Source organism: Paraburkholderia sp. GAS41 (genome assembly GCF_050436545.1).
GTDB lineage: Bacteria > Pseudomonadota > Gammaproteobacteria > Burkholderiales > Burkholderiaceae > Paraburkholderia.
Window position 1 is genome coordinate 1 of record NZ_JBNDMK010000009.1, and the last position, 114,315, is coordinate 114,315.

Sequence of the window (114,315 nt, forward strand, 5' to 3'; positions counted from 1 at the left end):
TGCGGGTGCGGGTGCGGGTGCGGGTGCGGGTGCGGGTGCGGGTGCGGGTGCGGGTGCGGGTGCGGGTGCGGGTGCGGGTGCGGGTGCGGGTGCGGGTGCGGCACACCCGCACTGGTCCTACGCTGCTGCTTGCGGCCTATTCTCCAAAAAAAGAGCCGCGAGTTTTTACGCTCGCGGCTCTTTTGCATACATCGCCTCGCTTCAGCAGCGGGGCGGTTCCAGCGCTTACAACTGCGCTTCGACCCAGCCCTTCACGCCTGCCAGCGCCGCCGGCAGATTGGCCGGGTCGGTGCCGCCAGCCTGCGCCATGTCGGGACGGCCACCGCCTTTACCACCCACCTGCTGCGCCACGAAGTTGACCAATTCGCCGGCCTTGACCTTCTTGCTCGCGTCCGGCGTCACACCGGCGATCAGGCTGACCTTGCCGCCTTCCACCGAAGCCAGCACGATGGCCGCGCTCTTCAGCTTGTCCTTCAGCTTGTCGACGGTTTCGCGCAACGTCTTCACGTCCGCACCGTCGAGCATAGCCGCCAGCACGTGAACGCCCGCGACTTCGATCGCCTGGCCGGCCAGTTCGTCGCCCTGGCTCGAAGCCATCTTCGACTTGAGCGCGCCGAGTTCCTTCTCCAGCGCTTTTACCTGATCCTGCACCTGCACGATCCGCTGCGTGAGCTCCGACGGTTGCGCCTTCAGCGCGGCAGCCGCCGCGTTGATGCGCGAATCGAGCTCCTGCACGTAGCGCACGGCGTTGTCGCCGGTGATCGCTTCCACCCGCCGGATACCAGCCGCCACGCCGCCTTCCATCACGATCTTGAACAAGCCGATATCGCCCGTGCGGCGCACGTGCGTACCGCCGCACAACTCACGCGAGAAGCCGAGGTCCAGTACGCGTACTTCGTCGCCGTACTTTTCGCCGAACAGCGCCATTGCGCCGCCCTTCACCGCTTCGTCGAACGGCATGACGCGCACGATGCCCGGTGCGTTCGCCAGCACTTCCGCGTTCACAATGGCTTCGACCTGACGGATCTGCTCGTCGGTCATGGGCGCGTTGTGGGCGAAGTCGAAACGGGTCTTGTCCGGGTCCACGAGCGAGCCCTTCTGCTGCACGTGGCCGCCGAGGACTTCACGCAGCGCCTTGTGCATCAGGTGAGTGACCGAGTGGTTGCGCTCGGTGCGGGCACGACGCACGGCGTCGATTTCCGCCTTCACGACGTCGCCGACTTTCAGCGTGCCCTGTCCGAGCGTGCCGTGATGGCCGACTACATCGGCTTGCACCTTGAGCGTGTCTGCCACCTCGAAACGCACGCTCGCATTGGCGAGCAGGCCCGCGTCGCCAACCTGGCCACCGGATTCCGCGTAGAACGGCGTGTGATCCAGCACCACCACTGCCTGCTGGCCCGGCGTCACTTCCTTGACCGACGCGCCATCCACGTACAGGGCGATCACCTTGGCGTCGTCGAAGACGATTTCTTCGTAGCCGTGGAACGTGGTCTTCGCGCCCGAATATTCGAGGCCTTGCGCCATCTTGAACTTGCCGGCCGCGCGCGCCTGGTCGCGCTGACGCGCCATGGCTTCGTCGAAAGCGGCTTCGTCGACCGTCACTTCGCGTTCGCGGCACACGTCCGCCGTGAGATCCAGCGGGAAACCATAGGTGTCGTGCAGCTTGAACGCCAGTTCCCCGTCGAGCGTCTTGCCGCCTTTCGCGTCGAGATCCGCCAGCGCGCCTTCGAGGATCGACATGCCGTGCTCGATGGTCTCGAAAAAGCGTTCTTCTTCCTGACGCAGCACGTCGGTCACGCGTTGTTCGGCTTCCTTCAATTCCGGGTAAGCCCCGCCCATCTGCGCGACCAGGTCGGACACCAGACGATGGAAGAACGAACCCTTCTTGCCCAGCTTGTAGCCGTGACGGATCGCCCGGCGCACGATGCGGCGCAGCACGTAACCGCGGCCTTCATTGCCCGGAATCACGCCGTCGACGATCAGGAACGAGCACGCACGGATGTGGTCGGCGATCACCTTCAGCGAGTTGTTGGTCAGATCGGCCACGCCGGTTTCACGGCCAGCCGCATTGATCAGCGCCTGGAACAGGTCGATCTCGTAGTTGCTGTGCACGTGCTGCAGCACGGCTGCGATCCGCTCGAGGCCCATGCCGGTGTCGACACACTGCTTGGGCAGCGGCGTCATGTTGCCCTGCGCGTCGCGGCTGAACTGCATGAACACGAGATTCCAGATCTCGATGTAGCGGTCGCCGTCTTCCTCAGGCGATCCCGGCGGGCCGCCCCACACTTCCGGACCATGGTCGTAGAAGATTTCCGAGCACGGGCCGCACGGGCCGACGTCGGCCATCTGCCAGAAGTTGTCCGACGCGTAGCGCGCGCCTTTGTTGTCGCCAATGCGGATGATGCGCTCGACCGGCACGCCGACTTCCTTGGCCCAGATATCGTGCGCCTCGTCGTCTTCGTGATAGACCGTGACCCACAGCTTGTCTTTCGGCAACTGGTACACGCCCGTCAGTAGTTCCCAGGCGTAGTGAATCGCGTCGCGCTTGAAGTAGTCGCCGAACGAGAAATTGCCCAGCATCTCGAAGAACGTGTGGTGACGTGCCGTGTAGCCGACGTTCTCCAGATCGTTGTGCTTGCCGCCGGCACGCACGCTGCGCTGCGAGGTCGTGGCGCGCGAGTAAGGACGCGACTCCGTGCCGAGGAACACATCTTTGAACTGCACCATCCCCGAATTGGTGAAGAGCAGCGTGGGGTCGTTGCCGGGCACGAGGCTCGACGAGCGAACGATCGTGTGGCCCTTCGATTCGAAGAACTTGAGGAATTTGTCGCGGATTTCGGCGGCTTTCATAGCGTACTGGGGGACGGTGCTGACAGGATCTGGCGACATGCGGGATGAACCCGCGCTGCGCCAACCGAATAGGGCTTAAACGACTGATTATACGGGATCGGAGCCCTTCCGCGACGGTGCGCGGCACCTGGCGGGCGGGATTGGCCATCTGGCCAGGTGCAGGATGAAACTGCGGCGTTCGGCGGCATGTCATTCCGCCTATGCCGTCCGGCCGAATGGGCCGGCACGCGGGAATCGCTTAAGATTCTGCACATCGACGCTGCGACGGTATAGGCATCATCGCCAGATCACACTGCGTGGCGTGCCGGCGTCGCAGCCGGGCCAATCAGGAGACAACGAAACCATATGGGCGCTCTCAGTCATATCCGCGTGCTGGATCTCACCCGCGTGCTCGCCGGTCCGTGGTGCGCACAGACGCTCGCCGACTTCGGCGCGGACGTCATCAAGGTCGAACGCCCGGAAGTCGGCGACGACACGCGCCATTGGGGTCCTCCGTACCTGAAGACGCCGGATGGCGCAGACACGCACGAAGCGGCCTACTACCTCGCGGCGAACCGCAACAAGCGCTCGGTGACCGTGGATATCGCCACGCCCGAGGGGCAGCGCATCGTGCGCGAACTGGCCGCGCACAGCGACGTGGTGCTGGAGAACTACAAGGTTGGCCAGTTGAAGAAGTACGGGCTCGACTACGCATCGCTGAAAGAGGTCAAGCCGGACATCGTCTATTGCTCGGTGACCGGCTTCGGCCAGACCGGGCCCTACGCGCAGCGGGCGGGTTACGACTTCATCGTGCAGGGCATCGGCGGTTTCATGAGCATCACCGGCGAGCGCGACGGCCAACCGGGTGGCGGTCCGCAAAAAGCCGGCGTGGCGATCGCGGACCTGATGACCGGCATGTATTCGACGGTCGCGGTGCTCACCGCCCTCACCCACCGCGACCGCACGGGCGAAGGCCAATACATCGACATGGCGCTGCTCGACGTACAGGTCGCGATGCTGGCGAACATGAACTCCAACTTCCTCGCCAGTGGCCGGCCGCCCGTGCGTTGGGGCAATGCGCACCCCAACATCGTGCCGTATCAGACTTTCCAGACGAGTGACGGCTGGATCATCGTCGCGGTGGGCAACGACGGGCAGTTCCGTAAATTCGTCGAAGCCGGCGGGCGGCCCGAACTCGCCGACGACGAGCGCTTCGCCACCAATCCGGAGCGCGTGCGCAATCGCGACACGCTGGTGCCGATTCTTGTGGAAATGGTCCGCACGCTTGGCAAGCAGCAATGGATTGCCGCGCTCGAAGCCGCCGGCGTGCCCTGCGGCCCGATCAACGATCTGGCGGAGGTGTTCGAGAACGAGCAGGTGGTGGCGCGCGGCATGCAGGTCGATCTGCCGCATCCGTCAGGCGGCACCGTGAAGCTGGTGCGCAATCCGATCAACATGAGCGGGACGCCGCCGCAGGCGCTCGCTCATCCGCCTACCCTTGGCGAGCACACGGACAGCGTCCTGCGCGACGTGCTGGGATACGACGACGAGCGGATTGCGCAGTTGCGCGGGCAATCGGTGATCTGAAGCGGGACGCCGGGCGGTCACGCCCGGCCCGGCTCTTCGAGCCGCGCTTCGGTCTGCTTTCCGGTCCGCTTACCCCCACTCAGCGACCCGCTTATCGACCCGCTCGTCCCCGCTCGTCAGCCCGCCTACCGCTGTCCGTCAACCCGTTCGCCCCCCGCCGCCCACCGTGCCCCGCGTGAGCGACGCCAGCCACTGCTGGCCCTCGGCCCAATCGCCGAGCCCGCTGTCGGCATTGATATGCCCGCGCGCGCCGATCTCCCGCCAGCGGCTACCCCACGCGGCAGCACATTCCTGCGAAAACGGGATGCCGCCATACGGATCGTCCGTACTGGCGACCACCACGCTGGGAAATGGCAACATGGCCAACGGCACGGGCGTAAATCCGCCTGCATCCTGCGGAAACGCTGCACCGGCCGGATCGGGCAGCGCTACCAGCAGCGCGCCCGTCACTTTCGCGAGACTCTCGGCACGGGCGTACTGAGCGGCCCAAAACGCCACCGTCAGACACCCCAGGCTGTGCGCTGCAAAAGCAATCGGTCCCGCCGACGCCCGCACCGCCGCATCGAGCGTGCGGCACCACGCGTCGCGCTCCGGATGAGCCCAATCTGCCATCTGCACGCGTTCAAAGTCCGTATGCAAGGCTTCCCAGCGCGTTTGCCAATGCCCCTCGCCCGAGTTCATATAACCCGGCAATACCAACACCTTCTGCTCGATCATCGCGTTTCCCCGTCGCCCTGTGATGGCCGCTCGCCGCTTACTGAAACACGCTTCCTACGCCCACCCCGCGCGGATCGGCTGCCGGTTGCGGCGTCGTGCCGTCGACCCGGATCAACTGCACGTCGCCGTTGAACGACTGCCCCTCCAGCGTGTAGCCCCGCGCCGTCAGCTGCTCGGCAAGCTCGCCCGTTACCGGATGATACGGCTCCCAGTAGATTGTCTTCTGCGGCAGCAACTGATGATGGAAGCGCATCGCCGCCAAAGCGTCGGCCGGCGACAGGCCGAAATCGTACATATCCGTCATCACCTGGAAAATCGTCGTGAAGATGCGCGAACCGCCCGGCGTGCCGATCGCGAGCGCCACCTTGCCGTCCTTGAGCAGGAGCGTCGGCGTCATCGACGACAACGGCCGCCGGCCCGGCGCAATCGTGTTCAGCTCATCGCCCGAACCGCCGCCCGTGCCGCTCACGCCGCTGGCGCCGGCGGGATTCACGGCACGCGGCGTGGTGACGAAGTCGTCCATCGCGTCGTTGAGCAGGAAACCGCCGCCGTCCACCACCACGCCCGAACCGAACGAGCCGTCCAGCGTATAGGTGTTCGAGACTGCGTTGCCCCATTTGTCGACCACCGAGAAGTGGGTCGTCTGCGGTTTTTCAGGCGCCGCGCCAGCGTCAGCGAGGCCCGCTTTGACCGGCGCTGCGCCCGGCGCCTCGTCAGGACTTACTTCGTCGGCACGCTGCGCGAGATAGCTGTCGTCGGTCAGTTTGTCGACCGGCACGGGCGTCGCATCCGGGTCGTCGAGGTATTGCTGGCGGTCGGCGAACACGCGGTCTTCGATTTGCGCGATCAGGTGGATATAGGGCGCGGAATTCAGATCGAGGCCGCCGAACGCCTGCTTCAGATCGGCCCTCATCTTGAGCATCTGGATCAGCCCGACGCCCCCCGAACTCGGCGGTGGCGCCGTGACGAGCTGGTAGCCGTTCCAGTCGGCGCAGAGCGGCTGACGCCACACCGCCTTGTATTGTTGCAGGTCCTGTCGGGTAACCAGCCCATGGCCGTACATCTGGCTCGCAATCAGATCCGCCGTGCGGCCTTCGTAGAATTCGCGTCCGCCATCGCCGGCGATACGTGTCAGCGTCTGCGCCAGCTCGGGCTGCTGGAAATTGACGCCCGCCTTCAGGTTCGAAAAGTACGCGCCGAAGCTGGTCTTGCCGGCGAAGCCGGGCGCCGCGGCGTCGCGCGTCTTCTGCAACTGCGCATCGACCTTGAAGCCATCGCTTGCATAGTGGATGGCGGGCGCGAGCACCTGCTTCCACTTCAGCTTGCCGAAGCGTCGCTGCGCCTGCCACAGGCCGTCGACCGTGCCCGGCACGCCCACCGCGCGAGCGCCCACCTCGCTCATGCCTGGAATGACCTTGCCCTTGTCGTCGACATACATGTCGCGAGTCGCCGACTGCGGCGCGCGTTCGAGGTAGTCGAGGAAATACGGTTTGCCGTCCACGTACAGCGTCATGAAACCGCCGCCGCCGAGATTGCCTGCATCGGGACGGGTTACGGCAAGCGTAAACGCAATCGCCACCGCGGCGTCCACCGCATTGCCGCCTTCGGCAAAGATCTGCTGCGCCGTATCGGCACTGTACTGATCCGGCACGGCCACCGCCGAGCCATCCAGAACCGGCTTCGGCGCGGAGGTTTTCGCCAGCGCCGTCTGGGCCGTCACGAGTCCCGCAGCGCAAGCGGCGCACAGCATGGCGGCCGTGCTCAGTTTTCGCGCGATGGGGATGGCCTTGCTCATGATGGATTCCTTTCAGACGGGTTTTCAGGTGCGGTCAGGCGGTCAGTACGGCGCCGCGACCGTCGCATCCTACGGGGGCCGCTCATGCGTCAACAAAGCGATTTACGTCCTGTTACAGCGTGCAACGGCGCCCGAAAAACCGCCAACCGTTGGCTGGACGCCGCACTCGGTCTGCCAGAAGGGGAGTCGTCAGGTAGAATTGACGGATAAGTGAGCGCACCACGCGCCCTCGACCGACCTTCTCCTTTCGCATGAATACCGAACGCAACGACGCGCCAGCGGCATCCAATTTCATTCGCAACATCATTGACGAAGACAACCGCTCCGGGAAGTGGGGCCAGCGCGTGGAAACACGCTTCCCGCCCGAGCCGAACGGCTATCTGCACATTGGCCATGCGAAGAGTATTTGCCTGAATTTCGGCGTGGCGGACAGTTATGGCGGCATCTGCCATTTGCGTTTCGACGACACCAACCCGGAAAAGGAAAGCGTCGAATACGTCGAGTCCATCATCGACGCCGTGAAATGGCTCGGCTTCGAATGGCAGAAGGACCATAACGAACATCTTTACTACGCAAGCAACTACTACGACAAGCTGTACGAGTTCGCCGAACTGCTGATCCAGCGCGGCAAGGCTTATGTCGACAGCCAGTCGGCCGAAGAAATGCGCGCCAATCGCGGCTCGGCGACGGAAGTGGGCACGCCCTCGCCGTTCCGCGAACGTTCGGCCGAGGAAAACCTCGATCTGTTCCGCCGCATGAAAGCCGGCGAGTTCAAGGAAGGCGAGCACGTGCTGCGCGCGAAGATCGACATGGCGTCGCCGAACTTCAACATGCGCGACCCGGTTATCTACCGAATCCGCTTTGCCCATCACTATCGCACTGGCGACACGTGGTGCGTGTATCCGATGTACGACTACACGCACTGCATTTCGGACGCGCTGGAAAACATCACGCATTCGCTGTGCACGCTGGAATTCGAAGACCACCGGCCGCTGTACGACTGGATCCTCAACGAACTGGCCGACGCCGGCATCTTCACCCGCCCGCTGCCGCAGCAAATCGAGTTTTCGCGCCTGAATCTCACGTACGCGATCACCAGCAAGCGCAAGCTGCTGCAACTCGTCACCGAAGGCCATGTGGATGGCTGGGACGACCCGCGCATGCCCACCATCGTCGGCGTGCGTCGTCGTGGCTTTACGCCGGAGGCGATCCGGCTGTTCTGCGAGCGCATCGGCGTGACGAAGGTCGACTCGTGGATCGACATGAGCGTGTTCGAAGGCGCGCTGCGCGACGACCTCGACGACAAGGCGCCGCGCACGGCCGCCGTGCTCGATCCGGTCAAGCTGATCATCGACAACTTCCCGGAAGGCGTCACGGAGGAGTGCAACGCGCCGGTACATCCGCATCATCCGGAGCACGGCACGCGCCTTTTCCCGATCTCGCGCGAACTGTGGATCGAACGCGACGACTTCACCGAGACGCCGCCCAAAGGTTACTTCCGTCTGTTCCCGGGCAACAAGGTGCGTCTGCGCTATGGCTACGTCATCGAATGCATTGGTGCGGATAAGGACGAGAACGGTAACGTGACCGCCGTCCACTGCAACTACTTCCCGGACAGCAGGTCTGGCACCGAAGGCGCGAACAACTACAAGGTCAAGGGCAACATCCATTGGGTCAGCGCCGTGGGTGCCGTGCCGGCCGAAGTGCGGATCTACGACCGTCTGTTCAAGGAACCGCAGCCCGACGCAGGCGGCCGCGATTATCTCGAGGCCCTCAATCCGGATTCGAAGCGCGTGGTGCAAGCCTATCTTGAACCGGGCGCACGCGACGCGCTGCCGGAGCAACGCTATCAGTTCGAACGGCATGGTTACTTCGTCGCCGATCGCGTCGATTCCAGGCCGGGCAAGCCCGTATTCAATCGCATCGTCACTTTGCGCGACAGTTGGGGCAAGCCAGCGTAAGCTGGATCTGCCGGCGGTGCGGCTGAGGCCAGCCGTACCGCGCTTTGGCCGGACCGCTTGAGGGTCCGCGATTTCCAAGAGGCCTGGTCCGTGCGTCGCACAACGGCCCAGTCAGAGTGACGGTGTGCGCACCGCTCCGGGAGAAACGATGATGTTTGCAGCCCGCCGTCCGTCACGCATGCGCTCCGCGCTGGTCGCGCTGGCTACGGCATGGCTAGCATGCTCCGCCCACGCGCAGGAACTGACCGGCACACTCAAGAAAGTCCACGACGACGGGATCGTACTCATCGGCGTGCGCGAAGCCTCCATTCCGTTCTCTTATTTCGACGGCCACTCCACGGTGGGCTATTCGCAAACGATCGCCCTCGCGATCGTCGACCAACTCAGGAAGACGCTCGGCCTGCCGGAACTCAAGGTACGCGAAGTTGCCGTGACGTCGTCGAATCGCATCCCGATGCTGCAGAACAGCCAGATCGATCTGGAATGCGGCTCGACTACCCATACCCATGAACGCGAAAGCGAAGCGGCGTTCTCCGACAGCTTCTTCCAGTACGCGGTACGAATGATCGTACGCCGCACCAGCGGTATCAGCGATTTTCCGGATTTGGCCGGCAAGGCCGTGGTGACCACAGCAGGCACATCCGATGAGCGGCTGCTGCGTGAGCTGAATGTGGACAAGCATCTCAACATGCGCATTACCAGCGTGCGCGATCACTCAGACGCATTTGCCGCGCTCAAGGACGATCGCGCGGTGGCCTTCGTGATGGACGAGCCGATCATCTACGGCTTCAAGGCCACCGATCCGCACCCGGACGACTTCCTGATCACGGGGACACCGCTCGGCTACGAGGTCTACGCCTGCATGTTCCGCAAAGGCGATGCGCCGATGCGCGAGCTGGTGAATGGCGTGATTGAGCGGATGCAGACGTCCGGCGACGCGGAGCGTCTCTACGGCGTATGGTTTACGCAACCCATTCCGCCTCACGGGATCAATCTCAATTTCCCGCTGTCGGCGGCGATGCGCGCGTTGTTCGCCCATCCGAACGATCGCGCGCTCGACTGAGTGCACGTCACGCCTTCGCCCGGCTTCCCGCCGCGCCCGCACTCACATGTTGCGATGCAGTTCAGCTAGCGACAACGTGGTCTGGAACAGCCGCGTCAGACTGCGACTCGCATAGCGTTCGACCTCCTCCGGCGCGACCCAGCGATACCCATCCATTTCGGGAATCAGCGTGCCGTCCGAGCGACGCGGAAACATCGACGTGCAGACGCAATCCTTCAGATCCAGCTCGTCGTCATGCGCACGTGCGGCGAACAGATGCAGGTCCTTGTCACGCCGGTAGACGAACAGGCCGAGGTCCTTGAGACGCTCGGCCGCGATCACGATGCCGGTCTCCTCGACCATCTCGCGCAGCGCCGTGACGTGCGGCGCCTCGCCCTCCTCGCCATGTCCTTTCGGAATATCCCAATGCGACGTCTCAGTGGCGTGCGCGAGCAACACGCGGCCGTGCGGATCGAGCAGCACCACACCGCAGGAGACGACGCGCGCGCTCAATTCTTCTTCTGAAGTTGCCACACGCCGCTGCCTGCGCGGCAGAATTGCGGGCGCAATGTCATTGACTGCCCTTTGGCGTTCAACACCACGGTCGTGTCGCGACAGGTACGATCGCCGTCCTTCGCGGTGCTAAGCGGGGTGATGGTTGCGTCGATGTGCACGCTGTTGCCCGTGCCGTCGTTGACCCAGGTGGCGGCCTCGCCGTCCTGTTTGGAATCGAGCGCGCTGAACACCGCTTTCTTCACCGACGCAATGTCGCGCTCTTTCATGTAAGCGATAGGCGTGTCGCTGAGAAAGCCGAGGTTCGCTGCCTCAGCGCCAACCGTTGCAGCCAGCAGCAATCCGCCTAGGGTGACTTGGAACAGGACACGGGTTCGCGTCGACATTGAATATTCTCCTCGAGAGATCGTCCGGTCGGTCACGAAGCCGTTCGTGATCTGGGCCTGAAAAGAATAGCATGACGCCCGTGTGCGAGTGGGCCGGCGCGTCACCTTAAGGGGGTTTTCAGACTCGTCTCATATTCATGGCCGGCAGGGATTCATAAGATTGACGGTCAGCGCAAATCCTTTGCGCGCCTTACTGTCAGCCGCTCCCATGGAATTCTCGTTCGCTCTCAAATTCTTCTCGTTCATGCTTGCGCTCTTTTGCATCGCGCTCGTGCCTTTCTTCGTGCGGCGCGACCCGGCGCCGGTACCGAGCATCATCAGCCTCGAGGCGCTACCGCGCCCAAATTGGCCGAGCCTCTTCACTCGTGCGGGTACCGTCACTCTGCTCGCCTCGTTTGTGCTGCTGATCGGCGGTTGCTATCTGCTGATCAGCGGCTGATTGCCGAAGCAACCTGGCAGCACGCTGGATCCCACCCAGGCGGCTCGCTGCACCGCCTCTCCGTTCCCGAACTGTATCTTTCCGCTGTTGCACGTCTCCCCTAGAATCACGCATGCCGCCACTCACTGGACTGCGCATGCTGCAACTACTTGGGAAAATCACGTCGATCAACGTCCGCAAGGTGCTTTGGACCTGCGCGGAGCTGCAACTGCCGTTTGAACAGGAAGACTGGGGATCCGGCTTCAGACCCACGAATACCCCCGACTTTCTCGCGCTCAACCCCAATGCCATGGTGCCCGTTATCAAGGACGGCGACTTCGTGCTGTGGGAATCCAATTCGATCATTCGCTATCTGGCGTCCCGCTACGACGGCGCGCGGCTTTATCCTGCCGATCCTCAAGCGCGAGCGCGCGTCGATCAGTGGATTGACTGGCAAGCCTCCGAACTGAACCGCGCGTGGAGCTACGCTTTCCTCGCGCTCGTCAGAAAGTTGCCGGATCATCAGGATGCCGAATCGATCCGCCTGTCCTCCGTCAATTGGGCGAGGCATATTGCAATTCTGGACAAACAGCTCGAAGCAACCGGGGCGTTTATCGCAGGACGCGATTTCTCGCTTGCGGATATCCCGATCGGCCTCTCGCTCAACCGCTGGTTCAGTACACCGCTCGCCCATCCGCACTTTCCCGCAGTTGCCGAGTATTTCGAGCGGCTGGTGGATCGGCCAGGCTTTCTTGCCCATTGCCGGAACGGCACGCCATAAAGACATCGCGCCGTGCCCGGGACGCTGCCTCGTCGGGCGCCAGAAACTGCGCGCTGGGCTCGTGAATTGCTATGCTCTGCGATTGTATCCTCGAGGTGCTGAGGAGCCTGAACGCGTCCTGCCAACCAGATTGTCGCCAAAATGAAACTTTCGTTGCCGCCTCACGGACGGCCCAACCGCGTGTATCCACCCGGGTCGCCCAGCATGCACGGCCTCGCGTCGGTGATTACCGGTGTCGTCGTGGTGTGCGGGCTCTATTTCGGCCGCGCCGTGCTGATCCCGATCACGCTGTCGGTGTTGCTCAGCTTTCTGCTCGCGCCGCTGGTGGCGGCGCTGCGGCGCCTGCGCATGGGGCAGTTGCCGTCGATCTTCATTGCGGTGTTCTTTGCGCTCGCCATCGTGCTGGGCGCGGGCGCGCTCATCACGGCGCAAATCGTCCAGCTGGCGGCCGATCTGCCGCAATATCAGGTCGCCATCGAACGTAAGATCGAGACCGTGCAGGAAAAGACCGTCGGCCGTGCCGATGTCCTGCTCGGCCGGGCCGCGCTGACGCTGCAGCGGGTCGCGCCGTCGCGCCCGGCGGCGCCGCGCAGTTTCGGCAAAGCGAGCCGCAACGCCCCGCCGGCACCCATGCCCGTCGAGGTGCATGAACCGGCGCTTACGCCGATGCAACTGGCGCAACGGGCGTTTTCGCCGGTCGTCGCACCGCTCGAGACGACCTTTATCGTGCTGGTGGTGACCATTTTTATCCTGCTGCAACGTGAGGATCTGCGCGACCGCCTGATCAGCCTGTTCGGCTCCCGCGATCTGCACCGCACCACCACGGCCATCAACGACGCCGCCAGCCGTCTGAGCCGCTACTTCGTCGCGCAACTGGGTCTAAACCTCAGCGTGGGCGCGGTGATCGCCGTCGGCCTCGCCGGCATCGGCGTGCCGGGCGCCCTGCTATTTGGTGTCGTCGCCGCGTTGTTGCGCTTCGTGCCGTACATCGGCATCTGGATTGCCGCGTTGCTCGCAACCTGCCTTGGCGCTGCCATTCAGCCGCAATGGACCATGGCCGTGTGGACGCTGGTCCTGTTCGTGGTCGTCGATCTGGTGGCCGGCCAGGTGGCCGAGCCGTACCTGTACGGCCGCCGCTCGGGCCTCTCCCCGCTTGCCGTCGTGGTGGCCGCCATTTTCTGGAGCTGGCTGTGGGGCCCGGTCGGGCTCGTGCTGTCGACTCCGCTGACGCTGTGCCTCGTCACGCTCGGCCGCTATGCGGACCGGCTCAACTTCCTCACCATCCTGCTCGGCGACCAGCCGGCCCTCACGCCCGCGCAGACGTTCTATCAACGGTTGCTGGCCGACGATCCACATGAAGCCATCGTGCAGGCGGACCGGCTGCTCGGTGAAATCTCGGTGGTCGATTACTACGATCAGGTGGCGCTCGAAGGCTTGCGACTCGCACGCAACGACGCGCTGCGCGGTGTGCTGACCTCCGAGCAACTACTGCGCTTCAACGAGTCGGTGGTCGATATCATCGAAAACCTCGAAACGGTGGAAGGTCTGCCGGACGGGATCGCGACGCCAGAGGCCGCCGAAGCCGCGCGTACCGACGGTCGCACCGAGCCGCATTACGACGGCGGCGACGCAAGCACGGACGCAAGCACTGACGCAAGCACTGACGCGAACGCGGACACGCAGCCGCACGCCGCGAGCGCCACCACGGTGCTGTGCATCTCCGGACGCGGCGCTTTCGACGAGGTCGCCGCGGCGATTGCCGTGCAGTTGCTGGGCCGGCAAAACATCACGACTGTCGCGACGACCTACGAGCAATTCCGCAGCACGCGCAGCGAAGCGCGAGAAGCCGGCAATGCGACGATCCTCTGCGTGGTCTCGCTGGATGCCGCCGAGTCGCCGCCGTATTTGCGCAACCTGCTCAGACGAATCCGCAATCAACCCAACCCGACGACGGTGATCGTCGGCTTCGGCGGCCAGTCGGAAGGCGTGATGGATGAGGCGACAGCGGGCAACGTGCGCAACGCCACGACGTTTCGTGACCTGGTGGAAGAGTGTCTGGCGGCTACCTTCGTGACTTCGCGTCCCGAACCGTCGCGGCAGGAGCACGTTCAAGGGGTGGCGCAAGGATCCGCGTGAGCGGTCCCTCACGCCGTTTTGCCGCCCCGGTACGGCGTGAGCGTTGCGCGGACGCCGCCGAACAACAGCCGAATAGCCGCCAAAGTCGCCGCCAAACAGCCGCTGAACAGCCACCAGACTGGCGCCGGTACAATACGCTTTGCACGTCCACTGAATCCGCAACCCTGCCATGCAGCATCTGAAATACCTCAGCGCGTATCCCGCCGCGCTACAGGACAAGGTTCGCCGGCTGATCGCCGAGGAGCAACTGGGCGCCTATCTGGCCGACAAATATCCGCGCAGCCATAGCGTGCAAACCGATCGCGCGCTCTATGCGTACGTCGCCGATCTCAAACGGAAGTTCCTGCGCAGCGCCCCCGCCATCGACAAGGTCATTTACGACAGCAAGCTCGACGTGCTGCGACATGCCTTGGGCCTCCACACGACCATCTCGCGGGTGCAGGGCGGCAAGCTGAAAACGAAGAAGGAGATCCGCATCGCCTCGCTGTTCAAGGAGGGCGCGCCCGAATTTCTGCAGATGATCGTCGTGCACGAGCTCGCGCATCTGAAGGAAAGCGATCACAACAAGGCGTTCTACCGGCTTTGCGAGTTCATGCAGCCCGGCTACCACCAGACCGAGTTCGACTTGCGGCTTTACCTGACGCATCGCGAGCTGACGCCGAAGGTGCGGGAAGCTTGAGCTTGGGGAAGCGCCCGAACGGCAGCGTCGATCGACGCCGTGCACGACCGGAGTTCGCAGCCGTTCAGTCTGCGGCGCGGAGTGGGTGGCCCGCCCTACACGATTCGAACGTGTGACCTACGGCTTAGAAGGCCGTTGCTCTATCCGTCTGAGCTAAGGGCGGAACAAAGGAAGTGATACCGAAATCTTAACCGACCGGGCAAGAAACGCCTCGGCCGATCAATAAGCGATCTAGGTCGACATGACCGCTGCGGGGCTGCCCGCTCGCGATTGCCATTGCCTCGTGACAGCAGGTAATGCGCCACTCAACGAGGCTCGGCGGCCATCCAGGCGCCGGATTATAACCGAACCGGCCAGGCAGATCACCGCAGCCAGCCCGACTGCAGCACACCTGCCGGCCGTATCGTCACGGCCCGCTCAAGCCGGCTGCGCGTGCAGCATGAACCAGCCGAGACACACGATACCGGCGATCACGCAGTACACGCCGAAGCTCGCCAGTCGCCCGCGCCCTTCAAAGTAACGCATCAGGAAGCGCACGCTGAGATACGCGGCAATCGCCGTCAGCACGCCGCCGAGCAGCGCGTCGCCAAGCTGACCCGGCGCATGAAACAGCTTCGGCAATTCGAGGATGCCGGCCGCAAAAATGATCGGCGTGCCGAGCAGGAACGAAAACTCCGCCGCCTTCTCCGCGCTCAGACCGGCCGCGTTGCCGGCGATCATGGTCAAACCGCTGCGCGAAAAGCCCGGAATCAGTGCGCCGATTTGCGCCAGTCCGACAAAGAACGCCTGGCGAAACGTCAGCTTTTCCGGCCCGTAATGGGAGCGCGAGCGCTGCAGACGGTCGCCGAACCACAACAGCACCCCATTGACGATCAGCGCAATCGCCACGATGCGCAGATCGTGGAACAGCAGCTCAAGTCGCTTTTCGAGCACGAGGCCCACCAGACCGGCCGGAATCGTGCCGATGATTAACGCCCACATCATGTGGCCGTCGTCGTTGCGGCGCCCGCCAAGCGAGGCGAAGAAGCCGCCGATCAGCGCGACCCAGCGCTTGCGGAAGTACCACAGGAGCGCGAGCGCCGTGCCCAGATGCAGCGCGACGAGGAACGGCAGCAACTGCGGCGCATGCTCGTCGATATGCATGCCGAACAGCGCGGGCACGAGCAGCGTATGACCGAGACTGCTCACGGGGAATAATTCGGTGACGCCCTGCAGCACGCTCAGAAAAATCAGAAACGACAAGCTCACGCGGCGGTCCTTTTAGTGAGTGAAAAATCAAGGAGCAGCACGCCGGCCTGTTGGAACCGACGCCTGGAAGCGCACCGATTATGCCTGGCCGCTATGGCACCGCCAAGCATTTGAACCGCGTTTCAAGAAATTTTGATGCATTGCGCCACAACTCGAAACGGTTGTTACGCCGCGGCAAGCCCTCTGCTGCGCCCAGGGGCGGCAAACCGGTGGAAGTGACCGACAGGGAGAAACCGCGTCGCAGAATAGCGGCGCGGCGAGTATCGAAAGGAAAGGAAAGAGGGACGCTTAACGTCCGAGCAGGTAGAAAAAGTACACCGTGCTGACGGCAAACGTGCCGAACAGCGCGACGCCCATTGCCATTGCAAGATCCATGACGCCTCCAGAAGCAGGTCAGGCCCGACGTCTGGAACGACCGGGCGGCCAGACGGATTATCGTTACGCGGACCCATGGCGCGAACCCGTAATTGCCCGAAAGGGTTTCCCCGTAGGCCAAAGCGGCGCAAAATCCACCTCGTGCCGCCCTATTGGGGCTCGGCGCATCGTCCATCGCTCCCACTGCTTCCACACCGCTTCCAACCAGACCGCCCAACATGGCCCAATTCCAGCATCAGGACATCATTGAGATCGCGCAAGGCGCTTCGCTGCTGCGCGTCGCGCCGCAAGCCGGCGGCCGGCTACTGTCGTGGCATATCGACGGCCAGCAGGTGATTCACTGGCCCGACGTGGCCGACTGGAGCCAGCCCGCGAGAATCCGCGGCGGCAATCCGCTGCTGTTTCCGTTTCTCGGGCGCCATCGCGTCGACGGTCAGATCGGCCGCTGGCGCGATGCCTCCGGCACGGTGCGCGATTTGCCCATGCACGGCTTCGCGCGCGATCTGCCGTTCGTGGCCACGGTCGAACCCGCCGCAACGACGGCGGGCGCCGGCGCCGATGCAAGCGCCACCTTGCGCATGACCCTCACGGACAGCGACGCCACCCACGCCGGCTATCCGTTCGGGTTCCGCTTCGAAGCGCTGTACCGGCTCGCCGACGCTCACACGCTCGACGTCGAACTGACGACCGTCAACACCGGCACCGCCGCACTGCCCTACTACGCCGGCCATCATTTCTACTTTTCGCTGCCGCACGCACAGCGCAGCGAGACGGTGCTGGAGTTGCCGCGTACCCAGCGCCGCTATCAACAGCCCGACGGCTCGATCAGCGCTCCCGAAACCGGCGAGCCGCGCTACACGCTCGACGAAGCTCGCATTCTCGATCGTTTCCACTGTCTCGAGGGCGTGCCCGACCAACCGGTCCGGCTCGTGGCACCCGGTCTGAATCGCACGATCACTCTCGACCTGCAACGACCCGGCTCGTTAACGTGGTACGCGGTCACCACGTGGACCGAAGCGGCCGATTCGGACTTCTACTGCATCGAGCCGTGGCTCGGCCTGCCCGACGCAATCCACAACGGCCTCGGCCTGCGCTGGCTCGAACCGGGCCAGACGGAGACAGCGGCACTGCGCATCAGCGTCGGCGCCCTGCGCTGATTCGTCACACAAGACCGTCCGCGCACCGCGGCACGGTCTTGACGCGCCCGCCGCAGCGCCTGCCCGGCGCCCTCCCGTTTCGCGTGCTGCGCTGCAAAACCGTTAGAATCCAACGTTTTTGCCCTTCTGTCGCGTGGTTGGGATCGGCGCGCGGCAGCGCTCTGCGAGGTCCAATGTTGGGAACAAGAAGAATGAAACGGCTCGCGTGCGTGTCGTTGCTCGGCATGCTCGCCGCATGCGGGTCTGCGCCAGTCGGTCCGGGGTTTTATCGCGTCGAGCGCGGCGATACCGTGTCGAAGATCGCCCGCAACAACCGGCAGTCGGTGCAGAGCATCGTGCGCTGGAACAATCTGTCGAATCCGGACGGCATCGAGGTCGGCCAGGTGCTGCGCGTCGCGCCGCCGGGCGGTTCCGCGCCGGTGACGGCCGCCACGGCAGGCGGTAGCGCCCGTAGCGGCAGCCGCGGCAGCGCCTCCGCTTCACCGGCCCCGCGCGGCGCCCAGGATGATGTGTCGCCGTCCGCCGCGCCGGCCAGCTCGATTCCGCTGATCTGGCCGGTCAACGGCACGGTGATCCGGCGCTTCGACGGTTCGAACTCGAAAGGTATCGATATTGCCGCCAGTGCGGGCACGCCTGTCGTCGCGGCGGCCGGCGGCACGGTCGTGTACGCCGGCAATGGCTTGCGCGGCTACGGTAACCTGCTGATCCTCAAGCACAATGCGGACTATCTGACCGCGTATGCGCATAACCGCGTGCTGCTCGTGAAAGAAGGCCAGAGCGTTACGCAAGGCGAGAAAATCGCCGAGATGGGCGACACTGACTCGGATCGCGTGATGCTCCATTTCGAATTGCGCTATGAAGGCCGCTCGATCGATCCATCCCGCGCGCTACCGGCACGCTAATTGCGACTGCGCTGGGTTGACGACTGCATCGCACGGGAACCTCGGCGTCCGCGCATGCTCCATCTGATATCGGACTTGGCGAGCCGCCGGGTCCGCCCCCAATCTGTAAGGAGCCTCCCATGAAATCTGGCTGGACCGCAACGGCCGTTGCCGTGGTGGCAAGCTGCGCCGCGCTGACGCTCGCGAGCCTCGGCGGCTGCGCCAGTTCCACCAAAATGACCTACCTGCCGAGTGGCGACACCGGCTTTGCCATCAATTGCAGCGGCAGCGATGCCAGCGAAAGCTGGGCCGAATGCTACAAACGCGCGGGCGAAGTGTGCGGTTCGTACGGCTACGACGTGATCTCGAAAGACGTCGACAATGGCGCCACTTCCGGCGGGACAGTAGGCGGCATTTTCGGCGCTAACGTGAAAAACCGCTCAATGGTCGTTCGCTGCAAGCAATAGCGCGGAAGGCAAGACGTAAGCCAGATGTAACTTCGCGTTTAATGTGAATTAACGCGGAATTATCCGCATCAAATGCAATATTCATAATCAAGAAAAAAAGCCCGGCTCGAGGGCCGGGCTAACGGGGGTTCGGCGCATATCGGCAAAGGACCGGTTCACCATGCGCCAGTACGGAATCTATCAACGCACCCAGACCCGCGCAATCGGTTAATTACCGGAATAATGTGAGTCTGCGCACGGAATACGCAATTCGTGAACCTAAAATAGGGAAATAACCCGAATAAATCGCGTTAAATGAAGCAAACCAGTGACTGTTCGCAGACGGCAGAAGGTGCCGCTCAAATACGCTCAAATCGTTACTACGCCTGCCTTATATGACAATGGTGCAGCACGGCAATTTCGACAGAAGCCGCTGATAACTGTCAAATCTTAATACACATTTCCGGTGATTATTGTGATTCGCGAAACTTGGTGCGAAAGCGCACTCTTCCGCATAGTTAATCACAAAACCGCTTCACTGCCGCGCCATGCTTTCATCATATCTTTATATTCATTCGCGCCGTGCGGAGCATTTTATCTGTTAGCTATTTCACAATAAAAACGTTGAATGATCGGTTCCGCACATTCGAAAACGGCATGACCTGACACGGCGGGCTCAGACGAATGACACCGGCAGCAAGGTGTCATTTGCCTTGCCCGGAATCACGGGATCAGAGCACACGCAACCCCAGTTCGGTCACCAGCACAGCGGCCTGCTGATGCGAGATCGTTGCGCCCTTGAATAGCCCCGCGTCGACCAGACGCACGCCGCTCAGATCGACGAGGCGCAGGTCGGCGCCATCGAAGCGCGCGCCCTTGAGATTGGCATCCTTGAGGCTGCCGCCTTCGAAGATCGCCTCGCGGAAATCGGTACCGGCCAGATCGGCATCGGAGAAATCGAGTTCCTGCAGCGTGGCTTTGCGAAACGACAAGCCTCGCAGATACGCGCCGATCAGCAATGTTTCGACAAAGCTCAAACCCAGCGCACCGCAATCCTCGAAGTTCGCGCCGGTCAGCTTGCAGCCGTTGTAGCTCACCGAGGCAAGCTTGGCGCGACGCCAGTTCGTATTGTTGAGGTCACTGGATTGAAACACTGCGTCGACGAGGTCCGCAGAAGCGAAATCCGCCTGCCTTGCGCGGCAGCGCAGCCAGCGGCTTTGCGTCAATGCTGCGCCGAAAAACGAAGTTTCGACGATCGTGCAACGATGAAACTCGGCACCGCGCAGATCGAGCCGCGACAGATCCGCGCCCTCGAAATCGCAGTCTTCGAAACGTAACGGCTGCTGGTGGGCGCCGAGCAACTGCTGCACGTCTTCGCGTGCGAGCGTCGCCTCGGCGACGGTGTGAACGCCGCTGGCCGGCGTCGTGGAATTGAGCGACATGAAAAAGCTGATCCTGTTCGAACCGGGGTGAACCGGAGCCGTGGACCGTGACAGTCCGATGGAATAATAGAAAGCGAGCGCCAATCAGGCGCAAAATGCCAGGCATGCCGGAACCGGCCGCAGCCGCAGCGGACCTGCTCCGATGGTTTATAGTAACGCCCGCCGATCAGCAACCCCTCTATTCCGATGACCTCGAACGAAGCCGCCCACAGTCCGCTCTACCTCTCGCTGCTTGCGGAAACCGCGCAGATCGGCTGGCCGGAGCTCGAGCGCTTCTTCGCCCGCGGAATTCTGCTGCATGTCGCACGCGATCTCGATCTGGTGAGCGTCGCCGAAGCCATCGCCAGCGACGATACAACGCAGGTCACCCAGTGGCTCTCATCCGGCCTGGTCGAACGGATTCAGGCCGAAACTGCCGCAGATTTCGCCGCACGCGATCCAGATCTCTGGGCGGTGGTCGTATCGCCCTGGGTCTGCGTGCAGGAACGCGGCTGAGCGAGCCCCTGAGCTAGGCCGGCAAGCGCTGCGGATTTCAGTTACGGGTTGAAACAAGCGCATACATATCGCGCGGGCCGCGCATCCTAGAATGGAGTCAGCCCGTGCTCTCCGCGCGAACAGTCTGCGCGGGTCAGAAGTGCCGGCGTGCCCGCGCCGGCGCTTCGCCACTCCCCCATCGCCCACAGGTCACTGCGGCGCAGCTTGCTTCGACGCAGGTTGCGGCATAACCGATGTGTCGGGTGTATCCAGCATGGACGGCGGACGGTCGTCGGTCGGCACGCCGTGATAGTCAGGCGGGTCTTTTGGGGGCGCATGGTGGCCGGTGGCGGGATCGTTCGAGCAACCCGCGAGGGCCGCCGCAGCAAGGACAATCAGAAGGACGCGATTCATAGACTCTCAAAATGGTACGTAACAACGCATACGCGAACGCAGACGCGCCAAGAGTCTACCTGCAAAGCCCGCAGCACCGCAGCGGCGCTTCCCGTGCCGCCGCGTCATGCGTTCCGCACACCCCGTTTCGCGAAGTCTGACCTACTATGTACCCATGGCTGCAAACGTCGAAGGAGGCTGCCATGGACACTGAATCGATCGCGGGTTTCATCGGGCTCGGCATTGGCCTGCTCGTGCTGATAGGTTTGTCGATCTTCGAATCGCGCGCCTACCGGCATGAACACAACGGTGAAGGGATGATGCACCACTGGTTGTCCGAGCATCACGTGCTCAACCGGATAAGGCGCAGGCATTAAACCCGGATAGCATCGCGGCACCTGCGCCGCGCGCCTTGCAACGACCCTCCGGTCATTGCTCTCCGCTGCGAGGCAGCTGAACCTGCGCAGCATGGAGCAGCGTTGCTGCTTGCGGCAAGCACGCCTTGGATTCCGGGCGTGCAAATCCCCCCTTCCATTGAGCTGAATCGCTGCAATCCGCGTCCAGGCGGCTGCAGCGGATGCGCCGCGCTTACACGCCGGCCTTCGCCAGCACCACGATCGACACGCCCAACGCCTCGTTTTGCGTATCCTCATTGCGATACGAATGCGGCACATGGCCCGGAAAAGCGAGGACATCGCCCGTATCGAGTCCATGCCGTTCGCCCGCCACGAAAATCGCGACTCTTCCTCCAATGCAGGTGAAATATTCGCGCGTGCCGGGCAGATGCGGCGTACCGCGCATGTAGGCGCCCGGCGCGAAGGCCATGGTTTCGAGAATGCCGTCCGGCATTGGCTCCGGAACCAGCGGGCGGATCGTCAGGCCATTGCCGCGATTTTGCGCGGAGATGTCGTCGACAGACCATTTGCGCACCTTGGCGCGCGGCGAGGCGAGCAACTCGTCGAGCGGGGCGGCGAGTGCGCCCGCTACTTTCATCAGCACCGCGAGCGAAGGATTGCCCTCGCCCGATTCCAGATTCGCGACCGTCGAGCGCGGCACGCCCGACGCCTTGGCGAGTCCCTCCTGCGTCAGCGCGCGGGCATGCCGTAACGCCACCAGATTGCGCGCCAGATGCTGGGCCGCGTGTGCCGTGTCTGGTGCGGTCTCACGAGCGAGTTCGTAAGCGGTCTCGTCCATCGTATCGACTTTCTGACAAGGAGTTGGACATCGCACTCGGCCGTGCGGCGTGGGGTTCCTATTATCGGGCCATCGAGACAGCCCAGGTAAAGCGATCGTCTCGCCCTGAACCGGAGAACCCGCATGAAAACCCCTCACAAGAGTCTGCATGGCATCCGCGTCGCGCTCACAGGCGGCACTTCGGGACTCGGTCTCGCCTTGCTGGACGAACTGCTGGCGCGCGGGGCGAGCGTCGCCTTCGTGGCACGTCATCAGCAGCGCGTAGCGGAGGTGGCGGCGGCACGTTCACGGGTGGTGGGTATCGTTGGCGATATCGCCGACAAGCAGGACATCTATCCGCTCGCGACGCAGATCAACGGTCTGCTCGGCGGCGTCGACGTGCTGGTGAACAATGCCTCGGCGCTCGGACCTGTGCCGCTTGCACTGCTTGGCGACACCGAATGCGAGGACTTCGAGACAGCGCTCGCGACCAACCTGCTCGGACCTTTTCGCCTCACGCGCGCCTTGCTCGGGTCTCTCGCCGCCGCGGCCCGCGAACGCGGCGGCGCAGTCGTGCTGAACGTCTCGAGCGACGCGGCCGTCGAACCGTATCCGACGTGGGGCGCGTACGGCGCCAGCAAGGCCGCGCTGCGGCATCTGAGCTGCATCTGGGACAAGGAGTTGACCACGCAGCGCGTGCGCGTGCTGTCGCTCGATCCCGGGGACATGGACACGCCGCTTCACGCACTCGCCGCGCCCGGCGACGACCCCGCGCATCTGAAGCACCCGGCCGACGCAGCCCGCGAATTCGCCGATGCCATCGAAGCGGCCTTGCAGGCGCTGCGGCAATCCGTCGACGAGACCCTCGTCACCGAGGGAGGCCCAGCATGACAATGCGCGCTGCCACCTTGCCGCTTCAACGCCCACACGACGCCCGGCTGCTGGTGATCGATCCGCGTGGACACATCGCGCATCGTCCGCGTAGCGTGTTCACGGATTTGCTGCGAGCGGGCGACTGCGTCATCGCGAACGACGCGGCAACCCTGCCGGCCAGCCTGCGCGGCATCCATTGCGGCAGCGGCGCGCCCATTGAGATCCGCCTCGCGGGACGTGCGTCGCTTGCTCCCCACGACGTCCAACGCTTTACCGCGGTGGTGTTCGGTGCGGGCGACTTCCACACGCCGACCGAAGCGCGTCTCGCTCCCCCGGCCCTCGCACCGGGCGACCATCTGACGCTCGGGATTCTCACCGCCAGCATCGTGCGCATGCTGGATCATCCGCGTCTGGTCGAACTGCAGTTCGACGGCGACGCGGTCCACATCTGGCGCGCCTTGGCCGAACAGGGCAAGCCTGTTCAGTACTCGCATGTGCCCGACCCGCTCGCCCTGTGGGACGTCTGGACGCCGATCGCAGCGCAGCCGGTGGCGTTCGAACCACCGTCGGCGAGTTTCGTACTCGACTGGCATACCGTCGAGAAGCTGCATGCACGCGGCGTCCCGTTTGCGACGCTGACACATGCAGCAGGGTTGTCATCCACCGGCGATGCGGCACTCGATCGCCGCCTGCCCTTCGACGAGCCCTACCGGATTTCCGCGGCCACTGTTGCGCTGATCGCGACGACCCGCGCACGGCACGGGCGTGTCGTGGCAATCGGCACGACCGTGGTGCGGGCGCTGGAGCATGCGGCTAGCAGCGACGGTATCGTGCGCGCGGGCGAAGGCGTCGCGACGCAGCGGATCGGACCGCAGACGAAGTTGCGCGTCGTCGATGCGCTCGTGTCCGGCACGCACGAGCCGGATACGAGCCACTACAGCTTGTTGCGCGCGTTCACCGATACCGTGACGTTGACGAAGGCAAGCGAGGAACTCGAATCGCATCGCTATCGCACGCATGAATTTGGCGATTCGGTGTGGATCGAGCGACGCGCCTGCACACTGCAAGATGGGCCGAGACATTCGAACGATGCACGCGAGCGCGAGCAAGATTTCACGTGCTGAACGCGCGGCGGGCAAGCAGGGATTTTAGATTTTTCTCATTTGGAGATTGACGACCATAGGTCTGACAAGATATGATCTTTGATTCGTCGGAGCGTAGCGCAGCCTGGTAGCGCATCTGATTTGGGATCAGAGGGTCGTAGGTTCGAATCCTATCGCTCCGACCACGGAATCAAAGGGTTACACGTTTCGGCGTGTAACCCTTTTTCTTTTGTCTTTTACCTTTTGGCTTCGGCCTGCTCCAATCGCAGTCCGCCCCACGCCAACACTAACCATCGCGAAACGCCGCGTCCCAAAAGACAATCGTCCCGCTATTGCCTGACACGGCGATAGCGGGACGATTCAGAAAGCGAGGTCGCGCAGAGGATACTGCGCGCTCAGCGGGCGATGCCAGCAACTGGATAAGTCACTAGCGCCTCGCCCATCTGACTGGGTCAATGACCGGCGTAAATCGAACGCGAGCCGGTGAATGCCGCGGCCGGAGCACCCGATGCCGATGACCCGCTCACGACACCACCGACACCGCTCGTCGAGCCATTCTGAGCAGAAACACGCGCTTCAGCGGCCTGAATCTGATCAGGGTAGCTGGCATGATCACCACTCGGGCGATAGCCGGCCTGTTCGAGTTGAGCCAGTTGGCTGCGCACTTCGGCGCGCGTTACGGGCTGGTTCGACTGGGCGAACGAAGCGATCGGGGCGGAAAGAACAACAGCAATAGCAACAGCCTTGACAAGTGAGTTCATGATAACGACCTCCAGCGATTGTTTTGGACGGCGCTGCAAACGTGTTCGTGTGCAGCCACTGATGTCAGTGTAGGAAGATGAAGACCTAGGGTAAATACCTAAGTTTTGAAATCACTTTTCTGGGAAACCTCACAATCGAGCGCTCGCGGTTTGCCGCTGGAGGAGCGGGCGTTCCGTTGGGTACAAAAACTGCTGCCGTTTCGTCGGCATCTTTAACGGGTATTTTTTGCGGAGCAAACTATGAAGAAGATCTGTATCGCTGTGGTGGTTGCTGCTTCAACGCTATGTGCGGCAACATCGGCATTCGCCGACGAATACCATCATCATCATTGCCATTGGGAATGGCACCATCACCATCACGTCAAGGTCTGCCACTGAGCGATGGCGACTTGAGCCATACACGGCGATCCATACGGGTCGTCGTAGCGGGTTGCGGGTTGCGGGTTGCGGGTTGCGGGTTGCGGGTTGCGGGTTGCGGGTTGCGGGTTGCGGGTTGCTGCGAAATCGCCCAACTCGCCAATTCCTATTACGACAATCGAGACAAGCGGCGTAAAAAGACCTACACTTTTTGGGCAAGCGTTACCCTGCGGTATGCGCAAGCAAACAGTGGAGGTCAAGCATGACTGCGCCGCAAAAAGTTTATGGTTTGACGCTGAAGCCTCACGTCAAGATTCCCTCGCGCAAGTTCATCGAAACGCCCGCCTCCGAAGCACGACCTGACCTGTTGGAAGCCGTTCGCCGAGCGGTGGTCGAGCAGCGCGACCTCGCGGAGCGAGCGTCCCCGCGATAAACCCGTTCCCCATGAATTGACTGCAGCCCGCCGCGAGCGGGCTTTTGCGCATGGACGGTGTGCTGCCGAGCGGAGAGATAACGCAACTCGTCGTGTCGCGCGCGAAGATCGCCACAATGCCGTTTAGATGCAGCGCACGCCAGGGTTGGATCAGTCGCGCCGCTTCTGACGGCTGACGCTGCGAAGGGCAAGTCCGCCCATGATGGCGCCGGCAATTCCCGCAAGCGCGCCCACGATGCCCGCAATGATCGCCACGTAACCGGTCCAGTCTGTCTCCGGCGCCTTGGCGGGCGCTGCCGTTACGATAGGCGCAGCAGCGGAAGCGGCAGCGGCAGCGACAGTCGCTGCGACCGGCGCAGGCGCAGGTGCCGATGGAAGCGGTGAAGCGGTGATCGTCGGCGTGGCCACGCTCGATACCGACGCCGACGGCCCAGGCGTCGCATACAGCCCTTGCGCCAGTGCCATCGACGCGGCGGGCGTGTCCCGTGCGATATCAGCGGCCAGTGCAGCGCCGCCATGCAGCGCTGCCACGAGCGGGAGCAACCGGCACCACTGCCGTGATATGCCCGGATTCGCCGCATGCGGCGTGATGGGCGAGACATGTTTCAGGGACCGGCAGGCAATGGTCGATGTGCGGGCCATCCGGCCACTCCCGTGAAAATCTGATCGGACGATTGTAACGGCTACCCGATCTATGCGCGGTCACGTCGGTCGATGCCCTATATGCAATTGGCCCGCTATAGCGCACGTGCGCAATAGCGGGCCAATCGATTCAACAGAGAGCATGCATGCCGCGGCTCAGGGCCGCCACGACATCGCTGCACCGTCTGCTTTAGTGACCGGAGTAGATCGAACGCGAGCCACTCGACACCGAAATCGCAGGAACGCGAGCACCGGAATCCGACGAGCCGCTGACCGCACCACCCACACCGCTCGTCGCAGCGTTTTGTGCAGCAACGCGTGCTTCCGCTGCCTGGATGTCCACCGGATACGTGGCATCGTCGTTAGCGCCGGGGTTGTAGCCGGCCTTTTCAAGCTGGATCAGTTGGTTGCGCACTTCGGCGCGCGTCAACGGCTGATTCGATTGGGCGAATGAAGCAACCGGAGCAGCGATAACCACAGCGAGGACCACAGCCTTGATGAGCGAATTCATGATGACGACCTCCAGAGATTGTTTTTAACAGTGCTGCAAGCAGGTTTGTGTGCAGCCGCTAAGAACAGTCTAGAGAGCGAGAACCCCAGGGTAAATACCTAAGTTATGAAATCACTGTTCTCGTTCGTCTCACAATCGGATTCGGCGGGAATCGCTGAGATACACATGGGATAGCAATGCGCTTTGATCGCTGGGCGCAGGCGTGGGGGCGGCCCTGCCATGCCGCGGCGGCGCGTAGTCAGCCAGTGGGGTAACGCCCCGTCAAGGCGGCCTTTACAGCCCGCACGGGGGGGCGTGGCGGCGTTGGTTAACGCCAATCAGGGGCGAGTATCGCCCCTCTCATCGTGATCGGGCCCGTCAATGCCTCGGCTGACTGAACTCATACAGCCGACGACGCTGCATCTCGCCAATCACACGCTTGCGCGCAGACTCGCGTCGATAGTGGCCGACCGCGAAAATCACTGCGATCAGCAAAACCGAACATCCCACAGCGGTGCCCAATACAGTCGCGTCCATGGCGGCCTCATGTCAGTCAGATGCTGCGCCAAGCCGCAGCGGCGTTCAATTACCACTCACACCAGCAACAACCTGCCCGCCATGCGCGGGCCCACCCGGCCAGCAGCCGACAACAGTAAAGCTTGCCCAGCCGGACGAGCTTTCGAGCACGTCATCCGCACCGGTTTGCGAGCGCAGATCGCCACCGGCGCCGAATCCATGCTTACTGTTCGGTACGCTGACCCGCTTGCGACGAGCCGTTTGTGCCCACGCCGAAGCTGGTCGCCTGGGCGGCCTTTTCAGCGGCCACACGGGCTTCCGCAGCCTGAATGTTTTGCGGGTAGTGATACCAGTCGTTCGGGTTGTAGCCAGCCTTCTCGACTTGAACCAGCTCGGCGCGGACTTCGGCGCGCGTCAACGGTTGGTTCGACTGCGCGATCGCGGCGAGCGGAGCAGTGATCAGCGCGACGATAACAGCGGCTTCGATAAACGACTTCATGACTACGACCTCCGGGACTTTCTTTTCTGCGGCGCCATAACCACCCTGGTTTGCGACCGATGACGAGAGTGTAAAGACAGAGCAACATAGGGTAAATACCTAGACCGCGAAAACACTGTTGCCAAAATCGTGACAATTGCGGGATAGCCATACGCGGCGGGGTTTGCCGGCTAAATCCGACCTCTTTTTGCGAACTGTTGGCTGGGCAACGTTGCTGCGAGAAGCGAATAACTAAGATGATTGCTGGCGAAATTCCCGTGAGTCAGACCATGCGCTATCCGTTCGATATCGCTGTTACCTATGCCTTACTGCTGCTCGTCATGTGCTGTGTGGTGAATCTGACTCTTTCCTGACCGATCTCTGATCCGGGCGCGTTTTCGACGCCGCCCAGCGGTCCGTGACACGCGGCGTCGCGTGTCTCATGCTCGTCTGCCGGCGCAGGCGTCGTCGACGCCTTCTGCGCCCCCTTCAAAGCCGCGCCTCGCCTGCCCGTCCCGTGCCGCATCCCGCGTGCGCCCCTGCATGCGACAACCTCACGCCAGCCGCGTAGCCCGCCTTCTTCGCCACGCCGCCTTGCTGTCATGCGTGCCCCATGCGACAGTCGTGCAACACAACGCCGCTGCCCTTTGCGTCGGCCAGGAGACAACATGAACCTGATCCTTTGGCGTCACGCCGAAGCCGAAGACACCGCCCCGACCGACCTGAGCCGCCAGTTGACCGTACGCGGGCGTAAACAGGCGCAAGCCGTGGCGAAGTGGCTGCGCGCGCGCCTCGAAGACGACGCCGTAATCCTCGCGAGTCCGGCCGTGCGCACCATTCAGACCGTCGAAAGCCTGACCGATCAGTACCGCGTGCTGCGCGAACTCGCGCCGGGCGCCCGCGCGGCTGACGTCCTCAACGCCGTCGGTTGGCCGCAAGGGATCGCGCCGACAGTCGTGGTGGTCGGCCATCAGCCCACGCTCGGTCACGTCGCGGCCCACCTGCTCGCCCAAAGCGACGCAAGCTGGCCGCTCAAAAAGGCGGGGGTATGGTGGATGACGAGTCGCGAGCGCGACGGCGACGAGCAGGTGCTGTTGCGCGCGGCAATCAGCCCCGATCTCTTGTAACCCAACGAAACGCAACCAGCGCGACGAGCTTACGGACCGTCATCGAATGGTCACGACGCTGCCATGCGAGCGTCACCGGGCGTTACTACATTGGCGAAAAAGCGCAATCCTCCTTTTTCGACAAGGAACGCCACATGCAAGATCTGCCGACGTCTTCCCTGCCGCATGCTTCGACCCTCGAGACGCGCCGCCGTCTGCCGCGCGCCGAGGAGACCGTCACTGCGCAACACCGGTTGCAGGTGGCCTGGGCTCGCACCGACGAGGAGCTTCGTGAGGCGCAGCACCTGCGCTACCGGGTCTTCGCTGACGAAATGGGTGCCCGCCTGACCGGCCCGGCAGGCCTCGACGTCGACGCCTTCGATCATTACTGCGACCATCTGCTGGTACGCGATCTCGACACGCTGAAAGTGGTCGGCACCTATCGCGCCCTGCCGCCGCATCAGGCGGCGCGCATCGGCCGACTGTATGCCGAAAGCGAGTTCGACGTCTCGCGTCTCACGCACCTGCGCCCGAAGATGGTCGAAGTGGGCCGCTCGTGCGTGCATCCGGACTACCGCAGCGGCGCCGTCATCATGTCGCTATGGGGCGGCCTCGCGTCGTACATGTTGCACAACGGCTACGAAACGATGCTGGGCTGCGCGAGCGTGGCAATGGCCGATGGCGGTCACTACGCAGCGAATCTTTACTGCGCGCTGCGCGACAGCGCCATGACCGCGCAGGAGTACCGTGCATTTCCGCACACGCCGCTGCCGGTCGACGAATTGCAAACCGGTGCGGATGTCGCGCCGCCGCCGCTCGTCAAAGGCTATCTGCGGCTCGGCGCAAAAATCTGCGGCGCGCCGGCCTGGGATCCGGACTTCAACACAGCCGACTTCCTGACCTTGCTGCGCCTGACCGAAATCAACGCGCGCTATGCACGCCACTTCCTTGGCGATGCAGTGCCGGCATAAATCAAACACGACGGGGTGAGTGCAAATAGAACAGCCCGGCCGAGCAGACGCTCGCCGGGCTGTTTGCCGATGGCTTCGCTCGACGCGAGCGCATCGGTCAGTGCTTCGTGCCGATCGTCAGTCGTCCGTATAAACGACCCGATACGGAATGCCAACCTTCTCCCATTCCGCCGCTTCCTGAATCAGGCTGTAGTCGGTCAACGGATTGTTGGCCACCCACTCCTTCGGCAAGCGCACTTCGTAGCCGTTATTGGCGCGCGTCACGGCAATCCCCGGCAGCCCGACATCCGCACGGCGCCGGCACAGCAGCGCGGCGAGGCGCAGGCAGAACAGCAGCGGCCACTCCACTTCACGCGTTTGCGACAGCTTGCCGAGTTTGCCCGCATGACCCAGCACGAGCGCGGCGAGCCGCGCCTGGTCGGTGCGCGAAAAGCCCGGCATGTCGGCGTTGCTGGCGATATAGGCCGAGTGCTTGTGATACGCGCTATGCGAGATCGACAGCCCGATCTCATGCAACGACGCAGCCCAGCTCAGGAACATCCGGTTCTCGGCACGCCGCTCGGTATCGGGTTCGCCGAACTGATCGTAGAAGCTCACTGCCAGTTCGCCAATGCGAACCGCCTGCGCGCGATCCACGCCATAGCGGCGCATGAAGCCTTCCACCGTGACCGTGCGCATATCTTCGTGCTGCGAACGGCCCAGCAGGTCGTAAAGCACGCCCAGACGCAGCGCGCCGTCGGTGGTGTCGACGTAGTCCACGCCCAGTTCGTCGAATACGGCCAGCATGATCGACAAACCGCCCGCCAGCACCGGAATGCGATCGCCCTTCAGCGCCACCAGTTTCAGGCGATTGACGTTCTCCGCCTTGATCAGGGCCCGCTTCAGGCGTTCGAGACCGCCGCGCGAAATACCGTGGGTGACGCCTGGATCGTTGAAGCCATTCGCTTCGACCAGTTCCGCGAGGGCACGGGCCGTGCCCGATGAGCCGATTGCCTGCTCCCAGCCGGTCTTCTTGTACTCGCTGGAAATGATCTGGATTTCGCGGCCGGCCGCAAGCTCGGCCTGACGCATCGTGTACTCGTCGACGTTGCCCGCAGGAAAGAACGCACGACTATGGCTCACGCAGCCGATATACAGACTTTCCATCTTGATCGGCGTGTAGTGCGAACCAATGATGAATTCAGTGGATCCGCCGCCGATATCGACCACGAGCCGCTTGCCCGGACTTGCGGGCACCGAATGTGCCGCGCCCGCGTAAATCAGCCGGGCCTCTTCGCGCCCGGCAATCACTTCAATGGGGAAGCCCAGTGCAGCCTGCGCCTCGCCGAGGAACTCGCCGGCGTTCTTGGCAATGCGCAGCGTGTTGGTGGCAACCGCGCGCACATGATCCGGGTGAAAGTCGCGCAGCCGTTCGCCGAAGCGTTTGAGCGCGTCCCAGCCACGCACCTGCGAAGCACGGTCGAGCATCTTGTCGCTCGACAGGCCCGCGGCGAGCCGCACCGGCTCGCGTAGCGCATCGACCTGGTAGATCTGGCTGCCGGCATCGGTTTCTTCGACCCGGCCCACGATCAGACGAAAGCTGTTCGAACCCAGGTCGACGGCAGCGATAAGTTGTGGAGTGTTGACCATCGATTGTGCGGACTCCATACGCGCAAGCGCAGCCCGGTTGTTGCCGGCTACGCCGTTCAAAGCCACCATTTTAAGCGTACCGGACCTCACGTTGTAACCTTCGCGGTGAATGCCTGCGTTATGGTCCCATATGCTCCCATATTCATTGCGTCATATTTACGACATGTCACTAATCCGGGGCAATGTTTATAATCAGTCAATTGTCATAAGAGCGTCATCATACTGTGAGAATTTCCGAGCGTCTTTCGCCGTCCCTTCCTGACCTTCCAATCTCACTTCCGATGTCCACCCGCTACCCTCTGCTGAACCGCGAACTGGGCATCCTGGGTTTCAACGAGCGCGTCCTGTCGCAAGCCGCCGACCCTGCCGTGCCCCTGCTCGAACGCCTGCGTTTCATCTGCATCACCAGCAGCAATCTCGACGAATTCTTCGAAGTCCGAATGGCTGGGCTGCAGGAGCAGATGCGCGACAATCCTGGCGCGCTGTCGCCGGACGGCATGTCGCTGCAGCACGTCTACGACCTCGTGGTCGAGCGTGCGCAGAAGCTCGTGCATCGCCAGTACCGCATGCTGCACGACACAGTACTCTCTGCGCTGGAACAGGAAGGCATTTATTTTCACGGCACCGAAGCGTGGAATGAAGCGCAAACCGAGTGGGCACGAAATTATTTTTTCGACGAACTGTTGCCAGTCCTGACGCCGATCGGTCTCGACCCCGCGCATCCGTTCCCACGCGTGCTCAACAAAAGCCTGAACTTTGTCGTCGAACTCGAAGGTAAGGACGCCTTCGGACGTCAGGCGCTGATGGGCATCGTGCAGGCGCCGCGCGCGCTGCCGCGGCTCGTGCGCATGCCGCAGGAACTGTCGGGCTATCCGCACGGCTTCGTCCTGCTGAGTTCACTGCTGCAGCGCTTCGTGGGCGAGCTGTTTCCGAATCTGGTGGTGCGCGGCTGTAACCAGTTCCGCATCACGCGCAACAGCGAGCTGTTCGTCGACGAAGACGAAATCACCAATCTGCGCGTCGCGCTGCAGGGCGAATTGCCGGCGCGCCACCTGGGCAACGCCGTGCGCCTCGAAGTGTCGGCCGAAACGCCGCCGCATCTGGTGCGGCGCCTGCTCGACGAAAGCGGCCTGTCCGAGAAGGACTGCTACTTTGTCGACGGTCCCGTCAATCTGGTGCGGCTCATGCAGTTGCCGGAGATGGTGGACCGGCCCGATCTGAAGTTTGTCCCGCATATTCCGGCCATTCCGCAGCAGGTTGCCAATAGCGCGAGCCTGTTCGATGTGATCGATCAGGGCGACGTGCTGCTGCATCATCCGTACGAAAGCTTCCAGCCGGTTCTCGAACTGCTCTTGCAGGCCGCCAAAGACCCGAACGTAATGGCGATCAAGCAGACCATCTATCGCACCGGCACCGATTCGCCGCTGATGGACGCGCTGATGCAGGCCGCCCGCAACGGCAAGGAAGTGACCGTCGTAGTGGAGTTGCTGGCGCGCTTCGACGAAGAAACCAACATCAACTGGGCGGCGCAGCTCGAGGCGGTGGGCGCGCACGTCGTCTACGGCGTGGTGGGCCACAAGTGCCACGCGAAGATGATGCTGATCGTGCGGCGCGTGTCGCACAACGGCAAGATGACGCTCAAGCGCTACGCCCACCTTGGCACCGGCAACTACCATCCGCGCACCGCACGTCTTTACACCGACTTCGGCCTGATGACCGCCGACCAGAAAATCTGCGAAGACGTGCATCACGTATTCCAGCAGTTGACCGGCATCGGTGGCGAGCTGAAGCTGCATGAGCTATGGCAATCGCCGTTCACGCTGCATCCCAAGCTGGTCGAGGCGATACGTGCCGAAGCGGAACATGCGCGGGCAGGCAAGAAAGCGCGCATCGTCGCCAAGATGAATGCGCTGCTCGAACCGACTGTGATTGCCGAGTTGTACGAAGCATCGATGGCAGGCGTGAAGATCGATCTGATCGTACGCGGCGTGTGCTCATTGCAACCGGGTGTGGCGGGGCTGTCTGAGAACATCACGGTCCGCTCGATCGTCGGGCGCTTCCTCGAGCACCATCGGATCTTCTACTTCTACAACGAAGGCAAAGAAGACGTGTACCTGTCGAGCGCCGACTGGATGGACCGCAATTTCTTCCGGCGTGTCGAAGTGGCGTTTCCGATCAATAACCGCCGCCTGAAACGCCGTGTGATCGCAGAAGGTCTCTCGGCTTTCCTCGGCGACAACCAGTCCGCGTGGCTCATGCAAAGCGACGGGCACTATCGCCGCCGCCGGCCCGGCAAATCCTCGCGCAATGCGCAGATGAGTCTGCTGGGCAAGTTCTGCTCTTAAGCGCACACCTGTCGTGACCCGCGTCGTTGTAAAAAAACCGCCTGAAACAGGCGGTTTTTTTATTGAGCCGTGGCGCAGCTGCTAGATCGTCAAACCGGCGCCGGTTGCCGGCGCGCCGTGCGGAACACCGGAAAACGCACGGTGAACGTGCTGCCGCGCCCTTCTTCGCTCTTCACGTCGAGCTGCGCGTCATGCCGTTGCAGCACATGTTTGACGATCGCCAGACCAAGCCCTGTGCCACCCGTGTCGCGTGAGCGGCTGCGGTCCACGCGGTAAAACCGTTCGGTGAGCCTGGGAATGTCCGCGGCCGGAATACCGAGTCCGCTATCGGTCACGGAAAAGACCGCGCTGCCGCCGTTCGCCTGCCACGTCACATGAATCTTGCCGCCGTCCGGCGTGTAGCGGATCGCATTGGTCAAGAGGTTGCCGAGCGCGCTCAGAATTTCGGTTTCGACGCCAGTTACGGTCAGCCCTTCATCCGCGTCGAAGGTGATGTGATGATGATCGCTCGACAGATTGACTGCATCGTCGCGCAGATGCCGCAGCACCGCGCGCATATCGATCATCTGGTCGCTGGGCGACTTGTTGTCGCCTTCGAGCTTGGCGAGCACCAGCAGGTCGTTGACGATATGCCGCATGCGCCCCGCCTGCTGCTCCATCAGTTCGAGGTAGCGGGTGCGTTCGGCTTCGCCTAGCGGCAACTCGCGCATCGTCTCCAGAAAGCCCGATAGCACGGTAAGCGGCGTCTTCAGTTCGTGCGACACGTTGGCCACGAAGTCGCGCCGCATGGCGTCAGTACGTTCGAGTTCGGTAATGTCCTGCGACAACACCAGCTTGCGATTCTCGCCGTATGGAAACACCTGCACGGACAGTACGTTCTGGCGCTTCTCGCCCATCCCGCGCATGATCAGCATCTGATCGTAATGATGCGAGTTCAGGTAGCGGACAAAGTCGGGCTGGCGGACGAGATGGGTGATGTGCTGACGCAGATCGCGCTTCGCATCGAGGCCGAAATGCACCTCGGAAATCGAGTTGCACCACTCGATCTGATCGTGATCGTCGAGCATCGCCACGCCGTTCGGCGAAGCCTGGATGGCCTGAATGAAACGCGAGTGCTGCTGCTCGACCTGGCGCACCTGGGCATGCCAGCGCTTGGCCAGCTTGTGCAGCCGGTAGTAGATTTCACCCCAGACACCCGGTGCGCTCGGCACTTCGCCGTAGACCGGCGCATCGAGCAGGCGCCACAGACGCTGCTTATGGAAGGTGCTAAAAACGCTCTGTGCGACCAGCACGACGATCGCGACGATCAGTGCCGTTTTGACGCTGACGAACACGCCAAGCAACGCGCACAGAACAGCAAGCAGCACGACCGACACAATGGAACGCGCCCAGATGATGTTCATGTCCTAGCGATCGAAGAGAAGACAAAACGCGCCGCGATGAAAGCTCGCGACGCGGGAGTGCGAACGGCATGAGCCGTGGTTCATCCTTAAGCCTGTCACACCTGCTAACGCGCTTACGTAATTACGCGCTCTTGGCGAGCCGGTAACCGCTACCCCGCACCGTCTCGATCATAGCATCGCACCCGGCCGGCTTAAGGGCCGCGCGCAGGCGCTTGATATGCACGTCCACCGTGCGCTCTTCGACAAACACGTGGTCGCCCCATACCTGATCGAGCAATTGCGTGCGGCTATGCACGCGCTCCGGATGGGTCATGAAGAAGTGCAGCAGACGGAATTCGGTCGGCCCGAGGTCCAGCTTGATTTCGCTGCCTTCCGCATGCGCCGCGACGCGATGGGTCGCCGGATCGAGCTTCAGGCCGTTGATTGCCACCACGTCCTCGGTGAGCTGCGGCGCGCGACGGCGCAACACCGCCTTGATACGCGCCATCAGTTCCTTCGGCGAGAACGGCTTGGTGACGTAGTCGTCCGCACCGATCTCGAGGCCGAGCACCTTGTCCTGTTCATCGCCACGCGCGGTGAGCATGATGATAGGAATGTGCCTGGTGCGCTCGTTGTTGCGCAGATCGCGCGCGAACGCAATGCCCGACTTACCCGGCAGCATCCAGTCGAGCAGGACGAGGTCGGGCAGGACATCGCTGATCAGGTTCTGCGCCTGCTCCGCGTTATAGGCGCGGATCGGGCAATGGCCCGCGTGCTGAAGATTGACCGAAATCAGTTCGGAAATGGCGGGCTCATCTTCGATGACGAGAATGCTGCTGGGCATCGGCACCTCTTGACCTTTATACGGTGGGTTAACTAAGTGCTTCGCGTTCGAGCGCGTCGCGCGACTTGTGCCGCACGTCGGTACCCTTGACGATATAGATGATGAACTCAGCGATGTTCTTCGCGTGGTCGCCGATCCGCTCGATCGCCTTGGCGATGAAGAGGAAGTCGAGGCCCACCGAAATCGAGCGCGGATCTTCAGTCATGTACGAAATCAGCTTGCGCACGAAGGCGCGGAATTCCTCGTCGATCGCCTTGTCGTCGCGCACGATCTGCGCGGCAGCTACCGTATCGAGCCGCGCAAACGCGTCGAGCGCGCGGCGCAGGATCGACACCGCCATCTCGCCGGACAGCTTGATCTCGGCGATATTGATGGTGCGCGACGCGCCGTCTTCCATCAGACGCCGCGTGCGCTTCGCAATCTTCTCGGCTTCGTCGCCGGCGCGTTCCAGATTCGTGATGGTCTTCGAGATCGCGATCAGGAGGCGCAGGTCACGCGCGGCCGGCTGACGGCGCGCGATGATGTTGCTGCACTCTTCGTCGATATCGACTTCCATCTTGTTCAGACGCTCTTCGGCGGCGATGACCTGCTCGCACATATCCAGATCGAAGTTGTTGAGCGCGTGCATCGCGTTGACGATCTGCGATTCAACGAGGCCGCCCATTTCGAGGACCTTCGACGACACGAGGTTGAGGTCGGCGTCGAACTGGCTTGAGAGGTGTTTGTCGGACATGTCGTGCTCCCTTATGGTGCTCGCCGGGTTTAACCGAAGCGGCCGGTAATGTAGTCCTCGGTTTCCTTGCGGACCGGCTTGATAAAGATCTTTTCGGTGTCACCAAATTCGATCAGCTCGCCGAGATACATGTAGGCAGTGTAGTCCGAACACCGCGCGGCCTGTTGCATGTTGTGGGTGACGATCACCACGGTGTAATCGCTCTTCAGTTCGGCGATCAGTTCTTCGATACGTCCCGTCGAAATCGGGTCGAGCGCCGAACACGGTTCGTCGAGCAGCAGCACTTCCGGACGGATCGCAATGCCGCGCGCAATGCACAGACGCTGCTGCTGACCGCCCGAGAGGCCATAGCCGCTCTGACCGAGCTTGTCCTTCACTTCGTTCCACAGCGCCGCTTTGGTGAGCGCCCATTCGACCCGGTCGTCCATTTCCGAGCGCGGCAGCGTTTCGAACATCTTTACGCCAAACGCGATGTTGTCGTAGATCGACATCGGGAACGGCGTCGGCTTCTGGAACACCATGCCGATCCGCGCGCGCAGCAGCGAGATATCGCGCCTGGAGGTCAGCAGATTTTCGCCGTCCATCAGGATCTCGCCTTCAGCGCGCTGCTCCGGATAGAGCGCGTACATCTTGTTGAAGGTGCGCAACAGCGTGGACTTGCCGCAACCCGACGGACCGATGAACGCGGTCACCTTGCCTTCGGGAATGCGCAGGTTGATGTTCTTCAAGGCGTGGTACTTGCCGTAGAAGAAGTTCAGGTCGTTGACCTCGATCTTCGGCTGCGCCGATGCCTGGGCACTGTCGCCCTGGGCGGGGTCGAAACCGGCGGGCGCGGTCGGACGCACAAGCGGATTGAATTGAGTTTCTGCCATGTTCATCGGATATGCTCCGCCCTTACTTTTTCGAAAAGATCGTACGCGCGAGGATATTCAATCCCAGCACCCCGAGCGTGATCAGGAAGACGCCGGCCCACGCAAGCGATTGCCACTGCGGGAAGGCGCTCATCGCAAACTGATAGATCGTGACCGGCAGGTTCGCGACCGGCTGATTCATGTTTAACGAGAAGAACTGGTTCGACATGGCCGTGAACAGCAGCGGTGCCGTTTCGCCGGCAATCCGTGCCACGCCGAGCAGCACGCCCGTGATGATGCCCGCCACCGACGCTTTCAGCGTAATCGACATCACCATCTTCCACTTCGGCGTGCCGAGTGCGAAAGCGGCTTCACGCAAGGCGTTCGGCACGAGCTTCAGCATGTTTTCGGTGGTGCGGATCACGATCGGAATCTGCAGCAGCGCGAGCGCGACCACGCCGGCCCAGCCGCTGAAGTGACCCAGCTTCGAGACGAACAGCGCGTACACGAACAGGCCCACCACGATCGACGGCGCCGACAACAGGATGTCGTTGATAAAACGCGTGATGGAGGCAAACCAGCCCTTCTGGCCGTATTCGGCCAGATATACGCCGGCCAGGATACCGATCGGCGTACCGACGAAGGTCGCCAGCGAAATCAGCATCAGACTGCCGACGATGGCATTGGCGAGACCGCCGCCATCGGTGTTCGGCGGCGGCGTCGACTGCGTGAACAGTTCGATCGACAAGCCGCTGATGCCAAGGCGCAAGGTCGTATAGAGAATCCACACGAGCCAGACGAGACCGAAGGCCATCGCCGCGAGCGAGAGCGAGAGCGCAATCGCGTTCTTCACACGCCGGCGGCCTTGCAGTTTGGTGCGCATCGCCTCCAGCGCGGCGGCGTCATGCGAACCGGGAATATTCAAGGTGGACTGGCTCATTTCGCGCCCTCCCCTTTTTCGAGGCGAAGCAACATGATCTTCGAAATCGCCAGCACGATGAAAGTAATCACGAACAGGATCAGGCCGAGTTCCATCAGCGCCGAGGTGTGCAGACCCGGGTCCGCTTCCGCGAACTCGTTGGCGAGCGCCGACGTAATACTGTTGCCCGGCGAAAACAGCGAAACGTTATCCAGCAGATTGGTGTTGCCGATCACGAACGTGACCGCCATCGTTTCGCCGAGCGCGCGGCCCAGACCCAGCATGACGCCGCCGATCACGCCGCTCTTGGTGAACGGCAGGACGATCTTCCACATCACTTCCCAGGTCGTACAGCCAATGCCGTACGCCGATTCCTTCAGCAGGACCGGCGTCACTTCGAACACGTCGCGCATCACCGAGGCGATGTACGGAATGATCATGATCGCGAGAATCACACCCGCGCACAGAATGCCGATACCGATGGGCGGACCCTGGAAGAACGCGCCGATAAACGGAATGCCGCCGACTACCACGCCCAGCGGCTTTTCGAACCAGGTGGCGAAGATCGGTGCGAACACCAGCAGGCCCCACATACCGTAGACGATCGAAGGGATCGCAGCCAGCAGCTCGATTGCAACGCCGAGCGGCCGGCGCAGCCACGCGGGCGCCAGTTCAGTGAGGAACAGTGCGATGCCAAAGCTGACCGGCACCGCGATAACGAGGGCAATGATCGACGTCGCGATCGTGCCGTAGATCGGCACCAGCGCGCCGAATTTCTGGCTGGGTGGATCCCAGTCCGCGGTCCACAGAAAGCTCAGACCGAACTGCTTGATCGACGGCAGCGAGGCGACGATCAGCGAGACGATAATGCCGCCGAGCAGCAGGAGCGTGACGATAGCGGCGAGGCGAGCCAGACCGCCGAAAATAACATCGCCGGCGCGACCGGGCGCTTTCTGCTGCGCCGCGCTGCCGGACGTGCTCGACACGAGGGGGATGTCGGACATGGGAACCTATGCACCTGTGACCATTTGCAGCATGACACGACGCCATGCAACCAGTACTACAGCCGCCCAGCCTCACATGAGGCTGGGCGGCTTGTTGCTACTTCACGCTGACGCTTACTCGGCGACTGCCTTGCCCGAAGCGTCCTTCACCTTGTCTTTCCATTGCGACTTGATTTCCGACACAACCGATTGCGGCAGCGAGATGTAGTCGAGATCGTTGGCCGCCGCGCCGCCGTTCTTGAACGCCCAGTCGAAGAACTTCAGCGTTTCCGCGCCTTGCGGTGCCTTGTCCTGCGTCGTGTGCAGCAGCACGAACGTCGCGCCGACGATCGGCCATGCGTTCTGGCCCGGCTCGTTCGTCAGGATCTGGTAGAACGACTTCGACCAGTCCGCGCCTGCAGCAGCAGCCTTGAAGCTGTCCGTCTTCGGCTCGACCACGGCGCCCGACGCGTTCTTCATCGACACGTAGTCCATCTTGTTCTGCTTGGCGTACGCCCACTCGACATAACCGATTGCGCCCGGCAGACGTTGCACGAAGGCTGCGACGCCGTCGTTGCCCTTGCCGCCCGTGCCCGTCGGCCAGCTGACCGTTGCGCCTTCACCGACCTTCGACTTCCAGTCTGCGTTGACCTTCGACAGGTAGTTCGTCCAGATGAAGCTGGTGCCCGAACCGTCAGCACGGCGCACCACGGCGATATCCGTATCCGGCAGCTTTGCCTTCGGATTCAGTGCAACGATCGCCGGATCGTTCCACTTCTTGATCTTGCCCAGGTAGATGTCGCCGAGCACTTCGCCCGACAGCACCAGTTGACCCGGCGTCACGCCCGGCAGGTTGACCACCGGCACCACGCCGCCGACCACCGTCGGGAACTGGAACAGGCCGTCCTTGGCCAGTTCGTCGTCCTTCAGCGGTGCGTCCGAACCTGCGAAATCGACCGTCTTGGCGATGATCTGCTTGACGCCGCCCGACGAACCGATACCTTGATAGTTGACCTTACCGCCGCCCGACTTCTGATATGCGTCAGCCCACTTCGTGTAGATGGGTGCTGCAAAGGTGCTGCCCGCGCCGGTAATATCGGCGGCTTGCGCTGCGATCGCGAAGAGCGCGCCAGCCATGCCAGCGAACGCGGTTTGCATCAATTTCATTGAGATCTCCAAGGGTGTGAGCGGGTTACACGACACCGCGAAGGATAGGGTCTCTTTGTGACACTCGCGTGACGAACCGTGAATGAAACGTGACAGTAGGGTTACAGCGGTGAAAGGCTGGGAGGACGGGCGCAAGCGTCATGAACGGTGTCAGCGCGACCTCTGTAGAGCGTAGGCGAAAAACACGCCGCGCGATCGTTTGCACGCGGATGAGGCTCTTCTGGAAGGGATTCCAGAGAAATGAAGGAGTTTCGTAAGAACGCTGGGTCTTGGCGGCAAGACGCGAAAGAAGGGCCGCCAGCAGAAAAGCGGGCCTCTACCGCGGCAAATAGCCGCTGTAGAGGCCCGCGTCTACAAGCTGTCTAGATGCGGATCAGGCGGTTTCCTGCTTCACCACGCCCGCGATCGTCTCGGCATGATGAACCGCGTCATTCACGCGTTGCGCCTCCACCATGACACGCAACACCGGCTCGGTGCCGGAGGCGCGGATCAGCACCCGGCCGTGCCCTTCCAGCGCGGTCTCGGCGGCACTGATCGCGCGGCGGATGGCGTCGCTGCCCTTCCAGTCGGCACCCGGCTGCATGCGCACGTTGATCAGCTTTTGCGGGAACAGCGTGACGCCTTCCAGAAGCTGCGCCAGCGTCTTGCCGCTGCGTTTCATTGCGGCCAGTACCAGCAGCGACGAGACGATGCCGTCGCCGGTCGAATGGCGGTCGAGCGACAGGATGTGTCCCGAGCCCTCGGCGCCAAGCTGCCAGCCATGCTCACGCAACTGTTCGAGCACATAACGGTCGCCGACCGCCGCGCGTACGAACTGCACGCCGGCGCGTTGCAACGCCACTTCGACCGCCATATTGGTCATCAAGGTGCCCACCGCGCCTTCCACCTTGCCTTCGGTTTCGATGCGATCCTTGACCAGCACATACAACAGCTCGTCGCCGTTATACAGACGGCCTGCGGCGTCGACCACCTGCAGGCGGTCGGCATCGCCGTCGAGCGCAATGCCCAGATCCGCGTGATTGGCACGCACCGCGCGCACCAGCGCGTCCGGCGCCGTGGCGCCCACGCCGTCGTTGATGTTGAAGCCGTTCGGCGCCACGCCGATCGGGATCACGTCCGCCCCGAGTTCATGGAACACATGCGGCGCGATGTCATATGCCGCGCCGTGCGCGCAATCGACCACCAGTTTCATGCCGCGCAGATCGAAGGCGGCCGGGAACGTGCTCTTGCAGAACTCGATATAGCGGCCAGCCGCATCGTCGAGACGGCGCGCCTTGCCGAGCTGCTCTGAGGCCGCGCAAGCGAGCGGCTGGTCCAGTTGCTCCTCGATTTTCAGTTCGACCTCGTCCGGCAGCTTGTCGCCTTGCGCCGAGAAAAACTTGATGCCGTTGTCGTAATAGGCATTGTGCGACGCGCTGATCACGACGCCGGCCGCGAGCCGCAGCGCGCGCGTGAGATAGGCAATGCCGGGCGTGGGCATCGGCCCCGCCAGCATGACGTCGACGCCCGCCGCGGAAAATCCGGATTCGAGCGCGGCTTCGAGCATGTAGCCCGAGACCCGCGTGTCCTTGCCGATCAAAACGGTGGGACGCTGGCCGGTATGGACCCAGCGGTCCCCGCCGGCCAACACCTTGCCCGCGGCATAACCGAGCCGCAAAACGAAATCGGGCGTAATTGGCCCCTCGCCGACCTTGCCTCGAATGCCATCGGTACCGAAAAAGCGACGTGCCATTGTGGTGTTTTCCTCTCTCTTTTCGAAGGATCAGCCGCGAAGCGTTGCGTCGCGGGTGGCTGCCCAAACTTTTAACGCATCGACGGTTTGCGCGACATCGTGCACGCGCAGTATGGCAGCACCGCGCTCCGCAGCACAGATTGCCGCGGCGATGCTGGCGGCGAGCCGCTCCGACGCGGCGCGGCCGGTCACCGCGCCCAGCATCGATTTACGCGACATGCCTGCCAGGATTGGGAACGGCGACTCGGCGCGCGGCGCAACTTCCGGCAGGTGGGCCAGCAAGGCGTAATTATGGTCGACCACGGCCTTGCCAAAACCGAATCCGGGGTCGACGCTGATGCGCTGTTTCGCGACACCGGCGCCTGTCAGTGCCGCCACCCGTTCCTCCAGAAACGTCCGTACTTCGCTCACCACGTCCTGATAAGCCGGCTCGCCAGTTTGCATGGTCCGTGGCTCGCCGAGCATATGCATCACGCACAGGCCGCATGCGCTGTCGCGCACCGCCTCGATCGCACCAGGCATGCGAAAGCCCCAGATATCGTTGACGAGGTCGGCGCCGGCCGCCAGGGCGTGACGCATGACCTCGGGCTTGTAGGTATCCACGGAGAGCGGTATCTGCGCCCCGCGCAACTGCTCGATGAGCGGAATCACCCGTTCCAGCTCCTCGTCGAGCGGCACCGGCGGCGCGCCGGGACGCGTGGATTCTCCGCCAATGTCGACGATATCCACGCCATCGAGCATCATTCTCTCGGCCTGGCGCAGCGCGTCGCCGCGCATCGCGAACTGGCCGCCGTCGGAAAACGAATCGGGCGTCACGTTAAGAATGCCCATCACGAGCGGCCGCTCGAAAGTCAGCGTGAAGCGGCCGCATTGCAGCGGCTCGGGCACAGCGATAGCGGGCAACACGGAGTTCGACGCGTAACGGGTCATACGGACAGACAGGCAAATGGGATGAATGCAAAACGGGCCGGTGTGGAATCACACCGGCCCGTGCTTTGGATGTGGCTCCGATCAAGCCGGCGCAGTCGCGCTACCCGGCTTCACCTCGGTGCCCGTGCTGCCACCTGAAGCGTCGCTTGCCGACGGCGGCGAGCTCTTCGGGGCGCGCGGCGGACGGCCAGCCATGATGTCGTTGATCTGATCGGCATCGATCGTTTCCCACTCCATCAGGGCCGCGGTCATCGCTTCGACCTTGTCGCGGTTCTCGTCCAGCAGGCGCTTCGCGAGGTTGTACTGCTCGTCCAGCACGCGACGGATTTCCGCGTCGACCTTCTGCTGCGTCGCTTCCGAAATGGTCCGCGTGAAGCCGCGGCCAAACGGCGTAGCGTCGTTCTCGTCGTCGACGTAGACCATCGGTCCGAGCGCATCCGTCATGCCGAAGCGGGCCACCATGGCGCGGGCCGTAGCCGTTGCCTTGTTGAAGTCGTCCGACGCGCCGGTGCTGATCAGATTCAGGAACAGCTCTTCCGCCACCCGGCCACCGAACAGGATCGCCAGACGATCGAGCAGATAGTCCTTCGAATACGTTTCGTTGTCGTGTTCCGGCAACTGCCACGTCACACCCAGTGCGCGACCGCGCGGGATGATGGTGACCTTGTGCACCGGATCGGCCTTCGGCAACAGCTTGGCAATCACCGCATGGCCCGACTCGTGGTACGCCGTAGCACGCTTCGACTCTTCGCGGATCACTGCCGACTTGCGCTCCGGACCCATGAAGATCTTGTCCTTGGCATCTTCGAAGTCGATCATTTCGACGATGCGCTTGCCGCGACGAGCCGCGAACAGCGCCGCTTCGTTCACGAGGTTCGCAAGGTCGGCACCGGAGAAGCCCGGCGTGCCGCGTGCGATCACCGCTGCGTCGACGTCGTTCGAGATCGGCACCTTGCGCAGATGCACCTTCATGATGTGTTCGCGGCCGCGGATGTCCGGCAGACCGACATACACCTGACGGTCGAAACGGCCCGGACGCAGCAACGCCTTGTCCAGCACGTCCGAACGGTTCGTTGCAGCGATCACGATCACGCCCGAATTCGCTTCGAAACCGTCCATCTCGACCAGCATCTGGTTCAGAGTCTGTTCACGTTCGTCGTTACCACCGCCCATGCCGGCGCCGCGATGACGGCCGACTGCGTCGATTTCGTCAATGAACACGATGCAAGGTGCATGCTTCTTGGCCTGTTCGAACATGTCGCGCACACGAGCCGCGCCCACGCCGACGAACATTTCCACGAAGTCCGAACCCGAAATGCTGAAGAACGGCACTTTCGCTTCGCCAGCAATGGCGCGCGCAAGCAACGTCTTACCGGTACCCGGAGGCCCGACCAGCAGCACACCGCGTGGTATGCGGCCGCCCAGCTTCTGGAATTTCTGTGGATCGCGCAGGAAGTCGACCAGCTCCGAGACTTCTTCCTTGGCTTCGTCGCAACCCGCGACGTCGGTGAAATTGATGGCGTTGTTGTTCTCGTCGATCAGACGCGCACGGGACTTGCCGAACGAGAACGCACCGCCTTTCCCGCCTCCCTGCATCTGTCTCATCATGTAGAACCAGAACCCGATAATCAGGATCGTGGGTCCAAGGTAATACAGCGCGGATACCAGCGCGTTCGGTTCGTCATCGGCCTTGCCGCTCACCTGAACGCCATACTTCATCAGGTCGCCGACCATCCAGATGTCGCCGGGCGACACGATCTGGTACTTCTGGCCGTCTGCTGGAGTGACCGTGAGGTTACGCCCCTGAACGATGACGTTCTTGACCTTGCCGTTCTTTGCGTCGTCCATGAACTGCGAATAGGAAACGCCTTCCTGCACACGGGGCTTATCGAACTGCTTGAACACCGTAAACAGCACCAGTGCGATAACCAGCCACACTGCTGCCTTCGAAAACATATTGTTGTTCAAAGCACCACTCCTTCACTCATAGTCGGGCGCCTACATTTGCCTTGCGGCACCACTAAAGCATTCTAATCCAGACCGCAGACCCCTGCCATAACCATTCTCTACCACAGAAATAGCTCAGGAGGCTGTGCCAGTGCCGCTTTTCCGGCAAATATGGGACTCAAAAAGGTCGCGGAACATCCGCTGCCTATCCCATCAAGCGGGCCGTTTCAGATGCTTTCCCAAAATAAACGTTTCCGACGATTTATCCCGCGAGGCCTTCGGTTTGCGGGCTGCGACCGTCTTAAACTGCTGCTTGAACTTTTCGACAATCTGGCTGTAACCGCTGCCGTGAAAGCACTTGACTAAAAGGGCGCCATCCGGCTTCAGGTGATTCTGCGAAAACTCCAGCGCGAGATCGCAGAGATGCTCGATCCGCGCGGCATCCGCCAGCGCCACTCCCGACAGGTTGGGCGCCATATCCGAAATTACAAGGTCGACCTGACGCGGCCCGACCAATTCTTCGAGTTGATGCAGGACGCTTTCCTCGCGGAAGTCGCCCTGGATAAAGTTGACGTCGGCGATTGGCTCCATGGGCAGCACATCGAGCGCGATGATCGTACCGTCGATCCCGCCTTCCCGCGTGGCGTCGCGCTTGGCGCCCTGCGCCAGCTTGTTGCGGGTGTACTGGCTCCAGCTGCCGGGCACTGAACCCAGGTCGACGATGACCTGGCCCGGACGGATCAGCTTGTCCTGTTCGTCGATTTCCTTCAGTTTGTAGGCTGCGCGGGCGCGATAGCCCTCCCGCTGCGCCAATTTCACGTAGGGATCGTTGATGTGATCGTGCAGCCACGACGTGTTGAACTTGTTTTTTGCCATTAAACGTTGAACTCTTGGTGCGTGATGTCGCACTTTTAGCGGATAATACGCGCTTAATTCGCGCGGCCACGCTCAATGGGTCATCAACCCGGAGCCCTCAACCGCGATTCTCTGTTGTTCTGACGCGCCGCCCTGCCCGATCGACCTATGCGATCGGAATTGCAGGCGCCGCCATTTTAGTCGAGTCTCCCACTTTCCATGCCAGCCCTTAAAGTCTCTTCCGATCAACGCGCCGAGCTACGCTCCCAGGCGCATGCGCTCAAACCGGTCGTGCTCATCGGCGCCGAGGGGCTGACCGAGGCCGTCCTGGCCGAGATCAAGGTCCACCTGGGCGCGCATCAACTGATCAAGATCCGGGTGTTCGGCGACGAACGCGAAGAACGTCTGGCGATCTACGAACAGATCTGCGACACGCTCAACGCCGCGCCGATCCAGCATATCGGCAAGCTGCTGGTGATCTGGAAGCCGGAAGCAACGGCTAAGTCCACCACCCGTGCCAAACGCGGCGACGCGCCGGGCATCAAGCGTGGCGAACTGCCGAGTGCCCGTCAGGCCGCTGCCGAAGATACCAAGCCAGGTAAAGGTCGCGCCCCGCGCGTCGTGACCGTGATCAAGCCGTCTGAAATCCCGATGCGCAAGCCGAAGCCCAAGAAGCTTGTGGTACGCGGCAACGAACGCGTGACGGCGGGGGGCAATATCAAGCGGGCCAAGAAACGCCAGGCCAGCGCCAAGCGCCCCCATCAGTCGGTGAAGTAATCAGTATTGCAACTGCGGGTGCGGGTGTTGCGACTGCGGGTGCCACACCCGCAGAGCGGTAGATTGGGCACTTGACTGCGCCGCTCAACCGGCCACACGCTTGCCCGCCGCCTCCTGGCTGCGTTGCCCAGCCAATGTTGCAGTTGCCTCGCTGGGCAGCTTCCACACCAGTGCGATGGCCAGCAAACTCTCGATCAGATAAAACAGACTCGACACGCCATGCAGCACGCCGAAGCGCATCGCATCGGGCGAATGTGCGACATCCGTGCCGGCTTCTAGCGCAGCCATGCGAATGGCATTCATGAACGGCTGCAGCGCAAAGTAGCCGAGCAGCACACACACCAGCATCCCGGCAATCAGCCCGCGCAGGCGACGATAGGTATCGTAGCCGCGGCGAATCAACACGTTGGCAAGCACCAGCAGCAGCACCCCGCACACCACCCCCAGCCAACCCTCGATGCGAAACAGCTGCGCGGCAACCGCGCCGGCCGACATCCGGTCGAGCGCCGTAAACAGCACGGGCGCCACCGCATAACCGATGGTGAGCAGACTGCCGACCCACACCACGGTCAGCAGACGGAACACCCGATGCGGTACGGCGGAGACCTGACTGGACACGAGACGTCCTTCAGATGTAGCTGACGGAGATGATTTCGTACTCGCGTACGCCGCCCGGCGCCTGCACCGACGCCACATCGCCTTCCGACTTGCCGATCATGGCGCGCGCAATTGGCGAGCTGATCGAGATCAGGCCGTGCTCGAGATCCGCTTCGTCGTCGCCGACGATCTGATACTTGACGGAAGCCCCCGATTTGAGGTCTTCCAGTTCTACGGTCGCGCCGAACACGATGCGGCCGTCCGCGTCGACTGCGGCGGGGTCGATGATCTGCGCGCCGGCCAGTTTCGACTCGATTTCCGCAATGCGGCCCTCGATGAAACCCTGCTTTTCCTTCGCAGCGTCGTATTCCGCGTTTTCCGAGAGATCACCCTGGGCACGCGCTTCGGAGATCGAGTTGACGACCGCGGGACGTTCAACCGATTTCAGATGCTGCAGTTCATCGCGCAGCTGCTTGGCGCCACGCGTCGTCAATGGAATAGTGCTCATAAACAGCTCTAATGGCAAAAAACGGCCGTAAAAAAAATCACCGCGGTTAAGTGCATCCCCGCTGGTGCCTGAACCCGGGCAAAGCCCATGCTGGTACCTTGAGGGACGCCGCTTAACCGCGGCACTTACATCTTGGACAGGTATTCGAAGCCTTAGTTTAGGCGAGCGTGGAGTCCTTGTAAATCATAGACTTCCAGGTCCTTCAAATACCGCAAACCTTCGACTGCGGCCCGCGCGCCCGACATGGTCGTGTAATACGTGACCTTGTTGGCCTGCGCGCTCATGCGGATGGAACGCGAATCGGCAATCGCAGCGCGGGTTTCGTCGACGGTCGTGAAGACCAGTGCAATCTCACCGTTCTTGATCATGTCGACAATGTGCGGACGGCCGTCCTTGACCTTGTTGACCACCTTCACCGGCACGCCAGCCGCTTCGATGGCCGCAGCCGTACCCTTGGTCGCGACGATCCGATAGCCCAGTTCGTGCAGCATGCGGGCGACCTCGACCGCCTTCGGCTTGTCGGCGTCCATTACGGTCAGCAGCACGGTGCCCGACTCCGGCAAACGCGAACCCGCCGCGAGCTGCGACTTGAACAACGCTTCGCCGAACGTCTGGCCCACGCCCATCACTTCGCCGGTCGAACGCATCTCAGGTCCGAGCACCGGATCGACGGTCGGGAACTTGACGAACGGGAATACCGCTTCCTTGACGCTGAAGTACGGCGGGTCGATTTCCTTCGTGACCCTCTGCTGTGCCAGCGTCTGACCGACCATCGCCCGAGCCGCGATCTTCGCGAGCGGCAGGCTGGTCGCCTTCGACACGTACGGCACGGTGCGCGAGGCGCGCGGATTCACTTCGAGCACGTAGATCACGTCCTCTTTCGAGCCGTCCGCCTGCGGTACTTGCTGGATCGCGAACTGCACGTTCATCAGGCCGATCACGTTCAGCGCGCGAGCCATAGCGCCGGTCTGACGCTTCAATTCGGCGATCGTTTCTTTCGACAGCGAGTACGGCGGCAACGAGCACGCCGAATCGCCCGAGTGCACGCCCGCCTGTTCGATGTGTTCCATCACGCCGCCGATAAACACGGCTTCGCCATCGGAGATGCAATCCACGTCGCATTCGATCGCGTCGTTGAGGAAGCGGTCGAGCAGCACCGGCGAATCGTGCGATACCTTCACCGCTTCGCGCATGTAGCGCTCGAGGTCGCGCGGCTCGTGGACGATTTCCATGGCGCGGCCGCCCAGCACGTACGACGGACGCACCACCAGCGGATAGCCGATTTCTTCAGCCAGCTTCAACGCTTCGTCTTCAGCGCGAGCGGTGCGATTCGGCGGCTGACGCAGGCCGAGGCCCTGCAGCAGCTTCTGGAAACGTTCGCGGTCTTCGGCTGCGTCGATCATGTCGGGCGACGTGCCGATGATCGGCACACCGTTCGCTTCGAGATCGAGCGCGAGCTTCAGCGGCGTTTGCCCACCGTACTGCACGATCACGCCGACCGGCTTTTCCTTGTCGACGATTTCCAGCACGTCTTCGAGCGTCAGCGATTCGAAGTACAGACGATCGGACGTATCGTAGTCGGTCGAAACGGTCTCAGGGTTGCAGTTGACCATGATCGTTTCGTAGCCGTCTTCGCGCATGGCGAGCGCCGCGTGCACGCAGCAGTAGTCGAACTCGATGCCCTGACCGATCCGGTTCGGGCCGCCGCCCAGCACCATGATCTTCTTGTTGTTCGTCGGATTCGCTTCGCACTCTTCCTCGTAGGTCGAGTACATGTAGGCGGTTTTCGTGGCGAACTCCGCCGCGCAAGTGTCCACGCGCTTGTAAACCGGACGCACGTTCAACTCGATACGGCGCTGGCGCACTTCCGCCGGCTTCGCGCCGAGCAGTTTGGCCAGACGGCGATCCGAGAAACCGCTCTGCTTCAGATACTTCAACTCTTCTTTCGAGAGGCTCGCGAGCGTGCGGCCGGCCAGCGCCTTTTCCTTCAGCACGATCTGTTCGATCTGCGCGAGGAACCATGGGTCGATCGCCGTCTCTTCGAAAATTTCCGCGGCGCTCATGCCGATCCGGAACGCGTCGCCCACGTACCAGATGCGGTCCGGACCGGCTTCGCCGATCTCGCGGATGATCTCGTCGCGGCTCACGGTCTTTTCGTCCAGACCGTCCACGCCGACTTCGAGCCCGCGCAGCGCTTTCTGGAACGATTCCTGGAAGGTGCGACCAATCGCCATCACTTCGCCAACCGACTTCATCTGCGTCGTCAAACGCGGATCGGCTTCGCGGAATTTCTCGAACGCGAAACGCGGAATCTTGGTGACGACGTAATCGATCGTCGGTTCGAACGACGCCGGGGTCTGGCCGCCGGTGATCTCGTTCTTCAGTTCGTCCAGCGTGTAGCCGCACGCCAGCTTCGCCGCGACCTTGGCGATCGGGAAGCCGGTCGCTTTCGAAGCCAACGCCGACGAACGCGACACGCGCGGATTCATTTCGATCACGATCATCCGGCCATCTACCGGGTTGATCGAGAACTGCACGTTCGAACCGCCCGTGTCCACGCCGATTTCGCGCAGCACGGCGAGCGATGCGTTACGCAGGATCTGGTATTCCTTGTCGGTGAGCGTCTGCGCCGGTGCGACGGTGATCGAGTCGCCGGTGTGGATGCCCATCGGATCCAGGTTTTCGATCGAGCAGACGATGATGCAGTTGTCCTGCTTGTCGCGGACCACTTCCATCTCATACTCTTTCCAGCCGAGCAGTGACTCTTCGATCAGCAGTTCGCGCGTGGGCGACAGGTCCAGACCACGCTTGCAGATTTCTTCGAACTCTTCACGGTTGTACGCAATGCCGCCACCCGAGCCGCCCAGCGTGAACGACGGGCGAATCACCACCGGATAACCGCCGCTGCCAGTTTCGATGGCGATCTGCGCCTGCACCTGCAGCGCTTCTTCCATGGAATGCGCCGTGCCCGACTTGGCCGAACCGAGACCGATCTTGGTCATCGCGTCCTTGAACTTCTGACGGTCTTCCGCCTTGTCGATGGCTTCCGGCGACGCGCCGATCAGCTCGACCTTGTACTTCTCCAGCACGCCGTGCGCGTGCAGATCCAGCGCGCAGTTGAGCGCGGTCTGGCCGCCCATCGTCGGCAAAATCGCGTCCGGGCGCTCCTTGGCGATGATGCGCTCTACCACTTCCCACGTGATCGGCTCGATGTAGGTGACGTCGGCCGTGTTCGGGTCGGTCATGATCGTCGCCGGATTGCTGTTGACGAGAATGACCTTGTAGCCTTCCTCACGCAACGCCTTGCACGCCTGCGCGCCCGAGTAGTCGAATTCGCACGCCTGGCCGATGATGATCGGACCCGCGCCGATGATGAGGATGCTCTTGATGTCTGTCCGCTTGGGCATAACGCTCTCGCTAATGTATTCCTGAATTCTTTCCGTTGGCGCGCTTCGCCGCTGCTGCCGGGGCCACTTGACTGCTGCCTGGGCTCCTCGCGGCTGGCTGCGGTGGCGCGCGCTGTTCCGTGCGCCTCGCGCCTGCGCTTCGGTCCGGCGTGATGGCCGGTGTCCCGATTTGCGCGGGCTCCTTATGTGGGCACCAGAGGGGCCCACATAAGGTCGCGCTTTAAGCCGCTGCGGCCGCCGTCGTGCCGGCCTTTTTCTGATCCATCAAGCCGGTAAAGCGGTCGAACAGATAGGCAATGTCGTGCGGACCAGGCGATGCTTCCGGGTGCCCCTGGAAGCAGAATGCCGGTTTATCCGTCAGCGCAAAACCCTGCAGCGTGCCGTCGAACAACGAAACGTGCGTGGCACGTGCGTTGGCCGGCAACGTGGCGGCATCCACTGCGAAGCCGTGGTTCTGCGACGTGATCACGACGCGACCGTCGTCGAGGTCTTTCACCGGATGATTCGCGCCATGGTGACCCGTCTTCATCTTCATGGTCTTCGCGCCAACCGCGAGGCCCATGATCTGATGACCCAGGCAAATGCCGAAGGTGGGAATGCCGCGCTCGATCAGTTCCTTCGTGGCGGTAATCGCGTAGTCGCACGGTTCCGGGTCGCCCGGGCCGTTCGACAGGAACACGCCGTCCGGGTTGAGCGCCAGCGCGTCAGCGGCCGTCGCTTGTGCCGGCAGCACCGTTACGTGGCAGCCGCGTTCGGCCAGCATGCGCAGGATGTTGTACTTCACGCCGTAATCGAATGCGACCACGCGGTACTTCGGCGCTTTCTGCGTGCCGTAGCCCTCGCCCAGACGCCACTCGGTCTGTGTCCACTCGAACGACTCCCGCGTCGACACGACCTTCGCCAGATCCATACCGGCGAGGCCCGGGAACGAACGCGCGAGTTCGATCGCCTTGGCTTCGTCGTCCGAACCCGCGAGGATGGCGCCGTTCTGCGCACCCTTGTCGCGCAGCACGCGCGTCAGCTTGCGGGTGTCGAGACCGGCGATGGCGACCACGCCTTCGTCCTGCAGGTATTGAGAGAGCGTGCGCTCCATGCGGAAATTCGACGCGAGGACCGGCAGGTCGCGGATGATGAGGCCGGCGGCATGGACTTTCGTTGCTTCCACATCTTCGGCGTTCACGCCGACATTGCCGATGTGCGGATACGTGAGGGTCACGATCTGACGCGCGTAGCTAGGGTCCGTCAGGATTTCCTGATAACCGGTGATAGCGGTGTTAAAAACGACTTCGCCAATCGTATGGCCGGGGGCGCCGATCGAGTAGCCACGAAAGACCGTGCCGTCGGCGAGCGCGAGCAGAGCGGGAGAAAAAGACGGCAACACGGGAGACTCCTTGGGGGAGCACCCAGATGCCGACCTGTCTATCCGAGTCGTGCGAGCCGCAGCGAGGCGCATCAGCGGATGCGCGCGCAGGCTCGCTCGCGTACGGCGGCAGACGTCGCAAGGGCGCGATGGATCCATTGTGTGGACTGATCGGCTGGGTGCGGTGCGTCGGCGGCGCGCGGCGGATGAACGGTGTGGGAGAGGTAGGCGCTAGGGTGCGGGTTGATAAGCTCAAACCTTGTAATTATAGCCCGAAAATGCCCCTCCCTCCAAATCCGAGATGGTCCCGGGATGCGGTGCACGGGCCCTCGCCGTGCCTCATCGCCTTGTCTGGCTTGGCTGTCAGCCGGGTCAGCGGGGCTTAGTCAGGCGGAATCGGGATACGATGCCAGCGCAGGCCAAAAGGGGCCAGACGTGCATGGCGCCCCCCCTCGTTTGCTCACGTGCCGCGCGTAACTGGCACTTTAGCCGCGCCTGCGCTCACAGACATCGGGGAGCGCGAGGGACCGTTATTGCATCGGTTGCTGGACTTGTCCCTCGCTCTGGTTATCAATAATGCTCCGCCTGCAGATGAGCGGGTTTTGCCAGCACGCGGCTCGGCAATACGTACCAGATCGCACTGGCAATCTGGAACACGACCAGGATCCCCCAGGCGGTGAGGTGTGCGCTCGCCGGATAATGCCCCGCCGTCGCCGGCCACAGCGACAGCACCGCTCCGACGCCGATCTGGAAGCCGAAAATCAGCAAAAAGATAATCAGCGTGAGCGTAGTGTTGCCCCGGCCGATCAGATGCGCCGGGAAATGACGCGCCAGCACCGCGTAGCTGAGGATGCCCGTGCCGCCAAAAATGCCGTACGCCGCCCACAGGAGCCCCGCTGGCAACGGCGCGCCGAACATGATGAGCAATTGCGTGACGACGAAAAGTGCCATCCCAATGCCGCAAAAGGCGTACAGGGAGATGCCGCGCTTTTCCAGACCACGCGCCGCAGCGCCGAAACCGACACAACCGGCCATCATCGCAAAGCCGAGAATCGACACCTGGGCCGCCGCTTCGCGGGGCGCGAGGCCCATGACATCGCGCATCCACGCGCCCACCCACAGTGACTGCATCGCGTAAAAGACGCCTTGCGTGACCACCGAAAACGATGCGATCTTCCAGAACGCCGGGCTCTTGAGGATATGCCACGTGCCTTTGAACTGCGTGCCGAGACTCGCCTGACGGTGGCTGTCGCGGACCTGCGGTGCGAGGAACCACAAAGCGAGCGCGACAACGATGGTCAAAACGCCCAGCGCGACGCATACCGCCCGCCAGCTCGCGAAAGTCAGCACCCACGTCAGCGGCGAACCCACGGCCACGCCGCCCAGACCGCCGACGGCCATGACGAGTCCGTTCATCAACGGCAAGCGGGGCGCCTCGAAATGCTGCACCAGCGCCTTGAATGCCGCGCCCAGACAGACCGACACGCCGACGCCAATCAGCAGCCGACCGAACATCATCATGCCGAGGCTGTGCGCGGCGCCGAACACCCCGATCCCCGCAGCCGCGAATAGCAGCATGCCGGCTGTGACCCGGCGCGAGCCGAAATGGTCGAGCAGCACGCCCGCCGGAAGCTGCGCACCTGCAAAACCGAGGAAATAGAGACTCGTTAACAGACCAAGATCGGCGGCCGAGAGGCCCAGATCATGGGTAATGAGCGGTGCAAAGCCCAGATTGACGCCGCGAAACACGTAGGAGACGAAGTAACCAGCTGAGAACAGCAGAAACACGCGAAGCTGGGTGGACGACATAGGCGGGCGGACAACGCAGGTCAGACGAAAGCAGGAACGATAAACGAAAATCCAGGGCACGGACGCAAAGACCCTGAAACGAAAACGCCGTCACCACAGGTGACGGCGTTAGAAAACGAGAAGTGTTCGGAGCGCAATTCATGCGGTGCCCCCGCAACGCATGTGGCCACTTCCGTCAGAGCCGCTTTGGTTTAGTTTCCCTTCTTCGTCTTGGCCACGGTCTTCGGGCGGCTTGTTGCCGCAGCCTTCGACGCCTTGCTGGACGTGCCCGACGCGGCCACTTTCACCATCTTGCCGCCATTAGCCGGGCTCGACGCTGATGACTTGCTGGCCTTGCCCGCGGAATCCGACACCTTGACGACGGTGGTGCGGCCACGACCCGACTTCTTATCGTAGCGCGAATCGTTCTTCGTGTCTGCGACCTCGGTGCCGATCCGCTCGACGCCGCCGCCCTGCACACTGGTTGCGATCCGTTCCGGCCCAGGCTCGCTCGGCATGGCCTTACCCACCGGCACGTGCAGCACGATCACCTGCCCCGGATTCACCTGATCGCGGTGCGTACGGTTCCAGCCCTTCAATTGCCCAACCGATACACCGTAGCGAACCGCCAGCGCGGCCATGGTCTGCTTGCGACGCACGCGGATCAGCATCTTGCGCGTGTCGGGGACATCCGGTTCCATGGCGAGAACCGCGCTTTCGGCGACATCGGCGCTGATGTCTTCGTCGTCATTGCCGTCGTCGCTACGCGGCACGACGATCGTCGAACCCGGCTTCAGACGCATGCCGACGGGAATCTTGTTGACTTCCATCAGCGTGTCCGCGTCGACGCCGATCTTCTGCGCAATGGCTGCCGGCGCGGCGCGCTCGGTCACCGTGTAGGTCGTCCACGAGGACAGGTTACCGGTGTAGGCCTTCAGGTTGTGTTCGAAAGCGCTTGCGTTGTCGAACGGCAGCAGGATCTGCGGCTGCGTCGCGCCAAGGATGACCGGCTTCTTGAACGACGGATTCAGCGAGCGGAATTCGTCGGGCGTCATGTTGGCAAGCTTGGCCGCCACTTCCACGTCGATATCGTGGGCGGTGGTTACCGTCACGAAATACGGGTGGTTTGGAATGGACGGCAGCGTCAGGCCGAAGGCCTGCGGATTCATCACGATGTTCTTGACCGCCTGCAGCTTCGGGACGTAGTTGCGCGTCTCGTTGGGCATGCGCAAGTCCTGATAGTCGGTGGGCAAGCCCGCCGCTTCGTTGCGCGCGATCGCACGCTGCACGTTGCCCTCACCCCAGTTGTACGCCGCCAGCGCAAGCTGCCAGTCGCCGAACATGTCGTGCAGGCGCGAGAGATAGTCGAGCGCGGCGCTGGTGGAGGCCAGCACGTCGCGGCGCTCGTCCTGCCACATGTTCTGCTTGAGGTTGTAGGTACGGCCCGTGTCGGGCACGAACTGCCACATGCCGGCCGCCTTCGCGACCGACAGCGCCTGCGGGTTGTAGGCGGATTCGATGAACGGCAGCAGCGCGAGCTCAGTCGGCATATGCCGCTGCTCGAGTTCCTCGACGATGTGATACAGGTACTTTTGCGAGCGTTCGGTCATACGCTGGACGTATTCCGGGCGCTGCGCATACCAGTTGCCTTGCATGTCGACGAGGTCGCTTTGCAGGTCAGGCATCTGGAAACCACGGCGAATCCGCGCCCACAGATCGGCATCCGGGCTCGTCAACTGATCGACCGAGCCTTGATCGACATTGATGGTTTCTTTGGCAGCGGCTGTATTGCGAAGGGCGTCGGCTACGGCTTGCTGGCTGGCAGGATTGGAGGTGATGGTATTGCTACTCGTCGTTGGCCCCTGGCTCGCGCACGCGGCGAGCATCAGGACCAACAACGCACTGAAGATAAATCTCATGAACGTCTCGGCTTCCACAGGACTGGAATTTGCAGCCGATAGTACGAAAGCGAAACGTTTACGTCAATCGGAAATATACGAAAAACCTAGGTAAATCTTAGGCTTGGCAGATTTTGCCGAAATTTAAGGTGAACATGGCCTCATGAAGCCGCGCGTCAGCGGAACCTGTTCTTCCATTCCCGCAATAGTGTGAATGCGGTCAAACGATCAGGCACTGTTTCGTGCAACTGTTCCGCGAGGGTTGCATGGATGGCCGGGCTGTCCGCGCGCAGAAACGGGTTGACCGCCTTTTCGTGTTCGATCGTCGTGGGCAAAGTCGGCACGCCGCGCTCCCGCAACGCCGTGGCCGTGTCGCGCCAGGCCTGCAAATCGAGATTACCCGGCTCGGCCGCCAGCGCGAAACGGATGTTCGACAACGTGTACTCGTGCGCGCAATGGACCTGAGTCGCGCCAGGCAACCCGGCGAGTTCATCCAGCGACTTGAGCATCTGCGCCGGCGTGCCCTCGAACAGCCGCCCGCAGCCGCACGCAAACAGCGTGTCGCCACAAAACACGTGTGGGGTTCCGCCTGGATCGGCCGCCTGGAAGTAGGCAATATGACCGCGCGTATGGCCGGGCACATCCAGCACACCCAGCTCGAGCGCCGGCGCGGCGATGCTCACGCGATCGCCGCTTTTCAGGCGGTAGGTCAGATGCTCGATCGACTCGCCGGCCGGCCCATACACAGGTACGTCCTGGCCGTTCAGCAGATCGGCCACCCCGCCGACGTGGTCTTGGTGATGGTGCGTGAGTAAAATAGCGCTCAACCGCCAGCCCCGTTTCGCCAGATAGGCGCGAACCGGAGCGGCCTCACCCGGATCGACGACCACCGCATGGCGGCCGTCCGACACGAGCCAGATGTAATTGTCTTCAAACGCCGGGACCGGTACGTACTCGAGCGCATTCATAGGCGACGCAATCTTTAATATGTCTGACCGAACGATTATAGACTGGCCCGCCTGGACCGATTCGCCACCCGGACGTTACGTGCTGGAATGGGAACAGGCGCAGCTCGACCGTGTGGTCTCCGATGTGTTCGGCTACCACGCGCTGCAGCTCGGTCTGCCGCAACTCGACGCACTGCGCGAGAACCGCATGCCGTGCCGCGGACTGGTGCTGGACGCCGCCAGCGGGGCGAGCGCGCCGTATCGTTTTCCGCGCGCGGCAGGCGCCGCCGCGCCCGAACGACATGCGCCGCCCGGCCACAGTGCGGTCTGGTGCGACCTGTTGGACTTGCCGTTCGAGGCGCAAAGTGTCGATCTGATCGTCATGCCCCATACGCTGGAATTCACGCGCGACCCGCACCGTCTGTTGCGCGAGGCCGAACGCGTCCTGATGCCGGAAGGGCAATTGATTATTCTCGGCTTCAATTCGCTGTCGCTGTGGGGCGCCCGGCAATCGGTCGGCAAAGTCACGGGGCGCCCGTTCGTGCCGGCCGCGCACGACCTGATCGCGTTCACGCGCCTGAAGGACTGGATTAAACTGCTTGGCTTCGACCTTGAGCGCGGACGCTTCGGCTGCTATCGTCCGCCCCTCATGAGCGACCAGTGGCTCGCGCGCTATGGCTTCATGGAAGCCGCCGGCGACCGCTGGTGGCCGATCTTCGGCGCCACTTATATGATAAAGGCGATCAAGCGCGTGCGCGGCATGCGTCTGGTCGGACCGCTCAAGGTCAAAAAGCCCGTCCTTGCAGCGGGCCTCGCCCCTGCCGCCACCCCGAACACACGCAACCAGAGAAAATGACGTCCGAACTCATCGAGATTTATACCGACGGCGCCTGCAAAGGCAACCCGGGCCCTGGCGGCTGGGGCGCACTGCTGCGCTTCGGCGCGCAGGAAAAGGAAATGTTCGGCGGCGAAGCGAACACCACCAACAACCGCATGGAGCTGATGGCGGTGATCGCCGCACTCGAAGCCTTGAAGCGGCCGGTCAAGGCTGTCGTGCACACCGATTCGCAATACGTGCAGAAAGGCATCAGCGAGTGGATCCACGGCTGGAAGAAGAAAAACTGGATGACCGCAGCGAAGACACCGGTGAAAAACGCCGACCTCTGGAAGCGGCTCGACAGCGCGGTTCAGCAACACGAGATCGAGTGGCGCTGGGTCAAGGGGCATGCCGGACATCCGGAGAACGAGCGCGCCGATGCGCTCGCCAATCGCGGCGTCGCGTCGCTGGCGGAAATCTGAGGCGCACGTGCGTCCTCCCGCGTGAGCGTGGTTGCTTGCGCGCCTATGCTTCGATGTTTTTCTCAAGCCAATTTTTAGAGCGGGCTAATCCCACATGCGTCAACTCATCCTCGACACCGAAACCACCGGCCTGAATGCACGCACCGGCGATCGCGTCATCGAAATCGGCTGCGTCGAGCTGGTGAATCGCCGGCTTACCGGCAACAACCTGCACTTCTATATCAATCCGGAACGCGATAGCGATCCGGGTGCACTCGCGGTCCACGGACTCACCACCGAATTTTTGCGTGACAAGCCGAAGTTCGCGGAGATCGCCAACGAATTGCGCGATTTCGTTCAGGGCGCGGATCTGATCATCCACAACGCGCCATTCGACATCGGCTTTCTCGACGTGGAGTTCGGACTGCTTGGCTTACCGCCGTTCGGCTCGCACGTTGGCGAGGTGATCGACACTCTGGTGCGGGCCAAGGCGATGTTCCCCGGCAAGCGCAATTCGCTGGACGCGTTGTGCGATCGCTTTGGCATCAGCAACGCCCACCGTACGCTGCACGGCGCGTTGCTCGACTCGGAGCTGCTCGCGGAAGTCTACCTGGCAATGACGCGCGGCCAGGAGAGTCTCGTTATCGACATGCTGGGCGAGACATCGAGAGGGGGCGACGAAGGTGCGCCACGCGTGGCGCTTAGCTCGCTCGAGCTGCCGGTGATCGTCGCCAGCGAAGAGGAGATGGCTGCGCACCAGGCCGTCCTCGATGGTCTCGACAAGGCGGTCAAGGGGACGAGCGTTTGGCGCCTGCAACCTGTTTCAACAGCCGATGAGCAAACTGCTTAAAAAATACTTTACGAGTTCAAAAAGCTCTGACATAATCTCAATCTCTTCGGGTGGTTAGCTCAGCGGTAGAGCACTGCCTTCACACGGCAGGGGTCACAGGTTCAATCCCTGTACCACCCACCAGATTCGCGTGACCCGCAAGAGATAAAAGGCCCTCAGACGAACGTCTCAGGGCCTTTTTCATTTGCGCCGGATTGTGGAGTTGGGAACGTCGTGTTCGTGTGTAGCGAGGTCCGACGAAGAATCACACGGGTCCGCGTACCCGGCATGCCGCAAGGTATTTATCTGAACGCCGTTCCCGTCAGCGTCTCGCAGACCTGCCACAACCGTCGCGCATCCGCTTCGTCCGTTGCCTGGCGCGCGACGCTCGCCTGCCCCACCCGCTCCCCGCGCATCTCGAACAGGCCGAGCGGACCATAGTAGCCGCCGTCGACGACGTCAGCTGCGGTCGCCGCATAGAGCGTCGGCAGCGCGCCGGCGGCGTCGCTATTCAGCGCGGCGCCGATGAAGCCGCTGAGGACGGCACGCGCCGCACGACTGAGCGACGAATGCTCGCCGCTGCGAAACAGGTTGGTATTGGCCACGCCGGGATGGGCCGCAACCGACATCACGCGTGATCGCGCCGCGCGCAGACGGCGGTCGAGTTCGAACGCGAACATCAGATTGGCCAGCTTCGACTGCCGGTAAGCCGACATCGGTCCGTAGCGGCGCGTGGCCTGCAGGTCGTCGAAGTCTAGCCGGCCCTGCTTGTGCGCGATCGAGGCAAGGGTGACCACACGCGGCCGATCAGGCGAGCTTTCCGCGGCCATCTCGAGCGCGGGCAACAGCAGGCCAGTTAGCGCGAAATGCCCGAGCACGTTGGTGCCGAATTGCAGCTCGAAGCCGTCGACGGTCTCGATGCGTCGAGGCGGCGCCATGACACCCGCGTTGTTGATGAGAAGATCGAGCGGCTGGCGTAGCGCAAGCTCGCGGTCTGCAAATGCACGTACCGATGCGAGACTCGCGAGGTCGAGCTGCGCCACCCGCACCCGAGTCTCGGGCACTTCCGCGCGCAAACGGACGAGCGCCGCCGCGCCACGCTGTTCGTCGCGACACGCGAGCACAACCTCGGCGCCATGACGCGCCAGGATTGCGGCCGTGTGATAGCCGATACCGCTGTTCGCACCGGTGACGACGACACGCCGGCCGGTCCGCGGCGCGATGTCATCGCAGCTCCAATGATTGCTCATGCTTGCTCCCAGTCGCCGCGCCGCAGCACGCGCACGTTTGTCACCGAGTACGGCACACCTCACTGCCGCATTCTTCGTATCATATCAACCACATCCGGCATCGCCCGCTTGCAAGCGCCTTAAACCCGGCATATATTCGAGCTTCGGACATCCGCTCCAATCAGTATCATCTTCAATTCATTTCACTCAACACTAAAGGGAGGCATCACATGTTGTTCGGCGTGCACATTGCCCCTCTTTACGTGGCCTCGCGACCGTAGCTAGTCGCCCAGCCAGGTCCGCTGTTTCGGCGAACCTGCGTATTTTCCAGACCGTCTAGAGTCAGTACGCCAGTTCATTCTGGCCCGCTGCGACTGTCTATTCCTATTGCTCCTGACTGGAATCCCGGGGTCTCTGTGTCCCCAGGCCGTGACCAATGACTACTAAAAAACTCGACTTTCGCGGACAGGTCTTCAAGGACGTCCTTAGCTTCACCGTTCGCCACTGGCGCGAACAACCTTGGCGCATCTTCGCCGTCACAGGACTGGTGCTGCTCTCGGCCCTGGCCGATGTGCTCACGCCGCTGTTCGCGGGGCATCTCGTCGACGCCATCGCCTCAGGTTCAGCCGGCAATCCGGCCGCCTGGCACGCCGCCATCACCGCGTTCTGCGTGCTCGCCGCACTCGGACTCGGCGGCACGCTGCTGCGTCAAGGCGTCTTCATGAATATCATCCCGTTGACGCTCACGATGATGAGCAAGATCGCCGCCAACGCATTTCACCGGGTCCAGCGCTTTTCGACCGACTGGCACGCCAACAGCTTCGCCGGTTCGACCGTCCGCAAGATCACGCGCGGCATGTGGGCGCTCGACATCCTCAACGACACGCTGTTGATCGCGCTGTTTCCGTCGCTCGTGATGCTGGTCGGTTCCACCGTGCTGCTCGGTGTGCGCTGGCCGTTGATGGGTGCCGTCGTAGGCTTCAGCTCGGTGCTCTACATCACGGTCACGGCGATGCTGTCGCTCGGCTTCGTCGCGCCCGCAGCGCGTCTCGCCAATGCCTGGGACACCCGAATGGGCGGTGCGCTGGCCGACGCCGTGAGCTGCAATGCGGTCGTCAAGGCGTTCGGCGCCGAACAGCGTGAAGAGGTCCTGCTCGCCCGCATCATCAACAAATGGCGCCATCGTACAAAACGCACCTGGGTGCGCGGTACGCTCAACGGCGGTGTGCAGGGCGGCATGCTGGTGCTGATCCAGGCCTCGATCCTCGGCGCGGCGCTGTTCCTGTGGGCGCGCGGCGAAGCGGGCGTGGGCGACATCACGTTCGCACTGACGATGTTCTTCATGTTGCAGGGCTACCTGCGCGAAGTGGGGATGCACATCCGCAACCTCCAGCGTTCGGTCAACGACATGGAAGAACTGGTCGCGCTCGAGAAGCAGCATCTCGGGATCGAGGACAAACCCGGCGCCCGTGCAATCGCCATCAGCAAGGGCGAGATCCGCTTCGAGCACGTGACGTTCCACTATGGCGCGCTCGCCACACCGCTGTACGAAAACTTTTCTGTACGCATCGCGCCTGGTGAGCGCGTAGGGCTGGTGGGGCATTCGGGCTCGGGCAAGACGACGTTCATCAAGCTGATCCAGCGGCTCTACGACGTTTCGGGCGGCCGCATCACCATTGATGGGCAAGACATCGCGCTCGTCAGTCAGGCGTCGTTGCGCAGCCAGATCGCGATCGTGCAGCAGGAACCGGTGCTGTTCCACCGCACACTGGCCGAGAACATCGCCTACGCACGACCGGGCGCCACACGCGCCGAGATCGTGCGGGCGGCGAAGCTCGCCAGCGCCCACGATTTCATCGTGACGCTGCCTGACGGCTACGACACGCTGGTGGGCGAGCGCGGCGTCAAGCTCTCGGGCGGCGAACGCCAGCGCGTCGCGCTTGCGCGGGCATTTCTCGCCGACGCACCGATCCTGATTCTGGACGAAGCCACGTCGAGCCTCGACAGTGAAAGTGAAGTGCTGATCCAGCAAGCCATGGAGCGACTCATGGTGGGCCGCACGACGCTGGTCGTCGCGCATCGTCTGTCTACTGTGCGTGCGCTGGACCGGCTGCTGGTGCTCGACAAGGGCAAGGTGGTCGAAGAAGGCAGTCACGAAGCGTTGATCCAGCTCGAGAAAGGCTTGTACCGCAGACTGTTCGAACGGCAGGCACTCGAGTTGATCAAGGGCCTCTCCGAGCCCGATGTCAGACGCGCAGCGCATGGCGCCGGCGCGAGGCAAAGCGACGATTCGGAGATGCTGGTCGGTGAATAGCCGGTCGGACGCGGCAGGTGCCGCATGGCGTCCGCATCTGAAAAGCCGTCGAAAGCCAGCGGCATTTCCGGCGCGATAGCCGCCGCCAGCCTCTGTACAGACTTAGCCCTGCGTATGCCCATACGCAGGGCTTTTTTATTCCTCCATCCTCGCTTTGAAAAATCTTTCGCATCCATGCTTGACATTCTATCTACCAGTAGATAAAGTTCGATCCATGGAAACGACAACGACAGTGCGCGAACAGATTCTCGACCACGCAATCACGCTTATCATGCTGCGAGGTTACAACGGTTTTAGTTACCGGGATCTGTCCAGTCTGGTCGGCGTAAAGACCTCGAGCATCCACTACTACTTCCCGTCGAAAGACGATCTGGTATTGGAAGCGGTCAGCGAGTACAGCAATCAGGTACTCAGCGCCCTTCAGACCGTGGACATGTCGTTGCCGGCGGACGCCAAGCTCAGCAAGTACGCGAAGATGTTCGGCAGGACCCTCGGTGACGGTAACCAGATCTGCCTGTGCGGCATGCTGGCTGCAGACATCGGATCGCTGCCCGACAACATCCGTCAAGCCGTGCAAGCGTTTTTCAAGGCGAACGAACACTGGCTCGCGAAGGTTCTCGCGCAAGGTGTGCAAGAAGGCACGCTGGCGGTGAACGGCAAGCCAGAAGGCGCGGCTCGTGCGCTGTTCGCGGCTTTTCAGGGCAGCGTGTTGGCCGCCCGGCTGTTTCACACGAAGGCCCGGCTTGAAGATGTCGAGGCTTCCGTGCGGATCACGAAATAGCGGTAACGCAGTTGATGCGAGGTGGTGAATCCACCTCATTGTTTGGCCGTTCAATCCATCTTTGCATAGATAGGTTTGATCGCAGATGTAAAAAGAAATCGGTGCTTTTTTGCAGTTAAATCTATCTAGTAGTAGATAGTAAAATCCGGCAACTCAACTTACCTCAAGGAGTTTCACCACGTCGCTCGAAAAAGTCCTCTACCGCGCCCAAGCCCATGCCACTGGCGGCCGTGATGGTCGTGCCGTCGTCCCTGCGGGCAACCTCGATTTCAAGCTGACCACGCCCAAAGAACTGGGCGGCGCAGGCGGTGAAGGCGCAAACCCGGAACAACTTTTTGCGGCCGGCTACAGCGCATGTTTTCTCGGCGCAATGAAGTTCGTGGCCGCGCGCGACAAGATCGCCATTCCAGCCGACGTCTCGATTGACGGCAGCGTGGGGATTGGCGTGATTCCGAACGGCTTCGGCATTGAGGTCGAACTGAAGATCTCGCTGCCCGGCATGGCTCGCGAAGCGGCGCAGGCGCTCGTCGACAAGGCGCACATTGTTTGCCCGTACTCGAATGCGACGCGCGGCAACATCGACGTCACGCTGACCATCGCCTGACTCGCGCAGCTAACGTCCGCGCGGCGACGTCAGCGTATCAATCATTCGGAATACATGACTGACTGGGCGGCCCGCTTGCGGCCGCTCACTGGCACCGTGACTCCGTTCAGGTCAGATGCCAGCGGCGGCGCGAACAAGGTACCCGTTCGATGATGCCGCGATAACTCAGAATACCGCCGGCATACTGACCCGCAGGCGCGGAGTGTCAGGCTTGACGAAGCGATGTATCGAGCGCTCGCGCAGCAACCCGATCGCCCTCGGTTGCAAGCGGCGCGCGAAACACCGTCTGATGGTTATGCCCCGCAGCCGCGGGAGAGTCCCACAACAATTCGACCTTGGGCCGCCGGCGTAGCCAGCCCGTCTGCGCCGCGACCCTCGGCACCGCCGAAGCCGAAGCCGCAGCAGCCATCCCGCCTGCCGTATCGAGCGCCGCAGCAGGTGCAGCAACGGACCGCGCAACCCCATCTCCCTGACCATCCGGCCAATGGACCGACAGTTCGCGCGCATCATACTGACCGAGCTTGCGGCTTTCCGCCCAGACGACGGCCGTGCGCGTCGCCAGATCAATGGAAATCGCATAGCGGCCAATCGCGAAACGGCGCGCCGCCACATTCGTGCGCCACAGCGCGCGCGGACGGCAGATCCACAACACCGCCGCATACAGGGCCGGCGCCGCCACCAGCCAGCCGTTGGTGGCCGCCACGACATGAATCGCGCGGCGCCCGCCGGCGCTCCAGACGAACGCGCCCACCGAAAAAACCGCAAACAGGAAGCCGAGTAAAGCGAACAGCCGCAGCGCCTGCCGCAACCATTGCGGCAGCGGATGAAAAGGACGCTCGGCCTGGGCGCGGGCGCCCGGCAGAAAAATCAGCAGAAACAGGAAAACAAGGTTGATGCAGGCCCACGGCGACGAGGCCATGGCAGCCAACGACGACAGGAGGTCCATCTGCGCCATCGAAAACAGCCAACGAGCCAGGATCACGAGACCGATGGCGCGCAACGCGAAGATCGTTCCGGCGCCGGGCGCCGCGTTCGCACGCGTCTCTTTCGTTCTCGCCAAGGCATCCTCCTGTCGTTGACGACGCCGCAGCCAAATTTGCGGCACGGCCATTATAGGGATATTACCGAGGCACCTCACAGGTGCTATCCGCAAAACGCTACTTTCAGACGATTCCACGACAAATGCGCGGCGCACATGCAACAACGCCCCGCGTGCTTGACACACGCGGGGCGTTGTTGGCGCTCAGGCGGCGCCCGAAGGCGCCGCCGCGGCGGTTTGGCTAACCGAAGTCTTAGCCTGCGTTGACTTCCCGCAAGACCGTGCGGCGCTTCTGGCGCAGCAGTTCTTCGTACGACGCGACGTAATTCTGCGCCATCACCTTCGACGAGAAGCGCTGCTCAAACGCTTTGCGCACCGTTTCGCGCGGCAGCGTGTGCAGGCGGTTGACTGCAGCCACCGCGCTGATTTCGTCTTCGACGACAAAGCCCGACACGCCGTTTTCGATCACTTCCGGCACCGAACCGCGCTTGAACGCGATCACCGGCGTACCGCACGCCATGGCTTCGATCATCACCAGGCCGAAGGGCTCCGGCCAGTCGATCGGGAACAGCAGCGCATGCGCGTTGCCGAGGAATTCGGTCTTCTCTGCTTCGCTGATCTCGCCGATGTATTCGACGTGCGGCAGCGACATCAGCGGCTTGATGACTTCTTCGTAATAGGCGCGGTCAGCCTTGTCGAGCTTGGCGGCTACCTTGATCTTCATGCCGGCCTGTTCGGCGATGCGGATTGCCGTATCGAGGCGCTTTTCCGGGGAAATGCGGCCGAGGAAAGCGAGGTAACCCGGCTTGACGTTCGGGATCGGCTTGAGCAGGTTTTCCGGCAGACCGTGATAAACCGTCGACAGCCAGTTGGCCTGTTGCAGCGGCATACGCTGGTTGTCCGAGATGGACACCACCGGCACGTCGCTGAACGTGTTGAAAATGGGTTGCAGTTCGGGCAGGTCGAGACGGCCGTGCAAGGTGGTCAGGAACGGCACCGGCTGACGCGCGAACAGCGAGAACGGGTAGTAGTCGATGTGGAAATGCAGCACATCGAACTCGTCCGCGCGACGGCGCACTTCTTCCAGCAGCAGCATATGCGGCGCCATCACGTCGCGGATGGTCGGGTCGAGGCGCAGCGCCTGCGGCCAGAAAGCTTCGAGCTTCGCCGAGGTCTGCGAATCGCCGCTCGCGAACAGCGTCACATCATGCCCTTGCTCGACCAGTGCTTCGGTCAGGTAGGACACCACCCGTTCCGTTCCGCCGTACAGCTTGGGAGGAACCGCCTCGTGCAACGGAGCGATTTGTGCGATTCGCATAGAGAGAACTCCTTAAAAAAACAGGCAAAAGTACTGCGGTTTGTTAAAAGCGACTCGCTTTGCTCGCCTGGCCAGTCGTGCCGGAAAAAGCCGGCACAAGCCTGTTTCTTCGAGAAATCCTGCGATGGATCGCTTGGTAAGGATGCCCAGACTGATCATCGTCACCAGGCTGTACATGTGCCGTAAACGCACGTGCGTCAGACTCGTTGACAAACTGTCAGATAATTTCGTGGGACGACCGAGCAAGCATTATGGGTGCCGGAAGTCCCGCGCGACGCGGACATTTCAAACACTTTACGTTGTTACAAAGCGGAAACACTTTACAAACCCTTGTTTTATAAGACAGTTCTACAGTAAGGGCTGGTTGTGGCGGATAGCCAGCAACCCATTTTTTGCAAATTCTTCCGTCATTGCTCCCAGCGTGCCGCCCTTCTCCGCGCAGTCAGAACTCTCGGCGCGTTGAATGGCGTTTGTAATTATATCCCGAAATTATTCCGCAATCTGCATGAATGCCTGCCGCGTGGCGGGGTCGAGCAAATAGGGTTTTGCGGATGTCCATCGCGAAATCAGTCGGGTCCGGTTGCCGTTCAAACTCGGCGGAATGCCTTTTGCGTGTTTACAATGCGAAGCATCTGCCTTTTTGTGGCGATGCGTCCCGTGGCCCATGCCGTTGCATGACATAACCTGAAACACACCGACCACACGATCAATTGGAACATCTCACCATCGCCCAGCGTAATGCCCACAACGCAAAGCTTGCGAGCTATGCGCACAGGCCGCTTGCGTTTTTGTTTCGCTATATCCGCCGCCACCCGCTCGCGCATGCGACCGTCCTGTGCAGCGTATTCGCGGCTGTGGGTTGTGCGCTCGCCTCTCAATATGCCATCAAGCATCTGATCGACGTGCTCGGCGGCGGCCGGCACCATCCGGGTCCGCTGTGGGGCGCGTTCGCCATCCTTGTCGGCCTGATTGCCGCTGATAACCTGCTGTGGCGGGTCGGCGGCTGGGTCGCCGCGCACACTTTCGTGGCCGTCACCGGCGACCTGCGCCGCGACCTGTTCCAGTATCTGAGCGGCCACTCGCCCACCTACTACTCGGAAAAGCAGCCCGGCATGCTCGCGAGCCGCATCACGGCCACGTCGAATGCGGTCTACACGGCGGAGAACACCTCCGCCTGGAACGTGCTGCCGCCGTGTATCGCCGTGCTTGGCGCCATCATCATGATCACCGCGGTCAATCCGTTGATGGCGGCAGGTTTGATGTTCTGCTCTGCCATCCTCTCGGTGGTGCTTTACAAGCTGGCCGGGCGCGGGTCGGCGCGTCACCATCACTTCGCCACCCGGGCCGCTTCCGTGGACGGCGAACTGGTCGACGTCATCAGCAACATGGGCCTCGTGCGCGCGTTCGGCATGACGATTCGCGAACAGGCGCGCTTTGGAGCCACCGTGAAGGCCGAGATGGATGCACGCCAGCAGAGCCTGCTCTATCTCGAGAAGCTGCGTCTCCTGCACGCGGTTATCACGGCCATGCTGTCAGCGGGGTTGCTCGGCTGGGCACTGTGGCTGTGGGATAACGGCCGGGCCACCTCCGGCGACATCGTGCTGGTCAGCTCGCTCGGCTTCACCATCCTGCACGGCACGCGCGACCTCGCCGTCGCCCTCGTCGACGTCACGCAGCACGTGGCGCGGCTCGCCGAAGCGGTACGTACGCTGCTCGAGCCGCACGGCATGCCAGACCGCTCGGACGCCGTCGAACTGGTGCCGCAAGGCGGACGCATCGATTTCGAGAGCGTCACGTTTGCCTATCCGCGTCGCCGGCCGATTCTCGATCACTTCGAACTGCATATCCAGCCGGGCCAACGGGTGGGTCTGATCGGCAAGTCGGGAGCAGGCAAATCAACCGTGCTTTCGCTGTTGCAGCGTTTCTATGAGACGCAAGGCGGTCACATCAAGATCGACGGCCAGGACATCGGCACGATCACGCAAGACAGCTTGCGCCACGCCATTGCCGTGGTGCCGCAGGATATCGCGCTGTTTCACCGTACCGTCTACGAAAATATCGCCTATGGCCGACCTGAAGCGAGCCGCGAAGAAGTGCTGGCGGCGGCTCGGGAAGCGCGCTGCTCGGACTTCATCGAAGCGATGCCGGAAGGCTACGACACGGTCGTCGGCGACCGTGGCGTCAAGCTCTCGGGTGGTCAGCGCCAGCGCATTGCGATTGCGCGCGCCATTCTGAAGAACGCGCCGATCCTGTTGCTCGACGAAGCCACCTCGGCGCTCGACAGCGCTTCCGAAGAGGCCATCCAGAAAGCGCTCGACCGGCTGATGGTGGGGCGCACCGTGGTTGCCATCGCGCACCGGCTGTCGACGTTGAACAGTTTCGACCGGATCATCGTGATGAGCACGGGCAAGGTCGTCGACGACGGCACGCCCGAAGAACTGCGCAACCGGCCGGGGCTGTATCGCGATCTGCTGTCAAAGCAGTACGGCAAGGGTACGACGCTGCACGCCGGCGGCAAGAAGGTCGACGAACAGCACGTGGTCTGATATCTGGCGGCGGCAAGGCCGCTCTGCCACGCCTCGCTTAAAGACAAAAGCCGCTTCGATGAAAACCTCGAAGCGGCTTTTTTGTGCCCACCGGATCCTCGTCAACCGTCCGAGGGTTCGCGCGTCACCTGTTCGATCTCGCCTTCATCCTGCGCGGCACCCGCCGCTTGCAGATCGCGCATGAAGTTATCGCGCCACACCGACACGTTGTTCTCGCGCAGTTGCACCATCATGTCGCGGTAGCGCGCCTGACGCGCGGCGAGCGGCATCGACAAGGCGGTTGCCAGCGCCTCGGCCATCCCGTCTATATCCACCGGATTGACGATCAGCGCGCCGTCCAGTTCCTGCGCCGCGCCCGCAAAGCGCGACAGCACCAGCACGCCCGGATCGTCCGGGTCCTGCGCCGAAACATATTCCTTGGCGACGAGATTCATGCCGTCACGCAACGGCGTCACATAACCCACGTGGGCCGTACGAAACAGCGCTGCCAGCACCGACCGTTCGTACTGGCGATGAATGTAGAGAATCGGCGCCCAGTCCAGTTCGGCGAAGCGGCCGTTGATACGACCCGACTCGCCTTCCAGCTGCAAACGGATATCCTGGTATGCATGCAGATCGGCGCGCGTCGGCGGCGCGATCTGCAGGAACGACACCTTGTTGCGTTGCGCGGGCGAGTGTTCGAGCAACCGCTCGAACGCACGGAAGCGCTCCACCAGCCCTTTCGAATAGTCGAGCCGGTCGACGCTCATGATCAGCTTGCGCGAATGCAGCGTGGCCTTCATCGTGCGCACCGGCTTGCCGCGCTCGCCCGCTTTCGCGAGCTCCGCGATCTCGTCCGGATAGACGCCGATGGGATAAGCCGAGGCCTTCAAGGTCCGGCCAAACGCCTGCACGATGCCCGGTCCCTGCGCCGGAATCTCGACTTTGCCGTTCGCCTCGTTGACGATGTAATCGCAAAACGCCCGCAAATCCGGCTCGGTCTGGAAACCAAGCAGGTCGAACGAGCAGAGCGCTTCGACCAGCTCGCGATGCGGCGGCACCGCCAGCAACACTTGCGACGCGGGAAACGGGATATGCAGGAAAAAGCCAATGCGGTTTTTGACGCCCGCCGCGCGCAAGGCTTGCGCAAACGGAATCAGGTGATAGTCGTGGACCCAGATTACGTCGTCGGGCCGCAACAACGGCACGAGCTGCTGGGCGAGCCACGTGTTGACCCGGCAATAGCCGCCGAAGTCGTGCCGGTCGTATTGCAGCAAGTCCGCCCGGTAGTGGAACGCCGGCCACAAGGTGGCGTTCGAAAAGCCGCGGTAGTACTGGTCGTAGTCGCGCCGAACCAAAGCGATGGTGGCGAACGTCACCGGGCCGCGTTCCTCGACCTTGATCTGCGGCTGCCCCGACGCCAGCACCTCGCCGCTCCAGCCGAACCACATGCCGCCGGTTTCCTTCAGTGCGTCGTAGACGCCGACCGCGAGGCCGCCCGCCGCAGGGCCACCTTCCGAGATCGGCGCGACCCGGTTCGATACGATAATCAGTCGACTCATGAAGCGCGATTTCCGTGCAAAAGAACGTTCGGAATGAAGCGAGGGACGAAGCGAATCCGGATGCGCGTCATGCGTTGCGCGCCGCGCTGACGATCGCGTCGAGCCAGTCGAGCAACGCGCCGACCGAGTCGAGCCGCGAGCGCGCAATCGTGTCGCCGGGGCCGACCTTGATCGACACGCCGTCACGCTCGTTGACGACCGCAAAACCTTTCTCGTCAGTCAGATCGTCGCCGGCGAAGACCGGCCGGCGACCCGTGAACGGCGGCTCGTCCAGAAAGGCCCGCACGGCGCGTCCCTTGTCGACGTCTTTCGGTTTGATCTCGTAGACCATCTTGCCGGGTTGCAGCACATAGGCACCCGGATAGTCCGCCACCAGCCGTTCAGTGGCGTGACGCGCCACCGGCTCGCGATCCGGCGCATTGCGATAATGCAGCGCCAGCGCCGCGCCCTTGATTTCGAGCAGCATGCCTGGATGCTGGTTGACGACCTCGGCCAGCACCTGCTCCATGCGCAGCAGGCGTTCATCATGAAAGCCGATGCGCTGCGTGTCGCCGTTCGAGTCGCGCCGTTCGGCGCCATGCAGGCCGGCAATGGGCAGATCGGGCAGACCGAGAAAGGCGTCGATACTGTCGATGCCGCGGCCCGAGACAACCGCCACGGCGCCGTTGGTCAGGCGCCGCAGTTCGGTGAGTAGCGTGATGACCTGGGGCTGCACCAGCACACCGTCGGGCGTGGGGGCGAGTTCGACCAGCGTGCCGTCGAAATCGAAGAAAAATGCCGTCTCGCTGGGAGACAGAACAGCCGGAAGTGCTTGCATCGGTTTATCTTGCCTTTCAGCCGCTCGCAGCCGCAAAAGTGTGCGCATCTTATCGCGCATCCCGCTATTTTTCGGGAAAGTAACGCTCAGTGCAACGCCGGCATGGGAATCCACCTTCCGCGGCGCCAATTCCGGGCAAACTCGGCACGCTCCGGATTGGCTGGGTTTCGATTCAGCTTTGCCGGACTGGATGCGTCATATTGCCCCGCGATGCCGGTCCCCCGGGGCGACGTATGACACGCCCGACCAATTTACGATACAGTCCCAGCCACGCTGCCAGGTCCGCGCGCGGAACGCTGCCGGCGGCTTCGCATCGCGACGCGCCGTCGCGGAGGCGCCTTTCTTAATCGAGTCATGGATGCCTGCTTTGTTCCCCAGAACTTCACGCCGACGGGTGCAGTTGGACGAACCGGAATCGCCACGCAACGCGCGCGCCGCACGACGCCTGCCATGGATCGCGTTGCCGGGCGTGCTGGCACTCTCCATGGCGCTCAGCCTGTTGACAGGCTGCACCCACAAGGAAGCGCCCTGGCATCTGACGAACGTTACCGGCCATTTGCCGGATCTCGACTTCTCACTCACCGGCGATAACGGCAAACCCGTTACCGGCGAGACCTTCAAAGGCGACGCCGCGCTCGTCTACTTTGGCTATACGCACTGCCCTGACGTGTGCCCGGAAACCATGGCGCATCTGATGCAGGTGCTCGCCAAACTCGGCCCAGACGCGCACAAAGTGCGCATCCTGTTCATTACCGTCGACCCGGCGCGCGACACGCCTCAGGCGCTGCATGACTACGTCGGCGCTTTCGATGCCGAACACGCCGTTGGCCTGACCGGCAGCGACCGGCAGATCGAGACGCTGGCGCGCAATTATCGCGTCGCCTACCAGATGGAAAAGCGCGACCCCAACGGCAACTATGAAGTCACACACAGTTCCGCCGTCTACATCTTCGATCCGCAGGGCCACGCACGCCTGCTCGCCACCGACCGCGATTCGCCCGATGTGATCGCCGCCGACCTGCGTCGTATCATTGACGACCCTTCCTGACGATGGGCAGCGTGTCCGCGGCCCAACCTGCTCCCTTGCCAACTCTCTGTTTATGAACCTCAAGATCTCATCTCTCGCAGTACTGGGCTGCGCCTTCGCCCTTTCGCTCAGCTTCGCCACCCCGGCCGCCGCGGCCGGCCCGCAGGCCGTTACCGCGCAGCATGCGTGGGTTCGCTGGTTGCCGAACAATCTGCCCGCAGCCGGCTACGTGACGCTCGTCAACTCGAGCGACAAGCCAGTCGATCTCACCGACATTTCCAGTGACGACTACCAGGGCACGATGCTGCATCAATCAGTAGCGAATGGCTCGACACAGCAGATGGTGATGGTGGACAAGCTGACCATCCCGGCGCACGGCCAGGTCGCCATCGCACCGGGCGGCTATCACATCATGCTGGAACACGCGCAGCACAAGGTGGCACCTGGCGACACGGTGCATCTGAAGCTGCAGTTCTCCGATGGCGAGACGCTCGATACGCCATTTGCAGTCAAGTCGCCAGCCCAGGCAAACTGACGGCTGCCGCGCAGCGTTGTGGTAACGCGCGCGCGGCGATTCGCTGCGCCGCGTGACGGATCTCAGGCGGTGCGCATCCAGACGTGCGGGATGCCATCTTCCTCATGGATGTCCGAGATCGGCTCGAAACCGAATGCGCCATAAAAACCCTGCAGATGCGCCTGAGCGTGCAGCCGGACCGGTACGTTCGGCCATTGCTCGGCAATGTGTCCCACAGCGCGTTCGAGCATCTTGTTGCCCAGGCCCATGCCGCGAAAATTCAAGGTGGTCAGCACGCGGCCGATGCGGATGTCCGCGTCGCTCTCATCCGGTAACAGCACGCGCAGATAACCTGCCAGCTTGGGCCGGGGCTCACCTGGGCCGAACGCGAACAGATGCCATGCCTCGGTATCGAGGCCGTCGATATCGCCGTACACGCAATTCTGCTCGACCACGAACACCTCGTTGCGAGCGGCCAGCATGGCATAGACCTCGGCGGTAGTCAGGTCGTCGAAGAATTTCCAGCGCCATTCAATGGGCGGATGCGACGTGGCTAAAGAATGCTGCGGCTCGTTCATGGAAAACACGTCAAAAGGGATGCGCCCGAACGGGCGGCGATTGCAGAATTATGCCGCGAATGCCGCGCGTGAGGATAGCGGGCCGGATCCGCGCCGCCAACGGCGCGTGAATCGGTCAGATGCGCTGTTTTGGTTGGGCCTTTGACGGTGGCTTGTCGGCGTACCTTGCGGTGTCCTAGGCGGCGAGCCGCGCTGCGATCACTGGGTCGACCGGAAGGTCTGTGGCTCGACGCAGACTCGGAAACGGTCAGCGAGGCCACATAAAATCAGCTGTACTGATAGATAGGACGCGCCGCGATCAGTAGCCGGCGCAATCCTTTCGTCAGCTTGCTGCGCCGCACGCCGTTCGCCACTTGGCTCCTGGCTCCTGGCGCCTGGCTGAGTCTGCCAGCCTCCCGCCAAGGCAACGGCGCCTGACATCGGTTCGCAACCGCCGCTCAATCAACCTCGCCAATCTGCTCCACGCGATGCGCGAGGTGTTCGATCAGATTGCCGGGGCCACACAAATGCAGCGCGCCCACTACCACGAGCGTGCGCTTCGGCGTTTCTAGCGCGTCGCGTACGCGCGGCGCCCAGGCGTGGTTGCGTGCGTCGAGAATTGCGCTGCGAATGCCCGGCAAGTTGAACATCGGCGATTCGGCCGCGACGTCGTAGAGCCCCTGCAGGTCGCGTTGCAGCCAGGCGGCCTGCATGCGCTCCAGTGTCCGCTGAGGCTCGGTCAGATCGGCGAGCAGCAGTTCGAGTCCACTGACGATGGCAGACAACGGGATCGACTCGAGCGACGCCACCACCTCCGCAGCGGTTTCCAGAAAGCGATACGGCTTCGCTTGCGCGTCGGCCTCTCTTAGCATCCTTGGCTCGACGCCTTCCACTACGCGCTGGCAAAGCGTCGGCGCCACCATCATGGCGGCCCACGGACGCAATCCGCTGAGCGGCGCCAACGCGCCAGTGGAAGGCCACGTCGCATCCAGGCGGCGCCACACATCGGGCGGCAATAAGTGCTCGAGAGATTCGCCACCCTCCCGCTTCAGAAACGGCAAGACGGACTGCGCATCGGATTCGAAGACGAGCGTTTCCGCCCAGTCGAACGCCTGCGAGACGCACGCAGGCATTCGCGGGCTGGTGGCGGGAAACAGATGCATTGAGCCAAGCAACCGCACCTGAGTGCCGGCGAGCTGAAAGTACATGGATGGGTGTCGGCAGTTCGGGATAGGGTCGAGAGTATTTCATACGCGGACAACGAAGCGCAGACCGCTCCTTGATGTCCTGCTAGCCAACCCTGTCTTGCGCGCAGAGATTATCAGCCGAGCTGAGCGAGTGTGCTACGGCAGTACTCGAGTCGGCGCTGGAACCGGATGACGATGGTGAGCGAGGGATAAGCGGCAAGCACTTCGAAGAAAACCCACGCCAATAAAAAAAAGCCCCGACAAGTCGGGGCTTTTTATAACAGCTGGAGGCGCGAGCCGGAGTCGAACCGGCCTAAACGGCTTTGCAGGCCGCTGCATAACCGCTTTGCTATCGCGCCGTAAGCGGACTGCCGACCCGTCGCAATAAGCTGCATGTACAACGGGCTTGCAGATTTGTTCGATGGCGGGTTGCTCCACCAAACAAAAAGGGAAGCTTTGCTTCCCCGAATGTGTGGAGCGGGAGACGAGGCTCGAACTCGCGACCTCAACCTTGGCAAGGTTGCGCTCTACCAACTGAGCTACTCCCGCATGGTCCTGCTAACAACGTTTTGCTACTTACTACCTTTGCCAACACAAAACGCTGCTTCAAAAAATTTGGAGCGGGAGACGAGGCTCGAACTCGCGACCTCAACCTTGGCAAGGTTGCGCTCTACCAACTGAGCTACTCCCGCGTTTTGCTGCTGATTCACTGCTTACTGCGCTCCGGTGTTCAGAACTGCGTGCATCGGAGAAACGAGATTATGTATAAAGCGCTGAAACGTGTCAACCCCTTTGACGCAGGTCTTTTATGCGAAAGTTTCCACTCACACGATCCCGCCCCGTTCACGAATCTGCGGCCACGCAAGCTTCATGTAGTAGAGCATCGACCAGATCGTCAGGAACGCTGCCAGCAAGATGAGCCACAGACCCCACACGCGCGTATCGATCACCACGCCGGGTACAAGCGTCACCGGACCGTAAAGCAGCAGCATCGGGATCGCGACCATCTGGCACGCGGTCTTGAACTTGCCAAGCGAATTCACCGCCACACTCTTCGATGCGCCGATCTGCGCCATCCATTCACGCAATGCCGAAATGGCGATCTCGCGCCCCACGATCACCAGCGCGATCGCCGAATCGAGCCGTGCCAGTTGCACCAGCACGAGCAGCGCCGCCGTCACCATCAGCTTGTCGGCCACCGGATCGAGGAACGCACCGAATGCCGAGGTCTGGTTCCATTTGCGGGCGAGGTACCCGTCGAACCAGTCGGTCAACGCTGCCAGGATGAAAATCGTCGCGGCCGCAAAATTGCGGTGCGCGGGGCTCATCATCATGTCCGGCAGATAAAACACGCCGACCACGAGCGGAATCAGAACAATCCGCAGCCACGTCAGGAAAATCGGGAAATTAAACGGCATGGGCAGGCGCAGCGTCTGACAAGGGAGTTGCAATTGTGCCGTGTCATAAGGCCTGCCACAAGCAAACAGGCCGCAAACACGCGGCAATCCGGCATGTCCAGGGGTTTTGGCGGGGACGGGGCACTCCATCCGGCCGCCCCGTCATTTTGCGTAATCAGTGCAATTGCCGATAAATCTGCTCGGCCAGCGAAAGCGAAATCCCGTCGACGCTGGCAAGGTCTTCGACACTCGCCGCCACCACGCCGCGCAAGCCGCCGAAGCGCGCAAGCAGCCTTTGACGGCGCTTCGCGCCCACGCCTTCGAGTTCTTCGAGGCGGGAGGTCTGGCGGGTCTTGGCTCGCTTCGCGCGCATCCCGGTGATGGCAAAGCGGTGCGCCTCGTCGCGGATCTGCGCGACCAGCATCAAGGCCGCACTCTCCTTGCCGAGTTCGAGCGGCGCGCGACCATCCACGAAAATCAAGGTTTCCAGGCCGACCTTGCGCCCCTCGCCTTTCGCGACGCCGACCAGCATGCCGCAATCGAGACCTACTTCGGTAAACACCTGGCGTGCAATTTCCACCTGGCCTTTGCCGCCGTCGATCAGCACAATGTTCGGCAACACGCCGCCCGCGGCCGGCTCGGGAGCATCGGCGGCGAGCGCCGGGTCAGCCGCTGGATCGGACGCGGGCCGCTCGAGTGCTTCTTCGGCGGCGTTCGCGGCGGCTTGCGCGACCATCTTTTCGTAGCGGCGCGTGAGCACCTGGCGCATGGCGGCGTAATCGTCGCCCGGGGTGATGCCGGCGATGTTGTAGCGCCGGTACTCCGACGACTGCATCTTGTGATGGTGATAGACCACGCACGAGGCCTGAGTCGCCTCACCCATGGTGTGGCTGATGTCGAAACATTCGATGCGCAGATGCGCGAGGTCGTCCACTTCGAGACCGAGTATGTCGGCAAGCATGCGTGTACGCGATTGCTGCGAGCCCTGTTCCGAGAGCAGCCGCGCCAGGGCGAGCCGCGCGTTCTGCTCGGCCATCGCCAGCCACGCGCGTTTTTGTCCCTGCGGCTGACGCAACAGCGTGACCTTGTGGGCCGCCTGTTCGATCAGCAGGTCGACCAGTTCCCGGTTCGCCGGCGCATGACTGACGACCAACACCGGCGGCACGCGGTTGCCCAGGTAGTGTTGGGCGATGAACGCTTCCAGCACTTCAGATTCGATCCCGGTCACGCGGCGGCGCGCGGGTTTGCCCGAGGCAGCGGCTTCGTCGCCGGTTGCTTCTGCTTGCACGGACGCTTGCGCGGACGCCGCCGTATCGACCCCCGCGACGACATCATCGGCAAGCGCGTCCGCCGCGTCATCATCCGGCTCGTCCGGCGTACCGTCCTCGACGTCATCCGTTTCCGGCGGCAGATCCTGCGCAATGGCCAGCGCGTCGAGGGTGGCGTCTTCATCCATCGCAGCCGCTTTGCGCTGCGCGGCCATGCTCGCGAACCTCGCCTCTTCCGCCACCCGCAACCCTTGCGCGACAGCCGCCTGCAGCACGCCCTGCGCATCGGCGTCGCCATCGTCCAGACCGCCCTCGTCGACGGTCAACGCGCTTTCCACGTGCGACGGAAAATAAGCCTTGTCGCCCAGATGCCGGCCGCCGCGCACCATCGCGAGATTCACGCACACGCGGCCACCGAGGGCCACGACTGCGAGAATGTCCACGTCGCTGTCGCTGCCCACTTCGATCGCCTGCTGATGCAGCACCGTCGACAGCGAACTCATCTGGTTGCGCACCGCCGCGGCCTGTTCGAACTTCAGCTCGCCGGCAAACGCGCGCATTTTCTCTTCGAGCTCCTTCATCACTTCGCTTTGCCGACCCAGCAGAAAACGCGAGGCATTGGTGACGTCGCGCGCGTAATCCTCTTCGTTGATCGCAGCGACGCACGGCGCCGTGCAGCGCCCGATCTGATGCAGCAAGCAGGGCCGCGTGCGGTTGTTGAACACCGAGTCTTCGCAGGTACGCAACTGGAACACGCGCTGCAGGATCTGGATGCTTTCACGCACGGCCCACGCGCTCGGGAACGGTCCGAAATACTGGTTCTTGCGATCCACCGAGCCGCGGTAGTAGGCCATGCGCGGAAACTTGTGACCCGTGAGCTTCAGATACGGGTACGACTTGTCGTCGCGAAACAGGATGTTGTAGCGCGGCGCGAGCGCTTTGATCAGGTTGTTTTCGAGCAGCAGCGCCTCGGCCTCGGAACGCGTGACCGTCGTCTCGATGCGCGCAATCCGCGTCACCATCATGGCGATGCGCGGCGACAGCAGCGTCTTCGTGAAGTAGCTCGAGACACGCTTTTTCAGATCGCGCGCCTTGCCCACGTACAGCACCGCGCCATGCGTGTCGTAATAGCGGTAGACGCCAGGCAGATGCGGCAACTGGGCGAGTATCTTCTTTGGCTCAAATGCTTCGGGAGCTTCGGGGGCGTCGGGCGCGTCGGATTGGGTCATGCAGAATCGGTGTGAGCACCGCGTCTGGATTCACGCGGAGAATAGGATGAGTGCTTGTAGGGTAGCCCCCCTTCCTTACGGAAGAAGGGCCCCCTAAGAACCGTACGTGCGAGTTTCCCCGCATACGGCTCAAGCCTACGTTAAAAGTTACCTTTTCAAAGTCCCGTCAAGATTACATCGGAACCGGCTTAGTTACAGCAATGCTACCAACGTGCACTTGCCGGTGACAATCAGGATGAAGTAACACGCGATTTGACAAGGCATTGGTACCGCCATGCATCCTGTACACGAGATGATGGTCGTGCCAACCCGTATCAAACTCGAGAGCGTGGCCGCAGTGCGCACAATTGCCGCTCTGCGACGCATACAGTTTGTACCACTGTTTCAGATAACCTCTGGATCGCTCCATCCGCTTCTGTCGCAGCTTTTCACTGTACGGCTCCCAGATCGGATCGAAGGGGTTGAACTCCCCTTTCACCTTCCTATGTCGCCGGATCTCCGTACCACTGGTGTGATAGAGCTCCAGCATCGCGGTGCTACCGTCATGTCGTACTGCAGGTGTGGCAAACACCCAGCTTCGACCACCGACCGAGTGAAAATACTTCCGTTTAACCCATTCGGTATTCTTGTCTGGATGCCGCCTCTTGGCCCACCGCCAGAGTCTCTGAAAAACCAGATGCTCCATGCGAATGAACGCCTGCTTGGCGACCGCGGGTTGGTGATACTGTGCCCAACCCCGCAGCATCGGATTCAGCTTGCGGATTAGATCCGCCTGCTTGGTCGTCTTGTTCGCGCTGATCGTTTCCGCCACCTTGCGGTAAAACGTGTTCACGTTTTTCTTGCTCGGTTTAATGAGAAGTTTTCCCGAATATTTCCGGAAGTTCCACCCTAGGAAATCGAAACCTTCGTCAATGCATACGATGCGCGTCTTTTCCTCAGACAGCCGCAGACCTCGAACTGCGAGGAATGCTTCCACCCAAGGCCTGACCTCCCTTTCCAAGACCTCTTTCGAGATACCCGTAATCACGAAGTCATCCGCATACCGCACAACATGGATTTTTAGTTCCGAGGCTTTACCGATTCCAAACTTGGCACCGAGGTGTTTCGTAAGGTCCCGTTCCAACCCGTCCAGCGCCATGTTCGCCAGCGTCGGGGAAATGATGCCCCCTTGAGGCGTTCCGGCTTCTGTCGCCTGATACCGGCCCCGATAAAGCAGACCGGATTTCAGCCACTTCCGTAGGATCTCGCTGTCCATTGGGACATTGGTTTCCAACCAGTCATGGTTAATGTGGTCAAAGCATCCCTTAATGTCCGCCTCCAACACCCATGCCGACGACTCTTCCCGTCTGAGGCATTGGAATAGCTGGGACATGGCGTCAACCGTCGCGCGACTTCTTCTGAACCCGTACGAATTCAGATCGCCCGTCGTTTCAGCCACGGGCTCGAGAGCCAGTAGATACAGGGCCTGCATCGCCCTGTCTCGCATGGTTGGAATACCCAGAGGGCGCTCCTGCCCATTGGCTTTCGGGATATAAACCCTCCGTAGTGGCAAAGGCCGATATCCGCGCCGCTTTAACCCGTCGACTGCTGCCAGTCGACTTTCAGGCGTCACCCACAGTTCGCGATCGACTCCAGCCGTTCGCGCGCCTGTATTTTGCGTAACACGTCGTACCGCATACAGCTTCGCGGACAACGTGCGGGTCAGCATCCGTTGCAGGGCTTTCACCCGACGCCAGTTGCCTTCCTGCGTTGCCTTCGCAATTCGAATCTGCATTCCCCTCACGTTCCGTTCAACCCGACGCCAATCTACGGCGTGCCAGTGGTCCGGCGCGTGGGAAAGCGCAGATCCGCCCTTTCGGACTGATTCTTCCATGCTGCTCTCCTTACTGGACAAGAAAGTCCCGGACAGGAGACGCATCTTCCCCAGCGGGGAAAATACGCACCCGCTAGGGAGAATTTCAATTGATCCGGACGAAATCGTCTGGATCACCAAGTTTCAAGGGTCTGTCAGCCGTCTTGCGACGGTAGACCAGACGGAAGTCTGCCCGCTTTCGCGTGGAGTAATGTCCCAACCCCTATGCAGCCGATTACAGACTGCCATTCGCTTTTTCCGTCCTCCCATACCCGCACCACCGTCAATGGATCTTGCGATCCACCTTGCCAATCAGCTTCGATTGGCGACGATACGGGCTTACCACGTTCCCTGCCTGTCACACGACCGACTTAGGTCCCGCCTATCCCCCGGTGGCACTTCAACGACGTAGCCCAAATTCTAAGTGGACTAACTGGCCACGCGCCGTTTGACTAGAGCCCGAGCAGCATTTGGCTCAACACTGGTAACGAGGTTTATCAGCGGTTCACTTACATTGACCGTATCGGCCAGCCTAGCTCCTGGATCATCGCTGCTGACGATCTTCCAGCCACGTGTTTCGCAACACCTGACTGCCCGAAAACTTCAGGAGGCTACATTGTCGGAAGAGCTTCACACCCCACCGTTACCAGTGACGCATGTCTTCCTAGGCTACGTTTGGTCGTACAAACGGTTCGCTGCTGCTAGAACACCACAGTTGAACAATGACAAACAGAGCTTTTAACCCTTCGAGGGTCTTTAGGTTCAGATTTATGCACGTGACCGACCAACCATCGCGAAGATGGTGAGAGGGACCTGCGCTATTGTCGTTTTAAGCGTCGTAATTCTCCGTAACAACATTTCCTAGGAAGTGTCGTTCGGATACAACGCTTTCTGAGTTAATCCAGCTGTCGATGGCGCAAAAACATAGTCCACCGAGAACTGCTCGCAAGCTACTTCCCGCTGTTGTACCTGCGAAAATTCCTCAGGTAGTATTGCGCGAAAGCCTTGCCACACCTAAATAATGCCGCCTTAAAGAGCTTCGGCGCCCTCTACACGAAGGGTGTCGTGTCGCACTAGAATCGCCAGTTTAGAACATTCCGCACGCGTCCGAGACCCGGATGCCCGCCATCATGTCCCCCGCGCGCCCTTCCGCCCCGCCACAGCATTCTGTTTCGCAGAGCACACCGTCCAGCAGCGCCGCGCTGCCGGTGGACGGCGCCATCGCCTGCGATCTCTTTTGCGCCGTGATCGACAACTTCGGCGATATCGGCGTCTGCTGGCGACTCGCACGCCAACTGGCGAGCGAGCACGGCTGGCAGGTGCGCATTTTCGTCGACGATCTGCACGCGTTCCAGAAGCTCTGCCCCGCGCTTGCCGTCGACCGCAGCCGCCAGGCGGTGAGCGGAATCGTCATCGAACACTGGCACGAGCCGGCGCACGCGGGCGACACGCTCGAAGTGGCGGACGTGGTGATCGAGGCATTCGGCTGCGAACTGCCGCATGTCTACGTCGCCGCAATGGCGCGTCGCGAGCGCGCACCCGTCTGGCTGAATCTGGAATACCTGAGCGGCGAGGACTGGGTCGCGGATTTTCATCTGCGCCAGTCGCCGCACCCGCGCTATCCGTTGACGAAAACGTTCTTCTTTCCGGGTCTGGGCCCCGGCACCGGCGGTGTACTGAAGGAACACCACCTGGACGCCACCCGGGCAGCCTTCGAAGCCTCGCCACAAGCGCGCGAAACATGGTGGCGCCACACGACCGGCCAGGGCGCCCCCGGCCCGGACGCTACCGTCATTTCGCTGTTCTCCTACGAAAATCCCGCGCTCGACAGTCTGCTCGAACAGTGGCGCGACAGCCCCGCTCCCGTCGTGCTACTGGTGCCGGAAGGGCGAATTTCCGGTGGACTCGCGCGCTTTTTCGGCCTGCCGTCGTTTGCGGCGGGAACCCATGCCGACCGCGGCAACCTGCGCGCCCACGCACTGTTCTTCACCGACCAGCCCGGCTACGACGCGTTGCTCTGGGCCAGCCACCTCAACTTCGTGCGCGGCGAGGACTCCTTCGTGCGGGCCCAATGGGCCGCGCGTCCGTTCGTCTGGCACATCTACCCGCAAGCCGACGACGCCCACCTGCCGAAGCTCGACGCCGCCCTCGCCCACTACGCCGACCCGCTGCCCGCCAAGGCGCGCGCAGCATTGGCGCGCTTCTGGCACGCCTGGAACGGCGTCGGCCAGCCGGACTGGGCGGATTTCCAGCGCCACGAGGCCGTCCTCGCGCAGCGCGCGGCGCAATGGGCACGCGAACTGGCGGCCCTCGGCGACCTCGCCGGAAATCTGGCCGTATTCGCAAAAAGTCAGTTAAAATAAGCGGTTATCCAACGGCCGACGACGCAAGCGCGGCGCGATGGCGGCGGCGAACTCCGGCACCGAGAGGTGTGTCTTCACTAAAACCGGGTCGTCCTCGTGCATCGGCGCCACTCGTGTACGCGCCCGCTCCGGGTAAATCAAGTTATCGGAAGGTGACGGGCCGCGGGCAACCGCGGCGAGCAGGCGCAGGCCTCGCAGTACCGGCCACGCCCGCGGCAGGCTTCGTTAGCAGCCCGTTTTGCAGCTTCGCGAGCAAGCCGCAAACAGCAGCGAAAGGTGCCGTACCCGCTTGCGCCGTATGCCGTTGAGCACAGTTGAAGCTACTTATTTCGTACAGGACAGTTTTATGAAGACCGCACAGGAACTCCGCACCGGCAACGTCGTGATGATCGGCGCAGACGCGATGGTCGTGCAAAAGGCCGAATACAACAAATCGGGCCGTAACTCCGCCGTCGTCAAGATGAAGTTCAAGAACCTGCTGACCAACGCAGGCATGGAAACCGTGTACAAGGCCGACGACAAGTTCGACGTCGTGCAACTGGACCGCAAGGAAGTGACCTACTCGTACTTCGCTGACCCGATGTACGTGTTCATGGACGCCGACTACAACCAGTTCGAAGTCGAAGCCGAAATGATGGGCGACGCGCTGAACTACCTCGAAGACGGCATGGCTTGCGAAGTCGTGTTCTTCAACGAGAAGGCCATTTCGGTCGAACTGCCGACCACGCTGGTCCGCGAAATCATCTACACGGAACCGGCTGTCAAGGGCGATACGTCGTCGGGCAAGGTGCTGAAGACCGCGAAGCTGCAAACTGGCTACGAACTGCAAGTGCCGCTCTTCTGCAACATCGGCGACAAGATCGAAATCGACACGCGTACGCACGAATACCGCAGCCGCGCCTAACGGCAATTGGTCTGCAAGGCCCGCCCCGCTCGCAGCGGAGCGCGCGGCCGAATTAAAAAGCGCCCTTTTGGGCGCTTTTTCTTTTTTCCGCGACCGTGTATGGTTGAGGAAAACTTTACCGGTATGGTTTTCGATTTTTCCGGCCTGAATCCATCGCAAGCCCCTAAACGCGCGACACACCATTGATTAGCTTAAGTAATTGCTGGGCACGCTCCCTGCTACAGAAGAGCATCGGCCTCACGAGGCCACTTTTCTTTTTCACTGGACACGGAGATGCGCCATGAACAACGACATCGCTGAAGGCAAGTGGAAGCAAATGATCGGTAAGGCGAAGACCGCGTGGGGCGAGTTGACGGACGACGAGTTGACGAAGGCCGAAGGTCGCGCCGAAAAACTCGCCGGGCTGATTCAGGAGCGATACGGCAAAACTCGCGAAGAAGCGGTGCGCGAAGTGAACCGCTTCTTCGATGAATACCGGGATTAACCGCGCGCCGTGCGCTGTATTCTGTGAGGAACAGCGCATGACCACCGCACCTCTGCACGGCGCCGCATCCACGGCGCTGACGCAGAGGACTTCCATCAACTTCAAATAGCGCTCGCCATGCCACACGCCCTGATTGTCGAAGACGATCCCAACAGTCTGTCAGGTCTGTCCGCGATTCTCGCCGCCGACGGCTTTTCGGTCGATACCGCAACGACGCTCGCCGAAGCGCGCGCGGCGCTGACGCGCTTTATTCCCGACGTCGTGCTGGTCGATCTGAATTTGCCCGACGGCGGCGGCCTCGACCTGCTCCATAATCTGCCGGCGCAACCGCCCGGCGGCGCCCTGCCTGTCATCGTGATGACGGGCAACGCCACCGTCGAAAGCGCGATTGAAGGTCTGCGGCACGGAATCTGGGACTACCTGCTGAAGCCCGTCAATATCCCGCGTCTGCGCAGTCTGCTGGCGCGCATTCCACGTCCGTACGAACTGACCGAGGAAGTCCAGACCCTGCGCGCGACCTTGCGCCAACTCGGTCGCTTCGGACCCATGCTCGGCAGAAGCGGCGCGATTCAACACGTGTACGACCTGATCGAGCACAACGCGCCCACCGAAGCTGCTGTCCTGATCTCCGGAGAAGCGGGCACCGGCAAGGAAGTCACCGCGCGCACGCTGCATGAGATGAGCCGGCGCCGCAAAGGGCCGTTCGTGACCTTCGATTGCCGTACCGCCGCCAACCTCGCGGCAAACCGCTCGCTCGACAGCGTCCTGTTTGGCCACGAGCGCGGCGCATTCAACGGCGCCGAGCATCGCGAGCAAGGTCTGTTCGAACAGGCCAGCGGCGGCACGTTGTTCATCGACGAGATCGCCGAATTGCCGCGCCCTCAACAGGAAGCTTTGTTGCGCGCGCTCGATTCGCAGACTTTCATGCGGGTCGGCGGCACGCACCAGATGGTCACGGATTTCCGGCTGATCGCCTCGACCCGCAAGTCGCCGCGCGCGGCAGTGGCCGACGGCAGCCTTCACGAGGATCTCGCCCTGCGCCTCGACGCAGCCGCGGTGGCCCTGCCACCGCTGCGCGAACGCGGCGACGACGCGGCGCTCTTTGCGCAAGCGCTGGTGGACGAACTGAATCGCGAAGCGAGCGCCCGCGGCGCGACCGACGCCACCAAACAGATCGGACCGAATTTCCTGCGCGAATGTCTCTCGTATGAATGGCCTGGCAATGTGCGCGAACTGCAAGGGCGTGTCCAGCGCGCGTATCACGCATCGGGCGACGTGCTCGAAACGCTGCGCGCCGACGAAGCCGGCTCAGCCGGCGGCCGCGATCTGAACGGCAGCCGCGTGCAGGTGACGGTGGGCACACCGCTCGCGGATGTGGAGGAGATGCTGATTCGCGCCACGCTCGACGCGGTGGGCGGCACGCGGCATCGCGCCGCGTCGCTGCTGGGGATCAGTCCAAAAACGCTTTACAACAAGCTGCAGCGGATGCGTTTGAACTGATTGTTTTTCGTACCATGCAGACCGGCCGAAAGCGGTGCAACAGCGCCGCCTTCGGCCGTTTTATTTCTGCTTTGTGCTTCGCGCGTGATGGTCCGCGTTCACTCAAACGCGCTGCGCAACAGCGCCTGGGCCTGCAGATACTCGGGCTCGGCCACCAGCTTGCTCCACTTGAGCGCCTTGCCGCGCGGGCGCATCCGCTTGAGGCGCGCCTGCGATTCTATTGACGGAGCAAAGCGCAACGCGTCGAGCACTTTCTCGGCTTCCTCAGGCTGATTGCAGATCAGGACCATGTCGCAGCCCGCCTGCAAGGCGGCGCTCGCGGCTTCGGTGAGCGTGCCGCCCTGGCGTGCGGCCTCCATCGAGAGGTCGTCGCTGAAGATGGCGCCCGAAAAACGCAGCTTGCCGCGCAATACTTCTTGCAACCAGATACGCGAGAACCCGGCCGGCTTCGAGTCGACCTGCGAATAGATCACATGAGCGGGGATCACCGAGGCCAGCGCGAGGCCGAGCCAGTCGTACGGCGCCACGTCGTCGCGCAGAATGGTCTCGAGCGGACGCTCGTCCACCGGCATGGCGACATGGGAGTCCGCGGTCGCGAAACCGTGTCCGGGGAAATGCTTGCCGCAATTGGCCATGCCCGCCAACGCGAGGCCGTGATTCAGGCTCTTCGCGAGCATCGTCACCACGCGCGGGTCGCGATGAAACGCGCGGTCGCCGATCACCTGCGACTGGCCGTAGTTCAGATCGAGCACCGGCGTAAAGCTCATGTCGATCCCGCATGCACGCAATTCGGCCGCGAGGATATAGCCCACCGCCGTGGTGACCTTGGTGGCGCGCAAAACATCCGAATCCCACAGCGCACCGAGCTTGCCCATGGCCGGCAACACGGTGAAGCCGTCGGTGCGGAAGCGCTGCACGCGACCGCCTTCGTGATCGACCGCGATCAGCAGGTCTTCACGTACCGAGCGGATCGCGTCGGTCAGCGCAATCAGTTGCGCGCGGTTTTCGAAGTGGCGCGCGAACAGGATCACGCCGCCAGTCATCGGATGTGCAAGACGGCGTGTGTCGTCGGCGCTCAGCGTTTTGCCGACCACGTCGAGCATCACCGGTCCGGGATTGGTTTTCATTGAATTCCGCAAGCAAAAAAAGAAGACGCGGGTTGCTGACCCCGCGCCGGGAGAACTCAGGACGTAGCCAGGTTCGAAGGGTCGGCCGTCTCGGCGATCACGAACGACACCGCATAGTCATGCTCGTCGCTGATCGTGACCTGGGCCGTGATGCCGCGTGCCGTGAGCCATTCGGCCAGTTCGCCCGAGGCCACCACCATCGGCTTGCCGCTCGGTTCGTTGAGCGTCTGCAGAGCGCGCCAGGTCATCGGCCAGCGCATCCCGAGTCCGATGGCCTTGGAGAAGGCTTCTTTCGCCGAAAACCGGGTGGCGAGAAACGCGAGTCCGCGCACGGCCGAGCGGGCCTGACGCGCGTGATAGATCTTCAGTTCGTCCGGGCCGAGCACCTTCTCGGCGAAGCGCCCGTTCGTCCGCGTCATCACCGCCGCCACACGACTGACCTGAATGACGTCTGTGCCGATGCCGTAGATAGCCATACGCGACGATGCGTTAAGCGCGCGCGGCGAGACGCGCGGCGACCATGATCGCCTTCATCTCGCGCACAGCGTTGTCCCAGCCGGCGAAAATCGCATGCGCGACGATCGCGTGACCGATATTCAGTTCGACGATGCCGTCGATCGCCGCGATCTGCTGGACATTCGTGTAATGCAGGCCGTGGCCGGCGTTCACCTTGATGCCGAGCGACCGGCCGAATTCGACGCTGCGCACCACACGCTCATACTCGCGCTGCTGCTCGACCAGGTCGTGCGCTTCGGCGTAACGGCCGGTATGCAACTCAATCACCGGCGCGCCGGCTTCGTGGGCGGCGCGGATTTGCGTTTCGTCCGGGTCGATGAAGAGCGACACGCGCGAGTTCGCCGCGGCGAGTTGCTTGCACGCGGCTCGCACGGCTTCGAACTGGCCGGCGACGTCGAGACCGCCTTCCGTGGTGAGCTCCGCGCGCTTTTCGGGCACGAGGCAGACATCGTGCGGCTGCACTTCGCAGGCGATGTCGAGCATCTCCTGTGTGACCGCGCATTCGAGGTTCATGCGTGTCTTGAGCAGCCGACGCAGCTTGCGTACATCGGCGTCGACGATGTGCCGGCGATCCTCACGCAAGTGCAGCGTAATCGCATCGGCGCCGGCCGCTTCGGCGTCGAGCGCCGCGCGGATCGGATCCGGGTAGGACGTGCCGCGCACATTGCGCAGCGTGGCGACGTGATCGATATTCACGCCCAGGTCGATCACTTCAGGCGACGTAAGAAAGAAGCTCATAAGTTCTGCAGGTCGATCAGAATCTGGCGCGTCGCGAGCGGCGTGCCGCCAAGGTAAGTATTGAGCAGAAAGCGCATCAGGGTTTTGCTTTGCGCCACGGTCTGGGCACGATGGTAATCGTCCGCTTCCATATCGAGCAAGGTCTGGCCGGCAATCACCGGCCATTGCGCGGGCAGATCGTCGGACGCTTCACGCACGCCGCGCTCCGGATCGAACACGTAGCGGCCCTCGGCGGTCACGGTCTTGCGCGACACCGTGCGGTTGAGCGCCATGGCGTAGCCGGTTTCGCGCAGCAGCACGCGCTCGAAAGAACGCAGCACTTGCACGGCCGGTTCGTCGTGCGCGAGACGCGCCAGCGTGACGACATAGTGCTGGAACAGTTGCGGATGGGGATCTTCGCGGCCACAGAATTTGACCAGCAATTCGTTGACGTAGAAGCCGCACAACAGCGCGTCTCCGGCGAGCGGCAGCATGCCGCCCACCCACTCGGCGCCGGTCAGCGTTCGCAGTTCGGATTTGCCCGCCCACGACAGCGCGAGCGGCTGGAAGGTCTGCAGCACGCCACGCAACGCGGAGTGCGGACGCTTGGCGCCTTTCGCCACCAGGGCGAGGCGGCCATGATCGCGCGTCAGCACATCGATGATCAGACTGGTCTCTCGATGCGGATAGCTGTGCAGCACGAAGGCCGGCTGCTCGCTGACCTTGTACTCGGACCCGCCACTGCGCGGCGATCGGCGCGGTGGTGTCTTGCGCGGTTCGCCGGCGGCGTCAGGCGCGGCAGAGGCAGCCGAAGATTTCTTCGATGCGCGAGCCTTCGATGGCTCGCGCGCCGACGCATCCGGGCCAGTGTCGTCCGGTTCAGCGTCGGGTTGCAGCGTCATCCATGCGTCATTCGTACCCATACGCACGGAGTCCGGCTTCGTTGTCGGCCCAGCCGCTCTTTACCTTGATAAAGGTTTCCAGATACACCGGGCCGTCGAATAGCTTTTCCATGTCGAGACGCGCTTCGGTGCTGATCTGCTTCAGCTTGGCGCCCTTCTGACCGATGATCATCGCCTTGTGCATGTCGCGCTCCACCATGATGGTGGCGAAAATGCGGCGCAGGCGGCCTTCCGTCTCGAACTTGTCGATCAGCACCGTGCTGGTATAGGGCAATTCGTCACCGGTCCAGCGAAACACTTTCTCGCGCAGGATTTCAGCGGCGAGGAAACGCTCGCTGCGATCGGTCAGGTCGTCCTCGCCGTAGATCGGCGCGCCTTCCGGCAGGAACGGCTTGACGGTCGCCATGAGACGCTTGATGTCGTCCAGATTCTTGGCGGACAGCGGCACGATCTCATTGAACTGGCGCAGTGCGCTCACCTGTTGCATGAACGGAAACAGCGAATCTTTATCCGAGACACGGTCGAGCTTGTTGGCGATCAGCAGGGTCGGCACCGACGGCGGAATCAGGTCGAGCACTTTCTGGTCGTCCGGACCGAAACGGCCCGCTTCGATAACGAACAGAATTGCATCGACCGAGGTCAGCGTGGAGGTGACCGCGCGATTGAGCGAGCGGTTCAGCGCGCCGCTGTGCTTGGTCTGGAAGCCCGGCGTGTCGACGAAGATGTACTGCGCGTCCTCGAGGGTATGAATGCCGGTGATGCGATGGCGCGTGGTCTGCGCCTTGCGCGACGTGATGCTGACTTTCTGGCCGACCAGCGCGTTCATCAGCGTGGACTTGCCGACATTGGGGCGACCGACGATCGCGACCATGCCGCAGCGAAAACCGGTGGGAGTGGGAGCGTTCATATTTCAGGCTACGGCAAGTTCGTATGGACGCGCGACGAAACGCCCGCCCATGACATCAGTGGCCCGCATCGGCGACGCGCGTGTGTACCGCGTCGGCAATGCCGGGTTCGAGTTCGGCAGGCGCCGCCACGCCGGGCGCGAGTTCGCGGCTCCGGGATGTGGCGGGTTTGTCGGTGCTGCGTGTGTGGAGGTCGGATTTGTCGGTCTTTTCGGCCTTGTCCGTCTTGTCCTTCTCCGGCGCGGCCTGGTTGCTATATTCGACGTGTGCTGCACGGATCACCGCGAGCGGCGCAACTGCTGGCGCGGGCGCCGGAGCGGACACCGGCCGCTCGGCCAGGGCTTCGGCGACGGTAGCCTTGAGCTCGCCGCGCGGATGACGCTCGTTCTTGCGATCCGGCGCGCGCAGATCGAGCGCGGCCTGCACACCAGTCACGCCGGGGACGATCTCCGGCTCGGCGTGCTTGGCCGCGCGGGCGCCTTTCGAGCGCTTCGGCTTTGCCACGACCGCGGGCGCCGCCGCCATCACCTCATCGAGCGCCTTCTTGGCGGCAGCCTGCTCGGCCGCGCGACGGCTGGCGCCGGAACCGGACACCTTCACTTCGAGCTTCGGAACCGTGCACTCGACTTCGAACTGTTGATTGTGCGCCGCACCATGCGTTGCGACGACAGTATAAGTAGGGAGCGCAATCTTGTGGCCCTGCAGATACTCCTGCAGGAGCGTCTTGGAATCCTTGCCGAGCGTGCGCGGATCGATATGGTCGAGAATCGGCACATAGAGCCGCTTGATGACCGTCTGGGCGGCGTCGAAACCCCCATCCAGGAAGATGGCACCCAGAATGGCCTCGAGCGTGTCAGCGAGGATGGACGGGCGCCGGAAGCCACCGCTGCGCAGTTCGCCTTCGCCCAGCCGCAGGCCTTCCGAAACATTCAGGGCCTGAGCAATTTCGTACAACGACTGCTGTTTGACCAGATTGGCGCGGACGCGCGACAGGTCGCCTTCGTCCAGTTTGCCGAAACGTTGGAACAATAGCGCAGCCACCGCGCAATTCAGAACCGAGTCGCCAAGAAACTCGAGCCGTTCGTTATGCGTGGCACTGTGACTGCGGTGAGTTAAAGCCTGGCGCAACAATTCCGCATTGCGAAACTCGTAGCGCAAACGGCTTTCCAACGGAGATAGGGGCATGTGCAGAGTATAACGCGGGCGCTCGCCCCGGCGAAAACGCAGGGCGGCCAACGGAAAAAGCGTAGTGAAGCGACCTTACCGCACGTTCTTAAAGTAGCGTCATAACACGCCGCGCGCGCTGAACGACATCGCGCGGCGTGTGGTGCGGTCAAATGCGGTGAAGCTCAGTGGAATGTCCCGATGCGTTTCAAATTGCTGAAATTCATCCAGATAAAGAACGCGCGACCGACGATATTCTGGTCCGGCGCGAAGCCCCAGTAACGGCTGTCTGCGCTGTTATCGCGGTTGTCGCCCATCATGAAATAGTTGCCGGGCGGCACCTTGCAGATCACACCGCGCGCGTTATACGTACAGTTATCGCGATACGGATAATCTTCTGCGCCAACAATGAATGGCGGCACGGCAGGGTTGTTCAGAATAGCGTTCTTGCGACCGTCGATGTCCTCTTCGAACTGCTTCGCGTAACCGATGCGTTCGTCGTCGAAATAGTCAGGCAGCGGCGTTTCCGGCACGAGCTTGCCGTTGATCGTCAGTTGCTTGTCCTGATAGGCCACCACGTCGCCCGGCAATCCGATCACGCGTTTGATGTAGTCGACCGATTCGTCTTTCGGGTAGCGAAACACCACCACGTCGCCGCGTTCGAGCGGACGGCCTGCGGTGAGCTTCGTGTTGGTGATCGGCAGACGGATGCCGTATTCGTACTTGTTGACGAGGATGAAGTCGCCCACCAGCAGCGTGGGCACCATCGAACCCGAAGGAATCTTGAACGGCTCCACCACGAACGAGCGAACGACGAAGACCACCAGAATCACCGGGAAAAAGCTCGCCGAATATTCGAGCCACCAAGGTTGGCGCAGCTTTTCGTCACGCAGGCGCGCGCGCGTTTGCGGTGCGTTTTCGTCGGCGAAGCGCTCACCGACTCGTGCCTGCTGGCGATCGAACTCGGCCACGGCCTCGTCCGCCGCGCGCCGCCGTTGCGGGATGAAAACCAGTTTGTCTGCGACCCATGCGATGCCCGTAATGATGACGAGCACAAAAAGAATCAGCGCAAAATTCATAGAGTTCCGTTCTTCGTCTTATTTGTCTTCGACACGCAGGATCGCGAGGAAAGCCTCTTGCGGAATCTCGACGGATCCGACCTGCTTCATTCGCTTCTTGCCCGCCTTCTGCTTTTCCAACAGCTTCTTCTTACGCGAGATGTCGCCGCCGTAGCATTTTGCCAGCACATTCTTACGCAAAGCCTTGATGTTTTCCCGGGCGATAATATTCGCGCCGATCGTTGCCTGAATCGCCACGTCGTACATCTGACGCGGAATCAGCTCACGCATCTTGGCTGCCACTTCACGGCCGCGATACTGGCTCTGCGAGCGGTGGACAATCACCGACAGCGCATCGACCTTGTCGCCGTTGATCAGCATGTCGACCTTCACCACATCCGCTGCGCGATATTCCTTGAACTCGTAGTCCATCGACGCATAGCCGCGCGACATGGACTTCAGACGGTCGAAGAAATCCAGCACGACTTCGCCCATCGGAATTTCGTAGGTGAGCTGAACCTGACGGCCGTGGTATTGCATGTTGATCTGGTTGCCGCGTTTTTGCGTACACAGCGTGATCACCGCGCCGACATAGTCTTGCGGCATGTACAGATTCACGGTGACGATCGGCTCGCGTACTTCTTCGATGCGCGACGGATCCGGCATCTTGGCTGGGTTCTCGACCATGATGGTCGTGCCGTCACGTTGCAGGACTTCGTACACCACGGTCGGCGCCGTGGTGATCAGGTCCATGTCGAATTCACGCTCCAGACGCTCCTGCACGATTTCCATGTGCAGGAGACCAAGGAAGCCGCAACGGAAGCCGAAGCCGAGCGCCTGCGAGACTTCGGGCTCGTAGTGCAGCGATGCGTCGTTGAGTTTCAACTTTTCCAGCGAGTCACGCAACGCGTCGTACTGGTTCGCTTCAACCGGATAGAGCCCGGCGAACACCTGCGGCTTCACTTCCTTGAAGCCGGGCAGCGGCGCAGGGGCCGGCCGGTTCACCAGCGTGACGGTGTCACCCACCTTCGCAGCGGCCAACTCCTTGATGCCGGCGATGATGAAGCCCACCTGCCCCGCAGACAGCGACTCGAGATTCTTCGACTTCGGCGTGAACACGCCGATGTGCTCGACCGGGTACTGCGCGTCGGTCGCCATCATGCGGATCTTGTCTTTCGGACGCAGCGTGCCGTTGACGATACGCACCAGCATGACCACGCCGACGTAGTTGTCGAACCACGAATCGATGATCAATGCCTGCAGCGGCGCTTCAGGGTCGCCCTTCGGCGGCGGCACTTTCGCGATCAGCGCTTCCAGCACGTCTTCGACGCCGAGGCCGGTTTTCGCGCTGCATCGGGTCGCGTCGGTTGCATCGATACCGATCACGTCTTCGATTTCGGCGATCGCGTTTTCCGGGTTAGCGGCCGGCAGATCGATCTTGTTGAGCACCGGAATCACATCGACGCCAAGTTCGATGGCCGTATAGCAGTTCGCCACCGTCTGGGCTTCGACGCCCTGACTCGCATCGACCACCAGCAACGCGCCTTCGCACGCCGACAATGAGCGGCTGACCTCGTACGAAAAGTCGACGTGCCCCGGCGTGTCGATCATGTTGAGGTTGTAGATCCGCCCATCGCGCGCTTTGTATGTCAGTGCAGCGGTCTGTGCCTTGATGGTGATGCCGCGCTCGCGCTCGAGATCCATCGAGTCGAGCACCTGGGATTCCATTTCGCGGTCGGACAGACCGCCACAAATCTGGATGATGCGATCGGCGAGCGTCGACTTGCCATGGTCGATGTGCGCAATGATCGAGAAATTACGAATATGATCCATTCAGTACCGATCAAGCGAAAAAGGCGCGCTCTGACGATTGCGGAGCACGCCTTGTAAGTAGGTGAAAAACCTGTCTATTTTAGCCGAAAAAGGCTTGCGCCCGGCATATCTTGCAGGAGAGCACGGAAAGTGGGCTCGGACGTCGTGTCGGGCCCCGGCACTTTCGATGCGCTAGCGGGCCTGCCCGGCACGTGCGCTCAGCGCCGCACGGACCCGCCCTTCGTCGAGATGATAGTGGCACAACTCGACGCCATCGCACACCAAAACCGGCACTCGCTCGTTGTAACGTGCTTCGAGCGCAGGATCAGCGTCGATGTCTACCACCTCGACCTGCGCGCCGAACTCGACCAGCAACGGCTCGAGTCCCGCCCGCATGTCATCGCAAAGGTGACACCACACGCGCCCGAAGAGCGTGAGCGATGCCGCCATCGTTATTTCTGCGCCGAACCGCTACGCGGGCGCAGCGGCACAAACTGCGTGTTGTCGCCGCGACGCACGAGCAGCGCGACCATCTTCTGCGGATCGAGATGCGCGATGACTTCGTCGAACTGTCTCGCGTTCGAAATATCCGTGTCGCCCACGCGCAAGATGAGATCGCCCTTCTGCAAGCCGACGCGGGCAGCCGGTCCGTCCACCTGATCGACCTGCACGCCGCCGTGCACCTTCAGCGTCTTTTGCTGGTCGGCCGAGATGTCGCTCACCGCGATGCCGAGCGCGTTGGTAGCGCGCTGCTTTGGCGCCGGCGCCTGCTTCTCGTCGACTTTCGCCGTCTTGTCCGGCTGCATCTCTGCAATCGTCACAGGCAGGTCACGCGTTTGACCCTTGCGCCACACCGTGATGGTGGCCTTGGCGCCAGGCTTCGTATCGCCAACCATACGCGGCAGATCCGTAGCCGTATCGACGGCGTGGCCGTTGAATTTCAGGATGATGTCGCCCGGCTGCACGCCGGCCTTATCAGCCGGACCACCCGGCTCGACGCTGCTGACGAGCGCACCTTGCGCCGTTGGCAGGCCGAGCGAATCAGCCACGTCCTTGGTCACTTCGCCAATCGCTACGGCGATGCGACCGCGCGTGACCTTGCCCGTGGTCTTGAGCTGGTCGGCTACGCGCATCGCTTCGTCAATCGGGATTGCGAACGAAATACCCATGAAACCGCCGGTGCGGCTATAAATCTGCGAGTTGATGCCGATCACCTCGCCCTGCATATTGATGAGCGGACCTCCCGAGTTGCCGGGATTGACCGGCACGTCGGTCTGGATGAACGGCAGATAGTCGCCCGTGTCGCGGCCCTTCGCGCTGACGATGCCTGCGGTGACCGTGTTTTCGAGCCCGAACGGCGAACCGATCGCTACCACCCACTCACCCACGCGCACCTTGGTCGAGTCGCCAATCGTGACGGCCGGCAGATTCGACGCGTTGATCTTTACGACCGCCACATCGGTACGATCGTCGACGCCGATCAGTTTGGCCTTGAATTCGCGCTTGTCCGTGAGCGTGACGTAGATATTGTCGGCATCGTCCACCACGTGGGCGTTGGTCATCACATAACCATCCGCCGACAGAATGAAGCCCGACCCCACACCGCTGCTTTGCTCGGAATCGGAATTGTCGGGCGTGTCCGCGCTACCGCCGCTGCCACCGCTGCTGCCGTTATCGCCGTTGTCACCGCCACTTCCGCCGCCGTGGGGCGCGGACCCCGGCTGCTGCGGCAACGGAATGCCGAAGAAGCGCCGGAAGAACTCCGACATGTCGCCATCATCCATCCCCGGCGGCATGCCGTGGGCGCTGCCGCTGCTGCTACTCGTCACGCGGGTCGTGGTGCGAATATTGACGACTGCCGGGCCGACCTTGTCGACGAGATCGGTGAAGTCGGGAAGATTCGCCGCAGGGGTCGCCGACGCCACATGCGGCACGAGCGGCAGACAAACCGCCACCACCGCGGCTGCGAGAAATTTGCGCACCGTGAAAATCGTCATATCTTAGCCAGGCGAGGGATTCGAGGGATTACTTGGGAGCCTTATATTCTATGGCAGACGCAAATTGCTGCAATGTGGCTTGGGGCACTTCCCCTAGCAGAGTAATCCAGAAGTCGCCGCGACGCTTCACCAGCACATGCGTCGCCCCGCTACTGCCCGCGCCTTCCTTGCGCGTGTTCTTTTCAACCGGTTCGACAAACACCGAAATGGCCGCGAGACCATCGGAGAAGACGGCCTGATCGACCGGGATGGGCGGCTCGCCCGGATCAGCCGACGCCATGGGCCGACGCAACTCGCGAATCTTGCGGAACCCCGGCACGGTAGGCTCGATGTCCCAACCTTGCGCCTCCATGTCGACCGGCTCGACCGGCGGCCGCACAACCGTCCACCCGGCGGTGTTGTGGATACCGTTGACAATCGCGGTCTTGTCGACCGGGACGCCAATGCTGATCTGCGAGAACGATAGCTGTTCGAGTACCTGCCCGTTCGGATCGAGCGTCTGCGCGCGTAGCAACAAGCCAGTCTTCTTGTCGGCCCAAAGCTTGTAAGCGAACCGGTATGCATCTTTCGGGTCGAGCTCGACGACGTCGCTGTCGATCCCGGCAACGCGGTCGGCGCCCAGCAGTTTCGGCTCGTACACCGACAACACGTCGTCGCTCGAAGCAGCGAGCAGTGCCGGGAACGAATCCTTGTTCTGGCGCTTTTCGACGACACACAGATGCCGTTCAGGGATGAACGTATACATTTCGTCGTTATGGCGCAACATCTTGCGCGCCTTGCCGTCGAGGCTTTCGAGCTGCTCGAACTCACCGTCATTGCGCGTGGCGTAATGCGCGATCCGCGAGGTCTGGACGAAATTGCCCCGCTGGTAGACGAACGCCCCTTCGTAATTCTGCTGCTGGGCAGCCTGATGGATCCGGTTGAGCAAGTCAGCCGCCGTACGGCGGGCTGCGAGCGGATCGTCTGATTGCGCAAAGACACGCGGCGTTGCGGACAACAATACGGCTGCGCAAAACACAAATGCCGGCAGCCGCCCCCAGATAGTCGTTTTATTCAACCGCAGTGTCTGCATCAGACTATTGGCCTTGCGTGGTCATGGCGGAGGTACGAATCAGCGGCATTGAACCGGGCATGACCGGCTGTTGTGCGAACTGCTGATGGGCTTCCAGATACTGGTCGAGACTGGCGTCGCGGATGATGTTGCCGTCCTGGACCGGCTGCGCAGTTGCCGCCGGCACGGAAGCCATCGCCACACGCTGCATCGCGTCGCCATGCGACTGCATCGACGCGACCTGAGCGACGCCCACACCGCCGGGCACGCCCTGCAGTTGCGGCACGACGATCCACGTCAGCGTGGCAGCGGCTGCAGCCACCGCGAAGGCCGGCACGACGCGGCGGCGCATTGCCAGCAGACGGCGCGCAAGCGGCAGCGCCGCGGGCGCCAGAACGTGCGGCTCCTGCTCGAGGCGCGCCGCAAAACCGGCCAGAAACGCACTGCTGGCCGCCGGGCTCACCGCCAGATCATCGGAGCGCAAAGCGTCGCCGATCAGATGGTAATGCGACCAGGATGCACGATCTTCGTGATCCAGTTCGGAAATAAACTTGTTCAGATGCTCTTCGCCGAACAGCTCACCGTCGACAAATGCGGACAGACGCTCGCCTCGCGAGTTTGCTTGCGATTGCATCGAGACCGACCCCATGATGCTCCCCATCTTACAGACACCCCTAGTGACACCACCTAACCTGGATATTGCCCCATTGCCCCGCCGGGCGCGCCGGCCAACTACCAGCGTTTGCCTTCGGGTGTGTCAAGCAATGGACGCAATTTTGCCGCAATGGCTTCGCGAGCGCGAAAAATTCGTGATCTGACCGTGCCGATCGGGCACCCCATCATCTCAGCGATTTCCTCGTAACTCAAACCCTCAATTTCACGAAGAGTAATGGCGGTACGCAACTCTTCCGGTAAAACCGCCATCGCAGCATTGACCGTCTCAGCGATCTGCTTGCTCATCAACATCGACTCAGGCGTGTTGATATCCCTTAGTTGGTCGGCATCGGAGAAAGTTTCAGCTTCTTCAGCATCCGCTTCGGTCGAGGTGGGTGCGCGCCGCCCCTGGGTGGCAAGGTAGTTCTTTGCCGTGTTGACCGCAATCCGGTACAACCACGTATAAAAAGCCGATTCGCCGCGGAATTGAGGCAACGCCCGATATGCCTTGATGAAGGCATCCTGGGCCACGTCCTCGACCTCAGCGGGGTCCCGCACGAGCCGTGAGATCAGCCGGAGGATCTTACGGTGGTATTTGGAGACCAGAAGCTCGAACGCGGCCTTGTCGCCCTTCTGAACGCGCTCGACCAGCACCTGATCAATTTCTTTTTCGCTCACCTGATAAATCCGTTAACAATAGGGCGCATGGCGGGGCACCATTGTAGCGTCCCCATCATCTCGTCACGATACCAAGGTACCAGCGGTTACAGTCGTTACAGTCAGAGGCGCGCGGCGCACCGGCCCAGCACGGCCAGCTCGCGAAAAGCGTCGGCGCAGAGCGTGTCTGCCGCGATCAGTAAGGTCCTGGAACGTCCGCCCGCGTCTGCGAGCGCCAGAATGAGAAGCCGACCGCTCCACTGCGAACAACCGGCAATACGGCCCTGCACGAGCATCTGCCCCGTACGGTTCCACGCAGTGAGACTATCCGCCCCGATTTTTATGGCACCGGGCTCGGCGCGCCAATGCCGTCGTGCCGCCAGCATCAGCGAGGCTAGCACGGCCAGTGTAGCGGGCGCCGCCTGGACGGCGCCAAGCCGGGCGGCGAGGCAAGCCTGGACGGCCGCCACGGCGATCAGGACAAACGCCACCGTGACGCCGCGCAGCGCGGCGGAGCGCCGCAGTTCGATTACCGGCATCCCATTGGATGAGGCCGGTCCTGGCATAACTGCCGGACCGGCCTGCATGGGATGCTGCGTAGGCGTGGAGAGCAGCGTTGGCGTCAAGCGGCCTGACCTGCTCAGGCGCGCTTGAAGACGAGCGTGCCGTTCGTGCCGCCGAACCCGAACGAGTTCTTCAACGCCACGTCGATCTTCATCTCGCGCGCGGTGTTGGCGCAGTAATCAAGATCACATTCCGGATCCTGATTGAAGATGTTGATCGTCGGCGGCGATATCTGATGATGCACGGCGAGTACCGTGAACACGGATTCGAGACCGCCAGCGCCGCCCAACAGGTGGCCCGTCATCGATTTGGTCGAATTCACGACCATGCTCTTCGCGTGATCGCCAAAAGCGCGCTTGATGCCGGTGGTTTCCGCGAGGTCGCCCAACGGCGTGGAAGTGCCGTGAGCATTCAGGTAGTTCACCTGATCCACGTTCACGCCCGCGTTCTTGAGTGCCGCCAGCATGCAGCGACGCGCGCCATCGCCGTTTTCCAGCGGCGCGGTCATGTGATACGCGTCGCCGCTCATCCCATAGCCGCTCACCTCGGCGTAAATCTTCGCGCCACGCGCCTTCGCATGTTCGTACTCTTCGAGCACCATGACGCCAGCGCCCTCGCCCAGGACGAAACCGTCGCGGTCCTTGTCCCAGGGACGGCTCGCCGTTGCCGGGTCATCATTGCGCTGTGACAGTGCGCGCGCCGCGGCAAAACCCCCAATCCCAAGCGGCGACACGGTCGATTCCGCACCGCCCGCGATCATGACGTCGGCGTCACCATATTCGATCAGGCGCGACGCTTCGCCGATGCAATGCAGACCGGTGGTACACGCAGTCACGATTGCGAGATTCGGGCCTTTGATGCCGAATTTGATCGACAGATGGCCAGAGATCATGTTGATGATCGAAGCCGGCACGAAGAACGGCGAAATCCGGCGCGGACCGCGGTTGAGCAATTCGGTTTGCGTCACTTCGATCATCGGCAGACCGCCGATGCCCGAACCGACCACCACACCGATGCGTTCCGAATTTTCGTCGGTGACTTCGAGCCCGCTGTCCTGCATCGCCTGGATGCCGGCAGCCACGCCGTAATGGATGAACGTATCCATGTGGCGTGCTTCCTTACCCGGGATGTAGTCCTCGATATTGAAGCCCTTCACCTCGCCCGCGAAGCGGGTCGTGAAATTCGACGCATCGAACTTCGTGATATTGGCAATACCCGACTTGCCGGCGACCAGATTGGCCCAGCCGTCGGCAACATTATTGCCAACAGGCGAAATCAGCCCCAGGCCTGTAACAACAACACGACGACGGCTCACGGTAACCTCTTTTTCATAGGTGACAAAAGCAAAAGCCACAGCGGCTACAGGAATCAGACCTGTGAGCCCTGTGGCTGTTAACCTGGAAACTGCGCTCGAAACCGCGCTGGCGATGTCATCGCCAACTTCGCCGGCCATAGCGCCAGCCCCGCGAGTACCGAAAGCCGGCACACCAGGACGTCAAGCGCAGCCAACCCAGCAACGCGGGCGCGAATGACCTTAGGCCTTGACGTTTGCGCGAGCGTAGTCGATCGCTTGCTGGACAGTCGTGATCTTCTCAGCTTCTTCATCCGGAATTTCCATGCCGAATTCGTCTTCGAGGGCCATCACGAGTTCGACGGTGTCGAGCGAGTCAGCGCCGAGGTCGTTCACGAACGATGCTTCGTTCTTGATCTCAGCTTCTGCAACGCCCAGTTGTTCTGCGACGATCTTCTTGACGCGCTGTTCGATATTGTCCATTAACCCCTCCAAGGGAAAAGAAGTTCAAAAATACAGGTGCGCGCATTTTATCAGGTTTGCCCCGGCAAAAAAGCGGCGCGCACGGTTCCTGTCAAGGCATCCGCCCCGCCGCGTCGAGAAACGCGTCACGGCGCGGATAGTAACCGAATTCCATTACGACATGTACATGCCACCGTTTACATGCAACGTCGTGCCGGTGATGTATCCGGCCTGCGGCGAAGCAAGAAACGCAACAGCATGTGCGATGTCGTCCGGGTTGCCCAGACGGCCAAGCGGAATCTGGGCCTTGAGCGCGACTTGCTGCTCTTCTGGCAAGGTCTTCGTCATGTCGGTGTCGATGAAGCCCGGCGCAACGCAATTCACCGTGATGCCGCGGCTGCCGATCTCACGCGCCAGCGCCCGCGTCATACCTGCTACGCCGGCCTTCGCCGCTGCGTAGTTGGCCTGCCCCGGGTTGCCGGCCGAACCGACCACCGACGTGATGTTGATAATCCGGCCGCCACGGGCTTTCATCATCGGACGCAGCACAGCCCGCGACAAGCGGAATACGGACTTGAGATTGGTATCGATCACCGCGTCCCAGTCGTCGTCCTTCATGCGCATGGCCAACTGATCCTGGGTGATGCCTGCGTTGTTCACCAGCACGTGCAACGTGCCGAATTCTTTCACCGTGCCATCGATCAGCGCTTCCGCCGCTGCAGCGTCGTTCACGTTCAGCACGGCGCCGCGACCGTTCACGCCTTCGGCCTTGAAGGCAGCGGTAATCGCCTCGGCGCCGCTTTCGCTGGTTGCCGTGCCGATCACCGTGGCGCCCTGGCGCGCCAGTTCGAGCGCGATGGCGCGACCAATGCCGCGTGAGGCGCCCGTCACGATTGCGATCTGCTTATCGAGAGTCTTTTCCATCTGTCAGTCCGGATTGCCCGTGAGGGCTGATTGTGATCTTCAAGCTGTAGTAGGTACTTGCCGTACCTTTGGCTTGCGCGGCACTCAGGCCGTCACGAGCTTCAGCGTCTCTTCGAGCGAGGCCGGATCGAACACCGACGCGCCTACCAGATTACCGTCGATGCGCTTGGTCAGACCCGCCAGAACCTTGCCGGGACCGCATTCGATCACGTGCGTGACGCCCTGACCGGCCATTGCCTGCACGCACTCCACCCAGCGCACCGCGCCGGCAGCCTGACGCACGAGCGCATCTTTGATGGCGGCCGGTTCGTTAGCCACCGCCACGTCGACATTGTTGACGACCGGAATCTTCGGCACTTGCACCTCGACGCTTGCCAGGCGCTCGCGCAACTGATCAGACGCGGGTTTGAGCAGCGACGAATGGAACGGTGCCGAGACCGGCAGCGGCAACGCACGCTTTGCGCCGCTGGCCTTGGCGAGTTCGCAGGCCTTCTCGACCGCGGCCTTGTGGCCGGCGATCACGACTTGCGCGGGCGCGTTGAAATTGACCGCTTCCACGACACCCGCGGACGAGGCTTCCGCGCAGACCGCGCGCACCGTGTCGTCGTCGAGACCGAGAATGGCAGCCATGCCGCCCACGCCGACCGGCACGGCCGTCTGCATGGCCTGCGCGCGAAAACGGACGAGCGGCACCGCGTCGCGGAACGCCAGCGCACCCGCGGCGACCAGCGCCGTGTATTCGCCGAGGCTGTGGCCGGCGACGATCGCCGGTGCCGGACCGCCCGCAGCCAGCCAAGCACGGTAGACCGCATACGCAGCAGTGAGCATGACCGGCTGGGTATTGGTGGTGAGATTCAGGTCATCCACCGGACCTTCAGCGATCAGCTTGCCCAGATCCTGGCCGAGCGCGTCGGATGCTTCCTGAACCGTCTCGCGCACGACAGCGTGATCGGCAAATGCGTTGAGCATGCCGACCGACTGCGAGCCCTGGCCAGGAAAAACAAACGCAAATTTCATAGGATCCTCAAAATTCGATTTTTCAGATAGGCAGGACGCATGGCCTGATCGACGCAATCAACCTCTGCGGGCGGCGCCAACGCGCCGCCTCAATCAGCCGTCAATAACGGATAACCGACGCGCCCCACGTGAAGCCGCCGCCAACGCCTTCAATCAAGATGTTTTGGCCACGCTTGATGCGACCGTCGCGCACGGCAACGTCGAACGCAAGCGGAATGGATGCAGCCGAAGTATTGCCGTGCTCGCCCACCGTGACGACCATGCGTTCCTGCGGCAGGCCGAGCTTGCGGCAGGTGCTTTGCATGATACGGATATTGGCCTGATGCGGAATCAGCCAATCGACCTGGTCGGCCGTAAGGCCAGCTTTGCCAAGCGCTTCGACAGCGACCTTTTCCAGCACGTTGACGGCGAGCTTGAACACCGCCTGACCGTCCATGTGCAGAAACGCGCTACCGGCGATCACGCCGCCGTTCACGTTGCCAGGAGTGCAGAGGATGTTCGAATGACTGCCGTCGGCGTGCAGTGCGCTGGCGAGCACACCCGGTTGTTCGGAGGCCGAGAGGATCACGGCGCCTGCGCCGTCGCCAAACAACACGCACGTGGTGCGGTCGTTGAAATCGAGCAGTCGTGAGAAGGTCTCGGCGCCGATCACCAGTGCGGTGCGGTGCTGGCCGCTACGGATGAAGCTGTCGGCCGTCGCCACTGCGTAAGCGAAACCGGAACAGACCGCCTGCACGTCGAACGCAGCGCCGTTGTTCCTGATCCCCAGCTTGTTCTGCAGCAGGCACGCCGTGCTCGGAAACACGAAGTCTGGCGTGGAGGTGGCAACGATGATCAGATCGATCGATTGCGGGTCGACATCCGCCGCTTCGATCGCACGCTGGGCGGCGATGAGCGCGAGGTCGCTGGTCGTGACGTCCGGTTCGGCGAAGTGACGCGCATGGATGCCCGTGCGGGCAACGATCCACTCGTCGCTCGTCTCGACGCCCTGCCTGGCGAGACGTTCAGCCAGTTCCTGATTGGTGACGCGTCCGGGCGGCAGATAGCTGCCGGTGCCCAGCACGCGGGAATAAATTGTCGATTGAGCCATTATGCCTTCGAGGATTGCGCAGCGTAGGGCTCGGCTGGCTGGCCTGCAGCGGGGCTTGCGTAACCCGCGCCGCTTGCGTCGCGCGTCGCCTGCTCCAGAGAGCTTGCGTTGTCTTCCATCGCTCGCGCAAGGCGCTCCAGCACGCCGTTTTTGACCGCATCATACCCGCGTTTGATCGCCCACTCAAACGCGTAGGCATCTGCCGAGCCGTGGCTTTTGATGACGAGACTGCGCAAGCCGAGCAGTGCTGCGCCATTGTATTGCCGGTGGTCGACACGCTTCTTGAAGCGCATCAATACCGGCAACGCGAGGAACGCCATCACCTTGGTCAGCCACGAACGGCCGAACTCTTCCTTGATGATGTCGCGGATCATCTGCGCGAGCCCTTCCGACGTCTTCAGCGCGACATTGCCGACAAAACCGTCGCAAACGATCACGTCGGTCGTGCCCTTATAGATGTCGTCGCCTTCGACGTTACCGTGAAAATTCAGTGTACTCGCCCTGAGCAGTTCACCGGCACGCTTGATGGTCTCATTGCCCTTGATGACCTCTTCGCCAATATTGAGCAAACCGATCGTGGGCCGCTCCTTGCCTTCGAGCGCGGACACGAGCGCATGCCCCATCTCCGCGAACTGCAGCAAATGCTGCGGCTCGCAATCGACGTTGGCGCCCAGGTCGAGCATCATCGTATAGCCAGTGGGATTGGGCAACGCGAACGCAATCGCCGGACGTTCGATGCCCGGCAGCGTTTTCAGAACATAGCGGGACACGGCCATTAACGCGCCGGTGTTGCCAGCGGAAATGCAGGCCTGCGCCTCGCCTTCCTTGACACGGTTCAGCGCCACGCGCATCGACGAGTCTTTCTTCTTGCGCAGCGCGACCTCAACCGGATCGTCCATGGCGACGATCTCGGAAGCCGGCACGACGATCAGGGAGGGCTCGCTTTCAGCCTTGCACTTTTTGAGCTGCGCGCGAATGGCACTTTCGATGCCGACGAGCATCAACTGCGCATCAGGATGCGAACGAACGAAGCTGACCGCTGCGGGAACGGTCACGGACGGGCCGTGGTCGCCCCCCATGCAATCTATTGTGAGCTTTACTGTCATGGAGTGCGACGAATTTCAGGCGCCCTGCATGGGATCGCGGCAAGCGCAAACGCGCTAACTACGATGGACACAAAAAAGCGGCCGTAGAACGCCGCCTTTTTGTTGAGCCGGGAAAATGTCAAGCGAGCCGATCGCCACGCGAAACGCCAAAGGGCGCAACGCAGTGTAACGATTAGTCGTTCTTCGTCTTGACGACTTTCTTGCCGCGATAGTAGCCGTTCGGGCTAACGTGGTGACGCAGATGCACTTCGCCCGTGCTCGGCTCTACAGCCAGCGGCGCTGCGCTGAGGAAATCGTGCGAACGGTGCATGCCGCGCTTCGACGGCGACTTCTTGTTTTGTTGGACTGCCATGATAACTCCTAAAAATTTTCCGAATTCTAACACAGCCCGATACTGCAATCGCCACTGGCCGTATGGCCAACGCGCCGCATCGCGCTCCTATGCAACTGTTCAGTGCTTCTCGCCGCCGGAACCACCTTTCTTGAGCGCTTCGAGCGCCGCAAACGGATTGGGCCGTTCAGGCTCGCCGCCCTCTTCCACCTGGTCCTGCGCGGCTTCGTCGCCCGCGCCCTCTTCACCCGCCACCCCCGACACGAGAGACTCGTGCACTTCCGGGCAAACATCGTGTTTGGGCACCAACGGCAAATTCAGCAGCAACTCTTCTTCGATCAAGTCGATAAGATCGAAATCGGTTGAACCCACGATCACATCGACTTCATCCTCGTCGAGCGGAAACTCTTCGGCTTCCGCCTCGGTGTTGACGATCCGGTAAGTCGCATCGACGTTGAACGCCTGCAAATACGGCGTGAGACACCGTTGACATTCGAGCCATGCCGACCCATGAACTGCAAGCCTGAGATAAGGCTGCGGCCCCTCGGTGCCATTGTCCTGCAATTCCGGCTGCGTCGCCCCTTCGGCCTGCCAGGTGAACGCGCTTTCGCGCTCTGGCGCTTCCGCCGGGACTTCGTTTAACATGCGCGGCAGTTGCGAGACGCGCACGAGACCCGCGGCCTGGCGCCCACTACGCGCGAATTCGAACAGATCGAGATCATGCGGGTCGGCGAGACCTACAGGTTTGCCAGGATGTTGAGTCATGTGCGCTCCTGTGTCGGCACGGATTTAGCCGGGGTAACCGGTATGGTGAGTATGCTGCCTGTTACCTCACCGCCACTACAAGACAAACCCTGATTGCAACTGGACCGCAACGTTGCACGGGTTTGCAAAGCCGGGATTGAAACGCCGGTCGAAACGTGGCTGCACATACACATACCGATGAAAAGCCCAAAATCATATCCGTTTTGTCTTTTCGAGTCAAACACTTAAGCCCGCACGCGCCAAGGCCCGTGCGGCCTACCCTCTTTAGCCGTTGGTTCAACATGCCGGATACCCTTTCTCGCCCGCCGCGCCTGATTCTCGCGTCGAGTTCACGCTACCGCCGGGAGCTTCTGGAGCGCTTGCGCATCGCGTTTGACATTGTCGTGCCCGCTATCGACGAAACGCCCCTGCCGGGCGAAATGCCCGAAGCGACCGCCCTGCGGCTCTCCGAGGCCAAAGCACGGGCCGTCGCCGCCAGGCTTCCAGCCGGCGAGCACGCGCTCGTGATCGGCTCGGACCAGGTCGCCACTTATGACGGCCTGCAAATCGGCAAGCCCGGCTCGCACGACAAGGCGCTCGCGCAATTGCAGGCGATGCGCGGCCGCGAAGTGCTGTTTCATAGCGCGCTCTGCCTGTTCGATAACCGTGACGGCAGCGCTCAGGCGCTCGACGTCATTACGACGGTGCGTTTCAGGAACCTGCCTGATTCCGTGCTGGAGGCCTATCTGCACGCCGAAACGCCTTACGATGTGGCCGGTAGCGCCAAATCCGAAGGACTCGGCATTGCCCTGCTGGATGCGATCGAGTCGGACGATCCGACGGCGCTCGTCGGACTGCCGCTCATTGCACTCTCGCGGATGTTGCTGGCGGCCGGTTTTCCACTGTTGGGGGCGTCATGAGCGGCACTCTGTATCTGATCCCGAATACGCTCGGCGAGGGCGACGCCGAGGCGCTCGACGCCGTGCTGCCCGCGCCGGTGCGGGCTCGGGCCGCGGCGCTGCAGTACTACATCGGCGAAAACGCGAAAACGACGCGGGCCTTCCTGAAGAAAGTCGGCACTGAGCGCCCGATCCAGGAAATCGAGATTCGCGAGCTGAATGTGAATACGCCGGCCGGCGAAATCGACAAGCTGCTCGCGCCGATTCTCGCCGGCACCGACGCCGGCCTAGTCTCCGAGGCTGGCTGTCCAGCCGTGGCTGACCCGGGCGCGCTGCTGGTGCGGCGGGCGCACGAACGCGGCGTCAAGGTCGTGCCGTTCGTCGGACCCAGTTCGATTCTGCTGGCGTTGATGGCGTCCGGACTGAACGGCCAGAGCTTCGCGTTTCACGGCTATTTGCCCGTGGACGCGGCGGAGCGCGCCAAGCGTCTGCGCGATCTGGAACAACAGTCGCGCAAGGGCAAGCAGACCCAGATATTTATCGAAACGCCCTACCGGAACAAGGCGCTGCTCGATACGCTGCTGGCCACCTGCGCACCGTCGACGCTGGTTTGCGTGGCGGTGGACCTGACGCTGGAAACAGAGACGATCGCCAGCCGCACGGTGGCGGACTGGAAAAAAGCGCCGGCACTGGATCTGCACAAGCGCCCGGCGATTTTTCTGTTACTGGCCGTCTGACGCACGCGCTCGCCGTCCGAGCGGATCGTATGCCGTGGACGCCGCCTCAAGTGGCGCCCACGGCCGACACACTTCACCGCAGACTCATCTTCCCGCCCAGCACCATCGCATGCACGGCGGCGCCGCCCACGGCCGCGCCGAACTTGCGCGCCACACGGTCGGTGATGCTTTCCTTCACCGTGTAATCGACGATATCCGGCGCCTTGATGATCTCGCGCGCCACGTAGTCGGTGTCGCCAAAGCCATCGGCCAGCCCCAGATCGACACTCTGCTGCCCCGTCCAGAACAGACCCGAGAAGACATCCGGTGTTTCATGCAAGCGCTTGCCGCGACCCTCGCGCACGGCGTCGATGAATTGCTGGTGGATCTGGTCGAGCATCTCCTGGGCGTGCGCGTCCATCTTCGGCGTCTCCGGCGAGAACGGGTCGAAAAAGCCCTTGTTTTCACCCGACGTGTGCAGACGCCGTTCGATACCGAGCTTGTCCATCAGTCCCGTAAAGCCGAAGCTGTCCATCAGCACACCGATCGAGCCGACGATACTGGCCTTGTCCACGTAGATCTTGTCCGCTGCCGCCGCCGCGTAGTAACCGCCCGAGGCACACATGTCGCCCACCACCACATACAGCGGAATAGACGGATATTTGGCGCGCAAACGGCGAATATCGCGGTTGATGATGCCCGCCTGCACCGGACTTCCCCCCGGACTGTTGCAGCTCAGGATCACGCCTGCGGTACCGGCGTCGTCGAAGGCGCTTTCCAGCGCGGAGTCGACGTCATCGGCATTGGCATTGGTGTCCGCGGCAATCTCGCCGTCCAGCGACACGAGCGCCGTGTGGCGGCCGGTGGTCGCTACCTTTTCGCCGGAAAAGTCGAACAGGCCCCAGACGACCAGCAGAAACACGATGATGAAAACAAAGCGGAAAAAGATCTTCCAGCGCCGCGCCGCACGCTGTTCGCTGATGGCAGCCAGCGCAATGCGCTCGAGGGCCGCGCGTTCCCAGCCCGGCTCATCAGTAGGCGATAGCTTGCGGGCCGCTGAGGACGGCTGGTTCGGATCGGGAGTGAGATTGTCGGCCATGCGTCGCAGATCGAAGAGTCAGGGGGTGACCGGACACAGGTCGTCGTCCGGCAGCCAGAATACCGCGCGGCCATCCGGCGTATCCCGTTCGTCGACCTGAACGGGACGCAGCCTGCCGCCACGGCACGGGCCGCCGACACATTTACCCGTGTCCGGCGCGTAAATTGCGCCGTGCGTGGCGCACATCAAGTATAAGCCCGATGATTCGAAGAACTGGCCTTCGACCCAGTCGAGCTCCATCGGCACATGCGCACAGCGGTTCAGATAACCGTGAGCCGCGCCACCGTAGCGGATAAAGAAGACCACAGCATCGCCGCCCGCGTATTTCGCCGGGCGGCGATGCCCTGCACCGCCTTCGATCAGCTCGTTTGACGCACAGATTCGCACCGGTTCCATGGCGTCGCCGCTCATGCGTTCTCGAGCAGCCAGGCCGACAGCGCCCCAACGCTCGTTGCAACGAACTTCGGTTCGAGCGCGACGAGCGAGGCGGCCGGATGAGCGCCGTAGGTCACGCCGATGCCGGCCACGCCGGCGTTGATCGCCATCTGCAGGTCGTGGGTGGTGTCGCCCACCATCACCGTGCGCGCGACGTCCTGACCCAACTCCCGCGTCAGCTCGTGAAGCATGGCCGGATGAGGCTTCGAGAAGGTTTCGTCGGCGCAGCGCGTGCCGTCGAAGAGGCTCGTGAGATGCGACTGGTCCAGCGCCCGGTTCAGGCCCACGCGGCTCTTGCCCGTGGCGACGCCCAGCAGATAACCTTGATCACGCAGTGCCTGCAGCATTTCGCGCACGCCGGCGAACAGCTCGGTGGTCTGGTCCTTGATCAGATAGTGGAAGCGATAACGCTCCGCGAGCCGCGGATAGTCCGACGGGTCGAGCGTGGGCGCGGCGATCTGCAGCGCGTCGCGCAGGCCGAGGCCGATCACGTAGCTCGCCGCCTCGTCCGCCGGCACCGGCAAACCGAGGTCGCGGCAAGCCGACTGGATGCTCCGCGTGATGTGCACGGTCGAATCCATCAAGGTACCGTCCCAATCGAAGACGATCAGGTCAAATTGCTCTCTAGCCATGCGTATCCGTCTCCGGGGTTGACCCTTTATTCAATTCATTGAGCTGCTCGACGAAGCGCCGGCATTCCGCCGGCAGCGGCGCCTCGAACTGCAGCACGGCACCCGTGACGGGGTGCGCCAGCTTGAGCCGGTAGGCATGCAGAAACATCCGCTTGAGCCCGGGGCGCGCGTTGGTGCGCGCCAGATCCTTGTTAAGCGCGAAGTCGCCGTATTTGGCGTCGCCGACAATCGGCAATTCCAGATGCGCGAGGTGAACCCGGATCTGATGCGTGCGCCCCGTCTTCAGTTCCGCCTCGAGCAGCGCGTAGTCCGGCCAGCGGTCGACCAGATTGAACACCGTATGCGACGCGAGCCCGTCAGCCTGGACCCGCACACGCCGCTCGCCATCCGCCGTCAAATATTTGTGGAGCGGCTCCTTGACCGCCCGGCGGCGGCCCCAGTCGCTCAGCCATTCGCCGTGGACGCACGCATAGTAGCGCTTGTCCATCCTGTTCTCGCGAATCTGCTCGTGCAGTCCGACCAGCGCGGCGCGCTTCTTGGCCAGCATCAGGACGCCCGAGGTCTCGCGGTCGAGCCGGTGCACCAGTTCGAGGAATTTCGCCTCTGGCCGCGCCGCGCGCATCTGTTCGATCACCCCGAAGGCCACGCCGCTGCCGCCATGCACGGCGACGCCGGCCGGTTTGTCGATAACCAGCATGTGGTCATCTTCAAAAAGAATATTGAAATGGGCGGCCGGGACGGGAGCGTGAGTGCTCGCTTCGCTTCCCTGGGCGATCCGGATGGGGGGCACACGGACCAGATCGCCATGCTCCAGACGGTACTGGGCATCGACCCGTCCCTTATTTACACGCACTTCTCCGCTGCGCAGGATGCGATAAATATGGCTCTTCGGCACCCCTTTACAGACCCGTAACAGGAAGTTGTCGATGCGCTGTCCGGCCGCACTGTCATCGATCTCGATCATCGAGACCTGGTCGCTTGCGACCGATTTCTGGGATATTTTGCCTAACTCTTTCATTCTGAATATAATTTGCCCAGCAGTCTGCGGCGGCCGGCGCATTGTCCGGTATTCTGGCAGTCTGCGCAGGTGCAAGCGATAAACAGTCATTTTACTTGCGCCCGGGTCTGGTTGCTCACCCGCATAACGAGATGCAACAAGTTGCACGCACGGAGTCAGCACCCGGCAGGGACGGCGCCCACAGGCGCGTTCGGTCACGGTCGACTCCGCGGTAACGGAATTTTGGCAAGAAAGAATTTAGCTGCGAGCCTTGGTATCGGGCGGTTTGACGTCCTGCAGGTTGAGGCTTCCAGTTGCGAAAATACGGCGTGCGCCCGAGGCGTCTTGTAGAAAGTACAAGACATGGCGACGTCAAAATGAGGCGAGACACCCCCGGCGAGAAAAGACGCGCCCTTGCGCGAACTTCCCGCTGCGGCATGACCCGATCCTTCGACCCTCCGGTCACGCGCCCAGTTGGCGCACCGGCGCGAGTGGACGAAGGCAGTTCCAGGTCAGCCGGCAGAACCCGCGGCGTGTCGGGTCGTTATTTGAAGCCGTGTTCGCATGTGCCCTGCGGCACCGTGTCCTTATGGACCGGGCCCTCCCAGGCAATTCTCCCCGCCATTTTTCCCGCTCCAGCGTGCTTGTGAAAACACAATAAGGCGCGGCATGCCGCTGCCCTGATCGTCCTTTGCGTCCGACAAACGCAAGGCGTGGGCAGGCTAAGCCGCTCTGGAGCCGTTCAATGAAACGAATGTTGTTCAATGCAACGCAGCAGGAAGAACTGCGCGTAGCCATCGTCGATGGGCAAAAACTCATCGATATCGACATCGAAACCGCCGGGCGCGAACAGCGCAAAGGCAATATTTACAAGGGCATCATCACCCGCATCGAGCCGTCGCTCGAAGCCTGTTTCGTCAACTATGGCGAAGACCGCCACGGTTTTCTGCCGTTCAAGGAAGTCGCCCGCCAGTATTTCCGTGACGGCGTCGACATGCGCTCCGCGCGCATTCAGGACGCCCTGCGCGAAGGCCAGGAACTGATCGTTCAGGTCGAAAAGGAAGAGCGCGGCAACAAAGGCGCCGCCCTCACCACCTTCATTTCGCTCGCGGGCCGCTATCTGGTCCTGATGCCGAACAACCCGCGCGGCGGCGGCGTGTCGCGCCGGATCGAAGGCGACGACCGTCAGGAGCTGCGCGAAACCATGGCGCAGCTGCAACTGCCGGAAGGCATGAGCATCATCGCGCGCACGGCCGGCATTGGCCGCTCCGCCGAAGAACTGCAGTGGGACCTGAACTACCTGATGCAACTGTGGCGTGCCATCGAAGCCGCGTCGCAAAGCGGTTCGTCCGGCCAGCCGATGCTGATTTATCTCGAATCGAGCCTCGTGATCCGGGCGATTCGCGACTATTTCCAGCCGGATATCGGCGAAATCCTCATCGACACCACTGAAATCCACGACCAGGCCCGCGCCTTCATGGATATAGTGATGCCGGATAATGTCAGCAAGGTGAAGCGGTATCACGACGATGTGCCGCTGTTCTCGCGTTTCCAGATCGAGCACCAGATCGAAACCGCGTACTCGCGCACGGTACCGCTGCCTTCCGGCGGCGCCATCGTGATCGACCACACGGAAGCGCTGGTCGCGATCGACGTGAACTCGGCCCGCGCCACCAAGGGCGCCGACATCGAGGAAACCGCCGCCCGCACCAACCTCGAAGCCGCCGACGAAGTGGCCCGCCAGTTGCGCCTGCGCGACCTGGGCGGCCTGATCGTGATCGACTTCATCGACATGGAATCAGCCAAGAGCCAGCGCGAAGTCGAACAACGCCTGAAAGACGCGTTGAAGCACGACCGCGCGCGCGTCCAGATGGGCAAGATTTCGCGCTTCGGCCTGATGGAACTGTCGCGTCAACGTCTGCGCCCGGCCCTGTCGGAAGGCAGCCACGTGACGTGCCCGCGCTGTAACGGCACGGGCCACATCCGCGATACCGAATCGTCCGCCCTGCAGGTGCTGCGGATCATTCAGGAAGAAGCAATGAAGGAAAACACCGCGGCAATCCATTGCCAGGTGCCGGTCGAAGTGACCGCCTTCCTGCTGAACGAGAAGCGTGCCGAAATCAACAAGATCGAGTCGCGTTTCAAGGTCAATGTCGTCCTGATCCCGAACAAGCACCTCGACACGCCGCACTACAAACTCGAACGCCTGCGTCACGACGATGCACGCCTCGACGATCCGCGCGCTTCGTGGAAGATGGCCGAAGAAGCGGCCCGCGAACTGGAATCTGAAACCGGTTACAGCAAGCGCACCGAAGAAGTGAAGCCGAAGCAGGAAGCGGCGGTTAAGGGCATCACGCCCGAAAAGCCGGCACCGAGCGCACCGGTTCGCCCCGCAGCGCCGGCCACGGCTGCGCCTGTCGCAGTCACGCCGGCTGGCGGCGGCTTCATTGGCTGGCTGAAGAACCTGTTCGGCATGGCACCGCCTGCTCCGGCACCGGTCGCACCGGCGCCCGCCGAGAAGACGGCGCGTCCGGCCCGGGGCGATCGTCCGGAACGCGGTGAGCGTAGCGGCGAGCGCGGTGGCGAGCGCAACCGCAATCGCCGTGGTGGCGCAACCGGCCGGGACGGCGCCGCACGCGGCGACGCCGCGGCTGTCGGCGGCCGTCAAGGCCAGCCGGCGCAGCGTCGCGACGAACGTGAAGGACGCGAAGGCCGTGAGGCGCGCGAGGGTCGCGAGCCGCGTGAAGCACGCGAGGCCCGTGAACCGCGTGAGAGCCGTGAAGCCCGTGAGGTCCGTGAACCACGCGCCCCCCGCGAACCGCGCGAAGGTCGCGAGAATCGTGACGGCCGCGGCGAGCGCGAAGGCCGTGACACCCCGCGTGGCGAACGCGGTCAGGAGCGTGCAGACCGTGGTGAGACCGTGGAAAGCGCACCGCGCGCCGAACGTGGCGAGCGTCGTGAGCGAGGCGAGCGTCCGGAACGTGGCGAGCGCCGCAAGCAACAGCCGGAAGGCGCAGAAGCGCTGGGCCAGGACGAAAACCAGGAACTGCTGGCGCAGAACCAGGCAGGTAACGTCGAAGGTGGCGCGCCGGTCGATCAGGAAGCCGT

General features: G+C 62.3%; 104 protein-coding genes, 6 tRNA genes and 1 pseudogene (1 of these 111 only partly in view). 38 read left to right on the plus strand and 73 right to left on the minus strand.

Annotated features, from left to right (window positions below):
- Positions 1-225: 225 nt before the first annotated feature.
- A complete protein-coding gene (gene alaS / locus P3T43_RS14415; protein WP_429281724.1) occupies positions 226-2,850 on the minus strand; it encodes an alanine--tRNA ligase in 2,625 nt (874 codons plus the stop codon).
- A 345-nt stretch (positions 2,851-3,195) separates the two neighbouring features.
- Between alaS and P3T43_RS14420 the strand changes: the two genes are divergently transcribed.
- Positions 3,196-4,416: a CaiB/BaiF CoA transferase family protein gene (locus P3T43_RS14420; RefSeq protein WP_429281725.1), complete on the plus strand. Its 1,221-nt coding sequence runs from the start codon at positions 3,196-3,198 to the stop codon at positions 4,414-4,416.
- A 138-nt stretch (positions 4,417-4,554) separates the two neighbouring features.
- On the opposite strand, the gene P3T43_RS14425 is transcribed toward P3T43_RS14420, so the two are convergent.
- Complete coding sequence (locus P3T43_RS14425; RefSeq protein WP_429281726.1) at positions 4,555-5,133, minus strand: RBBP9/YdeN family alpha/beta hydrolase; 579 nt, start codon at positions 5,131-5,133, stop codon at positions 4,555-4,557.
- Positions 5,134-5,170: 37 nt separating this feature from the next.
- Positions 5,171-6,883 (minus strand): gamma-glutamyltransferase, encoded by a 1,713-nt coding sequence (gene ggt / locus P3T43_RS14430; protein WP_429281921.1) that lies wholly within the window; start codon positions 6,881-6,883, stop codon positions 5,171-5,173.
- A 296-nt stretch (positions 6,884-7,179) separates the two neighbouring features.
- On the opposite strand from ggt, the gene P3T43_RS14435 reads away from it, so the two are divergent.
- Both P3T43_RS14435 and P3T43_RS14440 read left to right on the plus strand, forming a co-directional pair.
- Complete coding sequence (locus P3T43_RS14435; protein WP_429281727.1) at positions 7,180-8,889, plus strand: glutamine--tRNA ligase/YqeY domain fusion protein; 1,710 nt, start codon at positions 7,180-7,182, stop codon at positions 8,887-8,889.
- A 178-nt stretch (positions 8,890-9,067) separates the two neighbouring features.
- Positions 9,068-9,952, plus strand: a complete 885-nt coding sequence (locus P3T43_RS14440; protein ID WP_429281922.1) for a transporter substrate-binding domain-containing protein — start codon at positions 9,068-9,070, stop codon at positions 9,950-9,952.
- A gap of 42 nt (positions 9,953-9,994) precedes the next feature.
- Here the strand turns inward: P3T43_RS14440 and P3T43_RS14445 are convergent, their stop codons facing one another.
- The gene (locus P3T43_RS14445) at positions 9,995-10,444 is read right to left on the minus strand and encodes an NUDIX hydrolase (RefSeq protein WP_429281923.1); all 450 of its coding nucleotides are present in this window, start codon (positions 10,442-10,444) and stop codon (positions 9,995-9,997) included.
- Positions 10,441-10,830, minus strand: a complete 390-nt coding sequence (locus P3T43_RS14450; protein ID WP_429281924.1) for an RT0821/Lpp0805 family surface protein — start codon at positions 10,828-10,830, stop codon at positions 10,441-10,443. Before P3T43_RS14450 ends, P3T43_RS14445 begins: the two co-directional genes overlap by 4 nt.
- A 208-nt stretch (positions 10,831-11,038) precedes the next feature.
- Here P3T43_RS14450 and P3T43_RS14455 point away from each other — a divergent pair, with 208 nt between their 5' ends.
- The 4 genes from P3T43_RS14455 to P3T43_RS14470 all read left to right on the plus strand — a co-directional run bounded on the left by P3T43_RS14455 (position 11,039) and on the right by P3T43_RS14470 (position 14,844).
- Positions 11,039-11,269, plus strand: coding sequence for a hypothetical protein (locus P3T43_RS14455; RefSeq protein ID WP_429281728.1), 231 nt, complete (start codon positions 11,039-11,041; stop codon positions 11,267-11,269).
- 136 nt (positions 11,270-11,405) lie between these two features.
- On the plus strand, positions 11,406-12,029 hold the full coding sequence (locus P3T43_RS14460) for a glutathione S-transferase family protein (RefSeq protein ID WP_429281925.1): 624 nt from the start codon (positions 11,406-11,408) through the stop codon (positions 12,027-12,029).
- Positions 12,030-12,170: 141 nt separating this feature from the next.
- Complete coding sequence (locus P3T43_RS14465; protein ID WP_429281729.1) at positions 12,171-14,165, plus strand: AI-2E family transporter; 1,995 nt, start codon at positions 12,171-12,173, stop codon at positions 14,163-14,165.
- Positions 14,166-14,334: 169 nt separating this feature from the next.
- Positions 14,335-14,844 carry a YgjP-like metallopeptidase domain-containing protein gene (locus tag P3T43_RS14470; protein WP_429281730.1) on the plus strand — a complete coding sequence of 170 codons (510 nt, stop codon included), beginning with the start codon at positions 14,335-14,337 and terminating at the stop codon, positions 14,842-14,844.
- Between the two features lie 86 nt (positions 14,845-14,930).
- On the opposite strand, the gene P3T43_RS14475 is transcribed toward P3T43_RS14470, so the two are convergent.
- Positions 14,931-15,007: transfer RNA gene (locus P3T43_RS14475), tRNA-Arg, on the minus strand.
- A gap of 254 nt (positions 15,008-15,261) precedes the next feature.
- Complete coding sequence (locus tag P3T43_RS14480; protein ID WP_429281731.1) at positions 15,262-16,092, minus strand: undecaprenyl-diphosphate phosphatase; 831 nt, start codon at positions 16,090-16,092, stop codon at positions 15,262-15,264.
- Positions 16,093-16,685: 593 nt separating this feature from the next.
- Between P3T43_RS14480 and P3T43_RS14485 the strand changes: the two genes are divergently transcribed.
- The 3 genes from P3T43_RS14485 (at position 16,686) to P3T43_RS14495 (ending at position 18,972) form a co-directional block, all read left to right on the plus strand.
- Positions 16,686-17,624 (plus strand): aldose epimerase, encoded by a 939-nt coding sequence (locus P3T43_RS14485; protein WP_429281732.1) that lies wholly within the window; start codon positions 16,686-16,688, stop codon positions 17,622-17,624.
- Between the two features lie 173 nt (positions 17,625-17,797).
- Positions 17,798-18,526, plus strand: coding sequence for a peptidoglycan DD-metalloendopeptidase family protein (locus P3T43_RS14490; RefSeq protein ID WP_429281733.1), 729 nt, complete (start codon positions 17,798-17,800; stop codon positions 18,524-18,526).
- 119 nt (positions 18,527-18,645) lie between these two features.
- Positions 18,646-18,972 (plus strand): hypothetical protein, encoded by a 327-nt coding sequence (locus P3T43_RS14495; protein ID WP_429281734.1) that lies wholly within the window; start codon positions 18,646-18,648, stop codon positions 18,970-18,972.
- A 710-nt stretch (positions 18,973-19,682) separates the two neighbouring features.
- On the opposite strand, the gene P3T43_RS14500 is transcribed toward P3T43_RS14495, so the two are convergent.
- Entirely contained in the window at positions 19,683-20,393 is a 711-nt protein-coding gene (locus P3T43_RS14500; RefSeq protein ID WP_429281735.1) for a pentapeptide repeat-containing protein, read from the minus strand.
- A 186-nt stretch (positions 20,394-20,579) separates the two neighbouring features.
- On the opposite strand from P3T43_RS14500, the gene P3T43_RS14505 reads away from it, so the two are divergent.
- The gene (locus P3T43_RS14505; protein ID WP_429281736.1) at positions 20,580-20,888 is read left to right on the plus strand and encodes a DUF2288 domain-containing protein; all 309 of its coding nucleotides are present in this window, start codon (positions 20,580-20,582) and stop codon (positions 20,886-20,888) included.
- A 189-nt stretch (positions 20,889-21,077) separates the two neighbouring features.
- On the opposite strand, the gene P3T43_RS14510 is transcribed toward P3T43_RS14505, so the two are convergent.
- Positions 21,078-21,281, minus strand: a complete 204-nt coding sequence (locus P3T43_RS14510; protein ID WP_429281737.1) for a lipoprotein — start codon at positions 21,279-21,281, stop codon at positions 21,078-21,080.
- A 182-nt stretch (positions 21,282-21,463) separates the two neighbouring features.
- On the opposite strand from P3T43_RS14510, the gene P3T43_RS14515 reads away from it, so the two are divergent.
- The gene (locus P3T43_RS14515; RefSeq protein WP_429281738.1) at positions 21,464-21,637 is read left to right on the plus strand and encodes a hypothetical protein; all 174 of its coding nucleotides are present in this window, start codon (positions 21,464-21,466) and stop codon (positions 21,635-21,637) included.
- A gap of 211 nt (positions 21,638-21,848) precedes the next feature.
- On the opposite strand, the gene P3T43_RS14520 is transcribed toward P3T43_RS14515, so the two are convergent.
- The gene (locus P3T43_RS14520; RefSeq protein ID WP_429281739.1) at positions 21,849-22,454 is read right to left on the minus strand and encodes a helix-turn-helix domain-containing protein; all 606 of its coding nucleotides are present in this window, start codon (positions 22,452-22,454) and stop codon (positions 21,849-21,851) included.
- Between the two features lie 123 nt (positions 22,455-22,577).
- Here P3T43_RS14520 and P3T43_RS14525 point away from each other — a divergent pair, with 123 nt between their 5' ends.
- The 3 genes from P3T43_RS14525 (at position 22,578) to P3T43_RS14535 (ending at position 24,594) form a co-directional block, all read left to right on the plus strand.
- Positions 22,578-23,324 (plus strand): SDR family oxidoreductase, encoded by a 747-nt coding sequence (locus tag P3T43_RS14525; RefSeq protein WP_429281740.1) that lies wholly within the window; start codon positions 22,578-22,580, stop codon positions 23,322-23,324.
- Positions 23,321-24,430: an S-adenosylmethionine:tRNA ribosyltransferase-isomerase gene (locus P3T43_RS14530; RefSeq protein WP_429281741.1), complete on the plus strand. Its 1,110-nt coding sequence runs from the start codon at positions 23,321-23,323 to the stop codon at positions 24,428-24,430. Before P3T43_RS14525 ends, P3T43_RS14530 begins: the two co-directional genes overlap by 4 nt.
- A gap of 87 nt (positions 24,431-24,517) precedes the next feature.
- Positions 24,518-24,594 (plus strand) — tRNA-Pro (locus P3T43_RS14535).
- A gap of 267 nt (positions 24,595-24,861) precedes the next feature.
- Here the strand turns inward: P3T43_RS14535 and P3T43_RS14540 are convergent.
- Entirely contained in the window at positions 24,862-25,170 is a 309-nt protein-coding gene (locus tag P3T43_RS14540; RefSeq protein WP_429281926.1) for a DUF4148 domain-containing protein, read from the minus strand.
- Between the two features lie 240 nt (positions 25,171-25,410).
- Between P3T43_RS14540 and P3T43_RS14545 the strand changes: the two genes are divergently transcribed.
- Together P3T43_RS14545 and P3T43_RS14550 are read left to right on the plus strand one after the other, a co-directional pair.
- Positions 25,411-25,548 carry a hypothetical protein gene (locus P3T43_RS14545; RefSeq protein WP_429281742.1) on the plus strand — a complete coding sequence of 46 codons (138 nt, stop codon included), beginning with the start codon at positions 25,411-25,413 and terminating at the stop codon, positions 25,546-25,548.
- A 241-nt stretch (positions 25,549-25,789) separates the two neighbouring features.
- Entirely contained in the window at positions 25,790-25,960 is a 171-nt protein-coding gene (locus P3T43_RS14550; RefSeq protein ID WP_429281743.1) for a hypothetical protein, read from the plus strand.
- 150 nt (positions 25,961-26,110) lie between these two features.
- On the opposite strand, the gene P3T43_RS14555 is transcribed toward P3T43_RS14550, so the two are convergent.
- The 4 genes from P3T43_RS14555 to P3T43_RS14570 all read right to left on the minus strand — a co-directional run bounded on the left by P3T43_RS14555 (position 26,111) and on the right by P3T43_RS14570 (position 28,107).
- Entirely contained in the window at positions 26,111-26,602 is a 492-nt protein-coding gene (locus P3T43_RS14555) for a hypothetical protein (RefSeq protein WP_429281744.1), read from the minus strand.
- Between the two features lie 190 nt (positions 26,603-26,792).
- Positions 26,793-27,113 carry a DUF4148 domain-containing protein gene (locus P3T43_RS14560; RefSeq protein ID WP_429281745.1) on the minus strand — a complete coding sequence of 107 codons (321 nt, stop codon included), beginning with the start codon at positions 27,111-27,113 and terminating at the stop codon, positions 26,793-26,795.
- A 357-nt stretch (positions 27,114-27,470) separates the two neighbouring features.
- The gene (locus P3T43_RS14565; RefSeq protein ID WP_429281746.1) at positions 27,471-27,629 is read right to left on the minus strand and encodes a hypothetical protein; all 159 of its coding nucleotides are present in this window, start codon (positions 27,627-27,629) and stop codon (positions 27,471-27,473) included.
- 202 nt (positions 27,630-27,831) lie between these two features.
- Complete coding sequence (locus P3T43_RS14570; RefSeq protein WP_429281747.1) at positions 27,832-28,107, minus strand: DUF4148 domain-containing protein; 276 nt, start codon at positions 28,105-28,107, stop codon at positions 27,832-27,834.
- A 647-nt stretch (positions 28,108-28,754) separates the two neighbouring features.
- On the opposite strand from P3T43_RS14570, the gene sixA reads away from it, so the two are divergent.
- On the plus strand, positions 28,755-29,213 hold the full coding sequence (gene sixA, locus P3T43_RS14575) for a phosphohistidine phosphatase SixA (protein WP_429281748.1): 459 nt from the start codon (positions 28,755-28,757) through the stop codon (positions 29,211-29,213).
- 134 nt (positions 29,214-29,347) lie between these two features.
- Positions 29,348-30,163 (plus strand): GNAT family N-acetyltransferase, encoded by an 816-nt coding sequence (locus P3T43_RS14580; protein WP_429281749.1) that lies wholly within the window; start codon positions 29,348-29,350, stop codon positions 30,161-30,163.
- A 117-nt stretch (positions 30,164-30,280) separates the two neighbouring features.
- Here P3T43_RS14580 and ppx read toward each other — a convergent pair whose 3' ends face one another.
- Complete coding sequence (ppx, locus tag P3T43_RS14585; protein WP_429281750.1) at positions 30,281-31,861, minus strand: exopolyphosphatase; 1,581 nt, start codon at positions 31,859-31,861, stop codon at positions 30,281-30,283.
- Between the two features lie 212 nt (positions 31,862-32,073).
- Here ppx and ppk1 point away from each other — a divergent pair, with 212 nt between their 5' ends.
- On the plus strand, positions 32,074-34,137 hold the full coding sequence (ppk1, locus tag P3T43_RS14590; protein WP_429281751.1) for a polyphosphate kinase 1: 2,064 nt from the start codon (positions 32,074-32,076) through the stop codon (positions 34,135-34,137).
- 89 nt (positions 34,138-34,226) lie between these two features.
- Here the strand turns inward: ppk1 and phoR are convergent, their stop codons facing one another.
- The 11 genes from phoR to P3T43_RS14645 form a co-directional block, all read right to left on the minus strand.
- Positions 34,227-35,540 carry a phosphate regulon sensor histidine kinase PhoR gene (phoR, locus tag P3T43_RS14595; RefSeq protein WP_429281752.1) on the minus strand — a complete coding sequence of 438 codons (1,314 nt, stop codon included), beginning with the start codon at positions 35,538-35,540 and terminating at the stop codon, positions 34,227-34,229.
- Positions 35,541-35,661: 121 nt separating this feature from the next.
- Entirely contained in the window at positions 35,662-36,363 is a 702-nt protein-coding gene (gene phoB, locus P3T43_RS14600) for a phosphate regulon transcriptional regulator PhoB (protein WP_331599213.1), read from the minus strand.
- 28 nt (positions 36,364-36,391) lie between these two features.
- The gene (gene phoU, locus P3T43_RS14605; protein ID WP_429281753.1) at positions 36,392-37,096 is read right to left on the minus strand and encodes a phosphate signaling complex protein PhoU; all 705 of its coding nucleotides are present in this window, start codon (positions 37,094-37,096) and stop codon (positions 36,392-36,394) included.
- A gap of 29 nt (positions 37,097-37,125) precedes the next feature.
- On the minus strand, positions 37,126-37,974 hold the full coding sequence (gene pstB / locus P3T43_RS14610) for a phosphate ABC transporter ATP-binding protein PstB (RefSeq protein ID WP_429281754.1): 849 nt from the start codon (positions 37,972-37,974) through the stop codon (positions 37,126-37,128).
- Positions 37,975-37,990: 16 nt separating this feature from the next.
- Positions 37,991-38,887: a phosphate ABC transporter permease PstA gene (pstA, locus tag P3T43_RS14615; RefSeq protein ID WP_429281755.1), complete on the minus strand. Its 897-nt coding sequence runs from the start codon at positions 38,885-38,887 to the stop codon at positions 37,991-37,993.
- Complete coding sequence (pstC, locus tag P3T43_RS14620) at positions 38,884-39,870, minus strand: phosphate ABC transporter permease PstC (protein ID WP_429281756.1); 987 nt, start codon at positions 39,868-39,870, stop codon at positions 38,884-38,886. Before pstC ends, pstA begins: the two co-directional genes overlap by 4 nt.
- Positions 39,871-39,984: 114 nt before the next feature.
- Entirely contained in the window at positions 39,985-41,016 is a 1,032-nt protein-coding gene (pstS, locus tag P3T43_RS14625; protein ID WP_429281757.1) for a phosphate ABC transporter substrate-binding protein PstS, read from the minus strand.
- A 373-nt stretch (positions 41,017-41,389) separates the two neighbouring features.
- A complete protein-coding gene (gene glmM, locus P3T43_RS14630; protein ID WP_429281758.1) occupies positions 41,390-42,748 on the minus strand; it encodes a phosphoglucosamine mutase in 1,359 nt (452 codons plus the stop codon).
- A gap of 30 nt (positions 42,749-42,778) precedes the next feature.
- Positions 42,779-43,678: a dihydropteroate synthase gene (gene folP, locus P3T43_RS14635; protein ID WP_429281759.1), complete on the minus strand. Its 900-nt coding sequence runs from the start codon at positions 43,676-43,678 to the stop codon at positions 42,779-42,781.
- Positions 43,679-43,759: 81 nt separating this feature from the next.
- Positions 43,760-45,646, minus strand: a complete 1,887-nt coding sequence (gene ftsH, locus P3T43_RS14640) for an ATP-dependent zinc metalloprotease FtsH (protein ID WP_429281760.1) — start codon at positions 45,644-45,646, stop codon at positions 43,760-43,762.
- A gap of 192 nt (positions 45,647-45,838) precedes the next feature.
- Complete coding sequence (locus tag P3T43_RS14645) at positions 45,839-46,501, minus strand: RlmE family RNA methyltransferase (protein ID WP_429281927.1); 663 nt, start codon at positions 46,499-46,501, stop codon at positions 45,839-45,841.
- 198 nt (positions 46,502-46,699) lie between these two features.
- Here P3T43_RS14645 and P3T43_RS14650 point away from each other — a divergent pair, with 198 nt between their 5' ends.
- Complete coding sequence (locus P3T43_RS14650) at positions 46,700-47,257, plus strand: YhbY family RNA-binding protein (RefSeq protein ID WP_429281761.1); 558 nt, start codon at positions 46,700-46,702, stop codon at positions 47,255-47,257.
- Between the two features lie 84 nt (positions 47,258-47,341).
- Here P3T43_RS14650 and P3T43_RS14655 read toward each other — a convergent pair whose 3' ends face one another.
- From P3T43_RS14655 to gloB, 7 genes are all read right to left on the minus strand, one after another.
- The gene (locus P3T43_RS14655) at positions 47,342-47,875 is read right to left on the minus strand and encodes a DUF4149 domain-containing protein (RefSeq protein ID WP_429281762.1); all 534 of its coding nucleotides are present in this window, start codon (positions 47,873-47,875) and stop codon (positions 47,342-47,344) included.
- 10 nt (positions 47,876-47,885) lie between these two features.
- A complete protein-coding gene (gene greA, locus P3T43_RS14660) occupies positions 47,886-48,362 on the minus strand; it encodes a transcription elongation factor GreA (protein ID WP_429281763.1) in 477 nt (158 codons plus the stop codon).
- Positions 48,363-48,514: 152 nt separating this feature from the next.
- Entirely contained in the window at positions 48,515-51,769 is a 3,255-nt protein-coding gene (gene carB / locus P3T43_RS14665; protein ID WP_429281764.1) for a carbamoyl-phosphate synthase large subunit, read from the minus strand.
- A 220-nt stretch (positions 51,770-51,989) separates the two neighbouring features.
- Positions 51,990-53,150, minus strand: a complete 1,161-nt coding sequence (carA, locus tag P3T43_RS14670) for a glutamine-hydrolyzing carbamoyl-phosphate synthase small subunit (RefSeq protein ID WP_429281765.1) — start codon at positions 53,148-53,150, stop codon at positions 51,990-51,992.
- A 549-nt stretch (positions 53,151-53,699) separates the two neighbouring features.
- The gene (locus P3T43_RS14675; protein WP_429281766.1) at positions 53,700-54,938 is read right to left on the minus strand and encodes an MFS transporter; all 1,239 of its coding nucleotides are present in this window, start codon (positions 54,936-54,938) and stop codon (positions 53,700-53,702) included.
- Between the two features lie 191 nt (positions 54,939-55,129).
- Positions 55,130-56,836, minus strand: coding sequence for a transglycosylase SLT domain-containing protein (locus tag P3T43_RS14680; protein WP_429281767.1), 1,707 nt, complete (start codon positions 56,834-56,836; stop codon positions 55,130-55,132).
- Between the two features lie 155 nt (positions 56,837-56,991).
- A complete protein-coding gene (gene gloB, locus P3T43_RS14685; RefSeq protein ID WP_429281768.1) occupies positions 56,992-57,783 on the minus strand; it encodes a hydroxyacylglutathione hydrolase in 792 nt (263 codons plus the stop codon).
- 19 nt (positions 57,784-57,802) lie between these two features.
- On the opposite strand from gloB, the gene P3T43_RS14690 reads away from it, so the two are divergent.
- The 4 genes from P3T43_RS14690 to P3T43_RS14705 all read left to right on the plus strand — a co-directional run bounded on the left by P3T43_RS14690 (position 57,803) and on the right by P3T43_RS14705 (position 60,013).
- On the plus strand, positions 57,803-58,618 hold the full coding sequence (locus P3T43_RS14690) for a class I SAM-dependent methyltransferase (protein ID WP_429281769.1): 816 nt from the start codon (positions 57,803-57,805) through the stop codon (positions 58,616-58,618).
- Positions 58,615-59,061, plus strand: a complete 447-nt coding sequence (gene rnhA / locus P3T43_RS14695) for a ribonuclease HI (protein ID WP_429281770.1) — start codon at positions 58,615-58,617, stop codon at positions 59,059-59,061. The genes P3T43_RS14690 and rnhA overlap by 4 nt, the downstream gene beginning before the upstream one ends.
- 94 nt (positions 59,062-59,155) lie before the next feature.
- A complete protein-coding gene (gene dnaQ, locus P3T43_RS14700; RefSeq protein ID WP_429281771.1) occupies positions 59,156-59,890 on the plus strand; it encodes a DNA polymerase III subunit epsilon in 735 nt (244 codons plus the stop codon).
- Between the two features lie 48 nt (positions 59,891-59,938).
- A tRNA-Val gene (locus P3T43_RS14705) sits at positions 59,939-60,013 on the plus strand.
- 158 nt (positions 60,014-60,171) lie between these two features.
- Here P3T43_RS14705 and P3T43_RS14710 read toward each other — a convergent pair.
- Positions 60,172-61,119, minus strand: coding sequence for an oxidoreductase (locus P3T43_RS14710; protein WP_429281772.1), 948 nt, complete (start codon positions 61,117-61,119; stop codon positions 60,172-60,174).
- A 415-nt stretch (positions 61,120-61,534) separates the two neighbouring features.
- Here P3T43_RS14710 and P3T43_RS14715 point away from each other — a divergent pair, with 415 nt between their 5' ends.
- From P3T43_RS14715 to P3T43_RS14725, 3 genes and pseudogenes are all read left to right on the plus strand, one after another.
- Positions 61,535-63,412 carry an ABC transporter ATP-binding protein gene (locus tag P3T43_RS14715; protein WP_429281773.1) on the plus strand — a complete coding sequence of 626 codons (1,878 nt, stop codon included), beginning with the start codon at positions 61,535-61,537 and terminating at the stop codon, positions 63,410-63,412.
- 214 nt (positions 63,413-63,626) lie between these two features.
- Complete coding sequence (locus P3T43_RS14720) at positions 63,627-64,193, plus strand: TetR/AcrR family transcriptional regulator (RefSeq protein ID WP_429281774.1); 567 nt, start codon at positions 63,627-63,629, stop codon at positions 64,191-64,193.
- Between the two features lie 181 nt (positions 64,194-64,374).
- Positions 64,375-64,797 (plus strand): annotated as a pseudogene (locus P3T43_RS14725) (organic hydroperoxide resistance protein); the annotation flags it as partial.
- Between the two features lie 205 nt (positions 64,798-65,002).
- On the opposite strand, the gene P3T43_RS14730 reads toward P3T43_RS14725, so the two are convergent.
- Complete coding sequence (locus P3T43_RS14730; protein WP_429281775.1) at positions 65,003-65,857, minus strand: hypothetical protein; 855 nt, start codon at positions 65,855-65,857, stop codon at positions 65,003-65,005.
- A 232-nt stretch (positions 65,858-66,089) separates the two neighbouring features.
- Positions 66,090-67,154, minus strand: a complete 1,065-nt coding sequence (locus P3T43_RS14735; protein WP_429281776.1) for a glycosyltransferase family 4 protein — start codon at positions 67,152-67,154, stop codon at positions 66,090-66,092.
- A gap of 710 nt (positions 67,155-67,864) precedes the next feature.
- On the opposite strand from P3T43_RS14735, the gene P3T43_RS14740 reads away from it, so the two are divergent.
- Positions 67,865-69,700, plus strand: a complete 1,836-nt coding sequence (locus P3T43_RS14740; protein WP_429281777.1) for an ABC transporter ATP-binding protein — start codon at positions 67,865-67,867, stop codon at positions 69,698-69,700.
- A 101-nt stretch (positions 69,701-69,801) separates the two neighbouring features.
- Here P3T43_RS14740 and otsA read toward each other — a convergent pair whose 3' ends face one another.
- Positions 69,802-71,241, minus strand: coding sequence for an alpha,alpha-trehalose-phosphate synthase (UDP-forming) (otsA, locus tag P3T43_RS14745; protein ID WP_429281778.1), 1,440 nt, complete (start codon positions 71,239-71,241; stop codon positions 69,802-69,804).
- Between the two features lie 67 nt (positions 71,242-71,308).
- Positions 71,309-72,058 carry a trehalose-phosphatase gene (gene otsB, locus P3T43_RS14750; protein WP_429281779.1) on the minus strand — a complete coding sequence of 250 codons (750 nt, stop codon included), beginning with the start codon at positions 72,056-72,058 and terminating at the stop codon, positions 71,309-71,311.
- A gap of 358 nt (positions 72,059-72,416) precedes the next feature.
- Here otsB and P3T43_RS14755 point away from each other — a divergent pair, with 358 nt between their 5' ends.
- Positions 72,417-73,106 carry an SCO family protein gene (locus P3T43_RS14755; protein WP_429281928.1) on the plus strand — a complete coding sequence of 230 codons (690 nt, stop codon included), beginning with the start codon at positions 72,417-72,419 and terminating at the stop codon, positions 73,104-73,106.
- A 52-nt stretch (positions 73,107-73,158) separates the two neighbouring features.
- A complete protein-coding gene (locus P3T43_RS14760; RefSeq protein WP_429281780.1) occupies positions 73,159-73,620 on the plus strand; it encodes a copper chaperone PCu(A)C in 462 nt (153 codons plus the stop codon).
- A 62-nt stretch (positions 73,621-73,682) separates the two neighbouring features.
- Here P3T43_RS14760 and P3T43_RS14765 read toward each other — a convergent pair whose 3' ends face one another.
- The 8 genes from P3T43_RS14765 to ltrA all read right to left on the minus strand — a co-directional run bounded on the left by P3T43_RS14765 (position 73,683) and on the right by ltrA (position 81,110).
- Positions 73,683-74,177 (minus strand): GNAT family N-acetyltransferase, encoded by a 495-nt coding sequence (locus P3T43_RS14765; protein WP_429281781.1) that lies wholly within the window; start codon positions 74,175-74,177, stop codon positions 73,683-73,685.
- A gap of 437 nt (positions 74,178-74,614) precedes the next feature.
- The gene (locus tag P3T43_RS14770; protein ID WP_429281782.1) at positions 74,615-75,364 is read right to left on the minus strand and encodes a TraB/GumN family protein; all 750 of its coding nucleotides are present in this window, start codon (positions 75,362-75,364) and stop codon (positions 74,615-74,617) included.
- 264 nt (positions 75,365-75,628) lie between these two features.
- Positions 75,629-75,702 (minus strand) — tRNA-Cys (locus tag P3T43_RS14775).
- 114 nt (positions 75,703-75,816) lie between these two features.
- Positions 75,817-75,892 (minus strand) — tRNA-Gly (locus tag P3T43_RS14780).
- A gap of 67 nt (positions 75,893-75,959) precedes the next feature.
- Positions 75,960-76,035, minus strand: a tRNA-Gly gene (locus P3T43_RS14785).
- Between the two features lie 132 nt (positions 76,036-76,167).
- Positions 76,168-76,761: a CDP-diacylglycerol--glycerol-3-phosphate 3-phosphatidyltransferase gene (pgsA, locus tag P3T43_RS14790; RefSeq protein WP_429281929.1), complete on the minus strand. Its 594-nt coding sequence runs from the start codon at positions 76,759-76,761 to the stop codon at positions 76,168-76,170.
- Positions 76,762-76,915: 154 nt separating this feature from the next.
- Positions 76,916-79,237, minus strand: coding sequence for an excinuclease ABC subunit UvrC (uvrC, locus tag P3T43_RS14795; protein ID WP_429281783.1), 2,322 nt, complete (start codon positions 79,235-79,237; stop codon positions 76,916-76,918).
- Between the two features lie 172 nt (positions 79,238-79,409).
- Positions 79,410-81,110, minus strand: a complete 1,701-nt coding sequence (ltrA, locus tag P3T43_RS14800; protein WP_429269343.1) for a group II intron reverse transcriptase/maturase — start codon at positions 81,108-81,110, stop codon at positions 79,410-79,412.
- 1,109 nt (positions 81,111-82,219) lie between these two features.
- On the opposite strand from ltrA, the gene earP reads away from it, so the two are divergent.
- The 4 genes from earP (at position 82,220) to P3T43_RS14820 (ending at position 86,340) form a co-directional block, all read left to right on the plus strand.
- Positions 82,220-83,452, plus strand: a complete 1,233-nt coding sequence (earP, locus tag P3T43_RS14805; protein ID WP_429281784.1) for an elongation factor P maturation arginine rhamnosyltransferase EarP — start codon at positions 82,220-82,222, stop codon at positions 83,450-83,452.
- Between the two features lie 346 nt (positions 83,453-83,798).
- Positions 83,799-84,356 (plus strand): elongation factor P, encoded by a 558-nt coding sequence (efp, locus tag P3T43_RS14810; protein WP_429281785.1) that lies wholly within the window; start codon positions 83,799-83,801, stop codon positions 84,354-84,356.
- Positions 84,357-84,636: 280 nt separating this feature from the next.
- Entirely contained in the window at positions 84,637-84,840 is a 204-nt protein-coding gene (locus P3T43_RS14815) for a CsbD family protein (RefSeq protein ID WP_429281786.1), read from the plus strand.
- A gap of 117 nt (positions 84,841-84,957) precedes the next feature.
- Complete coding sequence (locus P3T43_RS14820; RefSeq protein WP_429281787.1) at positions 84,958-86,340, plus strand: sigma-54-dependent transcriptional regulator; 1,383 nt, start codon at positions 84,958-84,960, stop codon at positions 86,338-86,340.
- Between the two features lie 98 nt (positions 86,341-86,438).
- Here the strand turns inward: P3T43_RS14820 and nagZ are convergent, their stop codons facing one another.
- The 22 genes from nagZ to P3T43_RS14930 all read right to left on the minus strand — a co-directional run bounded on the left by nagZ (position 86,439) and on the right by P3T43_RS14930 (position 106,450).
- Positions 86,439-87,467: a beta-N-acetylhexosaminidase gene (gene nagZ / locus P3T43_RS14825; RefSeq protein ID WP_429281788.1), complete on the minus strand. Its 1,029-nt coding sequence runs from the start codon at positions 87,465-87,467 to the stop codon at positions 86,439-86,441.
- A 56-nt stretch (positions 87,468-87,523) separates the two neighbouring features.
- Positions 87,524-87,943: a holo-ACP synthase gene (gene acpS / locus P3T43_RS14830; RefSeq protein WP_429281789.1), complete on the minus strand. Its 420-nt coding sequence runs from the start codon at positions 87,941-87,943 to the stop codon at positions 87,524-87,526.
- A 13-nt stretch (positions 87,944-87,956) separates the two neighbouring features.
- Positions 87,957-88,721: a pyridoxine 5'-phosphate synthase gene (pdxJ, locus tag P3T43_RS14835; protein WP_429281790.1), complete on the minus strand. Its 765-nt coding sequence runs from the start codon at positions 88,719-88,721 to the stop codon at positions 87,957-87,959.
- The gene (recO, locus tag P3T43_RS14840) at positions 88,718-89,623 is read right to left on the minus strand and encodes a DNA repair protein RecO (protein WP_429281791.1); all 906 of its coding nucleotides are present in this window, start codon (positions 89,621-89,623) and stop codon (positions 88,718-88,720) included. The genes pdxJ and recO overlap by 4 nt, the downstream gene beginning before the upstream one ends.
- Positions 89,610-90,509, minus strand: a complete 900-nt coding sequence (gene era, locus P3T43_RS14845; RefSeq protein WP_429281792.1) for a GTPase Era — start codon at positions 90,507-90,509, stop codon at positions 89,610-89,612. The genes recO and era overlap by 14 nt, the downstream gene beginning before the upstream one ends.
- Positions 90,510-90,564: 55 nt before the next feature.
- Positions 90,565-91,692: a ribonuclease III gene (gene rnc / locus P3T43_RS14850; RefSeq protein WP_429281793.1), complete on the minus strand. Its 1,128-nt coding sequence runs from the start codon at positions 91,690-91,692 to the stop codon at positions 90,565-90,567.
- 164 nt (positions 91,693-91,856) lie between these two features.
- On the minus strand, positions 91,857-92,750 hold the full coding sequence (lepB, locus tag P3T43_RS14855) for a signal peptidase I (protein WP_429281794.1): 894 nt from the start codon (positions 92,748-92,750) through the stop codon (positions 91,857-91,859).
- An 18-nt stretch (positions 92,751-92,768) separates the two neighbouring features.
- Positions 92,769-94,562, minus strand: coding sequence for a translation elongation factor 4 (gene lepA / locus P3T43_RS14860; protein WP_429281795.1), 1,794 nt, complete (start codon positions 94,560-94,562; stop codon positions 92,769-92,771).
- Positions 94,563-94,733: 171 nt separating this feature from the next.
- Entirely contained in the window at positions 94,734-94,997 is a 264-nt protein-coding gene (locus tag P3T43_RS14865; RefSeq protein ID WP_429281930.1) for a glutaredoxin family protein, read from the minus strand.
- Entirely contained in the window at positions 94,994-96,538 is a 1,545-nt protein-coding gene (locus P3T43_RS14870) for a DegQ family serine endoprotease (RefSeq protein ID WP_429281796.1), read from the minus strand. The genes P3T43_RS14865 and P3T43_RS14870 overlap by 4 nt, the downstream gene beginning before the upstream one ends.
- 28 nt (positions 96,539-96,566) lie before the next feature.
- Positions 96,567-97,610, minus strand: a complete 1,044-nt coding sequence (locus P3T43_RS14875) for a MucB/RseB C-terminal domain-containing protein (RefSeq protein WP_429281797.1) — start codon at positions 97,608-97,610, stop codon at positions 96,567-96,569.
- A gap of 4 nt (positions 97,611-97,614) precedes the next feature.
- Positions 97,615-98,238 carry a sigma-E factor negative regulatory protein gene (locus P3T43_RS14880; RefSeq protein WP_429281798.1) on the minus strand — a complete coding sequence of 208 codons (624 nt, stop codon included), beginning with the start codon at positions 98,236-98,238 and terminating at the stop codon, positions 97,615-97,617.
- Positions 98,239-98,321: 83 nt separating this feature from the next.
- The gene (gene rpoE, locus P3T43_RS14885) at positions 98,322-98,921 is read right to left on the minus strand and encodes an RNA polymerase sigma factor RpoE (protein WP_006051939.1); all 600 of its coding nucleotides are present in this window, start codon (positions 98,919-98,921) and stop codon (positions 98,322-98,324) included.
- A 101-nt stretch (positions 98,922-99,022) separates the two neighbouring features.
- Positions 99,023-99,526: a protein YgfX gene (locus tag P3T43_RS14890; RefSeq protein ID WP_429281799.1), complete on the minus strand. Its 504-nt coding sequence runs from the start codon at positions 99,524-99,526 to the stop codon at positions 99,023-99,025.
- A gap of 14 nt (positions 99,527-99,540) precedes the next feature.
- A complete protein-coding gene (gene fabF / locus P3T43_RS14895) occupies positions 99,541-100,779 on the minus strand; it encodes a beta-ketoacyl-ACP synthase II (protein ID WP_429281800.1) in 1,239 nt (412 codons plus the stop codon).
- 219 nt (positions 100,780-100,998) lie between these two features.
- Entirely contained in the window at positions 100,999-101,238 is a 240-nt protein-coding gene (gene acpP / locus P3T43_RS14900) for an acyl carrier protein (protein WP_004197638.1), read from the minus strand.
- A gap of 153 nt (positions 101,239-101,391) precedes the next feature.
- On the minus strand, positions 101,392-102,141 hold the full coding sequence (gene fabG, locus P3T43_RS14905) for a 3-oxoacyl-ACP reductase FabG (RefSeq protein WP_429281801.1): 750 nt from the start codon (positions 102,139-102,141) through the stop codon (positions 101,392-101,394).
- Positions 102,142-102,225: 84 nt separating this feature from the next.
- Positions 102,226-103,158 (minus strand): ACP S-malonyltransferase, encoded by a 933-nt coding sequence (gene fabD / locus P3T43_RS14910; RefSeq protein ID WP_429281802.1) that lies wholly within the window; start codon positions 103,156-103,158, stop codon positions 102,226-102,228.
- A 100-nt stretch (positions 103,159-103,258) separates the two neighbouring features.
- The gene (locus P3T43_RS14915; RefSeq protein ID WP_429281803.1) at positions 103,259-104,248 is read right to left on the minus strand and encodes a beta-ketoacyl-ACP synthase III; all 990 of its coding nucleotides are present in this window, start codon (positions 104,246-104,248) and stop codon (positions 103,259-103,261) included.
- A complete protein-coding gene (gene plsX / locus P3T43_RS14920; RefSeq protein WP_429281804.1) occupies positions 104,248-105,354 on the minus strand; it encodes a phosphate acyltransferase PlsX in 1,107 nt (368 codons plus the stop codon). The genes P3T43_RS14915 and plsX overlap by 1 nt, the downstream gene beginning before the upstream one ends.
- Positions 105,355-105,526: 172 nt before the next feature.
- Entirely contained in the window at positions 105,527-105,706 is a 180-nt protein-coding gene (rpmF, locus tag P3T43_RS14925; RefSeq protein ID WP_074263835.1) for a 50S ribosomal protein L32, read from the minus strand.
- 99 nt (positions 105,707-105,805) lie between these two features.
- Positions 105,806-106,450: a DUF177 domain-containing protein gene (locus P3T43_RS14930; protein WP_429281805.1), complete on the minus strand. Its 645-nt coding sequence runs from the start codon at positions 106,448-106,450 to the stop codon at positions 105,806-105,808.
- A gap of 281 nt (positions 106,451-106,731) precedes the next feature.
- On the opposite strand from P3T43_RS14930, the gene P3T43_RS14935 reads away from it, so the two are divergent.
- Complete coding sequence (locus P3T43_RS14935) at positions 106,732-107,349, plus strand: Maf-like protein (RefSeq protein WP_429281806.1); 618 nt, start codon at positions 106,732-106,734, stop codon at positions 107,347-107,349.
- A complete protein-coding gene (locus tag P3T43_RS14940; RefSeq protein ID WP_429281807.1) occupies positions 107,346-108,065 on the plus strand; it encodes an SAM-dependent methyltransferase in 720 nt (239 codons plus the stop codon). Before P3T43_RS14935 ends, P3T43_RS14940 begins: the two co-directional genes overlap by 4 nt.
- A 73-nt stretch (positions 108,066-108,138) precedes the next feature.
- On the opposite strand, the gene P3T43_RS14945 is transcribed toward P3T43_RS14940, so the two are convergent.
- The 4 genes from P3T43_RS14945 to P3T43_RS14960 are packed head-to-tail and all read right to left on the minus strand — an operon-like array spanning position 108,139 to position 111,228.
- A complete protein-coding gene (locus P3T43_RS14945; RefSeq protein ID WP_429281808.1) occupies positions 108,139-109,143 on the minus strand; it encodes a S49 family peptidase in 1,005 nt (334 codons plus the stop codon).
- Between the two features lie 18 nt (positions 109,144-109,161).
- Positions 109,162-109,554 carry a Rieske (2Fe-2S) protein gene (locus tag P3T43_RS14950; RefSeq protein ID WP_429281809.1) on the minus strand — a complete coding sequence of 131 codons (393 nt, stop codon included), beginning with the start codon at positions 109,552-109,554 and terminating at the stop codon, positions 109,162-109,164.
- A complete protein-coding gene (locus P3T43_RS14955; RefSeq protein WP_429281810.1) occupies positions 109,551-110,210 on the minus strand; it encodes an HAD-IA family hydrolase in 660 nt (219 codons plus the stop codon). The genes P3T43_RS14950 and P3T43_RS14955 overlap by 4 nt, the downstream gene beginning before the upstream one ends.
- Positions 110,203-111,228 (minus strand): RluA family pseudouridine synthase, encoded by a 1,026-nt coding sequence (locus P3T43_RS14960; protein WP_429281931.1) that lies wholly within the window; start codon positions 111,226-111,228, stop codon positions 110,203-110,205. The genes P3T43_RS14955 and P3T43_RS14960 overlap by 8 nt, the downstream gene beginning before the upstream one ends.
- 724 nt (positions 111,229-111,952) lie before the next feature.
- On the opposite strand from P3T43_RS14960, the gene P3T43_RS14965 reads away from it, so the two are divergent.
- A protein-coding gene (locus P3T43_RS14965; protein ID WP_429281811.1) for an Rne/Rng family ribonuclease crosses the window boundary here: on the plus strand, positions 111,953-114,315 show its 5' portion. The gene runs 967 nt beyond the window's last position; 2,363 of the gene's 3,330 nt are visible here — the first part of the coding sequence; it begins with the start codon at positions 111,953-111,955; its stop codon lies off the right edge, out of view.

Excerpts from the sequence above, each read along its gene's own strand:
- P3T43_RS14490 (WP_429281733.1), top strand. The coding sequence starts at position 17,798 with ATGTTGGGAACAAGAAGAATGAAACGGCTCGCGTGCGTGTCGTTGCTC.
- P3T43_RS14555 (WP_429281744.1), bottom strand. The coding sequence starts at position 26,602 with ATGGCCCGCACATCGACCATTGCCTGCCGGTCCCTGAAACATGTCTCG.
- uvrC (WP_429281783.1), bottom strand. The coding sequence starts at position 79,237 with ATGACCCAATCCGACGCGCCCGACGCCCCCGAAGCTCCCGAAGCATTT.
- P3T43_RS14505 (WP_429281736.1), top strand. The coding sequence starts at position 20,580 with ATGACCTCGAACGAAGCCGCCCACAGTCCGCTCTACCTCTCGCTGCTT.
- P3T43_RS14935 (WP_429281806.1), top strand. The coding sequence starts at position 106,732 with ATGCCGGATACCCTTTCTCGCCCGCCGCGCCTGATTCTCGCGTCGAGT.
- P3T43_RS14735 (WP_429281776.1), bottom strand. The coding sequence starts at position 67,154 with ATGCGAATCGCACAAATCGCTCCGTTGCACGAGGCGGTTCCTCCCAAG.
- acpP (WP_004197638.1), bottom strand. The coding sequence starts at position 101,238 with ATGGACAATATCGAACAGCGCGTCAAGAAGATCGTCGCAGAACAACTG.
- rnhA (WP_429281770.1), top strand. The coding sequence starts at position 58,615 with ATGACGTCCGAACTCATCGAGATTTATACCGACGGCGCCTGCAAAGGC.
- P3T43_RS14545 (WP_429281742.1), top strand. The coding sequence starts at position 25,411 with ATGAAGAAGATCTGTATCGCTGTGGTGGTTGCTGCTTCAACGCTATGT.
- P3T43_RS14435 (WP_429281727.1), top strand. The coding sequence starts at position 7,180 with ATGAATACCGAACGCAACGACGCGCCAGCGGCATCCAATTTCATTCGC.
- P3T43_RS14570 (WP_429281747.1), bottom strand. The coding sequence starts at position 28,107 with ATGAAGTCGTTTATCGAAGCCGCTGTTATCGTCGCGCTGATCACTGCT.
- P3T43_RS14560 (WP_429281745.1), bottom strand. The coding sequence starts at position 27,113 with ATGAATTCGCTCATCAAGGCTGTGGTCCTCGCTGTGGTTATCGCTGCT.
- era (WP_429281792.1), bottom strand. The coding sequence starts at position 90,509 with ATGAACGCTCCCACTCCCACCGGTTTTCGCTGCGGCATGGTCGCGATC.
- P3T43_RS14645 (WP_429281927.1), bottom strand. The coding sequence starts at position 46,501 with ATGGCAAAAAACAAGTTCAACACGTCGTGGCTGCACGATCACATCAAC.
- P3T43_RS14960 (WP_429281931.1), bottom strand. The coding sequence starts at position 111,228 with ATGAAAGAGTTAGGCAAAATATCCCAGAAATCGGTCGCAAGCGACCAG.
- P3T43_RS14465 (WP_429281729.1), top strand. The coding sequence starts at position 12,171 with ATGAAACTTTCGTTGCCGCCTCACGGACGGCCCAACCGCGTGTATCCA.
- P3T43_RS14580 (WP_429281749.1), top strand. The coding sequence starts at position 29,348 with ATGCAAGATCTGCCGACGTCTTCCCTGCCGCATGCTTCGACCCTCGAG.
- otsB (WP_429281779.1), bottom strand. The coding sequence starts at position 72,058 with ATGCAAGCACTTCCGGCTGTTCTGTCTCCCAGCGAGACGGCATTTTTC.
- pstB (WP_429281754.1), bottom strand. The coding sequence starts at position 37,974 with ATGAACATGGCAGAAACTCAATTCAATCCGCTTGTGCGTCCGACCGCG.
- nagZ (WP_429281788.1), bottom strand. The coding sequence starts at position 87,467 with ATGAAAACCAATCCCGGACCGGTGATGCTCGACGTGGTCGGCAAAACG.
- P3T43_RS14820 (WP_429281787.1), top strand. The coding sequence starts at position 84,958 with ATGCCACACGCCCTGATTGTCGAAGACGATCCCAACAGTCTGTCAGGT.
- P3T43_RS14470 (WP_429281730.1), top strand. The coding sequence starts at position 14,335 with ATGCAGCATCTGAAATACCTCAGCGCGTATCCCGCCGCGCTACAGGAC.
- rpmF (WP_074263835.1), bottom strand. The coding sequence starts at position 105,706 with ATGGCAGTCCAACAAAACAAGAAGTCGCCGTCGAAGCGCGGCATGCAC.
- P3T43_RS14915 (WP_429281803.1), bottom strand. The coding sequence starts at position 104,248 with ATGGCTCAATCGACAATTTATTCCCGCGTGCTGGGCACCGGCAGCTAT.
- acpS (WP_429281789.1), bottom strand. The coding sequence starts at position 87,943 with ATGGCTATCTACGGCATCGGCACAGACGTCATTCAGGTCAGTCGTGTG.
- fabD (WP_429281802.1), bottom strand. The coding sequence starts at position 103,158 with ATGAAATTTGCGTTTGTTTTTCCTGGCCAGGGCTCGCAGTCGGTCGGC.
- ppx (WP_429281750.1), bottom strand. The coding sequence starts at position 31,861 with ATGGTGGCTTTGAACGGCGTAGCCGGCAACAACCGGGCTGCGCTTGCG.
- P3T43_RS14770 (WP_429281782.1), bottom strand. The coding sequence starts at position 75,364 with ATGTACTTTCAGCTCGCCGGCACTCAGGTGCGGTTGCTTGGCTCAATG.
- P3T43_RS14815 (WP_429281786.1), top strand. The coding sequence starts at position 84,637 with ATGAACAACGACATCGCTGAAGGCAAGTGGAAGCAAATGATCGGTAAG.
- carB (WP_429281764.1), bottom strand. The coding sequence starts at position 51,769 with ATGCCCAAGCGGACAGACATCAAGAGCATCCTCATCATCGGCGCGGGT.
- phoU (WP_429281753.1), bottom strand. The coding sequence starts at position 37,096 with ATGTCCGACAAACACCTCTCAAGCCAGTTCGACGCCGACCTCAACCTC.
- P3T43_RS14940 (WP_429281807.1), top strand. The coding sequence starts at position 107,346 with ATGAGCGGCACTCTGTATCTGATCCCGAATACGCTCGGCGAGGGCGAC.
- otsA (WP_429281778.1), bottom strand. The coding sequence starts at position 71,241 with ATGAGTCGACTGATTATCGTATCGAACCGGGTCGCGCCGATCTCGGAA.
- P3T43_RS14485 (WP_429281732.1), top strand. The coding sequence starts at position 16,686 with ATGGCCCAATTCCAGCATCAGGACATCATTGAGATCGCGCAAGGCGCT.
- P3T43_RS14525 (WP_429281740.1), top strand. The coding sequence starts at position 22,578 with ATGAAAACCCCTCACAAGAGTCTGCATGGCATCCGCGTCGCGCTCACA.
- P3T43_RS14930 (WP_429281805.1), bottom strand. The coding sequence starts at position 106,450 with ATGACTCAACATCCTGGCAAACCTGTAGGTCTCGCCGACCCGCATGAT.
- P3T43_RS14715 (WP_429281773.1), top strand. The coding sequence starts at position 61,535 with ATGACTACTAAAAAACTCGACTTTCGCGGACAGGTCTTCAAGGACGTC.
- gloB (WP_429281768.1), bottom strand. The coding sequence starts at position 57,783 with ATGAATGCGCTCGAGTACGTACCGGTCCCGGCGTTTGAAGACAATTAC.
- pstS (WP_429281757.1), bottom strand. The coding sequence starts at position 41,016 with ATGAAATTGATGCAAACCGCGTTCGCTGGCATGGCTGGCGCGCTCTTC.
- P3T43_RS14460 (WP_429281925.1), top strand. The coding sequence starts at position 11,406 with ATGCTGCAACTACTTGGGAAAATCACGTCGATCAACGTCCGCAAGGTG.
- P3T43_RS14880 (WP_429281798.1), bottom strand. The coding sequence starts at position 98,238 with ATGGGGTCGGTCTCGATGCAATCGCAAGCAAACTCGCGAGGCGAGCGT.
- P3T43_RS14680 (WP_429281767.1), bottom strand. The coding sequence starts at position 56,836 with ATGAGATTTATCTTCAGTGCGTTGTTGGTCCTGATGCTCGCCGCGTGC.
- P3T43_RS14530 (WP_429281741.1), top strand. The coding sequence starts at position 23,321 with ATGACAATGCGCGCTGCCACCTTGCCGCTTCAACGCCCACACGACGCC.
- efp (WP_429281785.1), top strand. The coding sequence starts at position 83,799 with ATGAAGACCGCACAGGAACTCCGCACCGGCAACGTCGTGATGATCGGC.
- fabG (WP_429281801.1), bottom strand. The coding sequence starts at position 102,141 with ATGGAAAAGACTCTCGATAAGCAGATCGCAATCGTGACGGGCGCCTCA.
- plsX (WP_429281804.1), bottom strand. The coding sequence starts at position 105,354 with ATGACAGTAAAGCTCACAATAGATTGCATGGGGGGCGACCACGGCCCG.
- P3T43_RS14515 (WP_429281738.1), top strand. The coding sequence starts at position 21,464 with ATGGACACTGAATCGATCGCGGGTTTCATCGGGCTCGGCATTGGCCTG.
- pdxJ (WP_429281790.1), bottom strand. The coding sequence starts at position 88,721 with ATGAGCTTCTTTCTTACGTCGCCTGAAGTGATCGACCTGGGCGTGAAT.
- dnaQ (WP_429281771.1), top strand. The coding sequence starts at position 59,156 with ATGCGTCAACTCATCCTCGACACCGAAACCACCGGCCTGAATGCACGC.
- P3T43_RS14565 (WP_429281746.1), bottom strand. The coding sequence starts at position 27,629 with ATGGACGCGACTGTATTGGGCACCGCTGTGGGATGTTCGGTTTTGCTG.
- pstA (WP_429281755.1), bottom strand. The coding sequence starts at position 38,887 with ATGAGCCAGTCCACCTTGAATATTCCCGGTTCGCATGACGCCGCCGCG.
- lepA (WP_429281795.1), bottom strand. The coding sequence starts at position 94,562 with ATGGATCATATTCGTAATTTCTCGATCATTGCGCACATCGACCATGGC.
- P3T43_RS14540 (WP_429281926.1), bottom strand. The coding sequence starts at position 25,170 with ATGAACTCACTTGTCAAGGCTGTTGCTATTGCTGTTGTTCTTTCCGCC.
- P3T43_RS14755 (WP_429281928.1), top strand. The coding sequence starts at position 72,417 with ATGCCTGCTTTGTTCCCCAGAACTTCACGCCGACGGGTGCAGTTGGAC.
- ggt (WP_429281921.1), bottom strand. The coding sequence starts at position 6,883 with ATGCTGTGCGCCGCTTGCGCTGCGGGACTCGTGACGGCCCAGACGGCG.
- folP (WP_429281759.1), bottom strand. The coding sequence starts at position 43,678 with ATGACCCGTTACGCGTCGAACTCCGTGTTGCCCGCTATCGCTGTGCCC.
- P3T43_RS14425 (WP_429281726.1), bottom strand. The coding sequence starts at position 5,133 with ATGATCGAGCAGAAGGTGTTGGTATTGCCGGGTTATATGAACTCGGGC.
- P3T43_RS14955 (WP_429281810.1), bottom strand. The coding sequence starts at position 110,210 with ATGGCTAGAGAGCAATTTGACCTGATCGTCTTCGATTGGGACGGTACC.
- P3T43_RS14510 (WP_429281737.1), bottom strand. The coding sequence starts at position 21,281 with ATGAATCGCGTCCTTCTGATTGTCCTTGCTGCGGCGGCCCTCGCGGGT.
- pgsA (WP_429281929.1), bottom strand. The coding sequence starts at position 76,761 with ATGCCGTTTAATTTCCCGATTTTCCTGACGTGGCTGCGGATTGTTCTG.
- P3T43_RS14875 (WP_429281797.1), bottom strand. The coding sequence starts at position 97,610 with ATGCAGACACTGCGGTTGAATAAAACGACTATCTGGGGGCGGCTGCCG.
- P3T43_RS14550 (WP_429281743.1), top strand. The coding sequence starts at position 25,790 with ATGACTGCGCCGCAAAAAGTTTATGGTTTGACGCTGAAGCCTCACGTC.
- P3T43_RS14455 (WP_429281728.1), top strand. The coding sequence starts at position 11,039 with ATGGAATTCTCGTTCGCTCTCAAATTCTTCTCGTTCATGCTTGCGCTC.
- P3T43_RS14495 (WP_429281734.1), top strand. The coding sequence starts at position 18,646 with ATGAAATCTGGCTGGACCGCAACGGCCGTTGCCGTGGTGGCAAGCTGC.
- P3T43_RS14650 (WP_429281761.1), top strand. The coding sequence starts at position 46,700 with ATGCCAGCCCTTAAAGTCTCTTCCGATCAACGCGCCGAGCTACGCTCC.
- greA (WP_429281763.1), bottom strand. The coding sequence starts at position 48,362 with ATGAGCACTATTCCATTGACGACGCGTGGCGCCAAGCAGCTGCGCGAT.
- sixA (WP_429281748.1), top strand. The coding sequence starts at position 28,755 with ATGAACCTGATCCTTTGGCGTCACGCCGAAGCCGAAGACACCGCCCCG.
- glmM (WP_429281758.1), bottom strand. The coding sequence starts at position 42,748 with ATGGCACGTCGCTTTTTCGGTACCGATGGCATTCGAGGCAAGGTCGGC.
- earP (WP_429281784.1), top strand. The coding sequence starts at position 82,220 with ATGTCCCCCGCGCGCCCTTCCGCCCCGCCACAGCATTCTGTTTCGCAG.
- rnc (WP_429281793.1), bottom strand. The coding sequence starts at position 91,692 with ATGCCCCTATCTCCGTTGGAAAGCCGTTTGCGCTACGAGTTTCGCAAT.
- phoB (WP_331599213.1), bottom strand. The coding sequence starts at position 36,363 with ATGCCCAGCAGCATTCTCGTCATCGAAGATGAGCCCGCCATTTCCGAA.
- phoR (WP_429281752.1), bottom strand. The coding sequence starts at position 35,540 with ATGAACATCATCTGGGCGCGTTCCATTGTGTCGGTCGTGCTGCTTGCT.
- recO (WP_429281791.1), bottom strand. The coding sequence starts at position 89,623 with ATGGGTACGAATGACGCATGGATGACGCTGCAACCCGACGCTGAACCG.
- P3T43_RS14440 (WP_429281922.1), top strand. The coding sequence starts at position 9,068 with ATGCGCTCCGCGCTGGTCGCGCTGGCTACGGCATGGCTAGCATGCTCC.
- P3T43_RS14950 (WP_429281809.1), bottom strand. The coding sequence starts at position 109,554 with ATGAGCGGCGACGCCATGGAACCGGTGCGAATCTGTGCGTCAAACGAG.
- P3T43_RS14450 (WP_429281924.1), bottom strand. The coding sequence starts at position 10,830 with ATGTCGACGCGAACCCGTGTCCTGTTCCAAGTCACCCTAGGCGGATTG.
- pstC (WP_429281756.1), bottom strand. The coding sequence starts at position 39,870 with ATGTCCGACATCCCCCTCGTGTCGAGCACGTCCGGCAGCGCGGCGCAG.
- P3T43_RS14720 (WP_429281774.1), top strand. The coding sequence starts at position 63,627 with ATGGAAACGACAACGACAGTGCGCGAACAGATTCTCGACCACGCAATC.
- P3T43_RS14675 (WP_429281766.1), bottom strand. The coding sequence starts at position 54,938 with ATGTCGTCCACCCAGCTTCGCGTGTTTCTGCTGTTCTCAGCTGGTTAC.
- P3T43_RS14500 (WP_429281735.1), bottom strand. The coding sequence starts at position 20,393 with ATGTCGCTCAATTCCACGACGCCGGCCAGCGGCGTTCACACCGTCGCC.
- P3T43_RS14760 (WP_429281780.1), top strand. The coding sequence starts at position 73,159 with ATGAACCTCAAGATCTCATCTCTCGCAGTACTGGGCTGCGCCTTCGCC.
- P3T43_RS14520 (WP_429281739.1), bottom strand. The coding sequence starts at position 22,454 with ATGGACGAGACCGCTTACGAACTCGCTCGTGAGACCGCACCAGACACG.
- P3T43_RS14710 (WP_429281772.1), bottom strand. The coding sequence starts at position 61,119 with ATGAGCAATCATTGGAGCTGCGATGACATCGCGCCGCGGACCGGCCGG.
- P3T43_RS14690 (WP_429281769.1), top strand. The coding sequence starts at position 57,803 with ATGTCTGACCGAACGATTATAGACTGGCCCGCCTGGACCGATTCGCCA.
- P3T43_RS14420 (WP_429281725.1), top strand. The coding sequence starts at position 3,196 with ATGGGCGCTCTCAGTCATATCCGCGTGCTGGATCTCACCCGCGTGCTC.
- ltrA (WP_429269343.1), bottom strand. The coding sequence starts at position 81,110 with ATGGAAGAATCAGTCCGAAAGGGCGGATCTGCGCTTTCCCACGCGCCG.
- P3T43_RS14765 (WP_429281781.1), bottom strand. The coding sequence starts at position 74,177 with ATGAACGAGCCGCAGCATTCTTTAGCCACGTCGCATCCGCCCATTGAA.
- ppk1 (WP_429281751.1), top strand. The coding sequence starts at position 32,074 with ATGTCCACCCGCTACCCTCTGCTGAACCGCGAACTGGGCATCCTGGGT.
- lepB (WP_429281794.1), bottom strand. The coding sequence starts at position 92,750 with ATGAATTTTGCGCTGATTCTTTTTGTGCTCGTCATCATTACGGGCATC.
- alaS (WP_429281724.1), bottom strand. The coding sequence starts at position 2,850 with ATGAAAGCCGCCGAAATCCGCGACAAATTCCTCAAGTTCTTCGAATCG.
- P3T43_RS14945 (WP_429281808.1), bottom strand. The coding sequence starts at position 109,143 with ATGGCCGACAATCTCACTCCCGATCCGAACCAGCCGTCCTCAGCGGCC.
- P3T43_RS14870 (WP_429281796.1), bottom strand. The coding sequence starts at position 96,538 with ATGACGATTTTCACGGTGCGCAAATTTCTCGCAGCCGCGGTGGTGGCG.